The following is a 111,936-nucleotide window of genomic DNA, read 5'->3' on the forward strand; positions in this document are numbered from 1 at the left end:
CGCTCATGTCCTCCGCAACCACAGCTCAGCCGGTGCATCCGGTGCAGGTCCCGACGGGAGCGCCGGTCCCCACGGCCGCCGACCGGCTCTTCCTCGTCCTCATCGCCGTCTGCACCGCGGTGACGGCCGCCAACATCTATCTCGCGGGCCCGCTGCTCCCCCTCATCGCCCACGACTTCGGCTCGACCCCGTCGGCGGTGGCCTGGATCGCCTCGGTCGCGCAGTTCGGCTACGCCACCGGTCTCCTCTTCTTCGCCCCGCTCGGGGACCGCGTGAACCGGCGCCCCCTGGTCGCCGCCCTCTCGGTGGCCACCACGGCGGCCCTGCTCGCCGGTGCCGCGGCCCCCGGCACCGCCGCCCTCGCGGTCGCCGTGTTCGTCGCCGCCGCCGCGACCGTCGTACCGCAACTCCTCGTCCCACTGGTCGCCGAACGCGCCCCCGCCCACCACCGCGCCCGCCATGTCGCGGCCGTCATAGCGGGCCTGTTCACCGGCATCGTGGCCGCGCGCGTGGTGGGCAGCCTGGTCGGCCAGGCCTACGGCTGGCGGGTCGTCTTCATCGGCTCGGCCGCCCTCACCCTCGTCCTCGGCCTCGCCACCGCGTACGTCCTCCCGTCCGAGAAGCGCCGCGGCTCCGGCCCGCTCTTCGCGGGCCTCGCGGCCCTGCCCGGCCTGGTCCGCAGCTCGCCCGACCTGTGGCGCGCGTGCCTGCGCCAGGCGGGGATGTTCGGCGCGTGGAGCGCCCTGTGGACGACCCTCGCCCTGCTGCTCACCGGTGGTTCCTACGGCTTCTCGACCGCGACCGCCGGGCTCTTCGGGCTCTTCGGGCTGGCGGCCAGCGCGGTGGCTCCGCTCGCGGGCGGGTTCGTCGACCGGTTCGGCGCGGGCAAGGTCGTACGGTCCGCGTATGCGCTCGCGGCCGTCTCCGTGCCGCTGTTCTGGCTGGGCGGGCACGTGCTGTGGGCGCTGTTCGTGGCCGCGATCGCCGTCCACGCGGCCCTGGTCGCCGCCCACGTCGCCAACCAGACCCTCGCCCTCACCACCACCTCCACCCCGGCGACCGCCAACACCGCCTACGTCGTCGCCGGCTTCACGGGCGGCGCGCTCGCCTCGTCCCTCGCGGGACCGGCGTTCAGCCACTGGGGCTGGGGCGGGGTGTGTGTGGTGGCGGGGGTGTGGCTGGTGATCGGGTGGGTGTCGACGGCCACGGGCGCGCGGCGGCGGTGAGTTCTTCTCCTACGACGATGACGTGGCCGTACGCCGGGCAGGGGCTGTGGGGCGCCCTGCCCGGCGGACCGGCCTGAACGGATGGGCGGTCAGAGCTTGGTGACGTCCAGGTCACCCTCGGCGTACCGCCTGCGCAGCACCTTCTTGTCGAACTTGCCGACGCTCGTCTTCGGGACCGACTCGATGATCGTCCAGCGCTCCGGGAGCTGCCACTTGGCGATCTTGCCCTCGTCGGCGAGGAAGGCGCGCAGGGAGGTGAAGTCCGCGGTGGAACCCTCCTTCAACACGACCGTGGCGAGCGGGCGTTCGCCCCACTTCTCGTCCGGTACGGCGACCACGGCGGCCTCGGTGACGTCCGGGTGGGACATCAGGGCGTTCTCCAGGTCGACGGAGGAGATCCACTCGCCGCCGGACTTGATGACGTCCTTGGCGCGGTCGGTGAGGGTGAGGAAACCGTCGGGGGAGATGGTGCCGACATCACCCGTCTTGAGCCAGCCGTCCTCGCTGAACTTGTCGGCGGGGCGCAGGGGTTCGGCGTCCTGGCCGTTGTAGTAGGCGCCGGCGATCCACGGGCCGCGCACCTCCAGCTCGCCCGCCGACTCGCCGTCCCAGGGCAGCCGTTCGCCGCCGGGGCCGGTGAGGCGGGCCTCGACGCTCGTCGGGAAACGGCCCTGGGTCAGCCGGTACTCGAACTCCCGCTCCGTGCCGACCGCTTCGGCCGGCGGGCGGGAGACCGTGCCCAGCGGGGAGGTCTCCGTCATGCCCCAGGCGTGGCAGACCCGCATGCCCAGCTCGTCGAAGGCCGCCATGAGCGCGGGCGGGCAGGCCGAACCGCCGATGGTGACCTGGGTGAGCGAGGAGACATCGCGGGGCTTGGCGGTGAGTTCGGCGAGCAGGCCCTGCCAGATGGTGGGCACGGCCGCCGCGTGCGTCGGGCGCTGGCTCTCGATCATCTCGGCGAGCGGGGCGGGTTGGAGGAAGCGGTCCGGCATCAGCATGTTGACGCCGGTCATGAAGGTAGCGTGGGGCAAACCCCAGGCATTCACGTGGAACAGTGCATTTAAAGGGGGAGAGAAGCGGCTCGGTGGCTACGCCTCGATCTCACCCGCGAGGGCGGCCTCGACCTCGGCCTCGATCAGGCCGGGCCTGATCCACAGCTCAGCGGGCGACCAGTCAGCACGCGTGCCGAACAGTCCGCGGCATACCTTCTTCGGCGCCCACGGGTCCGGTTCCCACACGGGGTGAATCTCGGTCCGGACAGACAACAGCTTGCCTTCGGCGTCGCGGATGTCGTAGCAGACCACCCGCCGCACGATCTGTAGGAGCATCGCGTTCTTCTCGATCGGCTTGAAGGATTCCCACTCCGCGAGCAGGCCGACGATCAGCTCTTGGAAGTCCTCACGGACAGGCGTCACTACGGCCTCGCCAAGATCGCCCAACTGCTTGAGCAACTTCCCTTTGCTGCCAAGGAACTTGTTCTTCACCCGCTCAAACGAATCGCCCGGGTACTTATTCGGGTTGAGCGCGTTCTCTTCGACGAGCCGGTCGATAGCGGCGTCGATCGTCTTCAACTCGCGAGTGAGGTTGGCGCGCTGACGCTGGGCAACCTGCTTCGGGTCTACCTTCGGCGCGGTGTCCTCGCCGGGGGTCGCTGGCGCGGCGTCGATGTCGGCGGCGATCCCCTCACGGCCGAGCCAGTCGAAAACTTCGTTTTCGACCTGCTCGCGCTTGACGTTGATCCCCTTCGCACAGGCGCTCTTGGATACATGCTTGTTCCGGGTGCACACCAGCCAATACCCGTTGACCTGTCCCGTCTTGCGGGTGTCCGAGGCGTGGCTTATGTGGTGGCGGCACCGGCCGTGGGCGAGCATGCCCGAAAGGGTGTACGTCGCCTTGCGAGCGCGCGGCGCGATGTTCTTGGTTAGCTTCCGGTGTGCCTGGTACTCCTCCCATTCCTCTGACTCGATGATCTTGGGCTGTGCTCCGGGGAGAAAGAGCATCCGGTTGTACGGGCACTTGCTGATGGACGGGTCGTTGCTGTACCCACAGCGGCACTCGCGGTCGTGAGTGCGGAGCCATCCGGCCGCAAAGCCTGAGTCCATGTACCGGGCGATCGAACTCGTGCTCCACAGGGCGCCGCGCAGCGTACGGACCTGCACCTCTTCGTTGAGCCAATGGGCGATGGTGTTGAGTCCCTGGGGAACTGGTTTCGCGAGCTTGCGCTCGTACATCTCCTGAAGGATCGAGGCGTGATCGGGGTGGAAGACGTACCGCTCGTCTTGGAGGCGCCACCCGCCGGCGGCGTCCATGTCGGGGACGCGTCGGGGGTGCCACACGTACCCGAACCGGCGCCGCCCGGTCGCGGGTAGCTGGTGCTGAAGCCGGTATTCGTGTGTTTCCCGCCACTGCTCGCCAGCTCGGTTGGATTCGAAGTTGCCGAAGGCGAAGATCATTTCTCGTTGCAACTCACCGACGGCGGTCCGGGCATCGACCGGTTCCGTGGCTGACTCCAGTTCGCCGCCGACGGCCTCAAGGCGGGCGAGGTTGGCGGCGTTGCCGGTCCGGTTGCGGCCGAACCGGGAGAACCGCCATACGGCGATGCCGCGTGCCTCTCGGCGTTCCACGCGCTCGATGGCGCCCATGATCTTGCGTTTGAAGTGGCGACCGGACTCGTCCAGGTCGACGATCATCGGTTCGAGCAGGCAGCGCCCGGTGCGGGCCGCCCACTGCCTGATTGCTGACTCTTGCAGTTCCGGGCTTATCTTCTCCTCTTTCCACGTGCTGACTCGGATGTACCCGAGCCATAGGTCGTCGGTGTCCTGCGACCCCTGGTACTGGGGCGGTAAGTACAGAGTGCTCACTGAGCTTTCCGTTCGACTCGTCGGACAAGGTTCGGGCGCAGTGTGATCACGTTGCCCGCGCCCTGCTCGGTGCGGTCCTCCCGGTTGCCCGGTTCGGGCGGGGTGGGTGCGTCGAGCAGGCCGCGGGCGACGTGGTCGAGGGCGCGGTTGTATCCGGCGCGGTCGGCGTCGGCGAGTTGGTCGTCGGTGGCGCGCTGGGAGTTCTGCACAGTGCGGATGATGGTCAGAGGAACGGCGGTGAGGACGACGAACAGGCCGGTCCCGAACAGGTCGTCGTTGTTGCCGAGTAAGCCGACAGCGCCCGCGCTAAGCCCTACCGCGAGCAGGGTGAAGGCGAATACGGGCATGTATCGGTGGGTCACTGTGCTACCTCTCCGTGCGGTTAGTTCTCGGCGATGCGTCCCTCGCCGTTCTCGGCGCGCTGCTCTCGCAGGGTGGCGGTCATGTTGACGAACAGGCGGCGTGACTGCGGGTCGGTGATGCCTAGTTCGTCGGCAGCGGTTTCGGGTGTCAGTGGGTTGGTGCTGGTGGGATTGCGGACATCGTGCAGTTCGCGTGCGCTGAGCACGCCGGCGGCGACGAGCACCTCGGCGAGGGGCAGGCGAAGGGCGGTGGCGATCGCCTGAAGTGTGCGTGTCTCCGTGACGGCCTGGCCCCGCAGAATGCGGCTGACGGTGCTGTTGCTGAGGCCGGCGGCTTCGGCGAACCTGCTTTGGCCGCCCCCCTTGGGTGCCAGGTCATAGCCGCGTTGATCAATCTGGCTCCTGAGCCAGGTGCCGAACTGCTCCGGCGTCGCGCGATCGTTCTCGCCCGAGTTCGTATCTTCCATGGACGGAACATACCTTCCACGGAACGTAGCCACCAGGCGACCACCCAAACGCGCCCGGAACATGCATGTTTGACACGGTTCACCCCCAATGAACTGCGGCGATGCACTCGAACAGGTGACTGATTGTTGTCGGGCATATGCCTAGTGTCAATGTCATTCGGCAAGCACCTTCCGCACAGACGTTCGACTCGTCTGGTCACACCAGCATGTTAACGTTCCTTCCACGGAAGGAAACAATCCTTCCGTGGAAGGAAGGTGCTCATGTGTGACCGCGCCGCCTTGATCGCCGCCGCTCGACAAACGGGGGCCCGCATTCCGTCAGACACAGCACGACGATTGAAGGTTGCCCGGACCACCGCACGGCGCTTGCGGAACGGACGCTCCGCCCCAAGTGCCAACGTAGCGGCGGCAGTTGAAACGCACTATGGCGTTTCCGCCGGGCAGTTGATCACGCGGGACGCCGCTTGACCGGCGACGTGATCCCCCGCGAGCAGGCCATCGCCAGCGCTCGCCGGGTCCTCGACGCCGCCCGTAGGCGCCGCGACCGCGACCGCGCCGCCGGCCGCCTCGCCCCCGAGGCCGAACTCGTCTTGCGCCGTCTCGAACGCCAGCAGCGCCAGCAGGCGCCCGCCGTCGAGCACCGCGCCGCCGCCTGAGAACACGGAGGGCCGCCCGGATGCGACCCGGACGGCCCTCCCGACCGAACCCCGAGAGGTACCGACCGTGAACACCTCCAAGCCTATCCACCGCGCGCCCCGCGCCGCCCTCGCCGTACTGGGAGCCCACCGCGCGCGGAGACGCCTCGCCCGTAGGGAAGTGATCGCCCGGCAGCTGGACGCCATCGCACCCGGCACGGTCCACGTGCGGACCGTGCCTGTGCAGACCGACCGCGACGGCGAGCAGCGCGCCGCGACGTGGGTCGTCCTCGACGACGTCCTCGGACTGCCGGTCAAGGCCGACCGCACCGGGCACCGCGCCGCCCGCGGCCTGCTCGTCCGCATGTTTCCCGGCGCCGACTGGTCGCGCGCCCTCGCCTACGACGCCCGTACGGGCGACCTCCGCCTCGACGAGCCCGCCGCGCCCGCCGCCCTCGGCTTCGAAGGCGCCCCGGAGCCGCTGCGATGATCCCTCAACTCACCGCCGACGGCCTCGCCGTCCGTCTGCCGGTCGCCCACCGCACGGCGCGCGTCCTCGACGAACTCGCCCTCGCCTACGCCGAGGGACCCGAGGACGTCGGCCGCCTGCTCGCGCTGCACGCCGCGCATGTCGTCCGCCTCGATCACGCCGTCGTGAGCGAGGACATGCCCGAGTTCGAGCGCAACATCCGTGCCGCGCAGGCCGACGCGAGTCGTGAGGCCCTGCTCGCCGAGGCGCCGAGCGCCGACGGCCTCGACCCGCTGCTCGGCCCCGACGACGCGATCACCCTCGCCGGCCGCATCACCCGGTTCGCCGCCCGGATACGCCTCGCACCGGACAGGAGGACGCACCCGTGACCCTGACCCTTGAACGCGCCGCGCAACTGCTCGCCGAGCGCGCCGTCGAGATGGTGCCTGGACAGCTCGCCATCCCGGACGGCCCCCGGATCGGTTCCCTGTGTTCCGGGTACGGCGGGCTCGACATGGCCGTCGCCGGTCTGCTCGGCGCGTCCGTGGCGTGGCACTGCCAGTACGACCCCGACGACAGGCACCAGTACGCCGCGCGCATCCTCGCGCACCACTGGCCGACCGTCCCAAATCATGGCGATGTCACGGCCGTTGACTGGTCGGAGGTCGAGCCGGTCGACGTCCTGACCGCAGGTTTTCCATGCCAGGACGTGAGCCTTGCGGGAAAGCGCGCGGGCGTGATCGGCGACACCGTCGTACCCGCGGGCGTCCTGCTGTGCGGGAACTGCCGGTGGGGCGAGCACGACCTCGCGACGTGTGAAGCGGCCTCGCCGTCCGGCGCCGTGCCCGCGCGCCTGGCCGGCATGGAGGCCGCCGCCGCGGTCGCCGAACTCAACGCCCGCGACCTCGCCGACCCGGCGGGCCCGCCGCCCGAGCGGGTGATCAGGGGGAACCGGTCCGGTCTGTGGTTCCACGTCGCCCGCGCCATATCCGTACTGCGACCCCGGTTGGTGGTGATCGAAAATGTCCGCGGGCTTCTCTCGGCCAAGGCCGTTCGCGGTGTGGGACCCGACAGCCCGCCTGTGGATGAGGACGGCGGAGACGCCGACACTCTTCGAGCTATCGGCGCCGTACTCGGCGACTTGGCCGACCTCGGGTTCTCTGCGGAATGGCACGTGCAGCGCGCATCCGATGTCGGGGCGCCTCACCAGCGTGAGCGCGTTTTCATCATCGCGTGGCCTGCTGCCGACCCCGACCACGAGCGAGTGGAACGGACCGGGGACGCCGGACGGGAACCGCAACGACACGTTGCGGGCCCGCATCGCGCACCTTCCGACGCCCCTCGCGAGGGACAGCCGGGGCAGGGGGCACGACGACGGCCTACCGGCCGTCGTACGGCTGCTGAAGACCCCGACGGCATCGCTCGGGATGAGCGGGGGGTCGCAGCACCCGGAGAAGAGGAAGGGGGGCGGGCACGGCCCGACGCTCGCCGACGAGGTCGAGCACCTGCTACCGACGCCGAGGGCGAGCGACGGCACGAAGGGGAGCCCGAATCAGAAGTACGGGGACGGGACGCCGACGCTGGCGAGCGCGGCAGCGTCGATTGGGGCCCCTACGGTCACGCCGTTGCGCAGTGGGAAGCGATCACGGGGCGACCGGCACCCCGGCCAACTGACGATCGAGGCCGCCTGACCCCGGCGTTCGTCGAGTGGATGATGGGGTTGCCCCTCGGCCACATCACGGGTGTGCCGGGCCTGTCCCGCCCCGCCCAGCTCAAGGCGTTGGGCAACGGCGTCGTCCCGCAACAGGCCGCGCACGCGCTGCACTTCCTGTTGCACCGCGCCGGGATCGCCGCACGGTTCGGACTGGCCGCATGAGCGCCGTCACGTCCGTACAGGGCGTTTCCGTCGACCTCGCCCTCGCGTTCCTCAAGCGCACCCGCGAGACCGAGGGCGGACACCGCGAGTGGACCGGCACCCCCGCCAAGGGCGGGGGCCGGTTCCAGCACAAGGGCGCGTCGTTCACCGCGTTTCAGGCCGCGTTCATCCTGTGGCACGGGCGGGCCCCGGTCGGCAGCGTCTCGCCGTCGTGCGAGGTGGCGACGTGCTGCTCGCCCGCTCATGTCGACGACCAGGAGACCCGCGAGCGCGAGCGTGCCGCCCTCGCCGGCGTGAAGGGCATGCGGCACCGGCCGCGCAAGTGCAAGCACGACCAGGCCGTACACGGCCGCCACCGCGACGACGGCCGGCAGTACTGCGCGGAGTGCAACCGGCTTTCCAGCAAGCCGAGTTGCGAGCACGGCAACCCGACGTGCCACGACTCCGAGGTACGGCCCTACCCGTGCGGGCCACGGTGCGAGGAGCACCAGCCAGCCCGCACCCGCCCGTTCGTCACCGCCGCCGCATGACCGCCCCGGGGCGAGGACTGGCCGCCGAGCCCCTCGCCCCGGGTGCCCCATCCGAGGAGCACAGCCCCCGTGACCTGGTTCAAAGTCGACGACACCTTTTACGGGCACCCCAAGACGCTCAAGGCCGGTAACGCGGCCGTCGGTCTGTGGGCCAAGGCCGGTGCCTACGCCGCGCAGCACCTCACCGAGGGCGTGGTTCCGGGCGTCGTCGCGCAGTTGTACGGCACCGCGCCGCAGGCCCGGAAGCTGGTCGCGGCCGGTCTGTGGCACGAGCACGGCCACACGTGCCCGCACCCGAGATGCAAGCAGCCGGCCCCCGGCGACTACTACATGCACGACTTCCTGATCTACAACCCGACCCGCGCCCGGGTCGAGGACGAGCGGGCGAGGTCTGCGGAGCGGCAGCAGCGGGCCCGCGAGCGTGCCGCCGGGCAGCGGACGCAGGAGCGTAATCCGCCCGATCCGTCGGCGAATGACGAGCGAATCGACGATGATCCGCCGCCCGGAAATCGTGAACCGCCCGCGAATCAGATCGAGTTCCCGGACGAAATAGCAGGTCAGGGGGATGCGTCACAGCGTGACGGTACGGACCCGTCACGGTCCCCCCGACCCGACCCGTCCCGTCCTGCTGTACCTCCTTCGGAGGTACAGCCAGCTAGCTACGGCCCGGCCCCCGCCGTGCCGGTGAACCTTCGGCCGTTGCGCGACGCGCTCACCGCCGCCGGCGTCGTTGTCGAGTGGTCGCTCGCCGAGGCCGAGTGGTTCCGGCTTGAGGCGATCGTGAAGCGCACCGCGCCCGCCGCCCTGGTCGACCACGCCCGCGAGCAGTGGCGCCGTGCCCGGAGCCGGCCGCGCTCGGTCCGGTACTTCCTGCCCGGCTGGAGTGCGCTTCCGCCCGTTCCCGCCGGCGCCCCGACCGCCCCCGGCGCCGACGTGATCCCCCTCGATGCCGCCCGTCCCGGCCGCGTACAGCGCGCCGCCGACCTGTTCGCCGCCGCCCTCAACTCGCCCCAGGAGCACGCCAGATGACCCGCGAAGAGGTCGCCGCCCTGCTCGCCTACGCCGTGCGCCTCGACCCGCGCACCGCGCCCGACGACCAGGCCGCCGCCGCCGAAGTCCTCGACCAGTGGGCCGACCTGCTCGCCGACGTCGCCACGGCCGCCCCGCACCCCAACGGCCGCCACTGGGACGCCGCGCAGGTCGTACGCCACCACATCGCGACCAGCCCGTACCCGATCAAACCGAGCGACGTCTCGCGCCCGTGGCACAGCTTCCGCCGCGATGTCGTCGACCGCCACCACGACCCCGTTCCCGCCGCCGACCCCGACAACCCCGAGGCGTACCGCGCGGAACTGCTCGGCACCCGGCACGCCGTCGCGACCGGCACCGTGACCGCTGCGACGTACCGGGAACTGACCGGCGGCACCCGCGAGGAGCGCGAGGAGTTCGCCGCCGAACGCCTCGCCGCCCTCGGCGGCTACGTCCCGCGCAGCGTCGCCGACGCCCTCGCCCCGTACCGGCGCCGCCGCGCCGAGCGCGAACGCCGCGCCGTCGAGGGACTGCCCGACGCGCTCGACGTGGTGTGCCCCTACGAGCAGTGCCGCGCCCGCTCCGGTGATCCGTGCGTCAACTACCGCCGCCACCCGCGCAGTTCGGCGCACCCCTCGCGCCTCGACCTCGCCACCTCCCGCCACTACGCCCAGGAGCCGGCCGCATGAACCGCAACAGCAAGCACCCCGACCGCGCCCCGCACCGCCGCCGCGCGAGTGCCGGCGACCGCACGAAGAACAGCAAGTCGTTCCGGATCACCGGGAGTTGGGACCGGCGCCCCGACCGGCCGTGGGTGAAGGCGACCCAGGACCGCAAGGCCGTGCGCCGCATCGCGCGCGGGATGGCCGAGCAGGGCGCGTACGTGATCGTCGAGCAGCACGCCGGACACGGCCAGTGGGCGACCTGGTTCGAGGTCGACGGGCCCGCCCTGCTCGCCGGGCGCCGCCGCGCCGCCGCAGAGGAGCGCCGCCGCATCGAGGAGCAACAGCGCGCCGCCGCCGAGACCGAGGCCGCCCGCCGGACCGCCGCCGAGCGGTCCGAGCGCGAGCGCGCCGGCCTCGCCCGCCTCATGACTCGCCCGCCGGTCGTCCGCGAGCAGTGCGGACGCCGCGAGGCACGACACGTCACCGGGGCACAGCGATGATCCCCGCCGCCGCCCTCGCCGTCGTGCGCGCGGGCGTCGAGAACGCCCGCGGGAACGGCCTCGACACCGCCGAGGACGTGGCCGAGCAGGTCGTCGAGGAACTGCTCGCCATGGGGTGGACGATCGCCCTCGCCCCACCCGACGACGGCCGGCAAGCCGCATAACTACCGCCCGGGGGGCGGGAATCGGAACGGCCGAGGCCGCCCCCCGTGCACTATGTTCCTTCCATGGAAGGAACGTTTCCATCCATGGAAAGAACATCGGGAACGACTTGCATCCCGCGAGGAGGTACGTCCGTGGACCGGCCCACCCCGGCCGAGCGGTTCGCCGACAAGGTGAACGCCGCCGGCCCCTGGTCACTCCGCCGGCACTGCCCCGGCCCCTGCCGTCTGTGGGACGGGAGCACCAACGAGAAGGGCTACGGCACCTTTTGGGCCGACGGCCGCACGGTCAAGGCCCACCGCTACGCCTACGAGCAGGCCAACGGCCCGATACCCGCCGGTCTTGAGGTCGACCACCGGTGCCGCCGCCGCGCGTGCGTCGCCCCCGGCCACCTCGACGCCGTCACCCACCGCGTCAACATCCTGCGCTCGGCGAACCACGTCGCGATGCGCGCCGCCGTGACGCAGTGCCCCGCCGGACACCGCTACGACCAGGCGAACACGATCCGGGCGAGGAACGGCACACGCAAGTGCCGGGCGTGCAAGAACGCCCAGGCCCGCGCCGCCCGCGCCGCCAAGCGCGCGCCCCGCCTCGCCACGGTCCACCCCATCCGACCCCGCCCCGCCCGCGCCCTCGAACGGGCCGCGTGACCGGCCTCGCGTCCGGACGCGGAGCCGCCCGCGCGCGCGAACAACGCTGTATTCACCGTCAACACCGTGAATACCGCGTCGTTCCCCTCCCCCCGAGACAGGAGCAACGCACCATGACCCGCATTCCCGACGCCGTCGCCGTCGCCTCCCTCGACACTCACCGCCTGATCGTCACCGTGCCGAACAGCGGACCGGCCGACGTCGCGTGCAACCTCCCCCGGCCGGTGGCCGCCGACATCCTGCGCCAGCTCGCCGCGAGCCTCGACGACCCTGCCGGCCAGTGCGCGACCGCCCGCGCGACCAGCCGGCCGTGCCCGCTGCACGACGCGCCCGCCTCGCCGCCCGAGGCGATGCCCGCACCCGGCGAGCGCGCCCTCGACGAGGTTCGGCAGTGCCTCGCGTTCAACACCGCGGAGCCGTCGCCGGTCCTCGCCTCGCTGCGCGATCTGCTGCTCGACACCGAGGAGCGCAGCCCGGCCGCCGCCCTCGCGACCGCGTACGTCCTGCTCGCCGTCCACACCCGCGAACTCTCCGCCCTCGCCCGGCAGCACTCCACCGAAGCCCGCGAGCGGTTCGGCGTGAACCACAGCTCGCGCGGCCTGCTCACCGGCATGGACAGCGTCCGGAAACGGCTCGACCACCACGCCGACAGCCTCGACGAGCAGGCGCAGCGGTGAGCACCACCGCCGCCGCCCTCACCACCGTGGCGATCGTCCTCACGGCCGGCGTGCCCCTCGGCCGGTGGGCATGCCGGCGCCACCCTGGCCCCCTCGCCGGCCGCCGAGCCCGCGGCGCCGACCGTGCCCTGTTGCGCCTCGCCAAGGGCGAGGACCGGTGTCCCCGCAGGTGCCTCACCTGCCGAGTACTCACCGAACGAACCCAGGAGAACGACAGATGAGCCGCCGAATCCGAACGCGCCGAGACCGGCGCGACGCCGAGCGCGACGCCCGGCGCGAGTCCCTGTTCATCCTGCTCGCCCGCGCCCAGCGAGGCGCCCTCACCGGCGCCGAGGCCAGCCTGTTGCGCGCGCACGTCGAGGCCGAGGTCGACGCGTCCGACCGCTTCCGCGCCGAGGCCGGCGGACAGCAGGCCGCCGTACGGCGCGAGCAGCGCCGCACCCTCGCCGCCGAGGACGCGATACGCGAGACCGAGCAGCGCGCCGCCGACGCCGAGGAACAGCTCGCCGAGCAGGACCAGGCGCACCGCGCCAACCTCGCCCGCCGCTCGCGCACGGTCACCCTCTGGCAGGGGGACGCCCGTGCCGACGGCCGCGCCGGTCAGCAGGTCGCCGCCGTACGGGCCCTGCTGCCCGCCCGGCCACGCCCGCACCTCGGACTGCCCAACGACCTCGCGTACACGAACGGCCAGTACGACGTGTACGACGCCGTCCGTGACGCCCTCGACCAGCAGTGAGCCCAGGAGCAGCCACCATGACACCCCCTCTCGACCATGCCGCGCCGCCGGTCGCCCGCCGCGCCGCCGTCGACCTTGCCGCCGTACGCGAGCAGTGGGGCGACCTGCTCGCAGCCGTCGGACGCCGACCGGCCGCAGAGTGGCCGCCGCGCGAGACCCGCGGCGGGTTCCTCGACCAGCTCGCCGCCGCCGACCGCACCGAGGACGGCGAGCAGCCGGCCGAGCCGGTCGTCGGCCGGCTCCCCCTGCTGCTGCGCGAGCACCCGGCCCCGCTCAACCTCGACGCCCTCGACGCCGCGACCGAGGTCGAGCGCGAGCTGTTCGACCTCGCCGACGCCGTCGCCGAGCAGGTACAGCGCCCCATACGACCCGCGCGCGACGCGAGCGGCCGGTTCCTCACCGACCAGGCCGACGCCGCCGACCCCTCACGATGGCACTACCAGACGCCCGACTCGGCCGGTTCGCGGGCGTACGGGCTGCACTGGGCCGCCGTGTGGCTGGAAGGACGGGCCCTCGGCGAGGAGTACGGCGACCTGTTCGCGCCGGTCCCCGCCCTGCTGCTCGACCACCTCACCGCGACGGCCGCCGGCGCTCGCCGCGCCGTCGAACGCGCCCTCGGCCGCGACGGCCGGTCGACCGCCCTCGGCGAGCCGTGCCCATGCTGCGGCGGGCGCCTCACCGGCCGCACCCGTGCGGGCGGCGAGCCGGTCGTCACCTGTTCGACCGGCGCAGCGTGCACCGCGCCCGTCGAGGACGGCCGCCGCCGGGGCGAATGGCGGGGGGCCGACCTGGTCGCCCTGTGGGCCGCCCTCACCGCCGACCGGCAGCGACCGGCCGCGTAGCCGGGGACGAGGGACCGGCCAACTCCCCAGGTAAGCCCGGAAGTTGGCCGCCCACCAACTTTCTGAACTGACTTCTGAAGTGACTTGTGTAGCGACTTCAGAAGTGCCTACAGTGGTCACGCCAACGGCGGTCCTCACCCGCCACCACCACCGACCAGAGGGAGCGACCCCCTGATGAACACCAACCGGACGCGCTACCACGTGGGCTTTCACGAGATCGGCCTCGACTCCGAGTACCGGGTCGAGTGCATCGGCGAGGACGTCGCCGAGATCTTCGCTTGGCTCGAAGGGGACATCTCTGGTGTTGCCGAGGACGTCGAGGACGACACCCCGTTCGACGAGCTGTACGCCCGCCTCGCCAAGTGCGAGACCGTCGCCGAGCTGGTCGGCGAGCACGTCGTCGATGCGTTCGTGTTCTTCATGCGCCCCGTGACCGACTGCGGGTGCCCGTGCGACTGCGACGAGCGCGGCGAGGAGTGCGACGGTACCCACCACCGCGAGGCCACCGAGCCGAAGCTCACCGAGGCCGACGAGCAGGGCCGTTCCACGTGCCTTGAGTTCTTCCCTGTGGTCGTGACGGACATCCCCGCCGACGAGGACCACGCCCCGCTACTGCTCGACCCCGCTGCCGCCCGCATCGTGCGCGCCGCCGAGGTCGCCGAGGGAGACACGATCCTCGCGTCGTTCCCCGACCACCACCACGGCGACGCCCTTCGGGAGCAGCTCACCGCCTACGGGAACCTCGGCCGCCTGCCCCGCTCGGACTACATGAACGACCAGTACCAGGCGCACCCGATGCCCTACGACCGCACGTGCGGGTGTGGGTCGTGCGCCAACCTCGCGGACTGCACGGAAGCCGTCGTGAACCTCGGCGACGACAACCCGTGGGACGTCTGCGACCCGTGGCCCGCGACTGACCTTGTCCTGATCGTTCCCGCCTGAGCGCCCCAGGGCCCGCCCCTCCGAGGGCGGGCCCGCCCCGACGCGAGGAGTACCAGCCATGCCGAAGCCCCAGCAGACCCGCCGCGCCGTACTCAAGGTCGACCACCCTGAGAACAGCGAGGAGCGGTGCGAGAACTGCGGCTGTTCCGAGAACGAGTTCGCCCCCTCCTGCAACTGCCCGAACCTGGTGACCTGCCCCGCAGGTTGCGGACACCCGTAGCCGAGGAACTCGCCGATGCATCCCGAGACCCACGCCGTGCGCGGCGCCGCCCTGAAGATCACCGGGCACTACCGCCGCCCCGGAACGCGAGACCTGTACTGCGGACGCCCCGCGGGCGGACGCAACGGCGTCTTCGCCGCCGTGCGCGGGTGGCGCCTGTGCAAGCGGTGCGTACGCGCCGAGGCCGAGGCCGTCGCCGTCCAAGGGCGGAGCGAGGTCGAGGTCGCCGCACCCTCGGGCATGCTCGTGATCCCCTCGCCGTGGCGACCGCGCCGCCCCCAACAGCTTGCCCTCGACGGCGTACCGCACGCGCCCGAACAGGTCGCGCTGTTCGCCGCCTGACCGCCCCACCCGCCCTCGCCCGAGGGCGGGCTCGACCACGCCGACAGGAGCACCCGGTATGAGCACCAGGAAGCAGCCGCCCAAGACGTCCGAGGAACAGCGGGCCGCCGTACTGCACGCCCTCGGCGCCCGTGGGTACGAGATGCCGCCGGCGCCCGACCCGGAGCAGGCCCGTGCCGCCCTCGACGCGCTGCTCGACAGCCGCCCGCAGCTCGCCGCCCTCGCTCTCAGCCTGGTGACGGCCGCCGTCGACTCCGGAACGGTCGTCACTGACGGCCGCCCCATGTCGTCGTTCGAGATCGTGCGCACGCTCCGCCGAGGGCGACGCGCCGAGACGCTCACCGCGCGGGCCGCCATGATCGAGGCCGATTTCCCGGTCGAACTGCACCCGACGGCGTTCGCCCTCGCGCAGCTCGACGACACCCGCAAGGCCGGTGAGAAGGCCGTCGAGGTGACCCCGGGCCTGATCCGGCGAGCCAAGGCTCAGGGCATGAAGCCAGCTGACATCGCGCGCCTGCTCAAGGTCACCGATTCGCACGTGTACGCCGTCCTGCGCAAAACGCCCGACGAGGACGCAGCCGCGGTCGAGAGGTTCCTCGCCGAGGCTGCGGGACGGGCCGATCAGGAGACATACGAGGCCCGACGCGCCCACGTGCCCGGAGGGCTGACGCTCTACAACTACCGCTTTGAACTGTTCGATGGCCCGGAGGGCGAGGGGTGGCAGACATACGAGAGCGGCCACCTTGCCGGACCGCCGAACGCCGAGGTGAACCTCGCCGAGGAAGTGCTCGCCGAGGCCGACGCGGAAGACGAGGAAGTCGCCCAGCACCGCGCCCGCGCGCTGGTCTGGGAAGGCCCCGAGGGGGACGAGAACGACGCCCTGTATGTCCACGAGCGCGAACCGGCCACTCTGCCCGAGCCCGAGTTCCCGGTCGGCGAGTAGAAGATCAGCACACGTAGCGACGACCAGCAGTAGGCCCACCGACAAGGCGGGCCCGCCCGGTTCCTCACAAACCGTATGGGCGGGCCCTCACCACACAGAGAAGGAAAGCGACCCAACCCCTTATGGCTACCCAGCAGCGTACCCAGCGCCGCGCGCTCCCCGTCGCGGGAACCCGGCCCAGCGTTCGACTCGACGAGCAGTTCGCGCGAGACCTCGCCGTGGTCATGGAGACCGGCGAGGACCTGACGACAGCCATGCGGGCGGCCGTCGGCATCGTGGCCAACCTCTATCGGACCGCATGGCACCACCGGATCGTTCCCGTCGGCACCGCGCCGACGCTCGCCGCATACAAGTTCGTCGAGAAGCCGCCCGTCGTCGGCCCGCCGTCCCTCCCGTGGGTCACGCACGAGGGCCCCGTGTGGACGCCCAGCAGCAGGCCGACCAGCACTGATGACGTCCGTCAGCAGCAGCCAACACGGCAGCTGTACCGTCAGCAGACCGGCCGACCGCCCGTCCGCCCATAGCCGACATGCGAGCAGCAGCAGCGCGCCCGTCCGCCGAACCGTCGGCAGACGGGGCGCCGTCGTCAGCAGCCGCGCCGACTGGTCGCGAGCCCGGCCACGCGCGCGCGTGTCACTTCGCCTTCACCGTGTCGCGGAGCCCACGCGCAGCACAGATAGCTGTCTCGACCTTCTCGACCAGGGGAATGACCTGATCAAGGAATCGGTGCGTGCCGACGGCCACGCGTTCAACGACGACGACAACCTTCGGCAGCGTTACGGAAGTACTCATGCGCATCCATTTCGCGAGATCACGCAGTGGCAGTCGTGCCACCGTCCAACCGGGTGAACGCCGCTGGGCCCGAAGAGTTGCGCCGTTACCTTTCCGTGACCTATTGTTGGCCGCGTCTTCGGCGTGCCCGCACACGGACGCCCCACCTCGAACGCCCCGCCGCTCCCCCCAGCGGCGGGGCGTTCGTATGCGCCCTGCAACCATCCCCACCCGGCACACGTCCCTCTTACGTATCGCTTACCAACCCGTGGGGGGACAACCCGTGAAGCACCGCGCCATTGCCTTAGCCCTCGCCACCGTCGCCGCCCTCGCATCGCTCACCGCGTGCAGCGGCAGCGACGACGCGTCGAAGAAGTCGACGCCTTCGGCCGTCATCGAGTCCGTGAGCGCCAGCGACGCCGCCGACGCGATGCACAACGCCGGCATTCCGGCGAAGCCGACCGGGCAGGCGCGCACCGCCCTGCTTGCCGCACTGCGCGAGGTCAGTCCCACTCTGGTCGCGGACGAAGACAAGGCCGTCGACAACAGCCGCAACCAGTGCTCCGCCATCAACGGCAAGTCAGCCAAGGTCGATTGGTCCGCGCAACAGCGATTCGGCACCAGCTCGCACGAGGTGAGCGATGCCGAGGCAAAGCAGATCAACACCGCGTTGACGACTTTCTGTAAGACCGCGTAGCAGTCCGGGACAAACGCGGAACGCCCCGCCATCTGCGAAAAATGGCGGGGCGTTCCGTATCGGGTCACTCATTGCGGGCAAGTCGCCGCCGTCCTACCGCTGCCGCCAAAGCGGCGATCCCCGTACCAACGAGCGCCGCTGTCTGCTGGTCAGCTGTCGGCCGAACCGACAGCACGATGACGATGACAGTGATCAGCACAGCGGGAATGTGATCTGCAAGCGGATGCACGCGAGACGGGCCCTTGTCGACTCGACGGAGGGCGCTTGCCTGACTTTGCCCCGTTTTACGGCTCATGAAATCTCCCTTGTTGCACGGATTGTCGTCGCGTTGGTCAACAAGAGCGGCCACCCCTTGCCTACATCGAGTGTGCCCAGGCCAGCCCTCACACCCCAGCGTTTCTTGACATGACATTCCTGCTTTTTCAGGACCCTGAGGGGAGGAGATTTGGCAATAAAAACGACAAATAAGTCAAATAATTTATTACCCACCCCCAGAGGGTCGCTACACGCTCGTTAGGGGCCGAGAGCTGTCCGGATGGCGTACGTCAAACAGCTCGCTCTCACGCGTCAGGGAGGTGACCGCCAATGGCCGCCGCCCGCATCGGCAACGCCGACCGCACCGCGGTCCGCCGACTGCACACCGAGGGCAAGAGCCGCAATGAGATCGCCCGAACGATCAACCGCTCGCCCTCGACCGTGTCGAAGATCGCCGCAGCGTGCGACCCACCGCTCACGTTCGACCGCGCCGCCGAGGTCGAGACCGCCACCCGCGTACGCCGTGCCGACCTCGCCGCGCGCCGCGCCGAACTCGCGCTCACCCTGCACGACGTCGCCGAACGCGAAATCGGCCGGATGACCGAGCCGCACCTCTACTTCGAGTGGGGCGGGAAGGACCACACCTACGCCCAGAAGTGGCAGGACGAGCCGACCCCCGCCGACCGGCGCACCATGATGGCCACCGCCGGCGCCGCCCTTGACCGCTCCCTCAAGCTCACCCCGCCGCGCGACGAGGCCGACGAGCGCTCCCGCTCCGTGATCGGGCGCCTCATGGAAGGACTCGCCCGCAACTACGCCGAGCGGCACGGCAGTTCACCGGACGGCGACGATGAACAGTGACCTCGGTCTGTCGCCGAAGCAGGTCGATTCGATCGTCGAGGCCGCCGCGTTCCTCAACCTCTGGGAAGGCAGCGTTCGGAGCGGAAAGACGATCGCGAGCCTGCTCCGGTGGTTGGGGTACGTCGCCGACCCGCCGACCGGCGGCGAGTTGGTCATGATCGGGCGCACCCGCGACAGCCTCGCCCGGAACGTGTTCGGCCCTCTGATGAACCCGGACGTCTTCGGCGAGGTCGCCCAAGACGTCCAGTACACCGCCGGCGCCCCGACAGCGAGCGTCCTCGGCCGCACCGTGCACGCCCTCGGCGCCAACGACGCCCAGGCCGAGCCGAAGGTACGCGGCCTCACCTGCTCCGGCGCCTACGTCGACGAGGCAACGACCCTGCCCAAGAGCTTCTTTGACCAGCTCACCGCCCGGTGCAGCGTGCCCGGGTCGAAGATCTTCGCGACCACGAACCCCGACAACCCGAATCACTGGCTACGCCGCGACTACCTGCTCAGGCCGGAAGAGGCCCGACTCAAGTCGTGGCACTTCCAGTTGGACGACAACCCGGGGCTCGACGCCGAGTACAAAGCCCGGATCAAGTCCACGCACACCGGTCTGTTCTACAAGCGGAACGTCCTCGGCCTATGGATTCAGGCCGAGGGCGCGATCTACGACATGTTCGACGAGTCCGAGCACGTCGTCGACACCCTGCCCGCGATGCGCCGGTACTGGATCGGCATCGACTACGGCACCGTGAACGCCACCTCGGCGATCCTGCTCGGCGAGGGCGTCGACGGCCGGCTGTACGCGTGCGCCGAGTGGCGCCACGACTCCCGCACCGCGCACCGGCAGATGACCGACGCCCAGTACTCCGCCGCACTGCGCATGTGGGTTGCCGACCTCGGCATCGCGGCCGAGTGGACGTTCGTCGACCCGAGCGCGGCATCGTTCATCACGCAGTTGTGGGCCGACTCCTACGAGGGCGTTGCCCGCGCCTCGAACGAGGTCGTCGACGGCATCCGGTCCGTGGCGAGCCTGCTCGGCGCCGGTCTGCTGCGGATACACCGGTCGTGCGAGGGACTGCTCGACGAACTGCCCGGCTACGTATGGGACACGGCCGCCGCCGACAAGGGCGAGGACAAGCCCGTCAAGCTCGCCGACCACTCGTGCGACGCACTGCGCTACGCCGTGCACTCCACCGCCCACGAGTGGCGGCACCTGCTCACCCTCGCCGCATGAAGGAGGCCCCGCCATGGCCGAGCCCACGCTCACCCTGCCCGTAACCCTCACCGTCGGCGAGCACACCGTCGAGGTAGGGGAACTGTCCCTCGCCCCCGGCGAAGAGGTACGCCCCGCCCTCGCCGCCCTGTTCCACCGCGCCGCCGAGGCGTTCGAGAACGCCGAGCAGGAAGGGGGCGACGATGGCGCTCCCTGATAACGGCGCAGCGTGGCCGCCGCCAGCGTGGGCCGCGCACTACGAGGCGATGCGCGTCGACGACGCGTGGTACAGCGGCGACCGGAAGCGCCTCGCCCGCGTCTACACCAACCACCCGCGGCACACCGAGCGCCGTCGGCTGTGGGGGCGCCGGTCGTTCGAGCACCGCCTCGACCGGCGCGACCACCGCCTACACGTCCCCCTCGCCGGCGACATCGCCGCGACCTCGGCCGCCCTGCTCTTCTCCGACATGCCGACGATCGCCGTCGAGGACACCCCGACACAGGCCCGCCTCGACCAACTGCTCGACGAGGGCCGCGCCCAACAGGTGTTCCTCGGCGCCGCCGAGCAGGCCGCTGCCCTCAGTGGGGTGTTCCTGCGGGTGACGTGGGACCGCGACCTAGTACCGCGCCCCCTGCTCACCGTCATGCAGCCCGACGGCGCGATCCCCGAATGGCGCTTCGGCCTGCTGCGCGCCGTCAACTTCTGGCGCGAGCTGGGCGGTTCGACCACCTCGACCGTGTGGCGGCACTTCGAACGGCACGAGCCCGGCCGCATCGTGCACGCGCTGTACGAGGGCACCGCCGAGTACGTCGGCCGCACGGTGCCGCTCACCGAGCACCCCGACACGGCCGACCTGGTCGACAGCCTCGACGCCGACGGCGACACAATCACGACCGGCATTCAGCAACTCACCGCCGCATACGTCCCCAACGTGCTGCCCAACCGGCTGCACCGCGGCTCACCGATCGGACGCTCGGACTACGCGGCACCGATCTACGACCTGTTCGACAGCCTCGACGAAACGTGGACATCGTGGATGCGCGACATCCGCCTCGCCCGCGCCCGCCTGATCGTCCCCGACGGGTACATGCGCAATGAGGGCGCGGGCAAGGGCGCGTCGTTCGACGACGACCGCGAGGTCTGGCACTCCCTCCGGATGCCGCCGAACGAGGGTGCCGGCATCACCCTGAATCAGTTCGACATCAGGGTCGAGGAGCACCGCAGCACCACCGAGGCGATCACACGGGAGGCCGCCCAGTCGGCCGGCTACAGCCCGCAGTCGTTCGGCCTCGACGGCGACGGAGCGCCGGTCACCGCGACCGAGGTCGACGCCCGCGACGCCCGGAGCATGGTCACCCGCCGCAAGAAGGCCGGCTATTGGCGGCACGCCGTCGCCGACATGTGTCACGTTCTGCTGCTGCTCGACGCGAAGCTGTTCGGCAGCAGCATCACGCCCGACCGGCCGCGCGTGGAGTTCGGCGATGGCGTCGCGGAGTCGGCCGAGCAGACAGCGGCCACGCTCGACCTGCTCAACCGCGCGGGGGCAATCAGCACGGCGACGAAGGTGAAGATCCTCAATCCGACATGGGACGACGCCGCCGTACAAGCCGAAGTGCGGGCGATCCTCGCCGAGACCGGCGCCGCCGCGCCGGACCCCGTCGCATCTTTCCCTATCTGACGACGTACTGTCTGTAGATCCGACAATTAATCCAGTCAGCTGTAGGGAAGTTTGGACGTTGAGCACATCACGGAGGTACTGTTTCACGTGAAACACCGGCCGGACTTAGTCCGGAAGCGACGAAGGACCCGACAACCGGATGACAGCCGGAAGTCGAGCCCTAGCGCCGGTGTGCAGCCAGGGAGTCCGGCTGTCTAACTCTCAGCCGGACTCTCTGGTGAGCCTCGGACTGTACAGCCGTCCCAATTCACGCGTTCGCGCTAAACCTGGTGCAACAACCACTCGATGATGAGTCGGAGAACTGTGGGAAGCCAGTGCCTCCGCAGCTCCCAACACTTAAGCCAGTACTTGCACCAGTGCTCGAACCACCGCTTCGGCAACCGCATACCGCGTTGTCCACGCCACATCTTCGGACCTCCAGCAGATAGCTCCGGATTCCCCTTAAAACAGGGACCTCATCGGCAGTGCCGATGAAGACCAATGAGGAGTCATCCGCTGTAGTCGAGTCCCATCATATGCGTCTGGCGTGACCTCTCGAGCGGGGGGTCGCACAACTTCGCTACACCCAGAAGAAGACCCATTGGCCATAGTTTAACTATCAGCAACCGGTTCGCCATATTGACTATTTTCATATTCTGAATTCGACATTTTCGAATCAGAATCGATCACGTTCAGGCGGGCCCCTTAACCTTTCCGTGCCTCTTCCGACGAAATTCCCCGAGATTCGATATTTGAGTTGACGGCGCGCTTCGAGCACATCAGGCGTTCGCTGTGGGAGAAAGACGTTTCAGCCACTGGCGCAATCCCCTGTTCGGAGTAACGGCTAGCCTTTGGCGACCGCCTCGACGCGCCCACCCCCCTGGCCAGCGAGCCGCTACCCCGTTACAGATTTGTGACGGGTGAAGATCGGGGGGAGCTGTGGCTATCCACCCCGGCATGGTCGAAATTCTTGCCGCAGGCACCCGCGACCACTACGAACAGGCCGAGGAACGGCTGTTGGGCATCATCGCCCGGCAGCTCGCCGACGGCCTCGACGCCCCGGGTTGGGTCGAGCGCAAGCTCGCCGCCGTACAGGCCGTGCGCCGCGCGGCACAGGGTGTTGTCGACGAACTCGGCAAGGCGATGTCCCTCGACGTGTTCGACGCAGTCGCCGAGGCGTACAACACCGGGCACCGCGCCGCGGTCGCCGAACTCGGCGCCCTGTCCGACGACTCCCGCCGCCTGGTCGACGAGGTCGCCCCGAACGCGCAAGCCGTCGACCGCCTCGCGCAGGAAACCGTCGACCGGCTCACGGCGACGCACCGTTCGATTCTCCGGGCGGTCGACGACCAGTACCGGACGGTCGTCGCCGAGGTCACCGCAACGCCCCTGCTCGGCACCGGCACCCGCCGGCAGGCGACGCAGGACGCCATGCGCCGGTTCGCCGACCGCGGCATCGCGTCGTTCACCGACCGAGCCGGGCGCCGTTGGCAGCTCACCTCGTACGCGGAGATGGCCGTACGGACGTCCGTCGGCCGCGCCGCGACCGAGGCGCACATGCGCACGCTCGGCGAGGCCGGCGTCGACCTGGTGATCGTGTCCGACTCCCCGCGCGAGTGCCCGCTCTGCCGCCCGTGGGAACGCCAGGTGTTGACCGTGGGCGGGCCGGACGGCGAGCGCACGGTCGAGGCCGAGCACGCGACCGAGGACGGCCGCACGGTCCGGGTGAGCGTCGCCGGTTCGCTCGACGAAGCGCGCCGCGCCGGTCTCCAGCACCCGAACTGCCGTCACAGCGTGTCCGCGTACACCCCCGGCATCACGCCCGTGGAGAACGCGGCCAGCGACCCCGCCAGCTACGAGGCAGGGCAGCGACAGCGGAAGATCGAGCGGAACATCCGGCGATGGAAGAACCGCGAGGCCGCCGCCGTCACCCCCGAGGCGCAGCGCGCCGCCCGCGCGAAGGTGCGGCAGTGGCAGGGCGCCATGCGCGACCACCTCGCCGCCCACCCCGACCTACGCCGGCTGCGGCACCGCGAGCAGCCGGGCGCGTCCAACCTCCCCGCCCCGCGCACCGAGGCGACGCCGGCCCAACTCGACGCCGCACGCGTGTGGTCGGGGGATGACCGCTCGCTACGGGAGATGCACGACGACCAACTCGCCGCCGCCGAGGGGTCCCGTCTGCTCGACGACCGCGCCCGCGCGCGGATCGAGGCCGAGGCCGACCGCCGCGACCTCGACGACCTGCTCGACCGCGTTCGCCCCGGCGGCACCCTCGCCGACGACCTGCTCGCGTTCGGCGACAACGACCTCGCCCGCGCGTTCCCCCACCTCGACGACGGCGACGCGCTGCGCGTCATCGCGGAGATGGACCGCCGCGACGTCGCGAGCCGGCTGCCGGGTGTGCGGCGCGACTTGGTCGGCCTGTCCGACCACGACCTCGCCGCCCGCGCCCGCACCGCCGGCCCCGACGAGCGCGCCGCCCTAGACGCCGAGGCCCGCCGCCGCGACCTGCTCGCCACGTACTTCCCCAGTGGACAGCTCGCCGGGGATCTCGCGGACGTGGGCGACGACGCCCTCGCCTGGTGCATGCAGTACGCCACCAACGACGAACTGCTCCGCATCGCCGCCGAGATGGACCGCCGCGACGCCGTCGAGCTGCCGCCGCCCGCCGCGACCGGCAACGCCGTCGACGACCTGCTCGCCGACCGCGACGCCCTCGCCGAAGCGATGGACCCCGCCCCGGACCCGGAGACGTGGGGTGCCCTCGCTGACGACACCACGTTCGCCGAGGAGTTGGCCGCCGCCGTCGTGTCGGACGCGGCCAAGGGCGTGAGCGAGGAGACCGCCCGCCGGGTCACCCGCGCCGAGGCCCGCGCCCTGTACGAGGAGTACGCATACCGGCAGCTACTCGCCGCCGAGGACGCGACCAACGGCTACCTTCTCAACAAGAAGGCCCAGGCCGCCGGGGTCAATCCGGCTGAACTGTTCACCGGTCCGGCTCGAATCGCGTACGCGCGGGCGAGCGACGAACTGAAAGAGTGGTGGGCCGAGCACGGACGTCTGACTCAGGCCGAGTTCATCGAGCAAGTGACCGGCCGCGAACAGCGCTGGGCGTCCGGCGCACGCAAGAACGAAAGCGACCAGCAGAACAAGCGGTAAGGGGGCCCGCCATGGGAACGCGCGAAAACATCGTCAAGGCCGTACAGCAGGGAGCCGAGGCCGGACGCAACGGCGACGACGCGCGGACGTGCCCGTACCCCGGTGACTCCCTACTCCGTACGGCATGGATCAAGGGCTACGCCGGCGCCCGGCGCACGGCTGAGCAGTGAAACGGGCAGCAGCGAGAGGAATCCCGCTACTGCCCGTCACTACTTTTTCTCTCTGCGCATGTCCGCTTCCCCATGCTCCTGTGTTGAAGCGGTAGACCACTCGGCCAGCGTCCTCACCATTTCAAGCACGACCTGTTGACGTGCGGCGGAGAGAAACGGCCAAGAGATCCACGCCGGGGCCGAGAGCCCCACAATCACCAGCAGGGGAAGCATTCGTGCGGCGATCAGCGACCACCTAGCGGCGAATGCAATTGTCATGTCCACTCCGGTCAATGGCGTTTTTTTTCCCGGAGTGGTGGCCCTCAGCGCCGAAGTGTTCAGAAAAGCCGGGGCTGCGTCGCTAGGCACCTACTCATCTATATAGAACCCCAACCGACCGTCGTCAACGGGCGGTTCTTCACGCCTGCCCGCAAACTCCCGCAGGAGCGGGCCCGATCGCATCAGGAGGCACCCATGACCACTCCGGCCCCGTCCTCGACCACGCCGAGCGGACAGCCGCAGGGCGACCCCAGCACCCAGCCGAGCGGACAGCCGACCGGCGCACCCGCGCCCTCCCCGACCGCGCCGCCAACTCCCGCCGCCGTACCGCAGCAGCCGCCCGCCCCCGCGCCGACACCGCAGCCGGCACCCGTCACCCCGCCCGCGCCGGCCGCGCCCGCGCCGGTCCCCGCCGAGCAGCCGCAGCCCCCGCAGCCGGCACCGGTCCCGCCGGCCGCCCAGGTCGCGCCGCCGGTCGAGGGCGACATCAGCCGTCTGCCGCAGTGGGCGCAGCGCGCCATCACGGACAGCCAGACCGTAGCCCGCACCGCCGCCGTACAGAGCGCCGTTCTCCAGACCGCGCCCGCCGCGGGCGCCGACCCGCTCGCCCTGCTCGACTCCGTTTCTTTCCGCGCCACGGTCGAGGCGATCGATCCGAACGACACCGCCGCACTGACCGCCGCCATCACCGCCGCCGTCACCGCGAACCCCCGACTCGGCACCCCGGCGACCGGACCGGCCCGCGGCGGCGCCGAGTTCAACGGGCCGCCGACCGGCGACAAGCGCCCGGCCACCCTCGCCGACGCCATCGCCGCCCGCTTCAGCAGCTAACCCCAGACAGGAGCAACCCCCATGCCCGTGACCCTCGACGAGGCCAAGCAGAACGCGACCGACGACGTCGACGTTCAGGTCATCGACGAGTTCCGCAAGGAATCCGTTCTGCTCGACTCGCTCGTCTTCAACGACGTCGTCAACCCCGCCGGCGGGGGCGACACCCTCAGCTACTCGTACCGTCGGCTGATCACCCAGCCCACAGCGGACTTCCGCAAGATCAACACCGAGTACGCGCCGAGCGAGGTCAAGACGCAGCGGTTCAGCGTCGATCTCGCCGTCCTCGGCGGTAGCTTCCAGGTCGACCGCGTCATCTCCCGTATCGGTCCGGCAGCGTCCAACGCCGTCACGCTCAACATGCAGCAGAAGATCAAGGCGACCCGGACCAAGTTCCAGGACGCCGTGATCAACGGCGACAGCGCGGAGGACGAGGATTCCTTCGACGGCCTCGACAAGGCCCTGTCCGGCAGCTCGACCGAGTTCCGCCTCGCGCAGGTGACCGACTGGACCGACTTCGACACCGACCCGCGCGCCGAACAGAAGGCCCTCGACGTCCTCGACGAGTGGCTGTCCCAGCTCGACGGCGCCCCGTCGCTGGTGATCGGCAACAGCACCGCCCTTGCGCGTGTGCGCGCCCTGGCCCGCCGCGCCGGGCAGTACACCCGTGACCCGGTCGACGGCCTGATCGGCGCCAACGGCCGCCCGATCGTGCGCGAGAGCTACGGCGGGATCACGTTCGTCGACCCCGGGGAGAAGCCCGGCACTTCCGCGCCGATCATCCCCATCGAGAACCGCACCGTGGGCGGCACCGCCGCGACCGGCCTCACCGACCTCTACGCGGTGCGGATCGGCCTCGACGGGTTCCACGCCGTGGCCACCGTGGGCGGCCAGATCGTGAACACGTGGCTCCCCGACTTCTCCAGCGCCGGCGCGGTGAAGACCGGCGAGGTCGAGATGGGGCCGGTCGGCGTCGTCCTCAAGGCGACCAAGTCGGCGTCCGTGTTCCGCAACATCAAGGTCAGGTGACCCATGTACGAAGTGACGACTCCCGTAGCGGAGTTCAACGGATGCGTTGCGGGGGTGTGGTTCGTCGACGGCGAGGCCACCACCGACAGCGAGGGCGCGGTCGCCTACTTCCGGCGCCACGGCTACACCGTGACCCCGGTGGACGATAAGTCGGCCGACGGCGAACCGCCTGGCGATCCCGGCACGACCAGCGCCGACGGCCCGCAGGCGACCAAGCCCGCGGGCCGTCCCCGTTCCAAGGGGTGACCGGTGGGCCGTGTCTACGCCACCCCCGAGCAGGTGTGGACCGGCCAGCCCCCGGCGGACGCCGACCGGCTGCTCGCGCGGGCGTCCGAGGACATCGACGATGCCCTGTTGACGGCCGTCTACCGCACCGACAGCGCGGGCATGCCTACCGATCCGAAGGTCGTGACCGCCCTCGCCGAGGCCGTGGGCGATCAGATCGAGTATTGGGCCGCGACCGGCGACGACGGAACGGGCGCGGCTGGCCGGTGGGACAGCGTCTCTATCGGCCCCGTGTCCCTGTCCGGCCGTAAGGACGTCCCCGCCGCGGCGGGCGACGTCGACCTCGCGCCCCGCGCGCACCGCGCCCTCACGCGCGCCGGACTGCTGCCGGGGGTGATCTGGTGAACGTCCCCGAGTGGCTGCTCGTCCACCGGATCACCATCGAGCCGTACCTCGGCACCAGCGCGTACGGACCGAAGTACGGCCCACCCACCGAGGACGTGCCCGCCCTGGTCGCCGAAGCCATCAAGCGCGTACGCGACGCGACCGGCGCCGAAGTCGTCTCGACCGCGCAGATCTACGCCGGCCCAGACCTCAACTGCCCGACCGGATCACGGGTCACCCTGCCCACCGGCCGCACCACCACCGCGATCAACGTCGCCCACCACACCGCGCCCGGTCTGCCCGTGCCCGCGTCCACGGAGGTGATGTGCGAGTGACCCAGCGCGCCCGGATCAGATGGAACGGGAACGCCGCCCTCGCCGCGATGCGTCAAGGCGCCGTGCGCGGGGCTCGGTTGGGCGCGGAACACCTGTTGGAAGTCTCCCGACAGCGCGTGCCGATCGAGGAAGGCACGTTGGAACGCTCCGGCGTCGTCTCCGTCGACGAGCAGTCCGTGACAGCCGCCGTGTCCTACGACGCTCCGTATGCCGTGCGCCAGCACGAGGAACTGACCTACCGCCACGACCACGGCCGTACGGCGAAGTTTTTGGAAGGGCCGTTGCACGAGGAGAACGGCACGATTACGGAGATCATCGCCGCGCAGGTTCGGCGGTCGCTGCGGTGAGCTTCCTTGTCGAGATCGTCGACGGCCTCGCCCGCCTGCTCGACGCCGCCGAGGTGGCCACCTACCGGCCCGACGGTGTGTACGAGACGGGCGAGACAGCGATCACGGACACCGTCATGCCGGACAGTCCGGACCGCGCCGTCGTGCTCACTGCCTACGACACGGCCAACTCGCAGCACCTCACCGACACCACCGTGTTCGTGCAGGCCCGTACCCGCGCCGGACCCGATCCGCGCGAGGTGGCCGCCCTCGACGACGCCGTGTTCGAGGTGCTGCACAACTCCGGCCCGTTCCTGTTCGGCACGGCCCGCGTCGTGCTGATCACCCGTCAGTCCGCCGCGCCGCTCGGCGCCGACAGCCTCGGCAGGTTCGAGCGGACCAGCAACTACGCGTTGCGCGCTCACCGGCCGCACCCCCGACTTGAGTAGGAGGACCGTCCCTTGTCCACCCCCGTACAGCCGGCCGAGACCGAGACCGCACTCGCACGCCGCTACCGCCTCGAACTCGACACGAGTTCGACGAGCACCCCCTCGTGGGTGATGATGCCCGGCATCCAGGAGTTCGACCCGGCGGTCGACCCCACGCAGCAGGATTCCACCACCTACGAGGACGGCGGTTGGGCCGACAGCACCGTGACGCAACTCGCGTGGTCCGTCGAGCTGACAATGCTGCACCGCTACCACCCGACGACGAAGGCGTTCAACGCGGCTCAGGAAAAGCTGAGGCTCGCGGCCGAGAGCTTCGGCAGCGGCGCGACCGTCCACGTGCGGTGGTACGACCGCGAAGGCCGCGCCGACGCCTACGAGGGCCGCGCCCTGGTCACGTGGGACCCCGACGGAGGAGCAACCGACGACCTCGACTCCGTCGGGGTCACGCTCACCGGCAAGGGCGCGAAGACGGCGATCACCAACCCACTTGCGGGGAGTGGTTCGTAATGGCCTTCAACGAACTGGGGAACCTGCTCGATGACTCCCTGCCCCTGCCCATCAAGGGCAAGGTGTACCGGGTTCCCGCGCCGTCCGCGGCGACCGGTCTCCGGGTGCAGGCCATCATGCAGGCCGCCGCCACGGCCGCCGACGGCGGACAGGCCGACCGCGAAGTCCTCGCCGATGCGGCCGAGCGCGACATGTACGCCGACGTGCTGGGCACCGCGCACGCCGAGATGGTCGCCGACGGCGTCGAGTGGCCGATGCTCAAGCACGCCGCCGTGACCGCCATGGTGTGGATCATCCAAAGCAAGGACCGCGCAGAGGCGTACTGGAACACCGGCGGCGACCCTTCTCAACTGGCCCCGAACCGGGAGCAGCGCCGCAGTACATCGGGCGCGGCGAACAAGACCCGGTCTCGGGGCTCTTCGAGTGGTACGAGGCACCGCCCGGCCAACCGGCGCGGAGGAAAGGGCAGCAGCGGCGCAGCCCACAAGTGACGTGGGCGCAACTCCTCGACGAGTGGCCGCTCGTCGAGGCCGACCTACACGAGTTCTACGGCGTCGACGTCGGCGCGCCCGGCCTGCTCGACGAGCGGTCGTGGCGATGGCTGCGCGTGCGCATCTTCGGCCTGCTCTCCGCCGACTCCCGCATTCAACGCCTGTTCAACCCCCCACCGGAGCCGAAGAAGCCCCGGCGTAACTGAGTACCGCGCCCCGCGTGCGCGGCCCCCTGTGAGGAGGCCCGCGCATGGCCCTGACAGTGGGAGAACTCGCCGCGACGATCACCGTCGACGACAGCGAGGCGAGCAGGGCCTCGACAGCTTCCAAAACCGGCTACGGGCCGCCCTCGCCCGCATCACCCAGCGCGCCCGCGCCGGCGGCGAGGACGCCGGCAGCGCGCTCGGCGACGGCCTCGACGAAGCCGCCGGCGACGGCGCCGAGGAAGCCGGCGACACCCTCACGGGCAAGCTCAAGGGGCTTGCCATGGGCGTGATCGGGGGCGCGCTCGGCGCCGCCCTCATGGCCGGCCTGTCCGAGGCCATCGGCCAAGGGCAGATCACGGCCAAGCTCGGCGCGCAGCTCGGCGCGACACCGGCCGAGGCGAAGCGGTACGGCGAGGTCGCCGGCGAGTTGTACTCGTCCGCGGTCACCGAAGACTTTCAGGGTGCCGCCGAGGCGATCAAGGCGACCATGGGCGCCGGCCTGCTCCCGCCAGACGCGACGAACGCGCAGATCGAATCCATCTCGACGAAGGTCGCCGACCTCTCCAGCACCTTCGACCAGGACCTCGGCGGGGTCACGAACGCGGTCTCGCAGATGCTGCGGACCGGTCTCGTCTCCTCGGCCGACGAGGCGTTCGACGTCCTCACCAAGGGATTCCAGTCGTCCGCGAATAAAGCCGACGACCTGGTCGATACCTTCAACGAATACGGCACGCAATTCCGTCAGGCGGGATTGGACGGCGCCACGGCCGTTGGCCTGATGAACCAGGCCATTCAGGCAGGCGCCCGAGATTCCGATATCGCCGCGGACGCCATCAAGGAATTCGGTCTCCGGGCTGTTAACGGCTCGGCGAGCACAGCGGCAGGTTTTCAGGCTCTCGGCCTGAATGCCGACGACATGGCCGCCAAGTTCGGCAAGGGCGGCACCTCGGCGACGGCCGCGCTCGACACCACCCTCGATCGGCTCCGCGCGATAAAGGACCCGATCAAGCAGTCGCAAGCCGCGACCGCACTTTTTGGAACTCAGGCCGAAGACCTCGGAAAAGCGCTTTATGCGATGGACCCGAGTACCGCCGCGAAGGGTCTCGGCGAGGTCGGCGGCGCAGCCGACAAGCTCGGCAACAACCTGCGCGACAATGCCGGGGCACAACTGACCGCTTTCAAGAATTCGATGCAGCAGAACCTTGTCGAATTCCTCGGCGACAACGTCGTCCCGGTCCTGACCACGTTCTTCGGATTCGTCGGCAAACACCGAGCCGAGTTCACCGCCGCCGCAGTGGTCATTGGTGCGGCGTTCGCCGCGATCGGTGTCGCGGCGACGATCGCCGGCGCGGAGATGGCCGCCGCCTGGATCGCCGGCCTCGGCCCGGTCGGTTGGGTCGGTATGGCTATCGCCGCCCTGGTCGTGCTCGTCATCACCTATTGGGACGAGATCAAGGGGTGGACGCTCGCTGTCTGGGACTGGATCGTCGGAAAACTGATCTGGGCCAAGGACATGATGGTTCAGGCGTTCATGAACTTCACCCTGATCGGTCTGCTGATCAGCCATTGGTCCTCGATCCGGGATACCGCCGTGTCGTGGTGGAACGGGATCGTTGGTTGGGTCAAGGGAATCCCCGGGCGCCTGTACAACCTGTTCCTTAACTGGACACTGCTCGGTCTGATCGTCAAAAACTGGACCGCGATCAAAAACGCGACCGTCGGCAAGGCAACCGAAATGGTCGACTGGATTCGCGGACTCCCAGGGCGCCTCTCGCAGGCCATCGGAAACAATCTGTCCGAGTTGCTCGTCGGCAAGGGAAAGAACATCGTTCAGGGCCTGTGGAACGGCATCGTTTCCATGGGCAGTTGGCTCAGAAACAAGATCACCGGTTGGGCCAAGGAAGTCATTCCGGGGCCGGTCGCAAAGGCACTCGGTATTGCATCGCCGTCCAAGGTCATGGCGCGTGAGGTCGGTCGGTGGATTCCCGCCGGCGTCGTCGACGGAATCGAATCCGGCTCCGGCGCGGTCGACCGGGCCATGTCCAATCTCGTGTCCGTGCCCACAGCCGGACAGGCGACCGCGGCGAATGTCGCCGCACAGACCGCAAGCGCCACGAGTGGCGGAGGCACACAGCCGGTCGTCACGTTCACCTCGGACGGCAGCCGAGTCGGCGACTTCCTGCTCTCGGTGTTCCGGGACGCGGTCAACGTCCGCGGCGGCAACGTCCAATTCGCCGTCACCGGAAGGAGTGCGTAACCGTGGCCTTCCCCGACCAGCCGCTCGGCCTCAAAGGCGAGTTGCGCATGGGCTCCGCATGGCAGGACATCACCGGCGACCTCTACACACGCGATCCGATCACCCACACCCGCGGGCGCCCCTACAAGTCGAACGCCACCGATCCCGCCGCCTGCGCGGCCACCATCCGCAACCTCGACGGAACGTACACACCCCGCAACCCCGAAGGCCCGTACTACGGCCTGTTCAACCGCAACACCCCCTTCCGCTACACGCTCCCCGGCGGCCCCGTCCACCTGGAAATGCCCGGCACCGCCGACCGCGCCACCACACCCGATGTGGCCGCCCTCGACATCACCGGGGATCTTGATATCCGGTGGGAGGGCGAGGCGAACTGGTTCTCGTCCGAGACTCAGTTCCTGATCGGCAAGTGGGGTGCGGCCGGTAACCGCTCGTACTACCTGATCGTGCGAGCAGGGGTGTTGTACCTGAACACCACCAGCGGAGGGACCACCGTCGACGGGGGCGGGTTCGCGACACTGCCCGCCGCTCTGCCGCGCCACGCTGCGGTACGAGGCACGCTCGACGTCGACAACGGCGCCGGCGGGTTCACCCTGCGCCTGTACTGGGCACCGACCCTCGCCGGCCCGTGGACGCAGTTCAGCGGCGACCTGACCAGTACGGCGCCGGTCACCATCTTCAGCGGCACGGCGCCGCTGTCGATCGCGCCGGAACAGACCGACGTCACCCCGCCGCGCCGCGCGGTCACCGGCACCGTCTACCGGGCCGAGGTGCGCAGCGGCATCGACGGCACGGTCGTTGCCGCACCGGACTTCACCGCACAGCCGGTCGGCACCACCTCATTCACGGACTCGGCCGGCCGCGCGTGGACGCTGGCCGCAGGCTCCGCGATCACGGATCGCATCGTGCGGTTCGAGGGCGAGGTGCCCGAGTGGCCGCCGAAGTGGTCCACCTCGGAAAAGGACGCGTGGACGCCGATCACGGCCGCGGGCATCCTGCGCCGCCTCGGCCAGGGCGCGAAGCCGCTCGCGTCCGCGCTGCGCCGCCGTATCCCGTCCTACAAGCCGCTCGCGTACTGGCCGATGGAGGAAGGCGCGAGTTCGGCTCAGGCGTCCTCGCCGATCGCCGGCGTGGGCCCGCTGCGCCTGTCGAATGTGACGTGGGCGCAGGCCAACACCCTTGCCTCGTCCGGCCCGTTGCCGGTCCTCGCCGCCGGCGCCGGACAGTTGCCCGTGATGATGGGCCGCGTTCCGGCGCCGAGCACCGCGCTTACGTCGTGGTCCGTGCAGTGGATGTACCGGCTCGACACGCTGCCCACCACCCGGTGGACGTTCATGCGCGTACTGAGCACCGGCACCGTGCGCGAGTGGTTGATCCAGTTCGGTTCGACAACCAACGGGCTCAGTAGCCGGATCATCGCCAAGGACGACGACGGCAACACCCTGTCCACGCAGGACATTGCCACCGGGGCCGACATCTTCAACCGGTGGCAGCGCGTCAACTTCACCGTCGCCCAGCAAGGCGCCAACGTGAAGTTCGGCATCGTGTGGACCGACGTCGGCGGCGACCCCGGAGGCGTCTACTTCACGACTCCCGGCGCCATCGGCCGGCCGACCGCCGTTGCCTCCCCGGCGGACGGCTACGCCTCGGCCTTGAACGGCCTGGCCCTCGGTCACCTCTCGGTCTGGCCCACGGACTCAACAGCCGCGTACGTCAACGCAGTTGACGCGTGGGCGGGCGAGACCGCCGGCGCCCGCATGCGCCGACTCTCCCAAGAGGAAGGGGTCTTGCTCACCATCGTGGGGGACCCGGACGACACGGTTCCCGTGGGGGCGCAGAGTCCGGCCCCGCTGCTCGACCTGCTGCGCGAGTGCGCCGAGGCCGACGGCGGGATCTTCGGCGAGACCATGGCCGGACGCGAGCTGAAGTACCGCACCCGCGCCGCCCTCTACAACCAACAGCCGGCCCTCGTCCTCGACTACGCCGCCGGTCACCTCGCGCCACCGTTCGAGCCGATCGAGGACGACACGGTACGCAACGAATGGGCCGTGCAACGCAAGGGAGGATCGACCGGTACCGCGGTCCTCGACGACGGCCCCCTGTCCGTCCAGGACCCGCCGGACGGTATCGGCCTGGTCGACGACTCCAAGACGCTGAACCTGGCCGCCGACGAGCAGACCGACCCGGTAGCGAACTGGCTTCTCCACCTGTCCACTTGGGACGAGAACCGGTATCCGTCGGTCACTCTGCTGTTGCACAAGTTCCCCGAACTCATCCCGTCCGTCCTCGCGCTCAGCGAGGGCGACAAGATCCGCATCGTCAACCTGCCCAAGCGGTTCACCGGGTCGGGCGTCGTCGAGCTGCTGGTCGACGGCTGGACGGAAACCGTCCTCCCCCGCACGTGGACGATTACGTTCACCTGCTCGCCCGCCGGCCCCTGGTCGGTGGGCGTGGTCGACGAGATCCCGCTCCGGTGGTGCGACACCAGCGGCGCCCAGCTCGCCACCGCGGCGACGGACACCGCCGCCACGGTGAACGTGCTCACCACCGCCGGGCAGACCTGGACGAGCAACGCGTACGACTACCCATGGGATGTGCGGGTCGGCGGGGAGGTGATGACCGTCGCCGCGCCGGGCCGGCTGTTGAACGGCAACCCGTTCTTCGAGTCGGACGCAAGCGGCTGGAGCGGGCAGGCCGCCGCGGTCGGCCGCTCGACCGCGGTTCTGCACCCGCAGGCCGCCGGTTCCCTGCTGATCACCCCCGACGGGGTCGGTACGTCCGGCGGCGCGGTCGCCGCCCGCAGCGATACGGGCGCGATCGTTCCCGGCGCGACCTACGTTGCGTCCATGTGGGCGTACTCCCCCAAGGGGTGGAGCGACGTCCGGCCGGTCATCGACTGGTATGACGCCACAAACACGTTCCTGAGCACGGGACTTGGAAGCGCGGTCGCCGTGCCCGTCGGGCAATGGACGTTCGTACAGCAGTCGTTGACGGCTCCCGCCACCGCCTCACGGGCGAGCGTCCGCGCCCGCCACGGAGCGACCCCGACCACCGGCGACATCTGGTACGTGTGGGGTGTCCGCCTCACGCAGCCCAAGGCGTCATGGCTGCTCGACAGTTTCGGCCGCACCGTCACCGGGAGTTGGGGCGTGTCCGACTCGGGCCCGTCCTGGTCCACCGTCGGGGGCGGCTCGGCGTCGGACTACTCGGTTGGATCCGGCTACGGGGTGCACACCCTGTCGACGACCGAGACCTCGCGCCGTACCGCGGTCACCGCGGCGCACGCCGACTTCGATATCTACGCCGACATCACGACGTCGGCCCTGGCCACCGGCGACAGCCTGTACGGCGCGGTCACGGCCCGGATGCTGGACTCCTCGACCATGTACATGGTCCGGGTGCAGTTCAGCACGACCAACACGGTCGTGCTGTCCCTGCGCAAGCTCGTCGCCGACGTCGGTACGGAACTCGGCACCTACACCGTGCCCGTCACGCACGTTGCCGGACAGTTCGTCAGGGTGCGGTTCCAGGGCCGCGGGACGACGCTGCGCGTCAAAGGGTGGCTCGCGTCGAGCGCGGAGCCGAGCGACTGGCGTATCGAGGCCACCGACGCAGCGATCAGCGCGGCGAACCAGATCGGTACCCGCTCGATCCGTACCGCCAGCAACACCAACGCGGCCACCGTGCAGATCCGGTACGACAACGTCGACGTGATCAACCCGCAGGTGTTCACGGTCGGCCGCAGCCGCAACAACATCGTCAAGGCGCAGGCCGCGGGCGCCGACGTGCGGCTCGCGTACCCCGCCATTGTCGCCCTGTAAGGAGGCATCCCCCGCGTGACTCTGTGGCAGCCCGGAATGCGGATCACCGACGACCGGCTCAACGACGGACCGCCAACTCTCACCACCGCAACGGGACTTGTGGCCGCGACCGGGTTCACGGTCAGCGACTTCCGCGGCTACCGCACCGGCCACAACGTCGAGTTGAACATGTACCTGTTCCGGTCCGGGGCGACGATCGCCGTCTCGGGCGCCGGCAACCTCGCCGACACGGCGTGCTGCACCGTCCCGTCCGGGTGGCGGCCCACCAGCGGCACCATCAACGGGAATTGGGACGACGGCACCGCCGAGGGCGGGTTCGTCGTCGGCACCGACGGAATCTGCACCCTGCGCACCACCAACGGCGAACCGATCGTCGGCGAGGCGACCACCGCCGGCAGCGGCAGAAACCTGCGTCTGCACATCACCTTCATTCAGGACTGAGCGCTGTCCCTCGTCCGCTGGTTAGCCGTGGATGCTCTGGTCTACGGACTGCCCGGCATTAGTGGACGTCACGGTGTTCGAGTTCCCATCACCTGAGAACTGCTGGTTGTTACCTGCGGAAACGTTGTGGTTCTCGCTGTTGTCCTCATTGGCGTTGCCATTTCCAAGAATGCCCAGCGCGCTGAGGAGTCCCCCTCCGGGGGGTTGAGGGTCCGCCACAGCGTTGGTTCCGGATAGGGCGAGAGCGGCCCCGGCAAGGGCGAGCCCAACGACTACGCGCTTCGTGTTGTTCATGCCGCGCCAACGATCTTGAGTCTGTCCAAGTTACGTCTGCCCAACCCGTTCACCACGTACGCCCGAGCGCACCGCGCCGGGCGTTTTTTCATGCCCAGGAGGCACCCCGTATGACCAGCACCTCGCGCGGCCTCGACGTGTCCGCGTACCAGTCCGCACAGAACTGGACCGCACTCAAGGCCGACGGCCTGACTTTCGCGTTCGCCAAGGCGACCGAGGGCGAGAACAGCCGCGACGCCCGGTTCGCGACCCACATCAAGGGCATCAAGGGCGCCGGCCTGGTCGTCGGCGCGTACCACTTCGCGTGGCCGAACCAGTCCGCGGCGAAGGAGGCCGCGAACTACATCGCCGCCGTGAAGCCGTACGCCGGCGCCGGGTTCCTGCACTGGCTCGACCTTGAGCGCTACAGCGACGGCCGGAACTACAAGGGCCAGTCGGCCGCGCAGATCAAGGCGTACGCCTCGGCGTGGATCGCCGCGGTCAAGAAGGCGTTCCCCGGGCAGGTCGTCGGCATCTACACGTCCGCCTCGGACATCACAGCCGGGCACGTCCCGTCGGGCGTTCCCCTGTGGTACCCCGCTTACCCGTGGGGCGCCGCGACCTACGCCCGCGCCGAGGCCGCCGCCCGCCCCAAGCCGTCCAACCGCACGGTGACGATCTGGCAGTTCACGTCGACCCCCCTCGACCGGAACATCGCCTACATGTCCCCCGCAGCACTGCGCGAGTGGGCAAAGGGCGACGCCGGCGACGAGCCGGCGACGTACACCCCGCCGAAGTTCCCGACCGGCCTCGCCCCGAACAAGGCCGCGCCGTCGGCCGTCACGCTTCAGCGCGCGCTCAAGGCCGCCGGCTACATGGCCAAGACCGTCAAGGAGTCCCCGAACTACGGACCGGCGACTCAGGCAGCCGTGGCCAAGTTCCACAACGCGCACCCGACTTACCGCGCCAAGGGCACCACCCACGACGTGAAGATCGGCCCGAAGGGTTGGGCCGCCCTGTTCCGTCTCGCCTACGGCAAGTAGCCACCCCTGCCCGCCCCGGCACCGCGCCGGGGCGGGCCCCTGTACCCGCACTCTCAGAAACGAGGAACCCCTCATGAACCCCGCCAACAAGCGCACCATTCGCACCGTCATTCAGGGCGTCGTCATGTTCGCCGTCGCCCTCCCCGCCGTCGTGACCGCGTCCGGCATCCCCGAGTCCCTGCCGTGGGTCGCCGGCGCCCTCGCCGTCGCCGCCGGCCTCGCCCGCGTCATGGCCCTGCCCGCCGTCGAGCAGTTCCTCGACCGCGTCGGCCTCGGCCTGGTCGACGACGACCAGGGCGGTAGCGCGTGACCCTGCCACCCCCGCCCGAGCAGTCGGTCGCCGTCGAACTGGAGAAGCTACGCGGCACCATGGCCGAGGGATTCGCCCGAGTCGATGGTTCCCTCGCCCTGCTCGTACAGCGCGGCGACCAGACCGACCGGCAGATCGCCGACCACGACCAGCGCCTCGACGCCCTCGAACGCGCCCGGTGGCCCCTGCCGTCGCTCGCCGCCCTGGTTGCTGTTCTCGGCCTCGCCGTGTCCCTGTGGCAGTTCGCCCGCCAGTGAGAGCCGCCGACCGCACCCGCACCATCCTCGAACCGTAGGCACCCAGCCAAACGCCCCCCACACGCGGCCGTTCGTGGCCGTGTGTGGGGGGCGTTGTGTTGTTTTCCCACGCCGCCTGTTCGCCATAGGCTCACACCGGCCCGCAAGCAGACGGCCCGCCCCCGAATCGCGCGGGGGCGGGCCGTCGCTCTTGGTACGGCTCCCTACTCAAGACCGCCGAACCGTCCCGAGACCGCAGCAGTGACGAAGGTGGTCATCTGCTCGCGGGTAAACAGCAGCGCGGGCCCGTGCGGGTTCTTGCTGTCCCGAACGGCGATCGTCTCGGCGTCGACTATTCCGCACTCGACACAGTCAGACTGTGCCGCAGACGCCGAAGACTTCCACCACGTCACTGGCAGAGTCGAAGCGTCGCCAACATGGCTCATGTGCTCTTCCTTATCTCGGTGATCAGTTCCGCCGATGCCTCGACCGACTCAGCGGCAGACGTAAGGCGTTGCCACGCATCGCGGTGTGTGGCGACCTTGTCGCGGTCCTCGATGTAGAGGGCCGACGTCAGCGATTCGGCGTGGACGACGTCCAGGTCAGGGTGTGGACCAAACCCCAAGATGGTGAACGTTCCCGTCAGTCCGACGTGCAATGGTGCGTCCGACCGCAGTACCTGAATGTTGACGTTCGGACGCTTCCCCATGGAGAGCAGCCGTCCCAACTGCTCATGCATCAGGCTCGCGTCATCGGAGGTCGAACGTAGGGCCTGCTCCGCGATGATCGCCCACAGTGCGAGCGGTTCCTCGCGCGTAAGCACGGCCTGACGCGCGAGGCGCACCTCGACCAGCGCGTCGACACGGGCCTCGATCGCTTCGGACATCGCCGTCGCGCGGATGATCTCGCGCGCGTACTCGGCAGTCTGGAGAAGGCCAGGAATCAAGCCCAGTTGCCACGTCGAGACTGATTCGGCCTCGGCCTCAAGGCTGATCAGATCCTCGTACACCGGCGTGAGGACGCCCCGGTACGAGTGCCACCAACCGCGCTGTCCGCCCTCTTTTGTGAGCTTGACCAGGGCCGCGCGCAGTTCGTCGCTGACCTCTCGGTCAAGCCGTACGTACAGGTCGAGCAGATCCTCGACGTCCTTCGCCTTGGCCGCACTCTTGGCCGTTTCCATCCTTGACAGCTTCGAAGAGATGAACGTCCCCTCGGAGCTGTCCGCGACCTCATCGAGGGTGAGGTCGCCGCGCAGGGCGCGCAATTTCGCACCAAGTCGCCGCCGGCGCACAGTTGGCGCACTCACGGTTCCCCCCTCCTGTTCGGTGTCTGGTCCATCAGTCTGCCGTGCCCCCTCATCGCCTGTCACCTGCTGACTTGCCATCTCACCCCTTCCTCCTGGTGTCATATGCAATTTTCTACACGAGTATGCGCGCCCTTGCGATACACATGGTTCGAGGAGCACTCTGGGGGAGAGAAATGCGATTGTGCCCACACGCGTGAGACGAAATGCCATGCTCGTGTTGGGACTTGCCCGTGAGGGGACACCATGACTGAACGACGGCGGGACGCCATGCCCGCCACCCATGCAGCCCAAGTCGGCCCACCGCCAGTTCTCTTACTGGCAGGCGAAGCCAAGTCAGCAGGATTTGCACGCGAGTTCGTACGTCAGTACGTCAAGCACAACTTTCCGGACGCGTCCGAGGACCACGTCGAGACGGTCGTCTTGGTGGCCTGCGAGCTGGTCACCAACTCGATTCGATACGGCACCCGGCCCGGCGACTCTCTACGTATCGAACTAGACACCGACGACACCCGAACACGCGTCGAGGTACACGACCCTGTTCGACGACGCCCTCACCCCCGCCCAGCATCCGACCACCGCGACCGCGGAAGAGGCTTGATCATCCTCGACGCCCTATGCCCCGGCAGTTGGGGCGTAGGCGACCGCCCATTCGGAAAAATCGTGTGGGCGGAGGTGAAGACATCGTGACTGTGCCCGAAGCGAAGGCGCCACCCGGCCCCGGGTTCGTCGCCGGTATCCGCCTGGTGACCGGCGTGCATCAGCAGTTCCTGTTTCCCGTCGCCCAAGTGCTCGCCTACCACGCGCCGCCGCGCCTCGACAACGAGAGTGTCAACAGCATCAGCGACGGCATGCGGGCGTTCGCCGAAGCGCTGTACCTCGGCCCACACGACGGCCCCCCGCCGCACATCGGGCACCGCATCCGCATACGGCAGGGCACGCCGTGGCTCGATTACGGCGACGGCGAGAAACGGCTCGGCCTGCCCGCCGCGCGGTCGTGGGTGAACGTGGTCGAGGCCGGCGGACCGGTGCGAATCCTGGTCCTGTTCGACCCCCTCACCGCGAGCGCCGGCCAAACAGCAATCGCCGAGCACGTACGCGAATGCCACGCACGCGGCGCGATGCGCTGGGGCACGACCTACCACGTGTGAGCAGCACAACACAGAAGGACGGGCCGCCCCGAGGTGGATTGGACCCCGGGCCGACCCGCTGAGGCCGAGCGTAACGGGTCAAAGACTCCGCCCCACCTGCTTAGGAACCGGAAGACCGAAAGCAGGTGGGGCGGTCGGCAAGGTCAGCACGTGCACGCAACCAACAAAGGAGAGTGCAGAGTGAGCGCAACCGTTTCCCGCCCCGCCCCCAAGCAGGTGGCGGAGCGCGCCCGACAGATCATGTCGGCGATCGAGAGCGACCCGGAGTTCCCCGCCTTCAGCGCCGCCGCCCTGGCGTACGACGAGGCATGGACCTGCTTCACCGGCTTCCCCGTCATCAGCGAGTGGAACCTCGACACCGACAAGCGCCCGCTGCTCACCGAGGGACTGCGCGCCCTGTCCCTCAAAGCCGCCGTGTACGAACTCGGCGGCCAGGACGAGGACATGACCGAGATCCCCGTCGCCGTTCCCGTCGACGAGATGATGCACGCCATGATCGCGCAGCCCCAGTTGCTCGCGAGGATCGCGGACCGCATCGGAATCTCCGTGATCCACCAGACGGACAAGGAGCACCACGACTACTCGGTCGGCGACTACACCGACACCGCGTACACCCTCGCGTGGGGTGTGCCGGACCCCCGTTACTGGATCGGCCACGAGGAGGCCAGGCGTCGGCTGCTCATCCTCGACGACAAGTACGCCGCGGCGGGATTCCACCGGTCGGGCAAGGAACACACGATCAATTTTGCCGCCGCATAGCGGCTAGCTGAGGGCGCGGCGCAGCGTCGCGAGCACGTCGACACCGGGAAAGGCACGCGGAATCTCGGCAGATGCTTGCTCGATCAGATCCTCAAGCAACATCGGCGCTGCACCGTACAGCAGGTCGCGAAGGTACGGAATCAACTCCGCTTCATCGGCAGGCAGGGCAAGCCGCACGGTCACCTGTTCGCCTTGGCTCTTGTACCGACCGACCGGCAACCCCACCTTGTCCGGGTGAACGCATACGGGCGTTCCATCAGCCGCATACCGATGCCCGTCCACCGGATTGAAGGGGCATTCCGCACTCGGCCTCTCGACGACGTCGAACCCTCCGACAGGGAAGCGGCGCGACGGACAGATACCGCAGGCAAGGTGCAGCACGTCGCCACTGACAAAAGCCTCGGCCATGAACGGGAGCCTAGCTCCACCGGTCGGGCCTAGACGCCCCTTCTGGTCACCCCTCACCCCTTAGCGGGGTGAGTGACCGGCAGGGGTTGCAAGACCCTCTTAGGCGGCCATCGGGCGCGCGCCTTTGAGGAGGGGCGCCCCGCCCGTCCGTCGTTCCCCCGAGGCGGATGGGCGGGGCTGCCAAATCTCAGACCCGCTCGACCTTCAACGCCCCCTCCGCGAAGCGTCCCCGCAGCACCTTTTTGTCGAACTTCCCCACACTCGTCTTCGGGACCTCAGCGATCACGGCCCACCGCTCCGGCAACTGCCACCGCGCGATCCCGTTAGAGGCAAGGTGCGCTTGGAGGGCGACGAAGTCAGCCGCGGCACCCTCCCGGAGCACGACGGTAGCCAACGGCCGTTCCCCCCACTTCTCATCGGGGACGGCCACGACGGCGGCCTCGGCAACGTCGGGGTGGGACATGAGGGCGTTTTCCAGCTCGACCGACGAAATCCACTCGCCGCCCGACTTGATGACGTCCTTTGCCCGGTCGGTGAGGGTCAGGTAACCGTCTGGGCTGATCGTCCCGACGTCTCCCGTCTTCAGCCAACCGTCCTCGCTGAACTTGTCCGCCGGTCGCGTGGGCTCCCCCTCGACCCCGCCGAAGTATGCGCCGGCGATCCAGGGCCCGCGCACCTCCAGTTCACCGGCCGACGTACCGTCCCACGGAAGTTCTTCGCCGCCCGGACCGATGAGCCGCCCCTCGACGCCCGCCGGGAACCGTCCCTGCGTGAGCCGATAGGCGAACTCCTCGTCGGAACCCGGCGCCACCTTGGCTGGCGGCCTCGCCACCGTGCCCAGCGGCGACGTCTCCGTCATGCCCCAAGCGTGGAAGACCCGCATTCCAAGTTCGTCGAATGCCTTCATCAGGGCGGGAGGACAGGCCGAGCCGCCGATCGTTACCTGTGTCAGGCTGCTGACGTCGCGCGGTTTCGCGGTCAACTCGGCAAGCAGGCCTTGCCAAATCGTAGGCACAGCCGCGGCATGCGTCGGTCGCTCACGCTCGATCATTTCGGCGATCGGACCAGGCTGCAAGAATCGGTCCGGCATGAGCAGGTTCACGCCGGTCATGAACGCTGCGTGCGGCAAGCCCCAAGAGTTGCAATGAAATTGAGGCACGATCACAAGCGACAGGTCCGCATCCGTGATCCCCATCGACTCGGCCATGTTGACTTGCATGGAGTGCAGATAGATGGACCGATGCGAATACGCGACCCCCTTGGGTTCCCCGGTGGTCCCGGACGTGTAGCAGAGCGAGGCCGCCCGCCGCTCGTCCAGCTCCGGCCAGTCGTAGACCGTGGGACGCCCCGCGAGCAGTTCCTCGTACTCGTGAACCTGCACACCGGAAACCGCGGCCAACGCTGCTCCGGCGTCGTCCGCCGCCGCGCCGGAAACGACCACGTGCTCAAGCCGCGGCAGGTTCCCAAGAAGCGGCAGCAGCAACCCAACCAACGAGCCGTTGACCAAGATCACTTTGTCGCCGGCGTGGCGCGCAATGTAACTCAACTGCTCTGTCGGCAACCGCAGATTCAGCGTGTGGAGCACCGCCCCCATGGACGGGACAGCAAAGTACGCCTCGACGTGCTCGGCGTTGTTCCACATCAGGGTTCCCGTCACGTCCCCCTCGCCGACACCCAACTCACGGAGTCCGTGAGCAAGCTGCGCGGCACGCGCGCCCACCTCGGCGAACGTGCGCCGCTGCGCTTCCCCGGCCCCGGTCCAGGTGATGACCGTCGATGAACCGTGGACCCGTACGCCGTGCCGCAGGATGCGGCTCACGAGCAGCGGGGCGTCCTGCATGGTGCTAAACATGGCGACCTCCAGCGATCACGCGACCGGCACCACTCTTACCGCAGGCGGCGCGGTGCGCCACGGAAGAACGCCGAGCGGTCGGCGGGGGTGGTGAGCAGGCCAAACGGCCTCGCCGCCTCCCTCCCCCTTTGCGCGCACTGACGTGGAATTGGGGCACTACGACCAGTGACGTGTCCTGGTCCGTGAGGCCCATCGACTGGGTCATGTTGACCTGCATGGAGTGCAGGTAGATCGAACGGTGGCTGAACACCACGCCCTTGGGGTCGCCCGTGGTGCCGGAGGTGTAACACATCGCGGCGGCCTGGCGTTCGTCCAGCTCGGGCCAGTCGTACGTGGTCGGCTTGCCGGCGATGAGGTCCTCGTACTCGTGCACGCGCGCGTGGGCGCCTTCGAGGGGCGTGCGGTCGCCGGGGCCGGAGACGACGATGTGCTCGACCGTCGGCAGCTTGGCCAGCAACGGGGCGAGCAGCGGGATCAGCGAACCGTTGACGATCACCACCCGGTCCGCCGCGTGGTTGACGATCCACGCCAACTGCTCCGGCGGAAGACGGAGGTTGAGCGTGTGCAGCACCGCACCCATGGCGGGAATCGCGAAGTATGCCTCGACATGGACCGAGTTGTTCCACATGAAGGTCGCGGCGCGCTCGCCGTCCGTCACGCCCAGGTCCTCGCGCAGGGCGTGCGCCAGTTGGGCCGAGCGCGCACCGATCTCCGCGAAGGAACGGCGCTCCGGCTCCCCCTCACCGGTCCAGCTGATCACCTGCGATGTTCCATGGACCGTCGACCCGTGGGTCAGGATCCTGGAGATCAGCAGCGGTACGTCCTGCATGGTGCTCAGCACGGCGTCCTCCCGGGGCGACATTGCCTACGCGGTAGTAAGGGTCGCGCTGATTCTGCTCACATACCGCACGGTATGTCACTAGGGCTGGGTGATCGATCACATCACGTCGCCCCGGCTAGGGCCTGTCTGACAATTCCCGTCGTCGCCCGGAGGGCGGCCTCGCGGCGTCAGGTGCGTGCTCTGGGGGTCCCCCCGGCCGGAGGCTGGGGGAGTGCCGGGCGTAGACCCTCGTACTGGACGTACTTGGGTCTGCGCCCGGTGCGGCGAGTGGGGGCCCCTCCCACGCCCTTAAGGCAGTGGGGGAGCGTGCATGGCGTCGCGAGGCAGACGGGAACTGTCAGACAGGCCCTAGCGGGCGAGAACCAGCTCCGGGTCCTCCCGCAGCTTGCCCAGCGCCCGCGACACCGCCGACTTCACCGTGCCCACCGACACCCCGAGCACCTCTGCCGTCTGGACCTCGCTGAGATCCTCGTAGTACCTGAGGACGACCATCGCCCGCTGCCGGTCCGGCAGCTTCGCGATCGCCCGCCACATCGCGTCGTGCATGGCCTGCTGCTCGGCCGGGTCCTCCGCGCCGCCGACCGCCTCCGGCTCGGGCAGCTCGTCGCACGCGAACTCGTCGACCTTGCGCTTGCGCCACTGCGAGGTCCGCGTGTTCAGCAGCGCCCGGCGGACATAGCCGTCCAGCGCCCGGTGGTCCTCGATCCGCTCCCAGGCGACATACGTCTTGGTCAGCGCGGTCTGCAACAGGTCCTCCGCGTCGCACGGATTCGCGGTCAGCGAGCGTGCGGTGCGCAGCAGCACCGGTTGCCTGGCCCTCATGTACGACGAGAACGACGGGTACGTGAGGGTCTGCGTACCCCGTAGTGCGGGCCGGGTGGCGGCCCGTGCGGTGGCGTCCGACGCGCTGGTGCAGACTGCTGTGGTCATGGCTCCACGCTATGAGCGACCCCCACTCCCGCGGATCGCCCGCAGGTCCCGAAGCAGGGTCCGCCTCAGGTTGTAGGGGTGGGGCCGGCTACACCTCCTGAAGGTGGAGGAGGGGGTGACATGTACTGCGGGTTTACCCCTGGGGGCTAATCCCTACGTACCAGCGGCGGTGAGGATCAGCCATCAGCCCTGCGTGCCAACGGCGGTGAGGATCAGCCCCGCGCACCCGGCACGGTGAGGATCAGCCCGGAGGTCGGTACCCCCGTCCCCGCCGTCACCAGGACCCGCCCCGCCCCCGGTATCTGGTTCACGGCCGTGCCGCGCACCTGTCGGACGCCTTCCGCGATGCCGTTCATCCCGTGCAGGTACGCCTCCCCGAGCTGTCCCCCGTGCGTGTTGATGGGCAACCGCTCCTCGGCCACGAAGTCCGCCGCCTCCCCCTTCCCGCAGAACCCGAACTCCTCCAGCTGCATCAGCACGAACGGCGTGAAGTGGTCGTACAGGATCGCCACGTCCATGTCCTCCGGGCCCATCCCCGCCGTCCGCCACAGTTGGCGCGCGACCACGCCCATCTCCGGCAGGCCGGCCAGATCGTCGCGGTAGAAGCTGGTCATCTGCTCCTGCGCCCGCCCGGCACCCTGCGCCGCCGCCGCTATCACCGCCGGTGGACACGCCAGGTCGCGGGCCCGCTCCACCGACGTGACGACGATCGCCTGGGCGCCGTCCGTCTCCTGGCAGCAGTCCAGCAGCCTGAGCGGCTCCACGATCCACCGCGAGGCCGCGTGCTCGGCGAGCGTGATCGGCCTGCCGTGGAAGTACGCCGCCGGGTTCGTCGCCGCGTACTTACGGTCCACCACCGCCACCTGCCCGAACACCTCCGGTGCCAGGCTGTACGTGTGCAGATACCGCTGCGCCGCCATCGCCACCCACGACGCCGGGGTGAGCAGCCCGAACGGCAGCGCCCAGCCGAGCGCCGCGCCCTCCGCCGACGGCTCCCGGTGTGTCACCCCCGAGCCGAATCTGCGCCCCGACCGCTCGTTGAAGGCGCGGTAGCAGACCACCACCTCCGCGACCCCCGCCGCCACGGCCAGCGCCGCCTGCTGCACGGTCGCGCAGGCCGCGCCGCCGCCGTAGTGGACCCGGGAGAAGAAGGACAGCTCACCGATCCCGCAGGCCTGGGCGACGGTGATCTCCGGGTTGGTGTCCATCGTGAACGTGACCATCCCGTCCACGTCCGCCGGTGTCAGCCCCGCGTCGTCCAGCGCGGCCCGCACCGCCTCCACGGCCAGCCGCAGCTCACTGCGTCCCGAGTCCTTGGAGAACTCGGTCGCCCCGATCCCGACGATCGCGGCGCGTCCGCCGAGGGTGTCGCGGGTGCGGGCGCTCATTCCCCGGCCTCGCTCGTGGATGCGGTGACCTCGTGCCCGGTCGGCACGGTAACCGTGACCGTGCCGGTCACATGTCTGCCGATGCCGTTCGCCCCGAGCACCCGTACGGTCGCGGTGTCACCGTCCGTCTCCTCGATTCGCCCCGTCAACACCATCGTGTCGCCCGGGTAGTTGGGGGCGCCGAGCCGTATGGCCACCTTGCGCAGGGTGGCCCCCGGTCCGAAGTGGTCCGTGATGTAGCGGCCGACCAGGCCGTTCGTCGTCAGGATGTTCATGAAGATGTCGGGAGAGCCCTTCTGCCGTGCCGCCTCCGCGTCGTGGTGCACGTCCTGGTAGTCACGGGAGGCGACGGCTCCGGCGACGATCAGGGTGCGGGTGATCTCGATCTCCAGCGGGGGCAACTCGTCACCCGCCTTCACTCGCACCGGTGCTTCGGCTGTCATTCCTTGCCCGCCTCCGCCTCTTCGCCTTCGCTCACGATCAACTCCCCCAGTTCCTGGAGCACTTCGCCCCCGCAGCCCAGGTACGCGTCCAGCTGCCGGCCCCAGAGGAAGTGCCGGTGCACCGGATGGTCCAGGTCGGCTCCCGCCCCGCCGTGCAGATGCTGACCCGTGTGGACGACACGCAGGCCCGCCTCGGACGCCCACCAGGCGGCGGTCAGCGCGTGCGTGGCGTACGGCAACCCCGCGTCCCGCCGCCAGGCCGCCTCGTACGCCGTCACGCGGATCGCCTCGACGTCCATGTGCGCGTCGGCCGCCCGGAGTTGAACCGCCTGCCGCGTCGCCAACGGACGCCCGAACTGCTCCCGCGTGTTGACGTGCGCCACAGCCCGGGCGAGCGAACCGGCACACACCCCGGCCTGTAGCCCGGCGAAGGCGGTACGGGCCGTGGCCAGGACGTCGGTGTAGGGGGAGGGAGTTGGGGGATGGGACGGAAGGTGCTGGACTTGAGCACGGGGGTGGACGCCCGCCGCACCGAGCCGTTCCGCCGATGCCCCGTCCAGCGTCAGTCGCCCCGCCGACCAGGGTGCCATCAGCTCGACCGGCTCGACGCGCGCTGCCTCCGTGACCGGGGTCAGCCACAACTCGCGCCGGTCGTCGGCGACCAGGACATGCGTGGCGTCGCGCAACCAGGGGACGACGGGGACGGTGCCGGTCAACTCGCCCTGCGTGGAATCCTGTTCACCACCTGTCACTGTCCCTCGTACACCCCCCTGCGCCGGAAACGCCCCGCACACCACCACCGACCCGTCCCCGATCCCCGGCAACAACCGCTCCCGCTGCTCGGGGGTGCCGTGGGCAGCGACTGCCAGCAACCCGTACACACAGGTCGACGCGAAGGGCACCTGCGCGGTCGTCCGCCCCTGTTCCTCCAGGAGGAGTACAAGCCCGAGCAGGCCCAACTCCTCGACGGCGCCCACCAGTCCGGCCGCGCACAGGGCCTTCCACAGCTCGGGGTCGCTGCCCGTCCCGGCCGCCGTGAGCCGCTCCGGTGTCGAGAGGTCGCCGAAGATACGGGCGGCCAGGTCACGGGCCGCCGCCTGGTCCTCGGTCGGCGTGAAGTCCATGTCAGCCCGCCCCGCCCTCTCGGTCTTCCTGCGCCCGGAAGACGGGGAGCACCAGTGGCCCGTCTTCATCGTCGTACCGCTGGAATTCGAGCCGTACCGGCAACCCCATGCGGACCTTGTCGTACGGCACGCCCACCACGTTGCTCACGATCCGCACGCCTTCCGCCAGCTCGATCAACCCGACCGCGTAAGGGGGATCGAAGGCAGGGAAGGGCGGGTGGTGCATCACCACGTACGAGTAGACCGTGCCCTCGCCGCTCGCCTCGACCGTGTCCCAGTCCGGGCCGCCGCAGGCGTTGCAGCCCGGGAGCCAGGGATGGCGCAGGGTTCCGCAGTCCGTGCAGCGCTGGATGAGGAGTTGGTGCCGCTGTACGCCCTCCCAGAAGCCGGCGTTGTCCCGGTTGACGACGAGGCGGGGGCGGCGGGCGCGGACCCCCTCCCGTTTCCCCTCGCGCCTCTCCTTCCCGTTCCCCTTTTTGTGTGCGGGGGCGTACTTGAGGATGCGGAAGCGGTGGGTGCCGACGAGGTCCGGTCCGACCCGGACGTCCATGCGTGTGGTGACGAAGTACCCCGTGCCCAGCTTCGTCGTCTTGCGGTCGGACACCGACTCGATGACCGCGTCGAACGTGACCTCGTCGCCCGGCCGCAGGGGCCGTAGATACTCCTGCTCGCAGTCGGTGGCGACCACTGAGGTACAGCCCGCCTCGTCGAGGAGGTCGAACAGCTCGTCGTAGGCCCCCGTGCGGCCCGTGCGGCCCGTGTATCCGGAGAGGCCGCCCATGGTCCACGCCTGGAGCATGGTGGGCGGGGCGACGGCGTCCGGCCCCGCGTACGCCGGATTCGTGTCGCCCATCGCCTCGCACCAGTGCCGGATCATCGGCTCGTTGACGGGGTCCTTGCCCCTGCCCGCGACGGCCGCCGCACGTCCCTCGTACGTCTTGAGTCGCGCCCCCAGCTCATCGACCACCGTGCTCACCTCCGCCCCCTCGTCATCCCGAGCCGCATCGTCGCGACGATCTCCCGCTGCACCTCGCTCACCCCGCCCCCGAACGTGTTGATCTGCGCCGCCCTGTTCAACCGCTCCAGCTCGCCGTCCCCGAAGACACCCGGCGAGCCCGAACGCACCAGTCCTGCCAGCCCCGTCGACCCGTCCGGTCCCTGCGGCCCGTCCGTCCCGGCGACGTGCTGACATATCTGGTACACCGCGACCGTCGATTCGGTTCCCACGACTTTCACGCCGCTCGCGTCGCCGGGCGCCAGCCGGCCCGCCCCGACGTCACCCACCAAACGCCAGTTGAGCAGGCGCGTCGCCGCCAGCCGGGCATGTGCCTCGGCCAGCTGTGAGCGCACCCACGGCTCGTCAACCCGGCGCCGTCCCGTCACCGGATCGGGCGTGCGGGCGGCGGTCAGCACGGCCGTGTAGAAGTCCTCGGCCTGCATTCCGGTCGCGGCGAGGGCGACCCGCTCGTGGTTGAGCTGGTTGGTGATGAGGGACCAGCCCTCGTTCTCCGCGCCGACGAGGTTGCCGGCCGGGACGCGGACCCCGTCGTAGTACGTGGCCGTCGTCCGCTGCCCGCCCACCGTGTCGATCGGCGTCCACGAGAATCCGGGCGCGTCGGTCGGGACCAGGACGATCGAGATGCCGCGGTGCTTGGGGGCCTCGGGGTCGGTGCGGCAGGCGAGCCAGATCCAGTCGGCGTTGTGGGCGTTGGAGGTGAAGATCTTCTGCCCGTCGATCAGCCAGCCACCCGCGTCTCCATCCCCGTCCCCACCCGCTTCGCCCCCCGTTCGTCGCCGTACCGCGCGCGTGCGCAGGGACGCGAGGTCCGTGCCGGCCGAGGGTTCGCTGTAGCCGATCGCGAAGACGAGTTCGCCGCGCAGGATGCCCGGCAGGAGGGCGGCCTTCTGTTCCTCGCTGCCGTACTTCATGAGGGTCGGTCCGACGGTGTTCAGGGTGACCATCGAGACGGGTGCGTTCGCCCGGTAGGCCTCGTCGAAGAACACGAACTGCTCGTCGGCGCCGCGCCCTTGACCGCCGTACTCGACGGGCCAGCCGAGCCCGAGCCAGCCGTCGCCGCCGATACGGCGCAGCAGGGACCGCTGGCCCTGGGGGTCGTCCGCGCCGGGTGGGCCGTCCGGCATCAACTCGGCGAAGTATGCGCGGAGTTCGGCGCGCAGTCGCCGTTGGCGGGGGGTCGGGGCGAGGTGCACGGCGGCGGACCTCCGGGGCGACGTGGGCGTCATCGGTCACGTAGGCGTCGTAGGTGTCGTAGGCGTCGTCGGTCACGTAGACGCCGTACGGACGGGGGTTTCTGACTGTCCGTCAGATGACGTGCACTGTCAAGGTCGTTACGGCACAGAGGTCCAACCGTCCGGGCACGCACGCGTGGCGCACGAAAAACGCCTGCGCGGCGGCACCGAAGCACCACCGCGCAGACGCGTCACAACCCCAGAGAGCACACCTCTCGCACCTCACACACCCCCGCGCATCCCCGCGCGGAAGTCGGGCGCGGCTACCAGAAGTTGGCGAAGTTGACGGCGACGTTCTCGTTTCCCTGGTTGATGGCGGTGAACGCGGAACCGTTTACCTGGGCGGTGTTGCTCTGGTTCGAGGCCCCCGAGCCGACCGCCTGCTGCTGTGTGGTGGACGAGTTGCCCTTGTTGTCGTGCCCGACCCCGCTGCCGCTGACGGTCGCCACACCCGCGTTCGATCCGTTGCCCGCGATGGCGCCGTTGTCCGCCGCCGCGACGCCGGTGAAGAGGGCGGCTGCCAGCGGGAGGGCGGAGACGGCGGCGATGACGCGGGCGGTACGGATGCTTGCCATGTTGTTCCTCCAGAACAGGGTGCGTACCGGCTCCGTAGCCGAACGCACATGAACTACGGCTTCAAGTACTGCTTCTGCCAAGGCGGTTGGCCGACCGCCTCGGTGTGGTGCACAACGTCGCGGAACCAGAGTTGCCCACCGAATCCCCGGCGAACCAGACCGGAAGCGGTTATTCCCCCTGAAGCGTGATGACAAGTCGATAAACCCCCTCACCCACCTTGAAGCCGCAGTTCAGGGCAGTACGGACAGCTCACCCCAGGCGCCCCAAGGGGCGAAGCGTTCCGCCAGATTTCCGGCCAATCCGCCCGCCCCGGCGAGTCGCCGCCTCCCCCTCTTCCTTTTTTCGAACACTCGTACGAACATGGAGGCATGGCCACCACCGACCGGCAGGCCACGACGCTGGCCCTCGCACACGCCCTGTCAGCCGCCGAGCGCGGACTGGCCGTGATCCCCCTGTCCCGCACCAAACTCCCGGCCCTGCGCTCCCCACACCGCGACGACCTGCTGAGCACGACGGGCGAGGCAGGCGCGGTGACCTCGACGGGCCCGCGCTGCCACGGCGAGTGCGGACGCCTCGGCCACGGGGTGTACGACGCCTCGTCCGACCCGACGCGCATCCGCGAACTGTTCGCCGCCGCGCCCTGGGCCACCGGCTACGGCATCGCGTGCGGACTGCCGCCGCACCACCTGATCGGCATCGACCTCGACACCAAGTCCGGCACGGACTCCTCGTCCGCGCTGCGCGAACTCGCCCTCCGCCACCTGTTCACGATCCCCGAGACCGTCGTCGTCCTGACCCCCAGCGGCGGCCGCCACCTCTGGCTCACCGGCCCGCCGGACGTCGTCGTCCCCAACTCCGCGAGCCGCCTCGCCCCCGGCATCGACATCCGCGGCGCCGGCGGCTACCTCGTCGGCCCCGGCTCCCGCACCGACCACGGCCTCTACGGCGCCGCCCCCGCCACCGCCCACCTGGCCCCCGCGCCCTGCCCACCGTCCCTCCTGCGCCTACTACTCCCCCCACCCCGCACGAACCACCCCACGCCCACCTCGACCGGCCAACACGGCCAGGGCCTGGTCCAGTTCGTCCTCGCCGCCCACGAAGGCCAACGCAACACCCGCCTCTTCTGGGCGGCCTGCCGCGCCTACGAGAACGACATCGGGCCCGCGCTCGTCGACCCCCTGGTCGAGGCGGCGCTGGGCACGGGGCTGTCAGAGAGGGAGGCGCGGGCGACTATCGCTTCGGCGGCGCGGATGACGGGGCGGCGGCCGTGAGACCCGGGCGGGGTGTGGGCGTCACGGACCCGGGGTGCGTGACTGGGAACTCGCTGAGCAGCGGCACCGCTTGACGTACCGTCAGCTGTCTCGGCGACTGGTCGGACGGCGGGTCGTCCGGCCGCCGGTCCGACGGCTGGTTGTCCGGCGGCTGGTTGTCCGGCGGCTGGTCCGACGCCTGATTTGGCGGCTGATTGCGGCCCAACACTCCCCCCCCTCCCACCCCACTTGTGACACTCCCGTTGCCGGAACTATGGCCTCCATCACACGCGCGTGATCCGCGCCCTGATGAGGTGAGCGAATGCCAAGAGCCGCTTGCCTTCTCCCAGTTGTCGCCGCGACCGCCCTGCTGCTCACAGCCTGCGGAACAGATCGCGCGGGCTCCGGGAACACCGGCGCGGCCACGGCCGAACCGTCGTCCCGCACACAGGTCGACGACCCGGGCAAGGACGGCGTACGGATCACCTCCCTGACCCTCCCGTCGGCCTCTCCGTCGCCCACTCGCAGCACGTCCGTCACCGCCGAGACCCTCACCATGGACTCGGGCATCTCCGCCACCTACGAGGTGACCAACAAGGGCACCAAGACCCTGACCTACACGGTCGTCTTCACCTTCACGAGCGCCGACGGCGGGGCCATGTCCAACCAGACGGCGACCGTACGCGACGTAGGTCCCGGGAAGACCGTGCGCGGTACGGTGCGCGCCGGAAGACTGCCGCTCACCACACCGCGGGTGACGGGAGCCAAGGTCCTCGAAGTGACCAAGGTGCCCGCGAACGAGGCACCGGCCGCGCCGGGCACCTGCCCCGCCTCCGGCATCCGGGTCAGCGCCGACCGGGGCGACGCGGCCATGGGGCTGCGCGTCGTGGGCCTGCACCTCGACAACTGCGGTACGCGCGACTACACGATCAAGGGTTACCCGAAGCTGGAACTCCTGGACGACGACTTCAACCCCGTCCACGGCATCAAGATCCTCAACGGCAGCACGGAGATCACCACCGGCGACGGACCCGACAAGCCGCCACAGACCATCACCCTCAAGCCCGGCGAGTCGGCGACCGCGGGCCTGGTGTGGCGCAACACCACCGAGTTCGGCACGGCGGTGAACGTGCCCTACGTACGGGTACGCGCGAAGGCCGGTGCCGCCCCGGTGACGGTGACCCCCCACCTCGACCTCGGAACCACCGGGAAGCTCGGGGTCCGGCCTTGGGTGAAGGCGCAGAGCTAGGACGTTCCGGCGACATCGCGAGCCGGCGCGCTGCCGTTGCGAACACGGTCCGGCACCGCACCGGGTACAACGACGGCCCCCGAAAGACACCGCGTACGACGACGGCCCCCGACCGCAATTCCCGGTCGGGGGCCGCCAATCCACGCGGTGGGTGTGGGATTTGAACCCACGGTCACATCGCTGCGACGACGGTTTTCAAGACCGTTCCCTTAGGCCGCTCGGGCAACCCACCTGCGCACACGCCCACCAGGGACGGAGCGGGTACAGACTACCGGCCGCCAGGCGGTTGTGTGCCCGATGGCCCACCCCAGGCCCACAGCTCCCCAGGGAGCACTGGCACGCCCGCCTCCCCGCGTGCTGAACAAGGCGCCCTCGTGACCCGTCACCCGTCACCCGAGGCGCAGAACGCCAGGAGCGCGATCCTCAAAGATCTTGACCAGCCAGTCAAAGACAGTGGTTCCGCGCTCTTGTCTCGCTGCGGCAAGGTCGACGCTGACCGAAGGGCGGTTCGTGGGGTGACAGCGTGACAACCGGATCTCCAACTGGCGAGCTGTCTCCGGATAGCCGAGATGCTCGCGAGACACCTGGTGGTCGCGCCACTCCACCACATAGTCATCGTCGTCGGGTGCTCCGAAGCCACCGCTGAGGCAGTCGGCGAAGGCGTCGAGGTTCCGACCGAAATAGCCCCCGGGACCGTTGATCGCTTCGCCGATGACTCGCCAGAAGTCTTCCAGCGTTCTGATCTGCGTGCCGTCCAGCACATATATCGGTGTCACGGCTCGGAGGATACGTGCAGCTACGCGCCCTGTCCCTCCGATTCCGGCTCCCTGGAAGGTGACCGAGAAGATCTCCGGCTGCGAGGCGGACTACACCCAGGCCGGCCACTCCTACCGTCAGACCCTGAGCTGTCGGTTCGGGCTCGACATGTAGTCGTCGCTAGGGTGCCGCGGCCGCCCCGCCGCGGCACCCGAGAAGTCGTACACCGCCCAGTCCGTGAACAGGACATAACCGAGGCGCTGGTAAAGGGCGTTGCTGGTGGGGTTGTCCGGGTCCGTGAACAGGACGACGTCCGTCGCGCCCGTGGCCAGCGCCGCTCTGGTCACCTCGGTCGTCACCGCGGCGGCGTAGCCGCGACCGCGGAGGTGGGGCAGGGTGTAGACGGGATCCACCCGGACCATGCCGCCGATCATCGAGGTCGAGCCGGCGATGGAGACCGGAGTGCCGTCCGGGGTCTCCCAGAACGTGAAGTGTTTGTCCGCGAAGCGGGTGTCGGCCCAGGAGGTGGGGAGGACTTCGTCGACTGCGGCGGCGAACTCACCGCACCAGTGGACGACTTGGGTATGGTCCTCCTCGCCCGCGACCCTGCCCCTGCCCCTGCCCTCCGGGAGTAACTGCGGTGGGGTAAGGGTGCCGAGTCGGTAGAGGTGGAGACGAGCGCGGAGTGTCGGCGTCGCGCCTGTGTGCCGTTGCCATGCCTCCGCGAACGCGCTCGCGGTGCTCTGGTCCGCGGTGACGTAAGGCAGAGCGTGCCCGCGGTCCGCCAGGTGGGCGGCCAGGGTGTCGGCCTGCTCGGGGGTGAGGGCGGTGGGGGCCAGGCCGCGGGACGGGAGACGGTAGAAGGTGGCGTGGACCTCGCCCGCTCGTTCCAGCCGTCCGAACACGGGGCCTCGGCGCCGTGTTGTGCCTCCGGCCCCCGCCTTCGTAGCTTCTCGGTCGCCGTCAGTGTCTGGGTGTGTGGCGTGGGGCGTGACCTCAGGAACTCCCCGGCCCGGGCCAGGAAGTCCTCGACGTCAGCGGTGAGGTGCCAGTCGTCCGGTCGCATGGTTCATGTTTTCCCGAGGCCTCCGCGTATACCGGTGGTTCGCTCAACGTATACCGGTGGTTCGCTCAACGGCCCTCGACACATGCCCAGCTGACCCGCCGACCAGCACCTCACACCACCCCACCTCACCCCACCTCACATCCCTACGGCCGCTGCATCACCCGGTCCACCACGGCGCTCACGGCGACGTACGACCACTGTCGGTACGTCTTCCCGCCCGCAGTCCGCTGGTCGCGCATGCCGAGGTACCGGTACGTCTTCGCGTCGAACACCATGATCGGGCCGCCATGCGCCCAGGGGGTTCCGGGGGCGCCGACGTACTGGATGCCGATGCCCTCGCGGCCGTCGGCGTCCTTCTGGTGCGGCAGGACCTTGATGCCGGGGACACTGGCGAGCGCCTCGTAGGCCGCGGAGCGCAGGCCCTTCGGCAGGACGGGGGTGCGGAGCAGACCGGAGACGAAGACCTGGGTCATCGGCCAGTCGGCGGCCCTCATCGGCTTGCTGTAGTCCGGCTTTCCGCCCATGTCCCGCAGGGTGATCAGCAACTTGCGCGGATCGGTGGGCAGTTGCTCGAGCTCGGTCCACTTGGTCGGCGGCCAGGTGCCCTGGCCCGGAACGAACACCGGGACCCACTGCTTGCGGCCCAGTTCGCTGACGTAGGACTTCTTGGAGCCGTCGACCGAGTTCCAGCTCTCGTCGACGTAGGTGCGGGTCGAGCCGCCCTTGGTCGGGGTCTCCTTGATGATCTCCTTGGTGTAGATGAACTGGTCGTCGCGCGGGGCGATCGGCTTCTCCAGGCGACGTTCCTCGGTCGCCGCGCCGTGCAGCACAGTGGTCGCGCTCACCGTTTGGGTGCGGGGGGAGGAGTCGTTGGCGATCAGCACGGTCGTGGTGATCGCCGCCGCCGCGACGCCCGCCACCGCCATCCGCAGGATCGGACGGCGCCCGACGGTCACAGCGGCAGGATCGGAAGCGGCAGGGACGTGCATCGTCTGGTGGAGGCGGAAGAGCGCACGCGCGCGTGCGGCGTCCGTGAGCGGGGGCGTGTCCGCGTCCCACTCCCTCAAGGGCTCTAGTCCACGCATCAGTTCATTCATCGTCGGATTCCTCGGATTCCTCTGGGAAGGCTGTCGGATCGGATCCGCCCAATGCGTCGCGAAGTTTTCTGCGAGCCCTGTGCAGCCGTGACCGGACCGTCCCCACCGGTACCTCCAGAGCGCGGGCGACCTCCTCGTAGCCGAGGTCGGCCCAGGCGACCAGCAGCAGCACGTCCCGGTGCCTGGCGGGCAACCGGGCCATCGCCAGGGCCAGTTCGCCCCGTACGGCCTGTGCGCTGACCCGCGCGGCCACCCGGTCGGCGACCGGGTCCTCATAACCGTCGGCGGGTGCGGCCGACGGCAGCCGGCCGATCGCCTTCAGCCGTCGGGCCTCGGTGCGCCGGTGCCGGCCTATGAGGTTGGTCGCGATGCCGAACAACCACGGGCGGGCGTCGGCCAGTTCCGTGTTGTACCGGAAGCGCTGTTGGAACGCGGTGGTGAACGTCTCCGCCATCAGGTCCTCGGCGACCTCCGTACCGAGCCGGCGCGCCGCGTAACGGTGCACCGAGTCGGCGTGGCGGTCGAAGAGCACGGCGAATGCCTCGGGCTTCTCCCACGACCGTTCGATCACCGAGGCGTCACTCGTCGAGGCGTCACTGTCCTGCCCCACTCTGATGCCTGGTTCGACGGTCATCGGGGCTCCTCTCGTCCATGCGAACACGCTGATGAAGATTGGGCTTTCACCCGTACTTCGCCGCAGGGAGGAATCCAGTTCCCTAGTCGAGGTCCCTGAGTCGAGGTCCCCGAGTCGGATTCAGCCGCATGCACGCACGCGTGGAGGACGAAAACGCCTGGCCGGAAAACGACCGGGCCGGGCAAGGAAACCCTTGCCCGGCCCGCCGGTTGAGCGTCTTCGTCTGGCGCTACGTCAGCTGTCGCCGACCCTCGACCCCAGAGTCAGGTCGGTCGTGTGCTCCGTGCCGCCGCGCTTGTACGTGATCTTGACCTTGTCGCCCGGCTTGTGGGTCCAGATCTCGCCGATCAGGGTCGGGCCGCTGTCGATCACCGAGTCGTCGAGCTTGGTGATGACGTCGCCGGCCTTGAGGCCCGCCTTGGCCGCGGGGCCGCCGGCCTCCACCGAGGAGGCGCCGCTGACGCCCTCGGCGGTGATCGTCGCGCCGGAGGCGCTGTCCTCCAGGGAGACGGAGGCGCCGATCTTGGCGTACACCGGCTTGCCGGTCTTGATCAGCTGCTGGGCGACGTACTTCGCCTGGTTGATCGGGATGGCGAAGCCCAGGCCGATCGAGCCGGACTGGCTGGTGGAGCCGAGGCCGCCGCTGCTGGTCGACTGGATCGCCGAGTTGATGCCGATGACCGAGCCCTGCGCGTCGAGCAGCGGGCCGCCCGAGTTGCCGGGGTTGATCGAGGCGTCGGTCTGGAGGGCGCTCATGTACGACGCCTTGCTGGTGGAGCTGCCGTCGCTGGAGGCCACCGGGCGGTTCTTGGCGCTGATGATGCCCGTGGTCACCGTGTTGGACAGGCCGAAGGGGGCGCCGATGGCGATCGTCTCGTCGCCGACGGCCACCTTGTCCGAGTCGCCGAGGGCGAGCGGCTTGAGGTTGCTGGGGGCGTCCTTGAGCTTGATCACCGCGACGTCGTAGCCCTGGGCGTGGCCGACGATCTCGGCGTTGTACTTCTTGCCGTCCGGGAAGGTCGCCGTGAGCTTGCCGCCGTCGACCGCGTCGGCGACGACGTGGTTGTTGGTGACGATGTGGCCCTGGGTGTCGAACACGAAGCCCGTGCCCGTGCCGCCCTCGCCGCTGGTGCTCTCGGCCTCGATGGTGACCGTGCTGGGCAGCGACTTGGCGGCGACGCCCGCGATGGTGCCCGGGTCGCGCTTCACGGAGGCGCTGCTGCCGGTGTCGGCGGAGACGGTGGTGGAGTTGCTGTTGTCGTCGTTGTCCTTGGCCAGGGTGTAGCCGAGGCCACCGCCCAGGCCGCCGGCCACCAGCGCGGCGATCAGTACGGCGGCGATCAGGCCACCGCGTCCGCCACCGGGCTTCTTGGGCGCGGGCTGCTGCTGGTACGGGGTGCCCCAGCCGCCACCCGCACCGGCGCCGTCACCTCCGTACGCGTCGCCGCCGTAGCCGCCGACGCCCTCGCCGCCGTACGCGCCCGTGCCGCTGTCGGCGTACGACGGGGTGGCGGGCGGCGGGGGCGGCCAGGAGGCGTCGGGGGCGGATCCCGTGCCCTGCGGGGGCGCTCCGGCGTACGCCGGAGCGGGGCCCGCGTGCAGCGTGTCCTGCGGGGCGCCCGGAGGCACCGGCGGGAGCTGCGTCGTGGGCGCGCCCCCCTCGGCCGCGGCCGCCTGCGGGGAAGCTGCGGGAGATTCCACCGGCACAGGAGGTGCAGACGGGGCCGGGGGTACCTCAGTGCCCTCGTTCTCGGTGCTCACAGCTCTTCTCCTCGGTCCACGGCTGTTGTTCTCGGAAGCATGCGGTCACACTCTTCACGCTTGTCGATCGGTCCGGCGCGAAACAGCTGTGCATGTGCTTTTGTATGCCGTCAGCTTTTCCCACCGGCCGTCAGAGCACCATAAGCGGTGCCTGTGGGTTGATGGCGAACCTTTATAAGGGATCTATCGGGCCAACGAGACATACTCTCTACGCGCCTTCCAGGACCCGTACCACGGGCCTTGCTACGGCCCTTGCCACGACCCTTCGGTTCCACGCCTTCCCCGTCGCGATGGCACCATGACGCGGTGACCCTCGCACGGCAGCACCGGATCCAAGTCGTCGCCCACCGCGGAGCCTCCGAAGAGGCGCCCGAACACACTCTGGCCGCCTACAAGAAGGCGATCGAGGACGGTGCGGACGCCCTCGAATGCGATGTACGGCTGACCGCCGACGGCCACCTCGTCTGTGTGCACGACCGCCGCGTCAACCGGACGTCGAACGGGCGCGGGGCGGTCTCGGCACTGGAGCTCGCCGACCTGGCCGCCCTCGACTTCGGGTCCTGGAAGGCCCGCGACAACCGCGACTCCTGGAAGACACGGGACGAGGAGCCCGACTGGGAGCACCTCCCCGAGGACCCGGAGGACCGGGAGGACACCTCCGTCCTCACCCTGGAGCGACTGCTCGAACTCGTCGCGGACGCGGGCCGGCGGGTGGAGCTGGCCATCGAGACGAAGCATCCGACGCGCTGGGCCGGGCAGGTCGAGGAACGGCTGCTGGTGCTCCTGAAGCGCTTCGGCCTGGACGCCCCGGCCACCGCCGCCGACTCCCCGGTACGGGTCATGAGCTTCTCGGCGCGCTCGCTGCACCGGGTGCGGGCCGCGTCCCCCACGCTGCCGACCGTCTACCTGTTGCAGTTCCTCTCACCACGCCTGAGGGACGGTCGACTTCCGGCCGGTGTCCGGATCGCAGGCCCCTCGATCCGGATCGTGCGCAATCACCCTGCGTACATCGAGCGGCTGAAAAACGCCGGTCACCAGGTGCACGTGTGGACGGTCAACGAGCCCGAGGACGTCGATCTCTGCGTCGACCTGGGCATTGACGCCATCATCACCAACCGGCCGAGGGCCGTTCTGAGCCAGCTCGGCCGCGGAGATTAAAGAACCTCATAAAGACCCCTAAACACCCCTTGACCCGGGCACCTCACCTGCACCATCCTCCGAACTCGGCCACACCACCGAAAACAAGCCACTCCATCACAGGGAGTGCTCCGGCGCGTTCGGTCCGTGTTCGAGCATTGCGAATGCGTCACTGAACGTGGATTGGCCGGTTTCCGGTACAGGCCCATGGGGCATCCACACCGTGGCGTGGGGCGAAGGAGGTCTCGGGGGTGGCGTTGGTGGTGGCACAAGAGGTGCCCACGTCGTCGAGCATGGCCGTATCCCATGGCCCTGCGGGCGTGGGGGAAGCAAGACATCGCATGCGCGACCAGTTGCGTACGGGCGGTGTGTCGGAAGCGGTCATCGACGATGCCGTACTGATCCTCTCCGAACTGCTGAGCAACGCGTGCAAGCACGGCCGGCCCCTGGGCGACGCCCTGGCCGGTGACGGTGACGTCCGGTGCGCCTGGCGCGTGGACACGGGCGGCCGGCTCACGGTCGAGGTGACGGACGGCGGCGGCCCGACCCGCCCGGCTCCGGCCACCCCGTCGGTGACCGCGCGCGGCGGACGCGGCCTGAACATCATCACCGCGCTGGCCGACGACTGGGGTGTCCGGGACGACACCCGGGGCGAGGTCACGGTGTGGGTCGTCGTGCAGGACGACGTGGATGATCCGGATGCGGGGCACCGGCGCGACGACTTCGCTACGCGCGTCACGGCTCCCACGGTCTCCCAGGGCTCCGCGATCCCCCGGCTGGAGTTCGCGGACGCGTTCGACGACCTGGACTGACCCGCCGGCCCGTACCTGTCCACGTCACCCGCGTTGTCCACAGGCCGCCGTCCACACCCGCCGGGTTGTCCACAGGCACCCGTCGGTCATGGCGTGAACGGCTAGGCTCCCGCCCGTACGAGACGAGCCGTAACCGGGAGACACCCACGATGGCCAAGAAGCGCCCCCAGACCACGGCCAAGCGGCCGCAGCTCAGCGACGCGGAGGTCCCGGTCGTCGGTGCCCGCGAGCCCTGCCCCTGCGGTAGCGGCCGCCGCTACAAGGCCTGCCACGGCCGGGCCGCCGCCCACGCGGTGACCGAGCTGGTGCAGCGCCCCTTCGAGGGACTGCCCGGCGAGGGCGACTGGGTGGCGCTGCGCGAGCTGGTGCCCGCGGCCACGGTCGCACTGCCCCTCAAGGGCGGTCTCCCCGAAGGGGTTCCGTCCGTCACGCTCGCCACGGTGCTGCCGATGGCCTGGCCGGCCCTGCGCCGGGACGACGGCTCGGTGCTGCTCGGCCTGCAGAACGACACGGCCTCCGGCGACATCAGCCGCGACCTCGCCGACACCCTCCAGCGCGCGCTGGCCGCCGACCCGGGCACTCCGGTGCAGGCCCGCCGCGCCCCGGCCGAGGGTCCGCGACTGCAGGATCTGCTCGACCCGGAAGGCACGTTCGAGCCAGTTGTGCACCCGGGCTTCGAATTCTGGGTCCCGGAAGCTTCGAGCGCGGCGCCGGAGGTGACCGCCTCCCTGGAGCGCGCCAACGCCGCCGCCATCCCGACCGTCAAGCTCCAGGGCGTGGACGCCGCGTACTGGTGCGAGACCCCGGACAAGAACCATCTGCGCTGGGTCATGCCGTACCCGGAGGAGCAACTTCTGGACGGTCTCGCGCGGTTGCACGCCGCGGGCCGCTCCGGTCTCGGCGAGGGCACCCGTCTCGTGGGGTCCTTCCGTGCTCACGGTCTCACCGTCCCCGTCTGGGACCTGCCGAGCGGGCTCGGCGCGGACGACATCGAGAAGCCGGCCGCCGAGTTCGCCGAGCGCCTCACCGCCGCGCTGGCCACGGACGCGCCGCTCACCGCGGACGAGCGCCGCGCGCGGGGCGGTCTCACCAACCGGCAGGTCACGCTGAGCTGACACCCGGAATGGGCCAAGGGTTCGACCGGCCGCCGGTTCAGCCGCAACAGGCCTGTTCACTCCGGTGACTCCTGTCACAACTCCCCGTTGTGAAAGGGAAGTCGGTGTCCGAATAGCCGAGATCGAATTTGCGAACCGCCGATCTCTTGTTACCGTTCGAGTAGCCCGGTTGCTGGTGCATCCCCCGTCGCCAGCAACCGGGTCTTTTCATGCCCGGCCCGCGTGTACGGAACGATGTCGTCCGTCAACTCGCCGTAGGCGCCGAGGAGTTGCTCCCCGAGCGCAGCAACAACGGCCCGCTCCCGCCCCGCCCCGCGAACTCCGCCACGGCCGTGTAGGCGTCCAGATCGCCCCGTGTCCGCTCCCGGGGTGTCTCGCACAGCGCGGGCTCGTCCTCGGCCTCCACGGCGCAGTGCATCTGCACGGTGCGGTCGGCCGGACCCATGAGGCTCAGCACCGCGTCCAGGTCGTCGCCGGTCGCGTTGCGGTAGTAGGTGCGCGCCCAGGTGTCCTCACCCTGCGTCATGACGCAGGTCTGCGCCTCGATGCCGTCGGGGGAGGAGAGTTCGGGTCCGCAGCGCGCGGCCGTCGCGAGACCCAGGCCGAGCGTCAGCGGGGAGCGGGCCGGAGAGGGCGCGGCGGAGGGCGCCTTGGGGTCGTCGTCGGAGGACCCGAGGGAAAGGGACCGTACGACCGCGTGACCCTCGTCGCGTACGGGTCCCGCGGACGCCACGGCCAGCGGTAGCGCGACCGCGCACACCGCGACGCCCGCGAGGGCGAGCAGACGAAGGTTCATAGAGCGGAAGATAACGACCAACTACGGGCGCCATGTCCCGCGCACGCCCGACACCCCTACAACTCGGGGGCGCTCACACCCGTACGAGTGAGGGCCTCGACCACGGCGTCCACCACGGCCTCGACATCGGGTACCCAGGGCGAGGACGAGCCGGGCAGTGGTGCGCGCTCCCAGCGGATCTGGCCCTGGCCGGTCTCGGAGGGGGGCAGGGCGAGGTAGCCGCCCTCGCCGTGGAAGCGGAGCGAGCCGGGGACGTGGTCCTTGGCGTAGAGCAGCTCGCCCAACTGCTCCAGGGAGTACGGCTTGACGAGCAGCGACCAGCGAGTCGGCGCGGCGACGACCGGACCGAGGCGCATGCCCTGGCGGTCGAGCGCGGCAAGGGCCCGGGAGGCCGCGGGTGCGGGCAGGCTGACCGCGCAGGGAGCCTTGTCGCCGGTGGCGAGGACGATCGGCGCGGCGGGGCGGTTGCCCCACCACCAGCGCACCATCCGGGCGTCGGTGGTGGCCGCGAGGAGGCCGGGGTCGAAGGGGTGTGCGCCGGGGACCGTGCACTCCGGGTCCGGACAGCCGCAGCGGGCTCGTCCCTGGGGATCCGGTGCCACGCCCGGGAGGACGGGCCATTGCCATTCTGTCGCGAAGGTCAGGGCCGCGCTGAGCATCTCAGACCTCCTGTTGTCTCGCCTGGACAGGAGCCTGCGTCGCTTTCCGAGGATCTCGCGCATGAGCGCTCGTTCCTTTCCGTTGCACCGCTGGCAACACCGAGGACCACATCACACCATGTGTCGATCACTTCACTGTGCGTACCTGTTGGCGCATCACACCCCTGCCTTCGGCAAGGGGAACCCGTGCGTGCTTGAAAAGCAGAGCGTGGCGATTGGGGGTGGCGAAGTCTGGCGTTTTGCCGTCCCGCGTAGTTCTCTCCGCCTCCGCCACGGGAGGATGGGTCACGATCGTCGGTGGTTAAGACGCCCGGGTCCTTCACCAGGTTCCGGGTGGCCCCCAGCCACCCCTGGCCTTCTCCGAGTACGTACCCATCACGACCGCTGTGACGCTCCGTCGAGCAAACCCAGTCGACCGCAATGGACCGTCCCCTGATGCAGTTTTAAGCCAACTTTGCCAATCCGCAAGAGGAGAGCGAAATACCCCCGGTAAACCCATGGACACCAGGAATCCCAGCAGGACAATGCTGGACATCCCCTCACGAGTGCGTGTACATGTGGAGACACTGCCAGCGGCGCAGAATGACATGGGGGTTTGCGATGCTTTTGAGCAATACGCACCGGTCGGAAAGCCGGACGCCATGAACGCCCCGCACCCTTCGAAAGTGGCTGGAATCGATTCAACGGTTCCCTCGCCCGCACACACTGTCGCGCCCGCGCCTGCCGCCACCGATACCCCGCCGAGCCCCTCCTCGAACACGCAGAACACGCCAGAAACCGCACCGAACGCGCCAGGTGCCCTGCTCCAGGACCGGCTCGCCGGCTGGGTGTCCGATCTCACGACCCTCCATGAACTCACGGAGCGGCTGGCACGCACGGACGCACTCGACGAAGCACTCCAGGAGCTGCTGCGCGCCGGAGCCGCCCTGGTGGGAGCCCGCCGCGGACTCGTCGTCCTCGAACCCGGCGACGGCCTGGGCCCCGACACCACCATCGGCCTCGGCCTCGCCCGCTCCGACCTCGGCCACATGGAAACCGTCCCGCGCGGGGCGATGTCCTACGGCCAGATTCTCGACGGCGCTCCAGGGGGCGAGGGCGGCGAGATCGTCCACCCCGACCTGTTCGCCGAGGACGCCCTCGACCCGCGCCACCGCGAGGTCGCCGTACGCCTCGGCTATGCGGCCAGCTATGCGCTGCCCCTGGCGACCGACGCGGCCGGACGGTTGGGCGCGGCCGTGTGGCTGTACGACGAGCCCGCCGAGCCGGTCGAGCGGCAGCGCCACCTCGTCGGCCTGTACGCCCGGTACGCCACCGAGCACCTCGCCCGGGTCCTCGAAGTCGAGCGCACGCGCGCGTGCATGACGACCATCGCCGAGGAGCTGCTGCCGTCCCGGCTCCCCCGCGTGGCCGGTGTGCAGCTCGCCGCGCTGCACCGCACGGGTCCGCGCGGCGGCGGCGACTGGTACGACGCGCTGCCGCTGCCCGATGCCGCGCTCGGCCTCGCCGTCGGCTCGGTGACCGGTTCCGGGCCGAGCGCGATCGCCGCGATGGGCCGGCTGCGCGCGTCCCTGCGGGCGTACGCGGTGATGGAGGGCGAGGACCCGGTCGCGGTCCTGTCCGACCTCGAACTGCTCCTCAGGCTCACCGAACCCGCCCGCTCGGCCACCGCCCTGTTCGCCTACTGCGAGCCCGCGCTGCGCAAGATCACCCTGGCCGGCGCCGGACACAGCCCGCCGCTCCTGGTCGGCGAGCGGCGCACGGAGTTCGTCGAGACCTCCGTGTCCGCGCCGCTCGGCATGCTGGCCTGCTGGGAGGCGCCGAGCGTGGAGCTGGAGGCGGAGCCCGGCGAGACGGTGCTGCTCTACACGGACGGGCTGCTGCACCGCACCGGCGACCCCATGGACCGCGCCTTCGCCCGCCTGCACGCGGCGGCGGCGAGCGTCCCCAAGGCGCTGCGCGACGACCCGGCCCGGATCGCCGAGCACGTCCTGCGGACCGTCCTGCCGGACGGCCTCGACACGGCCGACAGCGACGAGGACGTCGTCCTCCTGGCGGCTCGCTTCGAGTAGTCGCCGGGAAGCCATGTGTAACAGGCCATACGGCCCTGGGCCCCCTTCCGTACGACCGTACGATGGACGGGGTCCAGTGCCGTATCTAGGAGGATGACCGTGGCCGACGAGCTCACACCGGAGACCCCGGAAGATGAGTCTGAAGAGCCCATCAAGAAGCGGAAGAACGGCTTGTACCCGGGCGTGTCCGACGAGTTGGCCGAGAGCATGAAGTCCGGCTGGGCCGACACCGAGCTGCACGATCTGCGGCCCGTCGAGCAGGCCGAGCACACCGCCCGCCGCCGTGCCGCGCTCTCCGCGCGCTTCCCGGGCGAGCGCCTGGTGATCCCCGCGGGCAACCTGAAGATCCGCTCGAACGACACCGAGTACCCCTTCCGGGCGTCGGTCGAGTACGCGTACCTGACGGGCAACCTCACCGAGGACGGCGTCCTCGTCCTGGAGCCCACCGCCGAGGGCCACAAGGCGACGATCTACCTCCTGCCGCGCTCCGACCGCGAGAACGGCGAGTTCTGGCTCTCCGGCCAGGGCGAGCTGTGGGTCGGCCGCCGCCACTCCCTCACCGAGGCCGAGCAGCTCTACGGCATCCCCGCCTCAGACGTCCGCGAACTGCCCGCCGCCCTGCGCGAGGCCACCGGCCCGGTGCGCGTCGTGCGCGGCTACGACGCCGGCATCGAGGCCGCGCTGACCGACAAGGTCACCGCCGAGCGCGACGAGGAACTGCGGGTCTTCCTCTCCGAAGCACGCCTGATCAAGGACGAGTTCGAGATCCGCGAGCTGCAGAAGGCCGTCGACTCGACGGTCCGCGGCTTCGAGGACGTGGTGAAGGTCCTCGACAAGCCCGAGGCCAGGACCGAGCGCTACATCGAGGGCACGTTCTTCCTCCGCGCGCGCGTGGAGGGCAACGACATCGGCTACAGCTCGATCTGCGCCGCGGGCCCGCACGCGTGCACCCTGCACTGGGTGCGCAACGACGGCCCGGTCCGCTCCGGCGACCTGCTCCTCCTGGACGCCGGTGTCGAGACGTACACCCTGTACACCGCCGACGTCACGCGCACGCTGCCGATCAACGGCCGCTTCAGCGACATCCAGAAGCAGGTCTACGACGCCGTCTACGAGGCCCAGGAGGCCGGTATCGCGGCGGTGCAGCCGGGCGGCAAGTACCGCGACTTCCACGACGCGGCGCAGCGCGTGCTGGCCGAGAAGGTCGTCGAGTGGGGTCTCGTCGAGGGACCTGTGGAGCGTGTCCTGGAGCTGGGCCTCCAGCGCCGGTGGACGCTGCACGGCACGGGTCACATGCTGGGCATGGACGTCCATGACTGCGCCGCCGCGCGGACCGAGACGTACGTCGAGGGCACCCTGGAGCCCGGCATGGTCCTCACGGTGGAGCCCGGCCTGTACTTCCAGGCGGACGATCTCACCGTCCCCGAGGAGTACCGCGGCATCGGCGTCCGCATCGAGGACGACATCCTGGTCACCGAGGACGGCAACCGGAACCTGTCCGACGGCCTGCCCCGCACCTCGGCCGAGGTCGAGAGCTGGATGGCGTCCCTCAAGGGCTGACGACTGACGACTGCCAACTGATAGAAGACTGATGGCCGGGCACACCTGCGGTGCCCGGCCATTCGTGTGCCGATCGCATGCCTAGGGGGAAGCTTTTTTCATGAACGCGCCTAGGGGGAGGGCTTTTTCGTGAACGACTTCTGGTCCGGCGTCGGTGTCGACCTGCATCTGGAACCCGACTCGGAGGGCGGCCGCCGGGTCGGTCTCGAACGCGCACTCCGGGACGCCGTACGAGACGGCCGACTCGCCCCGGGGACCCGCCTCCCGGCCACCCGCCGCCTCGCGACCGAACTGGGCGTCTCCCGAGGCACCGCGAAGGCGGCCTACGACCAGCTCGTCGCCGAGGGCTACCTGACCGCGCGCCAGGGCTCGGGCACCGAGGTCGCGCGACTGCCCTCCGTCGACGCGGAGGCACCGGGCGCGGCGGCACGCACGCGTGTCCCCCGTTTCGACCTACGGCCCGGCAGCCCCGACGTCGGCACGTTCCCGGCGGCGGCCTGGCTGCGCTCACTGCGCCGCGCGATCGCGACGGCACCCTCCTTGGCGTACGACTACGGGGATCCGCGCGGCCGTATCGAACTGCGCACCGCGCTGTCGGGGTACCTGGGGCGGGCGCGCGGGGTGATCGCGCCGCCGGAGCGGATCGTGATCACGTCCGGCTATGTGCAGGGGCTCGCGCTTCTCACGCACGTGCTCGACGGTTCGAGGGTGGCCATGGAGGACCCGGGGCTGCCGTTCCACCGGGAGGTGGTGCGGCACAACGGCGGGCGCGTGGTGCCCGTACGGGTCGACGAACGGGGCGCCCGCGCCGAGGAGTTGGGGGACGCGGCGGCCGTGGTGGTGACACCGGCCCACCAGTACCCGACCGGCCTGACGCTGCACCCGGAGCGCCGACGGGCGCTGACCGACTGGGCACGCGCGCGCGGAGGCCTGATCGTCGAGGACGACTACGACGGGGAGTTCCGCTACGACCGCCAGCCCGTGGGCGCGCTCCAGGGGATGGCACCGGGCCAGGTCGCGTACCTGGGGACCGCGTCCAAGACGCTCGGACCCGCACTGCGGCTCGGCTGGATGGTGCTGCCGCCGCACCTGGTCGACGCGGTCGCCGACGCCAAGCTGCACAGCGACCACCACACCGAGACCATCGGCCAGTTGGCGCTCGCCGAACTGATCGACAGCCATGCCTACGACCGGCACGTGCGCGCGTGCCGGTTGCGGTACCGGCGCCGCCGGGACCAGCTCCTCGGCCGGCTGGGGGCGCACGCAAACGTTTACGGCATCGCGGCCGGGCTGCACGCGCTGGTGGAGGTCGCCGACGAGGAGGCGGCGCTCGCGCGGGCCGAGGAGGAGGGGCTCGCGGTCGGGCGGCTCGGGGAGCACTGGCACGCGGCGGGAGGCGGCGAGGGGCGGCCTCAGGGGCTTGTGGTGGGGTACGGGACACCCAGGGAGCGGGTGTATCCGGAGGCGCTGGAGGTGTTGGGGCGGGTGCTGGAAGGGGCGTGAGAAGGGGGTGGGGGTTAGGGGTTGGGCTTGGGCGGTCCGGGGCGAGCGTGTTGGATTGGGCCACTGAAAGAGTGAGTGATTGGGCCTCTTGAAGGGCCCAACCTCGTCCTACCGTCGTACACATGACGAACGCACTCGTCCCGCCCGCGGGCCCGCAACGCACCCTCGCACTCGCCCAGTTGACCAACTCGGTCGGTGACGGCGCCTACTACGTGACCTCGGCGCTGTACTTCACCCACGTCGTCGGGCTCGCCCCCGCGCGCGTGGGCCTCGGGCTCACCCTCGCGTGGGCCGTCGGTTCGCTGGTCGGGGTGCCTCCCCCAGTGCCTTAAGGGCCTGGGGGACCCCCAGGCGGCTGGCCGACCGGCGTGGACCGCGCGGTACGGCGGTGCTGCTGGCGCTGGCCACGGGGCTCGCGGTGGCGTCCTTCCTCGTCGTACGGGGATTCGTGCCGTTCGTGATCGCCGCGTGTGCCTACGCGTCCGCGCAGTCGGGGCTCGCTGCGGCCCGGCAGGCGTTGCTGGCGGGGCTGGTGTCCGCCGGGGAGCGGACCGGGCTGCTGGCACACCTCCAGTCGACGCTGAACGCCGGTCTCGCGGTGGGCGCGGGTCTCGGCGGGCTCGCGCTGCGGGCGGGGACGCGGTCGGCGTACCTCGGGGTGTTCGCGCTGGACGCGGTGAGCTTCCTGGTGTGCGCGGGGCTGTTGGTGCGGGGCGTCCAGGTGCGGAAGGCGGGCGGGCTCGGCGTGCTGCGGGACCGGCCGTACGTCGTCGTCACGCTGCTCAACACCGTGCTGCTGCGGATGCCGTTGCTCAGCCTCGGGCTGCCGCTGTGGATCGCGTGGGGGCACCTCCCACGCCCTTTAGGCAGTGGGGGAGGACGGACGCGCCGACCTGGCTGGTGTCCGCGCTGTTCGTGCTCAACACCGGGGCGGTGATGGTCTTCCAGGTGCGCACGGCCCGCGGGATCACGGGGCTCGCGTCGGCCACGCGCGCGGTGCGGCGATCCGGCTGGATCATGCTGGCGGCCTGCGCGGTGTTCGCCCTGTCGGCGGGCGCGTCGCCGTGGGTGGCCGTGGGGGCGCTGGTGGTCGGGGCGGTGCTCCAAGTGGCCGCCGAGATGGGGCAGTCGGCGGGTTCCTGGCAACTCTCCTTCGAGCTGGCGCCTGTTGACCGGGTGGGCGAGTACCAGGGCTTCTTCGGGACCGGTGTCACCGTGGCCAGGACGATGGGTCCCCTGGTGCTGACGTCCCTCCTCCTGGAGTGGGGGACGCCGAGGTGGCTGCTGCTGGGCGGGGCGACGGTCGTGGCGTCGTACGCGATGGGGCCGGCGGTGCGGAGGGCGGCGGGTGCGGGTCGTGAGGCGGGCGAGGAGGCGGGCGATGCGGGTGAGGCGAACAGGCAGCCCGCACTGGCGAGTTGACCAGTACGGGTCCGATCACGCCACCTATGCCGGTGACTGACCGGTATCGGTCCTCTTCAGGTTCAGGCGGCCCACGCCGGCGACTTGACCGGTAGAGAGTCCAGGAACAGCGCGCCCGCCAGGAGCCCCGCACTTCCGCGAGGGCTCCACGCGCGCGTGTGGAGGTCGTTGTCGAAGGCGATCAGGGCTTCCGCGCCCGCCGGCGTCGCCGTGCCGCCCGCCTCCAGGACGCCCCGGGCCCCCGCCTGGACGTGCCGCAGGCCCAACGGGCCCACGGCGTGCAGGAGTTCGGTGTCCTGGAGGGTGGACATCACCGTGAGCAGGGCGTCCAGGCGGGCCTGTGTCTCCGTCGCCCCGGCCGCGCGGGTCGTGGCGAGGGTGTCCAGCGCCCGCCGTACGTGCGGGAATCCGGCCTTCGCCTCGCCCCGCGCACCGGCCGCGCCGTACTTCGCCGAGATCGACGAGCCGCGCGAGGCCTTGCGCGGGGCGCGGCGGTCGGGGTGGGCGGCGATGCGCTTCGCGGTCGCGGCGACGTCCTTGGCCCCCGCGTGGGGGTCCAGGGCGGCCGCCGCGACCAGGAGGCCCAGCGCCCACAGGGCGCCGCGGTGGCCGCCGCCCGCGAGCGCCACGGAGTGCTCCGTGCAGCGGCCGATCGCGCCGAGTTCCGCGCGGAGCACGGGAGTTGGCTCGCCGGTGCGGCGGGCGGCGGCCGCCATCGCCGCGAGGCCGGGTGTCAGCGCCTTGGCGGACCAGCGCAGGGCGCAGTGGTCCACGCGGGTCGTACGGGCGGCCAGGTCGCGCGGGTCGGGCAGGCCCGGCTTGGGAGCCAGCGCCAGTTGCCCGGTGAGCGCGTCCACGGCGGCCCGCGCCAGTGCCTCGTCCTCGCGGCTCTGCATCGTCGTACCTTACGAGGAGGCGGAGGCCGAAGGGGAGGGGCTGTCGCTGGGCGGAGTGCCCGTCGGGGCGTCGCTCGGGGGCGTACCGCCTCCGCCGCTGCCGACGCCCGTGCTCTCGGCATCCGGGTCGACGCCGAGGGTCAGTGAGCCCTTGTAGCCCTTGGACGGGTCCTTCTTGTGTACGGCCTTGAGGGTGAGCAGGCCGCTGGCGGCGCCACCGCCGTCGTAGACCATGTCGTCGGCGAGGACGGTGTACGAGCCCGTGTGCTTGGCATACGGGTCGAGGGTGAAGATCTCCTCGGCTACGTCGTCGGCGAAGAACAGTTGGCCGGTGTAGTTGACCTTGCCGCCCTCGTAGGTGCCGTCCTCCTTCTCACCGCCGGTGTGCACCTTGACGTGGATGTGGCAGGTGCGGGGCGTGTACCAGCCCGGGAAGATCGTCTCGAACTTGACGACCCCGTTGGCGTTGGCCACCTGGTAACCCCGCAGGTAGGTGAGGTCGTTGGCGGAGTCGCCCTCCTCGCTCTCCGCGGGGGCCGAGCCGCCGGGGTTGGCGGTGGTGTAGCCGGAGTAGTAGCCCCAGGCGTCGCAGTGCCAGATCTCCACGGCCGCGCCCTTGACCGGCGTGCAGCCGTCCGTGGCGTCGACGACCGTCAGCCGCAGGGTGAGCGGGACGCCCGCCTTGCCCTCGGTGATGTCCTTGCGCACCAAGGCACCGTCGAGGTAGTAGGGGCCCTCCGTGACGCTCGTCATCAGCGTCATGCACTCACTGCTGGTCGAACTGGCCGAGGCCGTCGCGTCCGCGTCGGTCGTCGTGTCGGCGGTGTCGGCGAACGCCGACTGGAACCCGGCGGCGACCAGCCCGCCGGCCGCGACCGTCCCGCCGGTCACCGCGAGAGCGCGGCGCCGGCTGATGGTTCTGTCCTTGTGGTTTCCCGTCATGATCACGAAGCTATGGACGGCAGCCGTCAGGGGCATGAGCATGCGCTGTGCGCAAGGTAAGAATGCTCAGAAAGCTGAAGCCGGCGGGAACCTCCCGGCTACACCGCCATCAACGGCGCGTCCTTCCGCCACTTCAGGATCTTGTCGAAGCTCACCACCGCGCCGCCCACGCCCGGCTTGTTGCCGATGTGGACGTGGTCGGCGAGTTCCTGGATGAGGCACAGGCCGCGGCCGTTCTCGGCCTCGCTCGGGGCCGGGCGGACGGACTGCGTGCGGGCGAAACCGGGGCCCGAGTCCGCGACTTCGATACGACACTTCTCGCCGTCGAGGTACGCGGTGACCCGGTACGCCTCCGTGGGCGCGCCGTGCGCGGTGTCGCCGCCGTGCTCGACGGCGTTGGCGCACGCCTCGCTCAGGGCGACGGAGAGGTCGTAGGAGATGTCCGGGTCGACGCCCGCGGTCTCCATCGTGCCGAGGAACAGTCGCCGGGCGAGTGGCACGCTCGCGGCCTCGCGCCTCAGATGGAGTGACCACCAGATGCTCATGCTCCAGCCTCCCGGCCGCGGCTCGACATAGTGATACCTATTGCCGCCAGTGCCCCTGTGTAAGCACGGAGTTGACGTGATGCCGCCCATATGGGCGATGCGTCCCAAACGTAATTGGTGTATCCGGAGGTAGCTCACGCCGGAGAGTGATCTTTGTGAGCTACGACACACTATGGTCCCGATGTTGCGGACCTGCCGTATGGCGGCAATAAGGCCGGTGCGATGATGAGCCCGCCATGACTGCCCCCCACCCATGTACGGCGCGCTCCGGAGGTGAACTCCGGGTCCTGAGGGCCGCGGTGTTCGCCGCGGTCTGTGTCGTGCTGGCCGCGGCCGGTCACGCCATCGCCTCCTGCGCCACCGTTCCGCTGTGGACAGTGGGCGCGGGCTTCCTCGCGACCTTCCTCGTCGTGGCGCCGCTCGCCGGGCGGGCGCGCTCGCTGCCGGGGATCGTGGTGCCGCTCGCGGTCGGACAGACCGTGCTGCACACGCTGTTCGGGCTCGGGCAGAGCACGGGTACGTCGGCCACCGGCACCTTGTCGACCTCCGACGCCACGCTCGTCGCGCGCGCCGCACATCTCCTGTGCGGGACCACCGCCGCGGGGATCAGCCCGGCGCAGGCCCACCAGATCCTCACCGACGCGCGGCTGTTGCCGGCCTCGGGCGCGATGGGTTCGACCGGCTCGATGAGCTCCATGGGGTCGATGCATCACCCGGCGGACTCCATGTCCGCCTCCGCCGGCTCCTCAATGTCGCTGTTCCCGTCCCTGTCCATGCTGCTCGGTCACGTCCTCGCGGCGCTCGCCGCGGGCTGGCTGCTGCGGCGCGGGGACCTGACGCTGCTGCGCCTGATGGAACTCTCGGCGCATGGAGCCGCGGAAGGGGCGCTCGTACGGTCCCTGCGCGGGGCCCTCGCCCTGGTGCGCGCCCTGCGGGCCGGGCTGCCGGGGGCGCCCGAGGCGGGCCCGCGTCCGCGTCGTAGCGCCGTCTTCGCGCCGCCCGCGCCGCACACCGCCGCGCTCCAGCACTCGGTGATCCGCCGCGGCCCGCCGGTCGCCGCCGCACACTCCCTCGCCGCCTGACGCGACGCGACCACCGACCCGCACTCCCTTCTGTGCGTGAAGAGGCCGCCGTCGTGCGGCACACGCGCGTGCCTGTGTTCTCCCGCCGGGAAACCCCGATGCACCTGGGACACCACGCGCCCCTCTTCACCACCGGAACTCACTCGAACTCGAAGTGGAGTGCTCCTTTCCATGAAGACCATGCCGTCCATCAAGACCTCTCGTATCGCCGCCGCCGCTGCCGTCGCCGGCTCGGCCGTGCTCGTCCTGTCCTCGCCCGCCTTCGCGCACGTCTCCGTGCAACCGGAGGGCGCGGCCGTCAAGGGCGGCTACGCGGTCGTCGACTTCAAGGTCCCGAACGAGCGTGACGACGCCTCGACCACCAAGCTGGAAGTCACCTTCCCGACCGAGCACCCGCTGGCCTCCGTGATGCCGGAGCCGATCAGCGGCTGGACCGTCAAGGTCACCAAGTCGAAGCTGGCCAAGCCCGCCGAGATGCACGGCGAGACGATCACCGAGGCCGTCACCAAGGTCACCTGGACCGCGACCGGCAAGGGCGTCGAGCCGGGCTACTTCCAGAAGTTCCCGGTCTCTGTCGGCATGCTGCCCACGGACGCCGACCAGCTCGTCTTCAAGGCGCTGCAGACGTACTCCGACAAGGATGTCGTGCGCTGGATCGAGGTGCAGAAGGACGGCGAGGAGGAGCCCGAGAACCCGGCTCCGACGCTCACCCTGACTTCCGCCTCCGCCTCGGGCGCGACCGCTGAGGACGCCTCCGACAAGACCGAGACCACCGCTTCCGACTCCACCTCGTCGTCCGCCGACTCTTCCGACACCACCGCCCGCGTCCTCGGCGTGGTCGGCATCGCCGTCGGCGCGGCGGGCGTGGCGTACGGCGTTCTCGCCGGCCGACGGCGTACGACCGTCTGAGGCCCGTTCACTCATGGCGCGCACAGGGGTCCGTGCGACTCTTGCGTACGACCCCGGTGCGCGCCGGAGCTCTCACAACTGGGACATTTCTCTATGCGCAAGAAGACGTTCGCGGCGGCCGTTCTGCTCGCCGCCGCCACCCTGACGCTCTCCGCCTGCGGGAGCGGCGACGACAGCCAGAGCCCCGTCTCCGTGGTCTCCGAGGACACCGCGACGAAGGCCGCCACCGTCCTCGACACCCCGTTCGAGAAGCCGGACCTGGTCCTCACGGACACGCACGGCAAGAAGTACGACCTCCGCGCGGAGTCCAAGAACCGGCCGACGCTGATCTACTTCGGCTACACCCACTGCCCCGACATCTGCCCGCTGACGATGAACAACATCGCCGTCGCCAAGAAGTCGCTGTCCAAGGCCGAGCAGGACAAGCTGCTGGTCGTGTTCGTCACCACCGACCCGGCGCGGGACACCCCGTCGGAACTCGGCAAGTGGCTCAAGGGCATCGACACCCAGTTCGTCGGCCTGACCGGCAACTTCGCCACCATCCAGGCCGGCGCCCGCACCATGGGCATCTCCATCGAGCCGACCACGAAGGACAAGAACGGCAAGCTGGTCTCCGTCCACGGCACCCAGGTCGTCGCGTTCTCCCCGAAGACCAACGGCGGTTACCTGCTCTACGACCAGGACGCCACCGTCGACGACTACACCAAGGACCTCCCCAAGATCATCAAGGGGGAGAACCCGTGAGGCAGTTCGCCGTACCCGTCGCGGTGCTGACCGGCGCGCTGGTCCTCACCGGCTGCGGCTCGGACGACGCCAAGGCCCAGCTCTCCGTCAGCTCCGCCTATATGCCCCAGCCCGTCTCGGACATGGCGGCGGGCTTCCTGGACATCGCCAACAAGGGCGGTGCGAAGGACGAGTTGACCTCCGTGACCAGCGACCTCGGCCCGGTCTCCGTGCACGAGACGGTCGGCCAGGCGATGGAGGAGGTGAAGTCCCTCGCTGTGCCCGCACACGGTCAACTCGTGTTCAAGAGCGGGGGCAACCACCTGATGTTCGACAAGCTGAAGCACACCCTGAAGCAGGGCGACAGCGTGACCGTGAAGCTGCACTTTGCCAAGTCCGGCCCTCTCACGGTTGAGATGCCCGTGAAGTCGGCGACGTACAACCCCACGACCGGGCACTGAGGGAGGGACCCCACCTTGAAGACGACCATCACCCCCCGCGTCCGCAATCTGGTGCTGCTGCTCCTGGCCGTCACCGGCATGCTCTTCGCCGGGGCGGGTACCGCCTCCGCGCACGCCGCGCTGACCGGCAGCGACCCCAGTTCGGGGGTGGTGGTCGACAAGGCTCCGACGCAGATCTCGCTCACCTTCTCCGAGAAGGTGGCGACGAACAACGACTCGCTGCGCGTGCTCGACCCGAAGGGCAAACGCGTCGACGTCGGCAAACCGTCCAACGTCAGCGGTACGACGTACGCCATCCAGGTCCGCAGCGGCCTGCCCGACGGCACGTACACGGTGGCCTGGCAGGTCGTGTCGGCCGACAGCCACCCGGTCGCCGGCGCCTTCACCTTCTCCGTCGGCGCCCCCTCCAAGACCACCGTCTCGGTCTCCGACCAGGACGTGGGCGGCGGGCTCGTCGGCGGGCTGTACGGCTTCGGGCGCTACATGTCGTACGCCGGTTTCATCGTCATGGTGGGCGGCGCCGCCTTCATCCTGGCGTGCTGGCAGCGGGGCGCCGGGGTGCGCGCGCTGCAGCGGCTGGTCGTCTCCGGCTGGTTCTCGCTGACCGCGGCCACGCTGTGGCTGCTGCTCCTGCGCGGCTCGTACACGACCAGCGGGAAGTTCGGCGACATCTTCGACCTGAACCTCCTCGGGCAGGTCCTCCAGACCAAGACGGGCGCGGCGCTCGTCTCCCGGCTGCTGCTGCTCGCCGCCGCCGCGCTGTTCATCGCCGTGCTCTTCGGCGCGTACGCCCGCCCGTCTCCCACCACCACCCTGCCTGACGGCGCTTCGCGCCGACTGCCTGATTCAAGCGAGGACGAGGAGAAGCGGGACCTCACCTTCGGTCTCGCGATCGGCGGCGGTGTGGTCGCCTCGGGGCTCGCCGCGAGCTGGGCGCTGGCCGAGCACGCCTCGACCGGGCTCCAGCCGGGCATCGCGATGCCCGTGGACGTCGTCCACCTGCTGGCCGTCGCGATCTGGCTCGGCGGCCTGTCCGCCCTCCTCGTCGCGCTGTACCGGGCGCCCGCCGACAACCTGGTCGGGCGGACGGCCGTACAGAACTTCTCGCGCATCGCCTTCGGCAGCGTCCTCGCGCTCGTCGCGACCGGCATCTACCAGTCCTGGCGCCAGCTCGGCTCCTGGTCGGCGTTCACCGACACCGGCTACGGCCAGCTGCTGCTCGTGAAGATCGGCCTCGTGGCGCTGCTCGTCGGCATCGCGTCGATCTCGCGGCGCTGGACGGCACGGCTGGCGGAGACGGCCGAGGCGAGCGCGACAGTCGTCGAAGAGCGCGCGCCGGAGAAGGAGAAGGCGCACGCCAGCGCGTCCACGAAGACCGCCGACTCCAACGCTACGACGTCCGCCGCGGCCAGTGCCTCCAGCGCTACGACCGCCGCCAAGGCCGGTGTCGCCGACGCCACCGCGTCTGCCGAGGCCGACTCCGAGGTGGCCGCCTCCACCAAGGGCGCCGATTCCGAGGGGCCCGGCGACTCCAAGCGCGCCACCCAACTCGCCCGCCAGCAGACCGCCGTGGACACCGCGCGGCAGAAGCGACTGCGGGACGCCGACCCGATCCGCTTCGGACTGCGCCGCTCGGTGCTCGCCGAGGCCGCCGTCGCCGTCGTCGTCCTCGCCGTCACCACGGCCCTGACGACCACCGAACCGGGCCGCACGGAGGAGGACGCCAAGGCGGCCAAGGCATCGTCCTCGTCCGCGGCCACATCGTCCTCCGGCGCGCTGACCCTGGACATGTCCTTCGACACCGGAGGCACGGACGGCAAGGGTGTCATCAGGCTCGACCTCGACCCCGCGCGTGTGGGCGGCAACGAGATGCACGTCTATGTGCAGCGCCCCAACGGCCGGGCCTTCGACGTCCCCGAGGTGAAGGTCGCCTTCACCCTCGCCGCGAAGAAGATCGGCCCGCTGCCCGTGACGCCCGACCGCATCGCCACCGGGCACTGGGCCGCGAACGGAATCCAGATCCCCATGGCGGGCGACTGGAAGATCTCGGTGACCGTGCGGACCTCCGACATCGACCAGACGACCGTCGACAAGAACGCGCAGATCGGCTGAACCACGCCATGCCTGACCAGTCCATTCCCGAGGCCCGGACCGTAGAGGCACCTCCCGGGGAGGCCGTTTCCGAAAACGCCTCCCCAGGGGAGGGCATTTCCCGCCGACGACTCCTCGGTACGGCCGGTGCCACCGGGCTCGTGCTCGGTGCGGCGGGCGGAGCCGTGGGGTACGCGTCCTCGCCCGCCGGGGCCACACCGCTGACCTCGCTGGGCGAGGACATGGCAATGTTTCACGGGAAACATCAGCCGGGCATCACCGAGGGCCTCCAGGCGCGTGGCCATCTCGTCGCCTTCGACCTGGCGGCGGGCGCGAGCCGCAAGGAGGCGGCGGCCCTGCTGCGCCGCTGGTCGACGACCGCCCAGCGGCTGATGGCGGGCGAGGCGGCGGCGCAGGACGACACGGAGGTCGCCCGGGACGCGGGGCCCTCGTCGCTGACGATCACCTTCGGCTTCGGTAACTCCTTCTTCTCCCGTACGGGACTGGAGAAGCAGCGCCCCGCCTCCCTCGACCCGCTCCCCGACTTCTCCTCCGACCACCTCGACAAGGCGCGCAGCAACGGCGACCTGTGGGTGCAGATCGGCGCCAATGACGCGCTGGTCGCCTTCCACGCCCTGCGCACGATCCAGAAGGACGCGGGCAGCGCGGCCAAGGTCCGCTGGCAGATGAACGGCTTCAACCGGACGCCGGGTGCCACGGCCCACAAGATGACGGCCCGCAATCTGATGGGCCAGCTCGACGGCACCCGCAACCCCAAGCCGACCGAGTCCGACTTCGACAAGCGGATCTTCGTGCCGGCGTCCGGTTCGAGCGACCCGGCGTGGATGGCGAACGGCTCCTACGCCGTCGTACGCCGTATCCGCATGCTCCTCGACGACTGGGAGAAGCTCTCGACCGGCGCCCAGGAGAACGTCGTCGGGCGCCGCAAGTCCAATGGCGCGGCCCTGTCCGGGGGCGGTGAGACGACCGCGATGGACCTGGAGAAGACCGACGCGAAGGGCGCTCTGGTCGTCCCCATCAACGCGCACGCCCGGATCGCCCGGCCCGACCAGAACGGGGGCGCGGCGATGCTCCGGCGCCCCTTCTCGTACCACGACGGCATCGCCGCCGACGGCACCCCGGACGCCGGGCTGCTCTTCGTGTGCTGGCAGGCGGACCCGTTGCGCGGCTTCGTCACCGTGCAGCGGAAACTCGACCGCGGTGATGCCCTGTCGACGTACATCCGCCACGAGGCGAGCGGTCTGTTCGCGGTGCCGGGCGGGGCGGCGGAGGGCGAGTACGTGGGGCAGCGGTTGCTGGAGGGGTGAGCGTGTCGCCCTATGGAGTGGCCGGTCCAGGAAGCGTGCTTCGGGTTCCGCAAGGCCCATTAGGGTGAGGTCATGCCAGCCAGCTACGCGTATCTCGGCCCTGAGGGCACCTTCACCGAAGTCGCCCTGCGGACGCTTCCCGAGGCGGCCACCCGGGAGTTGATCCCGTACGTGTCGGTGCAGTCCGCCCTGGACGCCGTGCGCACCGGCGAGGCCGAGGCCGCGTTCGTGCCGATCGAGAACTCCGTCGAGGGCGGCATCACCACCACCCTGGACGAGCTGGTCGCGGGCGCCCCGCTGATGATCTACCGCGAGGTGCTGCTGTCGATCACCTTCGCGCTGCTGGTCAGGCCTGGCACGAAGATCTCCGACATCAAGACGGTCTCCGCGCACCCCGCCGCCCAGCCGCAGGTCCGCAACTGGATGAAGGCGAACCTCCCGGACGCCCTGTGGGAGTCGGCGGCCTCGAACGCGGACGCCGCCCGGCTGGTCCAGGAAGGCCAGTACGACGCCGCGTTCGCCGGTGAGTTCGCCGCCGCCCGGTACGGTCTCGAAGCGCTGGAGACCGAGATCCACGACGCGGAGAACGCGCAGACCCGGTTCGTGCTGGTGGGCAGGCCCGCCCGCCCGGCGGCCCCGACCGGCGCGGACAAGACGTCGGTCGTGATCTGGCAGCGCGACGACCACCCCGGCGGACTGCGCGACCTGCTGGGCGAGTTCGCCACCCGGGGCATCAACATGATGCTGCTGCAGTCCCGCCCGACCGGCGCCGGCATCGGCAACTACTGCTTCTGCATCGACGCCGAGGGGCACATCTCCGACCGCCGGGTCGCCGAGGCGCTGAGCGGGCTCAAGCGGATCTGTCTGCAGGTGCGCTTCCTGGGTTCGTACCCGCGCGCGGACGTCCGCGTGGACGGGGTGCGGCCGCTGTTCCCGGGGACCTCGGACGAGGAGTTCCTGGCGGCGGCCGACTGGGTCACGCACTGCCAGGACGGCCGTTTCTGACCGGTGGTACCTGTGTAGCGTCCCGGTACTACCTGCGTATCTTCGTTATCCACAGAAGTTATCCACAGGTCCGCTTCTCGACCTGGGGACAAGTCGACAACGAAGTGCGATCCAGTCGACAAATCTCCCTACAGGCCATCGATGCGTCCACCGGCACGTAGGTCACTCTTCGTCCACCTGTTTCCTTCGGGCAATCCTATGGAGCGACGCATTTCCACCCGAAAGTGAGCAGGAAGCGCGTTTGGGACAGGAATCGCCCGGCTCGCGAAACCTTTTGGAAATGATCATTTCCAGTGTCCACAGATCTTTCGCACACCCTGTGGATAACTCTTCCGGGATGTGGATTCCTGTGGACAACCGCGGCCTCAAGTCCCGTTTCCCACAAGGGATTCGAGTCAACAGGCCGCCTCGCGGCTGCCCCCATCCAGGGAGCGGGACGCCTTTTCATTGACACGTCCAGACGCACAGGAACACTCTTCGCAAATACCCCATAACTATATGTAAGCCGCAGTTTGAAATACGGAGTCGTGAGCCGGAACCCGGCACCGGTAGCCTGTTCCGCGTGATTGACCTTCGCCTGCTTCGTGAGGACCCCGACCGTGTGCGCGCGTCCCAGCGCGCCCGTGGAGAGGACGTCGCGCTCGTCGACGCTCTCCTGTCCGCCGACGAGCGGCGCAGGTCGTCCGGCGTCCGCTTCGACGAGCTGCGTTCCGAGCAGAAGGCGCTCGGCAAGCTCATCCCCAAGGCCTCCGGCGACGAGAAGGCCGAGCTGCTCAAGAAGACGGGCCAGCTCGCCGCCGACGTCAAGGCGGCCGACGCCGAGCAGCACGAGGCGGACGAGGAGACCAAGCGCCTCGCGCTCCAGCTCGGCAACCTCGTGCACCCCGATGTGCCCGTGGGCGGCGAGGAGGACTTCGTCGTCCTGGAGACGCACGGCACGATCCGCGACTTCGCCGCCGAGGGCTTCGAGCCCAAGGACCACCTGGAACTCGGCGAGGCGCTGGGCGCCATCGACGTCGAGCGCGGCGCCAAGGTCTCCGGCTCGCGCTTCTACTACCTCACCGGCGTCGGCGCCCTCCTGGAGCTGGCGCTCGTCAACGCGGCGATCGCGCAGGCCACGGAGGCCGGCTTCATCCCGATGCTGACCCCGGCGCTGGTCCGCCCGCGCGCCATGGAGGGCACCGGCTTCCTCGGCCAGGCCGCGGAGAACGTGTACCACCTGGAGAAGGACGACTTCTATCTGGTCGGCACCTCCGAGGTCCCCCTCGCCGCGTACCACATGGACGAGATCCTCGACGCGGACAAGCTGCCGCTGCGCTACGCGGGCTTCTCCCCGTGCTTCCGCCGCGAGGCCGGCACGTACGGCAAGGACACGCGTGGCATCTTCCGCGTGCACCAGTTCGACAAGGTCGAGATGTTCTCGTACGTCCTCCCCGAGGACGCGGAGAACGAGCACCAGCGGCTCCTGGACTGGGAGAAGCAGTGGCTCACCGCCCTCGAACTGCCCTTCCAGGTCATCGACGTGGCCTCGGGCGACCTCGGCTCGTCGGCGTCCCGCAAGTTCGACTGCGAGGCGTGGATCCCGACCCAGGGCAAGTACCGCGAGCTGACCTCGGCCTCCAACTGCGACAGCTTCCAGGCCCGACGGCTCTCCGTACGCCTGCGCGACGGCAAGAAGGTGCAGCCGCTGGCCACACTCAACGGCACGCTGTGCGCCGTACCGCGCACGATCGTGGCGATCCTGGAGAACCACCAGCTGCCCGACGGTTCCGTGCGTGTGCCCGACGTACTGCGTCCGTACCTGGGCGGCCGTGAGTTCCTGACGCCGGTCGCCAAGTGACCACTGCGCCTCCCTCTGGGGGGTTCCCGTACCGACTGATCGCGACCGACCTCGACGGAACGCTCCTGCGCTCCGACGAGTCGATCTCGTCGCGCACGCGTGACGCCCTCGCCGCGGCCACCGCGGCGGGTGCGGCGCACATCGTCGTCACCGGCCGCGCGGTCCCCTGGACCCGGCACATCCTCGACGACCTCGGCTACGAGGGCCTCGCGGTCTGCGGCCAGGGCGCCCAGGTCTACGACGCCGGCGAGCACCGCCTGCTGACCTCGGTCACCCTGGACCGCCAACTCGCCGGGGTGGCACTCGCCAAGATCGAGGCGGAGGTCGGCCCGCTGTTCCTGGCGGCGAGCCGGGACGGCCTGGACGGTGAGGTGCTGGTCGGCGACGGGTACGCGGTCACGGGCACGCTGCCGTCGACGCCCCTCTCGGACGTGTCCGAGCTGTGGGCTGCGCCGCTGAACAAGATCTACATCCAGCACCCGACCCTCACGGACGACCAGCTCGCCGAGGCGGCGCAGCTGGCCGCGGGCGGTTTCGTCTCGGTCGCGATGGCGGGTGAGGGCATCGTCGAACTGCTCCCGCTGGGCCTGACCAAGGCGACCGGTCTGTCCCTGGCCGCCCGCCGCCTGGGCCTGAAGTCCGCCGACACGATCGCCTTCGGCGACATGCCCAACGACATCGCGATGTTCGCCTGGGCGTCCCACAGCGTGGCGATGGCCAACGCGCATGAGGAGCTCAAGACTGTTGCGGACGAGGTGACGTCTTCGAATGAGGAGGACGGGATCGCGGTGGTGTTGGAGCGACTGCTGGGTTGAGGTTGTCGTGTGGCTGCGGGTCGGTGGGGGCTGGTCGCGCAGTTCCTCGCGCCCCTTGGGTGGGCATGCTCGCCGTGGGCTTCATCTGCAGCCCAGTCTCAGTGACAACGTCTTGCGGAGGATGCACGGATCGAACGTGCGCGGGCTTTCCAGCCCGACCATGGCTTAGCAAGCCAGTGCCTTACCACTCGGCCAATCCTCCGGGAGGGCGGCCCACGCGATAATGAGTCGCGTGCTCGAAGCGGCCGCCCCGGGCAGCTCCCCGTGGTGGGCGACTCGACGGAGGGTAACTACTCCGGAGACCGCCGCGGGCTGCCCTGAAGGGAGTTGGACGTACTGTCGTGCATCGACATCGTCCAGCTCCTCTCCCAGTCAGTGGCGCCGGCTGATCCGGCGTCGACACAACAACTGTGCCTGTACGCCGAGTTGGGCGCCACCGAATAAAAGGGCAGCCGCGTGACGCCTACCGCCGCCGCCACTTACGCCGCCGCGCCTTGCTGAAGAACCACCCCGCGGGCGGCTCGTCAGAGCGCCACGGCTGCGGCTCCGGCGACTCCGCGCGCCAGCGCGCCGCGAGCATCCGGGCCCGGGCGGACGGCTCGGCCGTCTCGGCGGAGCGTATGAAGTCGTCGTCCAGGACCAGCTTGTCCCAGCCGTCCCCGGACTCGGCCTGACCGCCGCCGTACGTCGCCTCTCCGGCCATCCCCGTTCCTCCCAGCCGTCCGTGCCGTCCGTCCCGTTTGCCCAGTGTGCCCGGACAGAGATGAAGCCCCCGTCAAGATCAGGACCTGTCATTCCTCGCCGGCGAGCTTCAGCGAGCGCAGCTTCTGTCCGGCGAACCAGGTGGCTCCCGCGGTGACCGCGACGAGGAACACCGTGGCCGTGGTCAGTCCGACGTCCGAGGTGACCAGCTCTCCGCCGGCGACCTTGTGGGCGACGGCGAGGGACCACTGCTGGACGCTCAGCGTGCGGGCGCCGGCGACCAGGGAGCCGAACAGGGCTTCCCAGACGAGGGCGTAGACGAGTCCGAAGACCACCGCGTGCCGGGAGACCGTGCCGAGCAGCAGGAAGAGTGCCGCGTAGGCGATGGAGGCGACCAGTGCGGCCACCGTGTAGGCGACGGCGATCTGCTGGCCGTTGCCGTTGAGGATGAAGCCGGCGATCAGCATGGGGACCGCCGAGAACACCATGGTGACGGCGATCGCCACGATCAGCTTGGTGAAGATGATCGTGGGCCGCTTCAGCGGCTTGGACAGCAGGTACACCACGGAGCCGTCGTCGATCTCCGGCCCGATCGCGCCGGTGCCGGCGATGACGCCGATGATCGGCACCATCGTGGCGAGGCCGAGCCCGCCCAGGACGTCGACCGCGGTCTGGTCGTCGGCGCCGGTGAGGCCGCGTACCACCACGGAGATCGCGATCAGCAGGAAGGGCAGGGCGCCCAGGATGAGGGCCCGGCGCCGGCCGAGCAGGGCCCGGTAGGTGAGTCGGGCGACTGTGGGATCGTACATCTCTTGGCCTCCTACGCCGCGACGAGATACGAGAAGACGGACTCGAGGGACTCGTCCGACGGCGAGACCGTGAGCAGCCGGATGCCGTGGTCCTTGGCCACCCGGGGCAGCAGGGCCGTGAACCGGCCGAAGTCGACGGCCTGGATGCGCAGCGCGTCCTCGGCCAGGTCGACCTCGATGCCGGATGTCGACGGGTCGGCGATCAGCGCGGCCGCGAGGGCACGGTCGTCGCTGGAGCGGACCAGGTAGCGGTGCGGGCGGTCGGTCATCAGGCGGCGGATCTTGCGGAAGTCACCGCTGGCCGCGTGCCGTCCGGCCACAACTACCTCGATGTGCCAGGCGAGTTGCTCGACCTCTTCGAGGATGTGGGACGAGAACAGCACCGTGCGGCCCTCGTCGCCCATCCGCCGCAGCAGGTCCATGAGTTGCATGCGCTGGCGTGGGTCCATGCCGTTGAAGGGCTCGTCGAGCAGAAGCAGCGAGGGATCGTGGACCAGGGCGGACGCCATCTTCACGCGCTGACGCATGCCCTTGGAGTACGTCGAGATCTTGCGGTCCTGCGCGTACTCCATCTCGACCGTGGCCAGGGCTTTTTGGGCGGCCTTGGCGCCGAGGCCGTGCAACTCGGCGTTGGCTACGACGAATTCGCGTCCGGTGAGGAAGTCGTACATCGCCTCGCGCTCGGGGACGATGCCGATGTACTTGTAGATCTGTTCGTTGCGCCAGACCTGCTGGCCGTCGAGGGTGACGGTGCCGGTGGAGGGGGCGAGGAAGCCGCCCATCATGTTGATGAGGGTGGACTTTCCGGCGCCGTTGGGGCCGAGCAGTCCGGTGACTCCGGGGCCGACGTTCATGGTGATGTCGTTGACGGCGACCACGTTGCCGAACCAGCGGGAGACATGGTCGATGGAGAGCGTGGTCACAGGCCCACCTTCCGGTAGCGGCGGATCAGGAGGCCGTAGGTCGCGGCGATGAGGCCCAGGACGGCGAGGATGTAGACGACGCCTTCCGCGTGGCTGGGGCCGACGCCTCCGGGGAACGCCGAACTCGCGCCCAGGAAGGCCGACTGCAGGCCGTCGATGAGCGTGACGGGCGAGAAGAGGCCGATCCAGGGGATGGCGTTCGTGGAGTTCTGCGCGTCGGCGATCGCCTGGAGGGTGGAGACCGCGCCGGAGGAGATGGTCAGTACGGCGATGATGGCGGCGATGCCGAAGCCGCGGCGCGGGGTGACGGCGGCGATGACCAGGCCGATGCCGGCGAAGAGCAGCGAGAGGAGCGTCACGGAGACGAGTCCCTGGGCGAAGCCCTTGGTCTGGTCGGCGAAGTCCAGCTTGGCCAACAGGGCGCCTACGTAGAGCACGATCAGCGGGGCCCCGGTCAGGATGAGCATGGCCGAGGCCAGGGCCGCGAACTTGGCCCGCACGTAGTCGGCGGTCTCGATCGGCCGTGAGAAGTACAGCGGTACGGTCTTGAAGCGCAGGTCGCGCGAGACCGACTGGGGTGCCTGCGAGGCGACGTACAGGCCGATGACGGCCTGCATGATGATCGCGTAGCGCGTGTAGTCGACGGGCAGGTCCTTGGCCTTCGTGGCGACCGCGACGGCCACCATGATGGCCGCGGGCACGCACATGACCACGAACAGCAGCATCGGCAGGACCTTGGACTTCACCGAACGGCCGAGGCCGTAGGAGCCGCGCAGGGACATCGAGTAGAGGGAGCGGCGGGCGTAGGCGCGGCCCAGGCGGGGGCCGTTGTAGTTGCGGTAGCCGATGTTGTGGATACGGGTCTGGTCGCCCGGCTGGGGGACCAGGGGCTGGTCAATTGCCATGGCCTACGGCCTCCTTCCGCTCTGCGTCGCTGCCGGTGCTGGTGCTGGTGTCGGTGTCGGTGAAGACCTCGGAGATGTGGTGCCTGCGCTGCTCCATGCGCACCAGTCCCAGGCCGAGGTCCGCGATCACGTCCCGGATCACGTCGTACGTCTCCTCGCCCGTGGCCGTCAGAAGGAGGACATGGCCCGCGCCCGGGAGGCCGCTGCTGTCGTGGGTGTCCACCCCGCGCGCGTGGAGCGCGTCGCGCACCGCGCGGGTGCCGTCCGGGTGGTCGTCGGTGTCGGTGACCTCGATGGCCAGGGTGGTCGTGATCTGGGTGAAGTCCGTGGTGGAGCTGGAGCGCAGGAGCTTGCCGCCGTCGACCACGATGACGTGGTCGCAGGTGCGCTCCAGCTCGCCCAGCAGGTGCGAGGTCACCAGCACCGAGATGCCGAAGTCCGTGTGGATGCGGCGGATGAGGCCGAGCATCTCGTCGCGGCCGACCGGGTCGAGGCCGTTGGTCGGCTCGTCCAGGAAGACCAGTTGGGGGTCGTGGACGAGGGCCTGCGCGAGCTTGACGCGCTGCTTCATGCCCGTCGAGTAGCCGCCGATGGGGCGGTAGCGCTCCTCGTACAGACCGACATGGCGCAGGGTGTCCGCGGTGCGCTCGCGGGCCGCGGTGGGCGGCAGGCCGGACATGCGCGCCATGTGGACGACGAACTCGGTGGCCGAGACGTCGGGCGGCAGACAGTCGTGCTCCGGCATGTACCCGACGCGCTCGCGGATGTCGGCACCCTTGGTGGCGACATCGAGGCCGAGCACTTCGGCTCGGCCCTCGGAGGCGGGGGACAGACCCAGCAGGATCTTGATCAAGGTCGACTTGCCGGCTCCGTTGGCACCGACGAGCCCCGTCACACCGGGGCCGACGTCCACGGAGAGCCGGTCAAGCGCGGTCACCCGCGGGAACCGCTTGCTCAGGCTTTCGGTCGCGATCACAGTCACGTCTACGAAGGTAGTGACGCGGACCACTGCGGTCGTCACCCCGCAGAGCTGTCCTCGCGTCAGACTCCAGACGTACGGGTCCGTAGGGGATGCCCCTACTTGAGAGCTACACGACCGGCCCTCGCGGTTATCCACAGGTAGAGATCACGCCTATTGACGCAGCCTCTAACAACTGTCACATTCACGAGTGTCAAGTTACGAGCACGTACCGCAGTCGGTGTGGACAGGTGGGGCGGTGGCATGACTACGGCGGTGACACGCGAACTCTCCGCGGAACTGCGGGGGTTCAGGAAGGTCCAGCGGCTGGCGTACGAATGCGCCGAAGCCGTCGCGGCCCGGCTGGAGCCCGGGGTGACCGAGCGGGACGCGGCGCGGATGCAGCGGTCGTGGCTGCGCGCGCGGGGTGTGCGGGACTGGTTCCATCTGCCCTTCGCCTGGTTCGGCGACCGCACGGCGTTCACGGACTTCCGGGTGCCGCTCCAGTTCTTCCCCACGGGCCGCCGGCTGGAGCCCGGGATGCCGTTCATCCTGGACATGGCCCCGGTGTACAAGGGCTTCACGGCCGACATCGGCTACTCGGGCTCCCTGGGCGCCAATCCGGTGCAGGACCGGCTGATGGCCGACCTGGAGGCGCACCGCGCGCTGCTCCTGCGCGAGGTGCGCGAGCGGCGCCCGCTGCGCGAGATCTACGAGGACGTGGACCGCCTCATGGTCCGCCAGGGCTACGCCAACCGGCACCGCGCGTACCCCTTCGGCGTGATCGCGCACAAGATCGACCGGGTCGCCGAACGCCCTTGGTCCCCGCGGCTGTTCGGGTTCGGCACCCAGGCCCTGAAGGGTCTCGCGAGCGACGCGCTGCACGGCCACCGCGACGGCTGGTCCCCGCTCTGGTCGCCGTACCGCTTCTCCGACCATCCCCCGCACCCGGGCCTGTGGGCGGTCGAACCGCATCTCGGATTCCGGGGCACGGGCGCCAAGTTCGAGGAGATCCTCGTCGTCACCGACTCCAAGGACCCCGAACAGAGCGCCTTCTGGCTCGACGACGATCTGCCGCACGTGCGGCGCTGGGCGGAGGACAAGTGACGCTTGAGGGTGCGCGCGAGCGCTGGGTGCGGACGGGTGGAGTCGAGCTGTGCGTGGCCGAGTTGGGGGACCCCTCGCGCCCCACGGTCATCCTGGTGCACGGCTATCCCGACACCAAGGAGGTGTGGTCCGAGGTCGCGTCCCGGCTCGCGGACCGCTTCCACGTCGTGCTCTACGACGTCCGGGGCCACGGCCGGTCCACGGCCCCGCAGCCGCTGCGGGGCGGGTTCACCCTGGAGAAGCTCACGGACGACTTCCTGGCGGTCGCGGACGCGGTCAGCCCGGACCGGCCGGTGCACCTCGTAGGGCACGACTGGGGCTCGGTGCAGTCCTGGGAGTTCGTCACCGTAGAGCGCACGGTGGGCCGGATCGCCTCCTTCACGTCGATGTCCGGGCCGTCCCTGGACCACTTCGGGCACTGGATCAACAAGCGCCTGACCCGGCCCACCCCGCGCCGCGTCGGCCAACTCCTCGGCCAGGGCGCCAAGTCCTGGTACGTGTACCTGCTGCACACGCCCGTGCTGCCCGAACTCGCCTGGCGCGGCCCCCTGGGCAAGCGCTGGCCGAAGATCCTGGAGCGCGTCGAGAAGATCCCGCGCGGCGACTATCCGACCTCGTCACTGCCCCAGGACGCGGCCAACGGCGCCTGGCTGTACCGGGACAACGTGCGGGCAAGGCTGCGCAGGCCACGCCCGGATGCCTACGCGCACGCGCCCGTGCAGCTCGTCACGCCCCTGGGGGACGCGTTTCTGTCGGAGCGGCTCTACGACGAGCTGGAGCTGTGGGCACCGGGGGCGGTGCGCCACACGCTCCAGGCCAAGCACTGGATCCCCCGTACGCGACCCGATCAACTGGCGTCCTGGATCACGGAGTTCGTGACCACCCATGAGGGCGAGCGCCCCAGGTCGACACCGGCGACCGGCAAGTACGTCCAGCGGTTCGGCGGGCAGCTCGTGCTGGTCACGGGCGCGGGCAGCGGCATCGGGCGGGCCACGGCGTTCGCGTTCGCCGAGTCCGGCGCGCGCGTGGTGGCCGTCGACCGGGACCCGGAGAGCGCGGCCCGCACCGCCGAACTGGCCCGGCTGATCGGCGCCCCCGAGGCCTGGGCGGAGACGGTCGACGTCTCCGACGAGCAGGCCATGGAGAAGCTCGCCGCGAAGGTCGCCGCCGAGTACGGCGTGGTCGACGTCCTGGTGAACAACGCCGGAATCGGACTCTCCGGTTCCTTCTTCGACACCACCCCGGAGGACTGGAAGAAGGTCCTGGACGTCAACCTGTGGGGCGTGATCCACGGCTGCCGCCTCTTCGGGAAACAGATGGCCGACCGCGGCCAGGGCGGCCACATCGTCAACACGGCGTCGGCGGCGGCGTTCCAGCCCTCCAAGGCACTGCCCGCCTACAGCACCTCCAAGGCGGCGGTACTGATGCTCAGCGAGTGCCTGCGCGCGGAACTCTCCGGCCAGGGGATCGGCGTCTCGGCGATATGCCCGGGCCTCGTCAACACCAACATCACCTCGACCGCGCACTTCGCCGGGGTCGACGCCGCCGAGGAGAAACGGCGCCAGAAGAAGTCGGCGCGGCTCTACGGGCTGCGCAACTACCCGCCGGAGAAGGTCGCCGACGCGATCCTGCGGGCCGTCGTCCGCAACCAGGCCGTCGTGCCCGTCACCCCGGAGGCGCGCGGCGCCCATCTGATGTCCCGGTTCGCCCCGCGCGCGTTGCGGGCGCTGGCGCGGCTGGAGCCGCCGCTGTGACCTCCGCGCACGAACACCACACGATCGCCCCGCGCCGGGTCTCCTTCGACTGGTCGCACACGCCCCTGCACTGGATACCGGACGAGCCGACCGCCACGCATGTCCTCAACGTCCTGCATCTGCTGCTGCCGGCGGGGGAGCGGTGGTTCGTCAAGGTCCTCAAGGAGGGACTTCCGCTGGTCAAGGACCCCCAACTCCGCGCGGACGTCAAGGGGTTCATGGGCCAGGAGGCCACGCACAGCGTCCAGCACGCGCAGGTGCTGGACCAGCTCACGGCCCAGCGGTTCGACACCGGGGACTTCACCCGGCACGTCGACTTCCTCTTCGAACGGCTCCTCGGCGAACGCCCGCCGCTCGGCGCGCCGGTGCCGGAGCGGGAGTGGCTGCGGTTCCGGCTGGCGGTCGTCGCGGCGATCGAGCAGTTCACGGCGGTGCTGGGCGACTGGATCCTGACCGCGGAGGGCCTCGACCGGGCCGGCGCCGACGCGATCATGCTGGACCTGCTGCGCTGGCACGGCGCGGAGGAGGTCGAACACCGCGCGGTCGCCTTCGACATGTTCCAGCACTGCGGCGGCCACGGCCTCCCCCGCTACGCCCGCCGTCTCACCGGCATGGCGGTGACCGCACCCGTGATGCTCTCCCTGTGGGCCTGGGGCACGGCCTACTTGATACGCCACGACCCCCAACTCGCGGGCCACGTCCGCTACTCGCTCACCGAGCACAACAGGGCCGTACGAAAAGGCCTGTTGCCCACCTGGCGGTCACTCGGCGCGGCCGTCCCCCGCTACCTGCGGCGCTCGTACCATCCGTCGCGGGAGGGGTCGTTGAGCAGGGCGGTCGAGTACCTGAGTAGGTCACCGGCGGCTCGGGCGGGGGCCGCATGAACTCCGGTTCGGGTTCGGGTTCGGGTTCGGGTTCGGGTTCGAGTTCGGGTTCGGGTTCGAGTTCGGGTTCCGGCCAGGTTGCCTACCGCATCGAAGACCTCGCGCATCTCACCGGCGCCACCGTCCGCACCATCCGTGCCTACCAGGACCGCGGCCTCCTCCCCCGCCCCGAGCGGCGGGGCCGGGCCAATGTCTACGCCGATGTCCATCTCGCCCGGCTCCGGCAGATCGCGGACCTTCTCGATCGCGGCTACGGGCTGGCCTCCATCAAGGAGTTGCTGGATGCCTGGGACGCGGGCCGGGGCCTTGGCGGGGTGCTCGGGCTGGTCGCCGAGGTGGACGGGCCGTGGAGCGACGAGGAGGCGGTCCGGATCTCGCGCGCCGAGTTGGAGCAGCGCTTCGGCGGCAGCCCGGACGACGCGGCAATCGCCGAGGCCGTCGAACTCGGCGTACTGGAGCCGGTACCCGGAGACCCCGACTCCTTCCTCGTGCCGAGCCCCCAAGAGCTGGCGGTGGCCGTCGAGTTGTACGCATCGGGGGTACCGCTCCCCGCGATCTCGTCCCACCTACGGGAGTTGAGGGTCCAGGTCGAGCACATCGCCTCCCGTTTCCTGGAGTTCACCACCGAGCACGTCTTCGCCCGCTACCTCGACGGATCACACCGTCCGACCGACACGGACGCGACCGAAGCGGCCTCGCTCGTACGACGACTGCGGCCCCTCGCGCAGCAGACCGTGGACGCCGAACTCGCCCGCGCGATGCGGCTGTTCGCCAATCGGTCGCTCCGCCGGCACCTCGGCGCGGTGGAACCTTCGCAGTCGGCGTCATCGTCACGTTCCGTGGCCGTGCCCGAGACGACAATGCGGGCTGTGGAAGGGTTGGTTGGGCCGGAGAAGGCGGGCGAGTTCATCGCGTTGGCGGCCGAACGGGAGCTGCGGGCAAGGGCGTTGGATGCGCTCATGCCAAGTAGTGCGCCCCCAGCTGATCTTGACGAACAGGTGTGACATGTCAGGGAGTTGTCCACAGAAACGCCAATTCCCCTGTGGATAACTACAGTTGGTTGTGGATCAAACATCGGCCATAAAAGAAAATGCGTGATCCACGTCTCTCCCGTCATGCTGAGCGGATGGATGAAAGACGCACCGTGAAGGTGTCGAAGTACCTCTCCAAGCATCTGCGCCACCAGCCCGAGCGGATCGGGCTCACCCTCGACGAGGCCGGCTGGGTCGAGATCGACACGCTGATCGCCGCCTGTGCCGCGCACGGGTTCCGGTTCGACCGCGAAGAGCTCGACCACGTGGTGGCCACGAACGACAAACGCCGCTTCGCGATCGAAGGCACCCGTATCCGCGCCAGCCAGGGCCACAGCATCGAGGTCGACCTCGGACTGCCCGCGGCCACCCCGCCGCCGTACCTCTTCCACGGCACGGTCGCACGCAACCTGGACGCGATCCGGGCCGAGGGGCTCAGGCCCATGAACCGTCACGCCGTACATCTCTCCGCCGACCGGGAGACCGCGACCCGCGTGGGTGCCCGCCGCGGCCGGCCCGTCGTGCTCTCCGTGGACGCGGGCGCGATGCACAAGGACGGCCAGGTGTTCCGGGTCAGCGAGAACGGGGTGTGGCTCACGGAGGCGGTGCCCGTGCGGTATCTGCGGTTCCCCGCGCCTCACTGACCTGGCACGACCTGATGCGTGCCGTCCCGGTATGGCCTCGCCCGCACCGCCTCCGGCATGATCAGTGGTATGGACCACTTCCACAGCACCGAGGCCGCCGTCACCGCCCTCCGCGCGATCGCGTCCGAGTACGGGCGCGAGATCGAGGTCACCCATGACATCGGCGCCGACCAGACCTCCCGCCGCACCTCCGCGGGCTTCGGCGTCACCACCGACCCGGACGGTTCACTCCCGCACGAGGCCTTCGCCGAGTTCGGCGGACTGCCCCGGGTGAGCGTGCGGCTCTATCCCGACGACGACGCGCTGATCACGGTCGAGGGCATCGACTGCCCCGACATCGACCGCGACGACGTCCCCGCCTTCCTCCGCTCGGTCTTCGACGGCCACGCCTACGTCAAGGCCCGCCGTTTCCCGCCCAGTTGCAACCTGGTCGTCCCGTTGCCCGGGGACCGGACGCACAAGGAGTGGATCTCGATGATCGTCCTCACGCCATGGCTGAACAGCCGCATACGGTGATGTTTCACGTGAAACACGGTGCCGGTTTCACGTGAAACACGGGCCGCCGCACAGCGCCCCCGGCACCCTCGTCACGCCAGCTGAGCCGGCGCTTCCATGGCGATCTGCTCGAAGACCTTCTCGTCCGTGGCGAAGACGGAGTCCGGGACGGGCCAGTGGATCACGATCTCGGTGAAGCCCAGTTCCTGATGCCGGCCCGCGAAGTCGACGAAGGCGCCGAGGGACTCCAGCGGACGGCCGCGGTCCGGAGTGAAACCGGTGAGCAGGATCTTGTCGATCCCCGCCACGTCCCGGCCGATCGCCGCGCAGGCGTCGGCCAGCTTCTCGGCCTGCCCGCGAAGGGCGTGAACCGACTGCTCAGGAGTGCCGTTCTCGAACAGTCTGGGGTCGCCGGTGGTCACCCACGCCTGTCCGTACCGGGCGGCGAGCCCCAACCCACGCGGACCGGTGGCCGCCACCGCGAACGGCAGCCGGGGCCGCTGCACACACCCCGGGATGTTGCGGGCCTCATGCGCCGAGTAGAAGTCGCCCTCGTACGACACCGAGTCCTCGGTGAGCAGCCGGTCCAGCAGCGGAACGAACTCCCCGAACCGGTCGGCACGCTCACGCGGGGTCCACGGGTCCTGCCCGAGCGCGGTGGCGTCGAAGCCGGTGCCGCCCGCGCCGATGCCGAGGGTGACCCGTCCGTCGGAGAAGTCGTCGAGCGAGATGAGCTCCTTGGCGAGGGTCACCGGGTGCCGGAAGTTCGGCGAGGTGACGAGGGTTCCCAGACGCATGTGCCGGGTGGTCGCCGCGGCGGCGGTCAGGGTCGGGACGGCACCGAACCAAGGGCCGTCCCGGAAGGTGCGCCAGGACAGATGGTCGTAGGTGAAAGCGGTGTGGAAGCCGAGTTCCTCTGCGCGCTGCCAGGCCGCACCGCCGCCCTCGTGCCAGCGACGGTACGGAAGGATCACGGTGCTCAGACGCAGACTCATGCCTCAGAGCCTACGGCGCCACCCTGGTTCCGCCCTCCTGAGCCCGGCCCGTCGCCGGAGGATGCGCGGAGGCCCCTTTCGCGCGAGTTCAGAAGCTCGTCAGCGTTCCCGGCAGGTCGAAGGTCCGGGACGTCCCCTTGGCGAGGTCCACCACGGCCGCGGTGTTGTCCGAGACCATCACCCAGCCGCCCCGCGTGTGCCGTAGCAGGGACGAGCTGTCCATGCCGTCGACCGTCACGCGCCGCAGTTCACGGCCGTTTCTGCGGTCCAGCTCGATGAGATCGCTGTCCTCCCCTGTGTTCACCGCGACCACGACGGTGTTCTTCGATGCCTGCACGGCATCGACCCTTCCGCCGGCCGCGCTCACCACCGTTGCCCCGTCCATGTTCCTCAAGGTCACTTTCACCGTGGTTCCCGGGCTGTTCCGGGTGGGGGTACCGGCCAGGACCGGGGTGCCCGCCGGACATGCCAGTTGCTGCACCTGCACACCGTCGGCCTTCCCGACCTGTCTGGTCCGGCCGTTGGTCAGGTCGAGCACACTCGCCTTCATGTCGGACCCCTGTCCAGCGGTCAGGCACACCGTGTCACTGGACGGATCGGACGCCGCCAGCGTGACCGGCCCCGGAACCCGCACGTCCCGGACCTTCTTCCACGTCTTCGCGTCGCGTACCAGCACACCGGTGGTTCCGCCGTCCGCCGCGGCAGCGCGCCGACCGCTTCCGGAGGAGTCATGTACGGCCGCCACCAGGCTCCTGCCCGGCACCAGTTCGCGCAGCCGCTCCGTGTCGTCCTTCTCGTCCAGGGCGTGCCGGGCAGTGTCGAGCGTGAAGAACCGGTCCGGACGCTCCCCCTTGCGGGGCGTCGACAGCCACCACGTCCCGTCGGCCAACCGCACGAGCTGAGGAGCCAGCACGTCGTCGTCGCCGTCCTTCTTCGGCACCACGGCCAGCGCCTGCGCGTGGTGGGCCGCGGGATCGATGCCCACCACCACGGTGTGCCCGGACACGCTCGCGGTCACAAAGGTCTGCGAGCCCTTCCAGTCCGTTCCCAACTTCACCTCGTCGGATCCGAAACAGCCGGAACAGGAGGCCAGCAGGGCAGCGGACACCGCGAGCGCGGCGTACGACGTCTTGCGCCGCTTCACAGGGATCACCAGTCCTTCATGGCTTCGGTGGGGGACATCCGCGCGGCACGACGTGCCGGGAGGACGGCGCCGGCAGCCACGACGACAACGGTCGCGACCGACAGGGAGATCAGCGTCGGCATCCCCGGAAGCGGCACCGTGTCACGTACGTACGGGGCGATGTCGCCGATCCGCCGAAGACCGGCAGCTGCCGCGCCGGACGCGGCCACCGCGAGCACGACTCCGGCCGCGGCGGCCACCACCCCGGCGATCGCCATCTCCGCGACGAGCATTCCCGTCACCGAGCGGCTGCGGAAACCGACGGCCTTGAGGATGCCCACCTCCTGGGCCCGCTGCCGCCCCAGCGCACCCGTCACCGTGACCGCGCCGACGAAGGCGAGCACGCCCAGGACGCCGAGCAGCACGTTCCCGGTCAGCCTGACCAGCTGGAGCACTCCGGGAAGAGACTCAAGCTGCTGCTGCAGGGAGACGGCCGGGTAGTTCATCCGCTGCACGGCCTTGAGCACGCCCGGTACATGGGCGGCGCTGTCGGCGACCACCGTCAGCTGATCCCACCCCGACGTGCGCAGATAGTCGTCGGTCGTCTTGCCGGCCGCGGCCGCCGCCCACTTCACCACGGTCGCATCGTCCGCATACGCGGTGTCCGGGCCGTCGAACTGCCAGCCGGGGTCGTACAGGCCTACGACCTTCACCCGATCGCTCACCGTGTCCCCCACGCCGGGCCGCACATAGCGGTGCGCGTCCACCGTCACCGTCCTGCCCACCATCGAGGACAGGTCCACGCCATGTGTGGTGGCGGGAAAGACCACCTCTCCGCGGTGCAGCGGGAACAGCTGCTTGCGCACCGACCTGACCACGGGGGGCGCCAGCGCCTTGCGGTAGGTCGTCGCATACAGCAGGTCGGCCCCCTCGGGGTTGTCCCGTACCGGCATGGACACCTGGAGCCGATGCTGGACCGACTGCACGTGAGCGATCTTCGCCAGGCGCCTCACCGTCGCGTCCGTCAGCTGAGCAGTGTCGGCACGTCCGTCGGGGGAGTCCACCGTGACCGACCGGTTCGCCGTCGACTCGCCGACCTGACTGGTCGTCGTCCCCTGCGCGTCGGAGGCGATCCCGATCGCGCTCAGACACACCGCGCCGGCGACCGCGACCATCGTCACCAGCCCCAGCAGCCGCCTGCGCAGGGTGCGCACGTTCCACCACGCGACCTGGAGCAGGTTCACAGCTCGCCCTCCCGTGAACTCCGAGCGGTGGCCCAGGAGCGGCCGTTCGTCTCGTCCGGTGCCTCAAGAGCGGCGCTCCGGCCCAGTCGGTGAACGACGTCGGCCGCGTCCGCGACCGCTTGATCGTGGGTGACGACCAGCACCCCCCGCCCGTCGTCCGCCAGCTCCCGGAACAGGCCCAGCAACAGGGCCTCGCTCTCGGTGTCCAGGTTTCCGGTGGGTTCGTCGGCCAGCAACAGGGGCGGGTCGTTCACCAGCGCCCGGGCCAGCGCCACGCGCTGTTGTTCGCCCCCGGACAGCTCGCTCGGCCGGTGCTCGCACCGCTCTCCCAGCCCCACACGCTCCAGCAGACCGCGCGCCCGGGCCTCCGCGTCCCGGCGCCTGCCGGTGAACGGAAGCAGGACGTTGCGCAGCGCGCTGTGCTGCGGCAGCAGGTTGTAGGACTGGAAGACGAACCCCAGACGCCGGCGCCGCAGGTCCGCGAGTGCGTTGTCCGACAGGCCGTGGGTGCCGTGGCCCTCCAGTTCCACCCGGCCGGTGTCGGGTTTCGTCAGCAGCCCGAGGATGTGCAGGAGGGTGGACTTACCCGATCCCGAGTGTCCGACGAGCGCGGTGACACATCCCGGCGCGACTGCGAGATCGATGCCCTTGAGGACATCGACCCGCCGGCCGCGCAGCGTATAGGACTTGCCTACCCCACTCGCTGTCAGCAGTGTGTTCACGGAGGTTCTGCTCACTCTCTGTCTCAGGGGCCCTGCGAGGGCAGAGTTCCCAGCTTCCGGTCCAGTGCCTTGTCCAGCTCCCAGACCGCCCACGTCGTCTTGAGGTCGCAGCCCGGCTCGTCATCGGGTCGGTACAGGCCGGGAAGCCCTGGGCAGCCCCGGTGCGCCCGGAACTCACCGGCGAGTTGTCGCACCAGGGATGCGTCGGCACGGCCGCCGAGCAGCAGGTAGGCGCGGACGATCAGCGCGCGGTCGTAGACGCTCGCGCGGGATCCCGGATCGGCCGCCCATCGTCTGAGCACGTCCGCGGTCAGCCAGCCAGGTGTCCGATCGTCCTGGCCCGCCTGGTGCAGGCCGACGACCAGCGTGGCGGCCGACTGCGCGCCCTCCAGGTCGGCGACGCTCCAGCGCGGGACGGAGGGAACCGGTGTCGGTACGCCGGACTCCGTGCAGTCCCATGTCGCGCGCTGCCAGGCCACCACGTTGTCCGCGGTGACCGTGGTCGGCACAGTCGCCGGATCCCGGCACAGCGCGGCCTCCTGACGGGAGAAGGACTTGCCGCCGGCGCTGTGCCTGAGTGAGGCCAGGTCCAGCCGCGCGGCCCCGTCGCGGGGCGCGTCCTGGGAGTCGGCCTGCTCCTCGACCGCGGCCAGGAGATGTCCGTCCCGCACCGTCCATCCGCCCACACTCCGCAGTCGCTGCACGAACAGCGACGCGTCGGGCGTGCCCAGGTAGGAGGACGGGTCCCGCACTGTCCCGTCCGGCATGCGCTCCTGCTCAAGACGGCGGGTGACCGACGAGAACTCCCCCGTGGAGCTCCCGGTGGCGCGCAGGATGTGCACCAGGCTGTAGAGCTGGTCGTAGTCGAGGCTTCCGGCGTCGTGGGACAGGACCTGCCGCCATGTCGTCCGGTCCACCCGCGGTTTTCTGCCGGCCGACTCCTGGAGCAGTACGTAGTTGTACGTGTCCTCCAGCAGGTCGGCGCGTTCCTCGTCCGGCCGCTCGGTGAACCGGCTCGTGTCCGGAGCGGCCGGCGACGTCAGGGAAATGGGGACGGACCTGCCGAGCAGATGCAGGCAGCGGGCCAGGACCGCGGCCTCGTCCAGTTTCGGCCTGCCGTCCGCCAGCCGGTCCAGCCAGTCGGCGGTGGCCGCCTTGTCGGTGGCGGGAAGCTTCCCGAGAGTTCCGGTGGCTGCCTCCACCTCCAGCGCGGCCCAGGTGGCACCGAGGCGCCCTTGGTCGCTCTTCTCGCCGAGCGCGGGGTCCTCGTACCAGCCGCCGACGGTGCGCAGTTTCTCCACATCCTGTGTGTCGCGGCGCCCCAGCACCGCCACGACCCCGGCCCCGCGCAGCGGGACGAGCCAGTACCTCCCCCACAGCGCGGACGTCTTGAGCGCATCGGAGCGCAGCGCCGCGGCTGTGGTGGCTCCCACGGTGACCTTCGGCTGCGCGCCGGTCTCCGCCAGGATGCGCAGGGCGTAGGACTGGGCTTCGGTGCTGCCTCGCTCCTCCCTCAGGAAGGGGTGGTAGTAGAGGCCGTTGGTCTGGCTGACCAGGCTCTGGAAGTAGGCCGGTTCCCTGCTTTCCTGGCGGCTTCCCTGCGCGGTGCAGGACACGGCCGTCGTCAAGACGCAGGCCGCGGCGGCGGCCCACGCCGCTTTTCTCGCGACTCTCCTGGCGTGAAACATCCTCGTTCTCCCCCGTAAGAGAACTCTGCCCCCGCCGAGGAGGCGGGGGCTGAGACGTTCAGGTGGTGCGCGACATCAGGCGCGGATCAGGCGGCGCCCGCGGTGACGCACTTCTCCGTGAACTTGATGCGGCTGGTGATCTGGGCCGAGCCACAGGACTTCGTCGAGACGTACACGGTCAGCCGACTGGGCCTCATCTGCCCGTAGGTGTCCGCGATCCACTTGTGGCCGCCGTAGTTCTTCCAGCGGACCGTTCCCTGCGACTTGCTGTTCATCTTCAGCGACGCCTCGGGGTTCTTCGAGATCTTGATGGAGACGCTGACGCCGTGAGCGGTCAGGATGGCCCGGTTCTGGACCCACTGAGCGCTGTCGTGCTTCGTGCCCTTGTAGACCTTGGTGGACGCCTTCCAGTCGCAGGCCGTGGCGTACGAGCTGCAGTGCCAGGCGTTCACCTGCATCTTGTGACCCGGGATGCCCCAGGTACCCGAAGACGACGTGGCGTGCGCCGGCGCTGCCGCGAACAGCAGCGCCCCGGCGGCTATCGCAGCGGCACCACCAGACGCGAAGCGCGAGAGATTACGCATGGTTTCTCCCCGTAGAAGTGGAAACGCTTCCTTGACCGTGCGTCCGGTCCCGTCCGGTACCTGAGACGGCATCCGTACGCGCGTTCCACTGATTTCTACGGCTCTGGCCCCACCGGCCACCATCGCACCTTCGGGCATCCTGCCCTTCAGGGCTGCCTCAGGGCCCCTTCGAACAGCCTCGGAACACCGGCCCCAGAAGCTCGGGAGCAGCAGGTCAGCCCTGCTTCGCGCACGCCTTCTGCTTGGCCAGCCCCGACACGATCCCGGACATCTCACCGATGACGGCGTCCTTGTCCTTGATCCGCTCCGACATGGTGACCTCGGCCGCGGGGCTGCGCCCGTACGACAGAACCGTCTTCACCCCGCCGTGGGTCTTCTTGTCGTTCACGACCCAGCCGACCCCCTTCACCGACGTGCACGCGGCCGACTCCGGGACGTCCGAGATGTTCCCGCAGCGGAGAATCACATCGCCGTCCCCCCACACGGCCGTGCCCTTCTGGTCGGAGTCGGTGCGCCCGTGGCCGGCCAGTTTCTGCGGCGCCTTGCTCACCAGACCGGAGCAGCCGGCACTGTTGCCCCCCGGAGCTCCCGACACGTTGTAGGAACGCGAGGAGGTCCCGCACGCCGCGAGAGCGGCGGCACACACGGTGATCACACCGATCTGTGCCAGACGCCGGACAGAGGTCATCCCCATGAGTAATCCCTTGTCTAGATGGTGGAGTTGTGGGCCTTCGTCGGCCTGGGTCAGTCCTCGCGGACGCTGAGCAGGTCGCCGGGCTGGCAGTTCAGTTCGCGGCAGATCGCGGTGAGGGTGGAGAAGCGGATCGCCTTCGCCCGGTCGTTCTTCAGGACGGAGAGGTTGACCACCGTCACCTCGACCTTGGCCGCCAGTTCGGACAGGGTCATGCCGCGCTCGGCCAGGAGCCGGTCCAGGTGGACCTTGACCCGGTGTTCCTCGTCCGGCGGCATCAGACCAGCCCTTCGGTGTCGGCGCGGAGCTTCGTACCCCGCCGGAAGACCTCGCCCAGCGCCAGGATGAGGAAGGCGAGCAGGACGTACTCACCGGTGAAGGTGACCGAGAAGGGGACCTGATCGGCCATGGGAGTGCCGCTCACCAGTGCTTCCGTCGTGAGCGACGGCAGCACCGGGGAGAGGACGGCCTGCACCAGCACCGTGAGCCCTATGACGCTCAGCCGGCGGGCGTTCTTCGGTACGAAGACGTCCCCGTCCCGCAGCGTCCTGGTCATCTGGAGCAGGAGGATCAGGACGAGAAGCAGCAGCAGACTGCCGACGACATCCGGCAGCGCGAGCAACAGGCGCTGGCCGAGGTCGGGGTGGGCGAGGACGAGGTCGGCCCGATGGGTGCCGGTGAGGGTCATGCCGTGGCCCGCCACCGCGTCGGTCACGGTGCCCGGTACCCGGGTCGCGGTCTCGGGCGTGACCTCGCGGGTGTCCACGGGATCGATGAGACCGGCCACCCCGAGAGCCGGGATCAGCACCCCGAAGACGGCGTCGAGCAGAGCGGCCAGGCCCAGAGCCGCCTCCAGCAGTCGGCTGTCGGTCCGGTTCCACCAGGACTTCGTACCCACGGTTCCCCCTGTCGCACGCAGCGTGCATATCGCTTATCGATAGTATCGATAAGCGATATGCACGCTGTCAAGCCCGGGGTGTGGCGGCGGACGAGGCGGGTGCCGCGCGGACGACTCCGTCAGAACGGAGCGCCCGCGGCAACCGCCTCACCGCCGCACGCGAGGCCCCCGCGGCCTCGCGTGAGAAGAACCCCCGGACAGGGCGGGCGACCGAGATCCTCAGAGCCCCTCGGCGAGGCTGCCGTGATGGGCGTAGGCAAAGAGGGCCGCCTCCGTACGGCCGGTCACTTTGATCTTGACCATGAGGTTGGTCAGGTGTGCCTTGACGGTGCGTTCGGCTATGCCCAGTTGGCGGCTGATCTCGCGATTGTCCGCGGCGTGACTGAGCAGTACGAGAACTTGGCGTTCTCGGGGGGTGAGCGAGGGGATGGCATGAGGGTCCCCTGGAGCTGACGGAGTGGCCGGGGTGGAGCTCGAGTCCCCTTGTGGCCTCGGTACCTGATCGTCCTTCGCGAGGTAAGTCAAAGCGATGTTCTCCCCGTTGATCTCTGTGTGACCGCCTCAGCCGGTGTCCCCTTGAACCTCCTTACGCTGCTTGCATGCCGGAGTTCCGGTACTGGGCGGCGGTTGTGGTGGCACCGTGATCCGATCGGTCGGGTCGACGGTGTCGCAGATCTGCACTTCCCGCAGGGCGCACCTCCCTTCCGCTACGGCCGATAAGGGCCGTTTGGGCGGCGGCCGTCGAGGTCCGTCACCCACGCCCGGAGACGCGTCACAGCGAGAAGGAGTCAGTAGACGATGGACGTTACCTAAAGTAAAGGGAGTTGAGGCATTTTTGAGTTTGCATCGCACCGGGCGGGTGGTGACGGCGCCGACCCCGTCACCCTGGTACAGACCGGAGTCCGGTTCGTTCAGGGCGAGTTCACCGAACGCCGCAGGTCCGGCGCCACCGAAGGTGCCGGTGGCTCCGGTCCGCCTCCGGAGCATTTGCGACCGTTTACTATTGCACAGAAAAGTCGGCTCCAGCGACCCGGACCATTCGAGAACGGCACCCCTGAGCAGTCGGTTCACGCCATTCGCGGGCAGGTCGAGGAGCCTGCGCGGCGATCGGCAGGGACATGGCAACTGTCAACATGATCCTGCCCGGATCGCCAGGGAAGCGTCCGCCCGGCTCGGCCGAATCGGCACCGCGGCTCGGCCGGGACCGTGGAGCACACCGCCCTGGCAGAGGCGGTAACCACTCACCTGTGCACTCTCCCGCACAGCCGTGCAGGCATATGCGGGAGAATGGCCCGGTGACCTCAGCGACTCGACAGCCCGAGACCCCGGCCGCCGCCGTCCCGCCACGGCTGATCGCCACCGACCTGGACGGCACTCTGCTGCGCGACGACAAAACGGTGTCCCCCCGCACGGTGGCGGCCCTGGCCGCGGCCGAGGAGGCGGGTATCGAGGTCTTCTTCGTCACCGGCCGCCCCGCCCGCTGGATGGATGTCGTCAGCGACCATGTCCACGGCCACGGCCTGGCGATCTGCGGCAACGGCGCCGCCGTGGTCGACCTGCACGGCGGCCCCGGCGCCCACCGCTTCGTGAAGGTCCGCGAGCTGGCCCGGGAGAACGCCCTCGACGCCGTACGGCTGGTGCGCGAGGCGGCGCCCGGGACGGTGTACGCGATCGAGCAGACGTACGGCTTCTACCAGGAGCCGGCGTATCCGAAGCTGCACATGGAGATACCGGACACCCTCGCCCCCGCCGAGAAGCTCCTGGCGCCGGACGCCCTGGGGGCCGACGAGCCGGTGCTGAAGATCCTCGCGTTCCACGCCGAGCTGGACCCGGACGTCTTCCTGAACGTCGCCCGCCTCGCCCTCGGCGACCACGCGAACGTCACACGCTCCAGCCCCAGCGCCCTGCTGGAGATCAGCGGGCCCGGCGTCTCCAAGGCCAGCACGCTCGCCCTGTGCTGTGCGGAGCGCGGTATCGCTCCCGAGGAGGTCGTCGCCTTCGGGGACATGCCGAACGACGTCGAGATGCTCACCTGGGCGGGACAGTCGTACGCGATGGGCAACGCGCACCCCGACGTGCTCGCCGCGGCCTCCGGGCGGACCGTCGACAACAACGAGGACGGGGTGGCGGTCGTGATCGAGCGGATGTTGGCGGAGCGGCAGTAACGGCGGCCAGCAGCATCGGCGGCCGGTGGTAACGGGCGTCGGCCTGGCGCGTGCCCCTTACGCGAGCGGCACGTGCCCTAGCCGACGGAGACTCCCCGCTGTGCAAGCCAAGGCAGCGGATCGACCGCCGATCCCATGTCCGGGGTGACCCGTACCTCGAAGTGCAGGTGTGGGCCGGTGGAGTTGCCGGTCGTGCCGGACTGGGCGATCCACTGGCCGGTGGTCACGCGGTCCCCCTGGTCGACGGTGACGGCGGCGAGGTGGGCGTACTGCGTGTAGTAGCCGCCCGGGTGCTCGATGACGATCTCGATGCCGAAGGCGCCGCCGCAGGACACCCGTACCACCCGGCCCGCCCCGGCCGCCCGCACCGGCGTGCCGATGGGCACCGCGAAGTCCTGGCCGGTGTGCCGGTTCGCCCAGCGGGAGCCGCCGCTGCCGAAGCCCGCGGACAGGTCGACGGGCTCCACCGGCGCGACCCACGGGGCGGTGACCCGGTCCGGCGGCTGGTCGAGGCGGACCGCGCCCCGGCAACTGCCCGCCGCGACCGAGGCGTCCGCCTGGCCCTGCAACTGGCCGCGCGCCTCGTCGAGTCTGCGCTGAATGCCCTGCTTCAGCTCGGCGAGTTCGGCGTTCCGCTTCTCCAGCGTCCGCCACGCCGACGCGGCCTTCGCCTCGTCACCGGCGAGCCGTACCTCGGCCCGGTGACTCCTGCCGATCGCGTTGCCGACGGCCAGATCCGCCTGGGAGAAGACATGCTGATCGCGCATCAGGTCCTCGGGGCTGTCCGCGAGGATGATCCGGGCCGCCATCGGGATACCGCCGCCGCTGCGGTACTGGGCGCGGGCGATCCGGCCCAGGTCCTCGTGCAGCCGTGCGATCTCCCGCCGTTCGCCATCCAGTTGGGCCTCGACCTGCTGGGCGCGGGCCCGTTGCGCGTCGGCCTCCCGCCGCCCGGCCTCGTACCGCTGGGTCGCCAGGGCCGCGTCCTGGTACAGCCGCGCCACCTGCGCGCTAATGCCCGCGGCGGGCTGATCGTCGTCACCGGGGCGGGCCGCCAGAACGGCGAGCGCGCACAGCAACACCGGAACGAGCAGTGGACGACGGCGAGATGAGCGCATGTCAGCGATCGTGACCCGCGCGCGGGACGAAGGCCCTGTTCAAGTCGTACGCATGGGGGACGCGCTGCTGCGAACGGCTCAGCGGAGGGCCGTGCTGACCGGTTCAGTGGGGCTCAGTGGGGTGCCTGCCACACCACCGTCGTACCGCCGCCGTCCGCGCCGATGCCCGGCCCGTACCAGCTGTCGCCGCCCAGGGATTCGGCCCGGCGCTTGAGGTTCTTCAGGCCGCTGCGCCGACCGCCCGCCGGGATGCCGACGCCGTCGTCCGCGACGGTGAGCCGTACGCCGGGCCGGCCGTCCGGCAGGGTCGCGGTCGCGTCGACGACGACCTCGATGCGCGCCGCCGCCGCGTGCCGGAACGCGTTGGAGAGGGCCTCGCGCAGGGCAGCGATGAGGTTCTTGCCGGTGAGGTCGCCGACCGTCGTGTCGACCACGCCGACGAAACGGTGCCCGGGCTTGAAACCGAGCGGCACGGCCGCCATGTTGATCTCCCGCAGCACTCGCGTACGCAGCCCGGAGGGCGCCTCGGCGGGACCCTGCTGGAGCGCGAAGATCGCGGTGCGGATCTCCTGGATGGTGACGTCGAGTTCGTCGACGGCGTTGCCCACACCGCGCCGCACCTCGGGGACGAGCGACCCGCGCTGGGCGCCCTCCAGCAGCATCCCGGTGGCGAACAGCCGCTGGATGACCAGGTCGTGCAGGTCACGGGCGATCCGGTCGCGGTCCTCGTACACCGCGAGCCGCTCCCGGTCGCGCTGCGCCTCGGCCATCATCAGCGCGAGCGCTGCCTGCGAGGCGAACTGGATCGCAAGCGTGCGCTCGTCCTCCCTGAACGGCCGCTCGCCCCGCGCGCGGGGTGTGACCAGGGCCCCCATGACCCGCCCGCCGCTCTGCAGGGGCAGCGCCATGATCGGCCCGTACGCGCGCGCGAGGGCGCTGAGCATCCGGGGATCGGTGGCCGCGTCCGCCACGAACACCGGGCGTCCGTCGAGGAGTTGCGCCACGATCTCGCTGTCCGGCGCGACGACCCTGCCGAGCTGGTCCGACGGCTGTTCCGAGGACACGGCGACGATCTCCATGCCGCCCTCGGCGGCAGGCAGCAGCACGATCCCGGCCGCCGAACCGGAGAGCCGGCGGGCCCGTTCCGCGACGACCTGCAGCGCGTCCTCGGCGTCCCCGCCGGACAACAGGGCGGTCGTGACGGCCACCGACCCGTCGATCCACCGCTCGCGCTGCTTGGCGGCCTCGTACAACCGGGCGTTGCCGATGGCGATACCCGCCTCGGTCGCCAGCACCCGGACCATGTTGACGTCGTAGTCGTTAAAGGGGTCCCCGCCGCGTTTCTCGCCCAGATAGAGGTTCCCGAAGACCTCCCCCGAGACGCGGACGGGAACTCCGAGAAAGCCACGCATCCGCGGATGGTGCTCGGGGAATCCACAGGACCGCGGGTCCTCGGTCACATCCGCCAGCCGCACCGGCTCCGACTCCCGGATGAGCGCGCCGAGCAGCCCCTTGTGCCCGTCGGGAAACCGCCCGATGCGGCGCGCGGTACCCGCGTCGACCCCGTGGAAGACGAAGTCGGCGAGCGCGTCGCCGTCCTCGTCCACGACACCGATCCCCGCGTAGCGGGCGTCCGTCAGCGTGGCCGCCGCCTCACAGATCCGCTCCAGCGTGGAGTGCAGTTCGAGCCCGCTCCCCACGGACCGCATCGCCTCCAGCAACTGCGGCACACGGACGGCCAGTTCGGCCGAGAGTCCCGGAGTGGGCGGCGGCGGGGGACCGGGACGCGCGGCGGCTGACATACACCGAGCCTAATTAGTCCCGTTTGTCACGGAAAGTCGAGAAGCTCGGCCGCCAGACTCCCTACCCGGCCGCCACCAACAACTCCGACTCCGCCTCCCGCTCCGCCATCCCCCGCAACGGCCCCTCCACCGAGGCCAGTTCGGCGTACGGCCCCCGCTGCACCACCCGTCCCTCGTCCAGCACGATCACCTCGTCCACGTCCTCCAGGCCCGCGAGCCGGTGCGTGATGAGCAGTGTCGTACGGCCTTCCGTGGCGGCCAGCAGATCGGCGGTGAGCGCGTCGGCGGTGGCCAGGTCCAGGTGTTCGGCGGGCTCGTCGAGCACGAGGACCGGGAAGTCGGCGAGCAGCGCGCGGGCGAGCGCCAGCCGCTGCCGCTGACCGCCGGAGAGCCGCGCCCCGTGCTCACCGACCAGCGTGTCCAGGCCCTCGGGCAGCCCGCCGGCCCAGTCGAGCAGCCGAGCCCGGCCCAACGCGGCCCGCAGTTCGTCCTCGGTCGCGTCCTTCTTCGCGAGGAGCAGGTTCTCCCGCACCGAACTGTCGAAGAGGTGCGCGTCCTGGGCACAGAGCCCGACGAGCCGTCGTACGTCGTCGCCGTCCAGGGCGTACGCGTCCACACCGGCCAGCGTGTACGAACCCGCGTCCGCGTCGAGGAAGCGCAGCAGCACCTGCGCCAGCGTCGTCTTGCCGGACCCGGAGGTGCCGACGACGGCGACCCGGCGGCCCTTCTCCAACGTCAGGTCGAGCCCGGTGAGCGCGTCCCGGTCCTGGCCGGAGTGCCGGGCCGCCAGTCCCTGTACGACGAGCGGGAAGGGTGTCGCGGGCGCCTGGCGGGGCCGCACCGGTTCCCGTACGGGCTCGGGGGCGTCCAGCACCTCGTACACGCGCTCGGCGCTCTTGCGGACCCGCTGCCGGTACTGCACGGCGAGGGGCAGTCCGAGGACGGCCTCGAAGGCGGCGAGCGGGGTGAGGACGACGACGGCCGTCAGGACACCGCTGAGCCGTCCCGCTGCGACGGCCTGGGCGGCCACGAGGGCGGTGGCGGCGACGGTCAGGCCGGAGATCAGCGCGGTGAGGCCGTCGCCGAGCGCGGTGGCGGTGGCGGCGCGGGAGGCGATCCGGGTGAGTGCGCTGTCGGCCCGCTTGGCCTCCGCCGTACGGGCGGGCAGCGCACCGGCCACCGTCAACTCGGCCGTTCCGGTGAGTAGTTCGGTCACGCGGGTGGCGAGCACCCCACGGGCGGGGGCCAGCCGCCGTTCGGCACGGCGGGCCACGGCGCCGGTGACGAGGGGGACACCGACGCCGGCCGCGAGGAGACCGACCGCGAGGGCGGCACCGGCCTCGGGCAGCAGCCAGGCGGTGAAGCCGACCGTCGCCGCGGAGACGGTGACCGCGACCCCGGCGGGCAGCAGCCAGCGCAACCAGTAGTCCTGGAGCGCGTCCACGTCGGCGACGAGCCGGGAGAGCAGGTCACCGCGCCGGGTGTCGCGCAGCCCGGCGGGCGCCAGCCGTTCAAGGCGCCGGTAGACGGCGACCCGGGTGTCGGCCAGCATCCGCAGCACCGCGTCGTGCGACACGAGCCGCTCCGCGTACCGGAACACGGCCCGCCCGATCCCGAAGGCCCGGGTCGCCGTCACCGCCACCATCAGATACAGCACGGGCGGCTGCTGCGAGGCCCGCGAGATCAGCCATCCCGAGGTGCCCATCAGCCCAACAGCACTGCCCAGCGCGAGACTTCCGAGCAGCAGCGCCAGGGCGAGGCGTCCGCGCCGGGCACCGGACATGGCACGGACCCGGGAGAGGACACCACCCGCGTGCGCCGCGAGCCTTGTCTCGGGTTCGTCGGGAGCCACGAAACTCACCGGCGTCTCCGACGAGGCCGGGCTCGGATCGGCGAGCGCAGGCGTGGCCTCCGCGTGCATCGCGGCCACGCCCTCCGTCACCCGCACCACCCGGTCGGCCACCGCCAGCAGGGCCGGCCGGTGCACCACGAGCAGCACAGTCCGCCCGACCGCCAACCGCCGTACCGCTTCGACCACTTCGGCCTCGGTCGCTCCGTCCAGCGCGGCTGTCGGCTCGTCGAGGAGCAGCACCGGCCGGTCGGCGAGGAAAGCCCGGGCGAGCGCGAGCCGCTGCCGCTGCCCGGCGGACAGCCCGGCCCCGTCCTCGCCGAGCACGCTCCCGATGCCCTCGGGCAGCGCGTCCACGAAGTCCAGGGCGCCCGCATCGGCCAACGCCCGCCGTACTGCGGTGTCGTCGGCGTCGGGCCGGGCGAGCCGCACGTTCTCGGCGATCGTCCCGGCGTACAACTGCGGCCGTTGCGGTACCCAGGCGATCCGCGACCGCCACCGCTCCAGGTCGACGTCGGCGAGATCGACTCCCCCGACGCGCACCCGGCCCTCAGCGGGCCGGACGAATCCCAACAGGGCGTTCAGCAGAGTGGACTTGCCCGAGCCGCTCGGTCCGACGAGGGCGACCGTCTCGCCGGGGTCCACGGCGAAGGAGACGTCCGACACGGCGTCTGCGGACCGCCCGGGATACCGGACCGTCACGCCCTCGAAGGCCAGGGCGTCGGAGGGGACTTCGGCGGTGCCTGTAGCCGGTACCGGTGTCTCCAGTACCGAGAAAATCTCTTCGGCCGCCGCGAGGCCCTCCGCCGCCGCGTGGTACTGCGCGCCCACCTGACGCAGCGGCAGGTACGCCTCGGGGGCCAGGACGAGGACGACGAGACCGATGTAGAGGTCCATGTCGCCGTGGACGAGGCGCATGCCGATCGTCACGGCGACCAGGGCCACGGAGAGGGTGGCGAGCAGTTCCAGGGCGAAGGAGGAGACGAAGGCGATCCGCAGGGTCCGCATGGTCGCCTGGCGGTACTCGCCGGTGATGCGCCGGATCGAGTCCGCCTGTGCCTTGGCCCGGCCGAACACCTTCAGGGTCGGCAGTCCCGCGACCACGTCCAGGAAGTGCCCGGAGAGCCGCGACAGCAACTGCCACTGCCGGTCCATCCGGGACTGCGTGGCCCAGCCGATCATCACCATGAAGAGCGGGATGAGCGGCAGCGTGCCGACAATGATCGCCGCCGAGACCCAGTCCTCGGTGACGATCCGGGCCAGCACCGCCACCGGGACGACGATCGCGAGGCCCAACTGCGGGAGATAGCGCGAGAAGTAGTCGTCGAGGGCGTCGACACCCCGGGTGGCGAGGGCGACCAGCGAACCCGTCCGCTGCCCGCTCAGCCAGCCAGGGCCCAACTCCACGGACCGCTCCAGCAGCCGTCGCCGTAGCTCCGACTTCACGGAGGCGCTGGCTCGGTGAGCGGCGAGTTCGGTGAGCCAGGAGACGAGGGCGCGGCCGACGGCGACCGACGCCAACAGCAGCAGGGGAGTGCCGAGTTCACCGACGGACATCCGGTGCTGGAAGGCACCGACCACTACCTCCGCGATGAGCATCGCCTGCGCGATGACCAGCAGCGCCCCGACGACACCCAGACCGACGACCGCCACCATGAACAGCCGGGTGGCACGGGCGTATCGGAGTAGCCGTGGGTCGATTGGTTTCACGTGAAACACACCCTCTTCTCGGGAGGTCCCGACTTCTCAACGGGGCCCAAGGGGGCATGTTTCACGTGAAACATGCCCCAAGTCGGACTCGGCGCTCAGACTCAGTGCGCCGCTTCGGCGATGTGCTGCGTGCCGATCCGCTTGCGGAACACCCAGTACGTCCAGCCCTGGTAGAGCAGCACGATCGGCGTGGCGATCCCCGCACACCAGGTCATGATCCTCAGGGTGTACGGGCTCGACGAGGCGTTGGTGACCGTGAGGCTCCAGTCCGGGTTGAGCGAGGACGGCATGACGTTCGGGAAGAGCGACAGGAAGAGCATCGCGACGGCGGCCACGATGGTGACGCCCGAGAACGCGAACGACCAGCCCTCACGCCCGAGTTGGATCGCCCCCAGCGCCGCGACCAGTGCGACGACGGCCACGATCAACGCGACCAGACTCTTGCCGTCACCGCTGTCGACCTGGGTCCAGATCAGGAACGCCAGCGCCAACAGGGCGGTGACGAGCCCGACTTGAAGGGCCAGCTTCCGCGCCCGCACCCGGATGTCCCCGACCGTCTTGAGCGCCGTGAACACCGCGCCGTGGAAGGTGAAGAGGGTCAAGGTGACCAGGCCGCCGAGGATGGCGTACGGGTTGAGCAGGTCCCAGAAGTTGCCTACGTACTCGAAGTTCTTGTCGATCTTCACGCCCCGCACGATGTTGCCGAAGGCCACACCCCACAAGAAGGCGGGGAGCAGCGAGGTCCAGAAGATGGCCGTCTCCCAGTTGCGCTGCCAGTTCTCCTCCGGCCGCTTGGCCCGGTACTCGAAGGCGACGCCTCGGACGATCAGGCAGACCAGGATGATCAGCAGGGCGAGGTAGAAGCCGGAGAAGAGGGTGGCGTACCACTCGGGGAAGGCGGCGAAGGTCGCGCCGCCGGCGGTGAGCAGCCAGACCTCGTTGCCGTCCCAGACCGGGCCGATCGTGTTGATCAGGACCCGCTTCTCGGTGCGGTTCCGGGCGAGCAGCTTGGTGAGGATGCCGACCCCGAAGTCGAAGCCCTCCAGGAAGAAGTAGCCGGTCCACAGGACGGCGATGAGGACGAACCAGACGTCGTGCAGTTCCATGACAGTTGCAGCTCCCTCGGCCTAGTACGAGAAGGCCATCGGCTTGTCGGCGTCCTGGGAGTCGCCGCCGATCTTCGTGGGCGGGTTGAGGTCGGCCTCGGTGAGTTCGGGCGGGCCGGCCTTGACGTACTTCGCGAGCAGCTTGACCTCGATGACGGCGAGGACGGCGTAGAGCGAGGTGAAGACGATCATCGAGGTGAGGACCTCGCCCTGGGAGACGCTGGGGGAGACGGCGTCGCGGGTCTGGAAGAGGCCGTAGACGACCCAGGGCTGGCGGCCCATCTCGGTGAAGATCCAGCCCCAGGAGTTGGCGATGAGGGGGAAGCCGAGGGTCCAGATGGACACCAGCCAGTAGAGCTTGGTGAGTTTCGGGCCGAGGGTCTTGTTCTTGAAGAGGACGACGTTCGGCACTTCGTCGTCACCGACCCGCAGGTGCGGGGCCAGCATGAACTTCTTGCGGGTCAGCCAGAGTCCGGCCAGGCCGATGGCGAAGGACGCCATCCCGAAGCCGATCATCCAGCGGAACGCCCAGAAGGTGACGGGGATGATGGGCCGGTAGTCGCCGGGACCGTACTTGGCCTGCTCGGCCTTGTTGGTGTCGTTGATGCCGGGGACGTACGAGCTGAAGTCGTCGTCGGCGAGGAAGGACAGTATCCCGGGGATGGACAGCTCGACGCTGTTGTGGCCCTTGCTGACGTCGCCGTAGGCGAAGATCGAGAACGGCGCCGAGTCCTGGCCGTCCCACAGCGCCTCGGCGGCGGCCATCTTCATGGGCTGCTGCTTGAACATGACCTTGCCGAGGGTGTCACCGCTGACCGCGGTGAGCAGGCCGGCGATGGCGACGGTGACCAGGCCCAGCCGCAGCGAGCTCTTCATCACCGCGATGTGCTTCTTGCGGAACAGGTGGAAGGCCGCGATGCCGACCATGAACGCGCCGCCGGTCAGGAAGGACGCGGAGAGCGTGTGGAAGGCCTGCGCGAGGGCGGTGTTCTGGGTCAGCACGTGCCAGAAGTCGGTGAGTTCGGCACGGCCCTTCGCCTTGTTGATCCGGTAGCCGACGGGGTGCTGCATCCACGAGTTGGCCGCGAGGATGAAGTACGCCGACAGGATCGTGCCGATCGAGACCATCCAGATGCAGGCCAGGTGGATCCGCTTG

General features: G+C 70.0%; 119 protein-coding genes, 2 tRNA genes and 3 pseudogenes (1 of these 124 cut by a window edge). 73 read left to right on the forward strand and 51 right to left on the reverse strand.

The genetic code is table 11. The features are described 5' to 3' along the window. Window positions 1–5: 5 nt before the first annotated feature. Window positions 6–1,226, forward strand: a complete 1,221-nt coding sequence (locus SPR02S_RS00580) for an MFS transporter (protein ID WP_019054984.1) — start codon at window positions 6–8, stop codon at window positions 1,224–1,226. Between the two features lie 89 nt (window positions 1,227–1,315). Here the strand turns inward: SPR02S_RS00580 and SPR02S_RS54850 are convergent. The 4 genes and pseudogenes from SPR02S_RS54850 to SPR02S_RS00600 form a co-directional block, all read right to left on the reverse strand. Then, window positions 1,316–2,278 (reverse strand): annotated as a pseudogene (locus tag SPR02S_RS54850) (AMP-binding protein); the annotation flags it as partial. A 36-nt stretch (window positions 2,279–2,314) separates the two neighbouring features. Then, window positions 2,315–4,087 carry a recombinase family protein gene (locus SPR02S_RS54855; RefSeq protein ID WP_019054986.1) on the reverse strand — a complete coding sequence of 591 codons (1,773 nt, stop codon included), beginning with the start codon at window positions 4,085–4,087 and terminating at the stop codon, window positions 2,315–2,317. After that, window positions 4,084–4,434, reverse strand: coding sequence for a hypothetical protein (locus SPR02S_RS00595; RefSeq protein WP_019054987.1), 351 nt, complete (start codon window positions 4,432–4,434; stop codon window positions 4,084–4,086). Before SPR02S_RS00595 ends, SPR02S_RS54855 begins: the two co-directional genes overlap by 4 nt. Window positions 4,435–4,469: 35 nt before the next feature. After that, a complete protein-coding gene (locus tag SPR02S_RS00600) occupies window positions 4,470–4,916 on the reverse strand; it encodes a helix-turn-helix domain-containing protein (RefSeq protein ID WP_019054988.1) in 447 nt (148 codons plus the stop codon). Between the two features lie 464 nt (window positions 4,917–5,380). Here SPR02S_RS00600 and SPR02S_RS62085 point away from each other — a divergent pair, with 464 nt between their 5' ends. From SPR02S_RS62085 to SPR02S_RS58810, 19 genes are all read left to right on the forward strand, one after another. Continuing rightward, complete coding sequence (locus tag SPR02S_RS62085; protein ID WP_026150082.1) at window positions 5,381–5,572, forward strand: hypothetical protein; 192 nt, start codon at window positions 5,381–5,383, stop codon at window positions 5,570–5,572. A gap of 67 nt (window positions 5,573–5,639) precedes the next feature. After that, window positions 5,640–6,041 (forward strand): hypothetical protein, encoded by a 402-nt coding sequence (locus tag SPR02S_RS00610; protein ID WP_245607467.1) that lies wholly within the window; start codon window positions 5,640–5,642, stop codon window positions 6,039–6,041. Beyond that, window positions 6,038–6,409 (forward strand): hypothetical protein, encoded by a 372-nt coding sequence (locus SPR02S_RS00615; protein ID WP_019054991.1) that lies wholly within the window; start codon window positions 6,038–6,040, stop codon window positions 6,407–6,409. The genes SPR02S_RS00610 and SPR02S_RS00615 overlap by 4 nt, the downstream gene beginning before the upstream one ends. Further along, window positions 6,406–7,896, forward strand: a complete 1,491-nt coding sequence (locus SPR02S_RS00620) for a DNA cytosine methyltransferase (protein WP_019054992.1) — start codon at window positions 6,406–6,408, stop codon at window positions 7,894–7,896. Before SPR02S_RS00615 ends, SPR02S_RS00620 begins: the two co-directional genes overlap by 4 nt. After that, window positions 7,893–8,426, forward strand: coding sequence for a hypothetical protein (locus SPR02S_RS58800; protein WP_019054993.1), 534 nt, complete (start codon window positions 7,893–7,895; stop codon window positions 8,424–8,426). The genes SPR02S_RS00620 and SPR02S_RS58800 overlap by 4 nt, the downstream gene beginning before the upstream one ends. Window positions 8,427–8,495: 69 nt before the next feature. Beyond that, a complete protein-coding gene (locus tag SPR02S_RS00630; RefSeq protein WP_019054994.1) occupies window positions 8,496–9,455 on the forward strand; it encodes a hypothetical protein in 960 nt (319 codons plus the stop codon). Next, window positions 9,452–10,144, forward strand: a complete 693-nt coding sequence (locus SPR02S_RS00635) for a zinc finger domain-containing protein (RefSeq protein ID WP_019054995.1) — start codon at window positions 9,452–9,454, stop codon at window positions 10,142–10,144. The genes SPR02S_RS00630 and SPR02S_RS00635 overlap by 4 nt, the downstream gene beginning before the upstream one ends. Beyond that, window positions 10,141–10,620, forward strand: coding sequence for a hypothetical protein (locus tag SPR02S_RS00640; protein ID WP_019054996.1), 480 nt, complete (start codon window positions 10,141–10,143; stop codon window positions 10,618–10,620). Before SPR02S_RS00635 ends, SPR02S_RS00640 begins: the two co-directional genes overlap by 4 nt. After that, the gene (locus SPR02S_RS62090; protein ID WP_019054997.1) at window positions 10,617–10,784 is read left to right on the forward strand and encodes a hypothetical protein; all 168 of its coding nucleotides are present in this window, start codon (window positions 10,617–10,619) and stop codon (window positions 10,782–10,784) included. The genes SPR02S_RS00640 and SPR02S_RS62090 overlap by 4 nt, the downstream gene beginning before the upstream one ends. A 132-nt stretch (window positions 10,785–10,916) precedes the next feature. After that, window positions 10,917–11,432 carry an HNH endonuclease signature motif containing protein gene (locus SPR02S_RS00650; protein WP_019054998.1) on the forward strand — a complete coding sequence of 172 codons (516 nt, stop codon included), beginning with the start codon at window positions 10,917–10,919 and terminating at the stop codon, window positions 11,430–11,432. Between the two features lie 113 nt (window positions 11,433–11,545). Continuing rightward, entirely contained in the window at window positions 11,546–12,109 is a 564-nt protein-coding gene (locus tag SPR02S_RS00655) for a hypothetical protein (RefSeq protein ID WP_019054999.1), read from the forward strand. Continuing rightward, on the forward strand, window positions 12,106–12,330 hold the full coding sequence (locus SPR02S_RS00660; RefSeq protein ID WP_019055000.1) for a hypothetical protein: 225 nt from the start codon (window positions 12,106–12,108) through the stop codon (window positions 12,328–12,330). Before SPR02S_RS00655 ends, SPR02S_RS00660 begins: the two co-directional genes overlap by 4 nt. After that, a complete protein-coding gene (locus SPR02S_RS00665; protein WP_019055001.1) occupies window positions 12,327–12,845 on the forward strand; it encodes a hypothetical protein in 519 nt (172 codons plus the stop codon). The genes SPR02S_RS00660 and SPR02S_RS00665 overlap by 4 nt, the downstream gene beginning before the upstream one ends. 17 nt (window positions 12,846–12,862) lie before the next feature. Next, the gene (locus SPR02S_RS00670) at window positions 12,863–13,687 is read left to right on the forward strand and encodes a recombinase zinc ribbon domain-containing protein (RefSeq protein ID WP_019055002.1); all 825 of its coding nucleotides are present in this window, start codon (window positions 12,863–12,865) and stop codon (window positions 13,685–13,687) included. A 174-nt stretch (window positions 13,688–13,861) separates the two neighbouring features. Next, the gene (locus tag SPR02S_RS64615) at window positions 13,862–14,629 is read left to right on the forward strand and encodes a hypothetical protein (protein ID WP_019055003.1); all 768 of its coding nucleotides are present in this window, start codon (window positions 13,862–13,864) and stop codon (window positions 14,627–14,629) included. A gap of 58 nt (window positions 14,630–14,687) precedes the next feature. Then, window positions 14,688–14,849: a hypothetical protein gene (locus SPR02S_RS62770; RefSeq protein ID WP_019055004.1), complete on the forward strand. Its 162-nt coding sequence runs from the start codon at window positions 14,688–14,690 to the stop codon at window positions 14,847–14,849. Between the two features lie 15 nt (window positions 14,850–14,864). Further along, complete coding sequence (locus SPR02S_RS00685; protein ID WP_019055005.1) at window positions 14,865–15,191, forward strand: hypothetical protein; 327 nt, start codon at window positions 14,865–14,867, stop codon at window positions 15,189–15,191. A gap of 58 nt (window positions 15,192–15,249) precedes the next feature. Next, on the forward strand, window positions 15,250–16,134 hold the full coding sequence (locus tag SPR02S_RS00690) for a hypothetical protein (protein WP_019055006.1): 885 nt from the start codon (window positions 15,250–15,252) through the stop codon (window positions 16,132–16,134). A gap of 122 nt (window positions 16,135–16,256) precedes the next feature. Beyond that, complete coding sequence (locus SPR02S_RS58810; protein ID WP_019055007.1) at window positions 16,257–16,658, forward strand: hypothetical protein; 402 nt, start codon at window positions 16,257–16,259, stop codon at window positions 16,656–16,658. Window positions 16,659–16,767: 109 nt separating this feature from the next. Here the strand turns inward: SPR02S_RS58810 and SPR02S_RS62775 are convergent, their stop codons facing one another. Further along, window positions 16,768–16,926, reverse strand: coding sequence for a hypothetical protein (locus SPR02S_RS62775; RefSeq protein WP_019055008.1), 159 nt, complete (start codon window positions 16,924–16,926; stop codon window positions 16,768–16,770). A gap of 262 nt (window positions 16,927–17,188) precedes the next feature. Here SPR02S_RS62775 and SPR02S_RS00705 point away from each other — a divergent pair, with 262 nt between their 5' ends. Further along, entirely contained in the window at window positions 17,189–17,602 is a 414-nt protein-coding gene (locus tag SPR02S_RS00705) for a hypothetical protein (RefSeq protein ID WP_019055009.1), read from the forward strand. Between the two features lie 64 nt (window positions 17,603–17,666). Here the strand turns inward: SPR02S_RS00705 and SPR02S_RS62780 are convergent, their stop codons facing one another. Next, entirely contained in the window at window positions 17,667–17,897 is a 231-nt protein-coding gene (locus SPR02S_RS62780) for a hypothetical protein (RefSeq protein WP_158697758.1), read from the reverse strand. Between the two features lie 290 nt (window positions 17,898–18,187). Here SPR02S_RS62780 and SPR02S_RS00710 point away from each other — a divergent pair, with 290 nt between their 5' ends. From SPR02S_RS00710 to SPR02S_RS63900, 6 genes are all read left to right on the forward strand, one after another. Beyond that, a complete protein-coding gene (locus SPR02S_RS00710) occupies window positions 18,188–18,718 on the forward strand; it encodes a helix-turn-helix domain-containing protein (RefSeq protein ID WP_019055010.1) in 531 nt (176 codons plus the stop codon). Further along, window positions 18,708–19,940, forward strand: a complete 1,233-nt coding sequence (locus SPR02S_RS00715) for a PBSX family phage terminase large subunit (RefSeq protein WP_019055011.1) — start codon at window positions 18,708–18,710, stop codon at window positions 19,938–19,940. Before SPR02S_RS00710 ends, SPR02S_RS00715 begins: the two co-directional genes overlap by 11 nt. A gap of 13 nt (window positions 19,941–19,953) precedes the next feature. Continuing rightward, window positions 19,954–20,136, forward strand: coding sequence for a hypothetical protein (locus SPR02S_RS00720; protein ID WP_019055012.1), 183 nt, complete (start codon window positions 19,954–19,956; stop codon window positions 20,134–20,136). Next, window positions 20,123–21,598 carry a phage portal protein gene (locus SPR02S_RS00725; protein WP_026150085.1) on the forward strand — a complete coding sequence of 492 codons (1,476 nt, stop codon included), beginning with the start codon at window positions 20,123–20,125 and terminating at the stop codon, window positions 21,596–21,598. The genes SPR02S_RS00720 and SPR02S_RS00725 overlap by 14 nt, the downstream gene beginning before the upstream one ends. A gap of 936 nt (window positions 21,599–22,534) precedes the next feature. After that, window positions 22,535–24,736 carry a phage minor capsid protein gene (locus tag SPR02S_RS58815; RefSeq protein WP_019055015.1) on the forward strand — a complete coding sequence of 734 codons (2,202 nt, stop codon included), beginning with the start codon at window positions 22,535–22,537 and terminating at the stop codon, window positions 24,734–24,736. Between the two features lie 11 nt (window positions 24,737–24,747). After that, on the forward strand, window positions 24,748–24,906 hold the full coding sequence (locus tag SPR02S_RS63900) for an Rmf/CrpP fold protein (RefSeq protein ID WP_019055016.1): 159 nt from the start codon (window positions 24,748–24,750) through the stop codon (window positions 24,904–24,906). A 39-nt stretch (window positions 24,907–24,945) separates the two neighbouring features. Here the strand turns inward: SPR02S_RS63900 and SPR02S_RS62785 are convergent, their stop codons facing one another. Beyond that, window positions 24,946–25,254 carry a hypothetical protein gene (locus SPR02S_RS62785; protein WP_158697759.1) on the reverse strand — a complete coding sequence of 103 codons (309 nt, stop codon included), beginning with the start codon at window positions 25,252–25,254 and terminating at the stop codon, window positions 24,946–24,948. Window positions 25,255–25,359: 105 nt separating this feature from the next. Here SPR02S_RS62785 and SPR02S_RS54885 point away from each other — a divergent pair, with 105 nt between their 5' ends. From SPR02S_RS54885 to SPR02S_RS00820, 16 genes are all read left to right on the forward strand, one after another. Next, entirely contained in the window at window positions 25,360–25,995 is a 636-nt protein-coding gene (locus SPR02S_RS54885; RefSeq protein ID WP_052346891.1) for a translation initiation factor IF-2, read from the forward strand. 21 nt (window positions 25,996–26,016) lie between these two features. Beyond that, the gene (locus tag SPR02S_RS00750) at window positions 26,017–27,021 is read left to right on the forward strand and encodes a major capsid protein (protein WP_019055017.1); all 1,005 of its coding nucleotides are present in this window, start codon (window positions 26,017–26,019) and stop codon (window positions 27,019–27,021) included. Between the two features lie 3 nt (window positions 27,022–27,024). Further along, the gene (locus SPR02S_RS54890) at window positions 27,025–27,267 is read left to right on the forward strand and encodes a hypothetical protein (protein ID WP_043257977.1); all 243 of its coding nucleotides are present in this window, start codon (window positions 27,025–27,027) and stop codon (window positions 27,265–27,267) included. 3 nt (window positions 27,268–27,270) lie between these two features. Beyond that, on the forward strand, window positions 27,271–27,651 hold the full coding sequence (locus tag SPR02S_RS00760; RefSeq protein WP_019055019.1) for a hypothetical protein: 381 nt from the start codon (window positions 27,271–27,273) through the stop codon (window positions 27,649–27,651). Next, complete coding sequence (locus tag SPR02S_RS00765) at window positions 27,648–27,965, forward strand: hypothetical protein (RefSeq protein ID WP_019055020.1); 318 nt, start codon at window positions 27,648–27,650, stop codon at window positions 27,963–27,965. Before SPR02S_RS00760 ends, SPR02S_RS00765 begins: the two co-directional genes overlap by 4 nt. Beyond that, window positions 27,962–28,312 carry a hypothetical protein gene (locus tag SPR02S_RS00770; protein WP_019055021.1) on the forward strand — a complete coding sequence of 117 codons (351 nt, stop codon included), beginning with the start codon at window positions 27,962–27,964 and terminating at the stop codon, window positions 28,310–28,312. Before SPR02S_RS00765 ends, SPR02S_RS00770 begins: the two co-directional genes overlap by 4 nt. Beyond that, on the forward strand, window positions 28,309–28,740 hold the full coding sequence (locus SPR02S_RS00775; protein WP_019055022.1) for a minor capsid protein: 432 nt from the start codon (window positions 28,309–28,311) through the stop codon (window positions 28,738–28,740). Before SPR02S_RS00770 ends, SPR02S_RS00775 begins: the two co-directional genes overlap by 4 nt. 12 nt (window positions 28,741–28,752) lie before the next feature. After that, on the forward strand, window positions 28,753–29,247 hold the full coding sequence (locus SPR02S_RS00780) for a phage tail tube protein (RefSeq protein ID WP_019055023.1): 495 nt from the start codon (window positions 28,753–28,755) through the stop codon (window positions 29,245–29,247). Next, complete coding sequence (locus SPR02S_RS00785; RefSeq protein ID WP_019055024.1) at window positions 29,247–29,738, forward strand: DUF7426 family protein; 492 nt, start codon at window positions 29,247–29,249, stop codon at window positions 29,736–29,738. The genes SPR02S_RS00780 and SPR02S_RS00785 overlap by 1 nt, the downstream gene beginning before the upstream one ends. After that, on the forward strand, window positions 29,735–29,944 hold the full coding sequence (locus tag SPR02S_RS00790) for a hypothetical protein (protein WP_019055025.1): 210 nt from the start codon (window positions 29,735–29,737) through the stop codon (window positions 29,942–29,944). Before SPR02S_RS00785 ends, SPR02S_RS00790 begins: the two co-directional genes overlap by 4 nt. A 28-nt stretch (window positions 29,945–29,972) precedes the next feature. Then, on the forward strand, window positions 29,973–32,201 hold the full coding sequence (locus SPR02S_RS54895; RefSeq protein WP_019055026.1) for a phage tail tape measure protein: 2,229 nt from the start codon (window positions 29,973–29,975) through the stop codon (window positions 32,199–32,201). A 2-nt stretch (window positions 32,202–32,203) separates the two neighbouring features. Next, window positions 32,204–36,022 carry a carbohydrate binding domain-containing protein gene (locus tag SPR02S_RS54900; RefSeq protein WP_019055027.1) on the forward strand — a complete coding sequence of 1,273 codons (3,819 nt, stop codon included), beginning with the start codon at window positions 32,204–32,206 and terminating at the stop codon, window positions 36,020–36,022. Between the two features lie 15 nt (window positions 36,023–36,037). Further along, window positions 36,038–36,463, forward strand: a complete 426-nt coding sequence (locus tag SPR02S_RS00805; protein ID WP_158697760.1) for a hypothetical protein — start codon at window positions 36,038–36,040, stop codon at window positions 36,461–36,463. Window positions 36,464–36,867: 404 nt separating this feature from the next. Beyond that, a complete protein-coding gene (locus SPR02S_RS00810; protein WP_019055029.1) occupies window positions 36,868–37,779 on the forward strand; it encodes a glycoside hydrolase family 25 protein in 912 nt (303 codons plus the stop codon). Window positions 37,780–37,852: 73 nt separating this feature from the next. Next, window positions 37,853–38,089 (forward strand): hypothetical protein, encoded by a 237-nt coding sequence (locus SPR02S_RS00815; protein ID WP_019055030.1) that lies wholly within the window; start codon window positions 37,853–37,855, stop codon window positions 38,087–38,089. Beyond that, a complete protein-coding gene (locus SPR02S_RS00820) occupies window positions 38,086–38,346 on the forward strand; it encodes a hypothetical protein (protein ID WP_019055031.1) in 261 nt (86 codons plus the stop codon). The genes SPR02S_RS00815 and SPR02S_RS00820 overlap by 4 nt, the downstream gene beginning before the upstream one ends. A gap of 203 nt (window positions 38,347–38,549) precedes the next feature. On the opposite strand, the gene SPR02S_RS00825 is transcribed toward SPR02S_RS00820, so the two are convergent. Continuing rightward, the gene (locus SPR02S_RS00825; protein WP_019055032.1) at window positions 38,550–38,771 is read right to left on the reverse strand and encodes a DUF397 domain-containing protein; all 222 of its coding nucleotides are present in this window, start codon (window positions 38,769–38,771) and stop codon (window positions 38,550–38,552) included. Then, window positions 38,768–39,631 carry a DUF5753 domain-containing protein gene (locus SPR02S_RS00830; RefSeq protein WP_043257979.1) on the reverse strand — a complete coding sequence of 288 codons (864 nt, stop codon included), beginning with the start codon at window positions 39,629–39,631 and terminating at the stop codon, window positions 38,768–38,770. Before SPR02S_RS00830 ends, SPR02S_RS00825 begins: the two co-directional genes overlap by 4 nt. A 243-nt stretch (window positions 39,632–39,874) precedes the next feature. Between SPR02S_RS00830 and SPR02S_RS59745 the strand changes: the two genes are divergently transcribed. The 3 genes from SPR02S_RS59745 to SPR02S_RS00840 all read left to right on the forward strand — a co-directional run bounded on the left by SPR02S_RS59745 (window position 39,875) and on the right by SPR02S_RS00840 (window position 41,538). Beyond that, the gene (locus tag SPR02S_RS59745) at window positions 39,875–40,318 is read left to right on the forward strand and encodes an ATP-binding protein (RefSeq protein WP_078622770.1); all 444 of its coding nucleotides are present in this window, start codon (window positions 39,875–39,877) and stop codon (window positions 40,316–40,318) included. Then, window positions 40,315–40,779: a hypothetical protein gene (locus SPR02S_RS00835; protein WP_043257996.1), complete on the forward strand. Its 465-nt coding sequence runs from the start codon at window positions 40,315–40,317 to the stop codon at window positions 40,777–40,779. Before SPR02S_RS59745 ends, SPR02S_RS00835 begins: the two co-directional genes overlap by 4 nt. 180 nt (window positions 40,780–40,959) lie before the next feature. Continuing rightward, window positions 40,960–41,538, forward strand: a complete 579-nt coding sequence (locus tag SPR02S_RS00840) for a hypothetical protein (protein ID WP_019055035.1) — start codon at window positions 40,960–40,962, stop codon at window positions 41,536–41,538. Between the two features lie 3 nt (window positions 41,539–41,541). On the opposite strand, the gene SPR02S_RS00845 is transcribed toward SPR02S_RS00840, so the two are convergent. From SPR02S_RS00845 to SPR02S_RS00890, 10 genes and pseudogenes are all read right to left on the reverse strand, one after another. After that, the gene (locus SPR02S_RS00845) at window positions 41,542–41,946 is read right to left on the reverse strand and encodes a hypothetical protein (protein ID WP_026150088.1); all 405 of its coding nucleotides are present in this window, start codon (window positions 41,944–41,946) and stop codon (window positions 41,542–41,544) included. 187 nt (window positions 41,947–42,133) lie between these two features. Continuing rightward, window positions 42,134–43,798 carry a long-chain fatty acid--CoA ligase gene (locus SPR02S_RS00850; RefSeq protein ID WP_019055037.1) on the reverse strand — a complete coding sequence of 555 codons (1,665 nt, stop codon included), beginning with the start codon at window positions 43,796–43,798 and terminating at the stop codon, window positions 42,134–42,136. A gap of 133 nt (window positions 43,799–43,931) precedes the next feature. Further along, window positions 43,932–44,660: pseudogene (locus SPR02S_RS54905) on the reverse strand (AMP-binding protein); the annotation flags it as partial. 327 nt (window positions 44,661–44,987) lie between these two features. Continuing rightward, entirely contained in the window at window positions 44,988–45,569 is a 582-nt protein-coding gene (locus SPR02S_RS00860) for a SigE family RNA polymerase sigma factor (protein WP_019055039.1), read from the reverse strand. Window positions 45,570–45,781: 212 nt separating this feature from the next. Beyond that, window positions 45,782–46,957 (reverse strand): lipid-transfer protein, encoded by a 1,176-nt coding sequence (locus SPR02S_RS00865; RefSeq protein ID WP_019055040.1) that lies wholly within the window; start codon window positions 46,955–46,957, stop codon window positions 45,782–45,784. Beyond that, window positions 46,954–47,376 carry a MaoC family dehydratase gene (locus SPR02S_RS54910; protein WP_019055041.1) on the reverse strand — a complete coding sequence of 141 codons (423 nt, stop codon included), beginning with the start codon at window positions 47,374–47,376 and terminating at the stop codon, window positions 46,954–46,956. Before SPR02S_RS54910 ends, SPR02S_RS00865 begins: the two co-directional genes overlap by 4 nt. 20 nt (window positions 47,377–47,396) lie before the next feature. Next, a complete protein-coding gene (locus tag SPR02S_RS00875) occupies window positions 47,397–48,524 on the reverse strand; it encodes an acyl-CoA dehydrogenase family protein (protein WP_019055042.1) in 1,128 nt (375 codons plus the stop codon). 1 nt (window position 48,525) lies between these two features. Continuing rightward, window positions 48,526–49,500 (reverse strand): bifunctional MaoC family dehydratase N-terminal/OB-fold nucleic acid binding domain-containing protein, encoded by a 975-nt coding sequence (locus SPR02S_RS00880; protein ID WP_019055043.1) that lies wholly within the window; start codon window positions 49,498–49,500, stop codon window positions 48,526–48,528. Next, window positions 49,497–50,735 (reverse strand): acyl-CoA dehydrogenase family protein, encoded by a 1,239-nt coding sequence (locus tag SPR02S_RS00885; RefSeq protein ID WP_019055044.1) that lies wholly within the window; start codon window positions 50,733–50,735, stop codon window positions 49,497–49,499. The genes SPR02S_RS00880 and SPR02S_RS00885 overlap by 4 nt, the downstream gene beginning before the upstream one ends. Before the next feature lie 302 nt (window positions 50,736–51,037). Beyond that, complete coding sequence (locus SPR02S_RS00890; RefSeq protein ID WP_019055045.1) at window positions 51,038–51,349, reverse strand: hypothetical protein; 312 nt, start codon at window positions 51,347–51,349, stop codon at window positions 51,038–51,040. Window positions 51,350–51,718: 369 nt separating this feature from the next. On the opposite strand from SPR02S_RS00890, the gene SPR02S_RS00895 reads away from it, so the two are divergent. After that, on the forward strand, window positions 51,719–52,621 hold the full coding sequence (locus tag SPR02S_RS00895; RefSeq protein WP_019055046.1) for a bifunctional DNA primase/polymerase: 903 nt from the start codon (window positions 51,719–51,721) through the stop codon (window positions 52,619–52,621). Window positions 52,622–52,922: 301 nt separating this feature from the next. Continuing rightward, complete coding sequence (locus SPR02S_RS00900; RefSeq protein WP_019055047.1) at window positions 52,923–53,849, forward strand: DUF4232 domain-containing protein; 927 nt, start codon at window positions 52,923–52,925, stop codon at window positions 53,847–53,849. Between the two features lie 145 nt (window positions 53,850–53,994). Here SPR02S_RS00900 and SPR02S_RS00905 read toward each other — a convergent pair. The 6 genes and pseudogenes from SPR02S_RS00905 to SPR02S_RS00930 all read right to left on the reverse strand — a co-directional run bounded on the left by SPR02S_RS00905 (window position 53,995) and on the right by SPR02S_RS00930 (window position 59,163). Then, a tRNA-Ser gene (locus SPR02S_RS00905) sits at window positions 53,995–54,081 on the reverse strand. A 157-nt stretch (window positions 54,082–54,238) separates the two neighbouring features. Further along, window positions 54,239–54,625 (reverse strand): barstar family protein, encoded by a 387-nt coding sequence (locus SPR02S_RS00910; RefSeq protein ID WP_026150089.1) that lies wholly within the window; start codon window positions 54,623–54,625, stop codon window positions 54,239–54,241. Window positions 54,626–54,742: 117 nt separating this feature from the next. Then, a pseudogene (locus SPR02S_RS54915) lies at window positions 54,743–55,671 on the reverse strand (GNAT family N-acetyltransferase). A 143-nt stretch (window positions 55,672–55,814) separates the two neighbouring features. Beyond that, complete coding sequence (locus SPR02S_RS00920; RefSeq protein WP_026150090.1) at window positions 55,815–56,756, reverse strand: CU044_5270 family protein; 942 nt, start codon at window positions 56,754–56,756, stop codon at window positions 55,815–55,817. Between the two features lie 4 nt (window positions 56,757–56,760). After that, window positions 56,761–57,402 (reverse strand): RNA polymerase sigma factor, encoded by a 642-nt coding sequence (locus SPR02S_RS00925; protein ID WP_019055051.1) that lies wholly within the window; start codon window positions 57,400–57,402, stop codon window positions 56,761–56,763. A 234-nt stretch (window positions 57,403–57,636) separates the two neighbouring features. Next, window positions 57,637–59,163 carry a S1C family serine protease gene (locus tag SPR02S_RS00930; RefSeq protein ID WP_026150091.1) on the reverse strand — a complete coding sequence of 509 codons (1,527 nt, stop codon included), beginning with the start codon at window positions 59,161–59,163 and terminating at the stop codon, window positions 57,637–57,639. Between the two features lie 306 nt (window positions 59,164–59,469). Here SPR02S_RS00930 and SPR02S_RS00935 point away from each other — a divergent pair, with 306 nt between their 5' ends. The 3 genes from SPR02S_RS00935 (at window position 59,470) to SPR02S_RS00945 (ending at window position 62,227) form a co-directional block, all read left to right on the forward strand. Next, window positions 59,470–60,321, forward strand: coding sequence for a glycerophosphodiester phosphodiesterase (locus SPR02S_RS00935; protein WP_019055053.1), 852 nt, complete (start codon window positions 59,470–59,472; stop codon window positions 60,319–60,321). A 230-nt stretch (window positions 60,322–60,551) separates the two neighbouring features. Then, a complete protein-coding gene (locus SPR02S_RS00940; RefSeq protein WP_043257980.1) occupies window positions 60,552–61,112 on the forward strand; it encodes an ATP-binding protein in 561 nt (186 codons plus the stop codon). 149 nt (window positions 61,113–61,261) lie between these two features. After that, window positions 61,262–62,227: a DUF5926 family protein gene (locus SPR02S_RS00945; RefSeq protein WP_019055055.1), complete on the forward strand. Its 966-nt coding sequence runs from the start codon at window positions 61,262–61,264 to the stop codon at window positions 62,225–62,227. A gap of 244 nt (window positions 62,228–62,471) precedes the next feature. Here SPR02S_RS00945 and SPR02S_RS00950 read toward each other — a convergent pair whose 3' ends face one another. Continuing rightward, the gene (locus SPR02S_RS00950; RefSeq protein ID WP_019055056.1) at window positions 62,472–63,023 is read right to left on the reverse strand and encodes a hypothetical protein; all 552 of its coding nucleotides are present in this window, start codon (window positions 63,021–63,023) and stop codon (window positions 62,472–62,474) included. A 56-nt stretch (window positions 63,024–63,079) separates the two neighbouring features. Further along, complete coding sequence (locus SPR02S_RS00955) at window positions 63,080–63,745, reverse strand: bifunctional DNA primase/polymerase (RefSeq protein WP_026150092.1); 666 nt, start codon at window positions 63,743–63,745, stop codon at window positions 63,080–63,082. Between the two features lie 461 nt (window positions 63,746–64,206). Between SPR02S_RS00955 and SPR02S_RS00960 the strand changes: the two genes are divergently transcribed. The 6 genes from SPR02S_RS00960 (at window position 64,207) to SPR02S_RS66050 (ending at window position 70,236) form a co-directional block, all read left to right on the forward strand. Beyond that, window positions 64,207–65,751 (forward strand): PP2C family protein-serine/threonine phosphatase, encoded by a 1,545-nt coding sequence (locus SPR02S_RS00960; RefSeq protein WP_078622771.1) that lies wholly within the window; start codon window positions 64,207–64,209, stop codon window positions 65,749–65,751. Window positions 65,752–65,844: 93 nt separating this feature from the next. After that, entirely contained in the window at window positions 65,845–67,311 is a 1,467-nt protein-coding gene (locus tag SPR02S_RS00965) for an aminopeptidase P family protein (protein ID WP_019055059.1), read from the forward strand. A gap of 129 nt (window positions 67,312–67,440) precedes the next feature. Then, the gene (gene pdxR / locus SPR02S_RS00970; RefSeq protein WP_019055060.1) at window positions 67,441–68,814 is read left to right on the forward strand and encodes a MocR-like pyridoxine biosynthesis transcription factor PdxR; all 1,374 of its coding nucleotides are present in this window, start codon (window positions 67,441–67,443) and stop codon (window positions 68,812–68,814) included. A 122-nt stretch (window positions 68,815–68,936) separates the two neighbouring features. Next, the gene (locus SPR02S_RS66040) at window positions 68,937–69,146 is read left to right on the forward strand and encodes a hypothetical protein (RefSeq protein WP_373283235.1); all 210 of its coding nucleotides are present in this window, start codon (window positions 68,937–68,939) and stop codon (window positions 69,144–69,146) included. A gap of 56 nt (window positions 69,147–69,202) precedes the next feature. Then, the gene (locus SPR02S_RS66045; protein ID WP_373283236.1) at window positions 69,203–69,751 is read left to right on the forward strand and encodes a hypothetical protein; all 549 of its coding nucleotides are present in this window, start codon (window positions 69,203–69,205) and stop codon (window positions 69,749–69,751) included. After that, window positions 69,715–70,236 carry an MFS transporter gene (locus tag SPR02S_RS66050; protein ID WP_373283237.1) on the forward strand — a complete coding sequence of 174 codons (522 nt, stop codon included), beginning with the start codon at window positions 69,715–69,717 and terminating at the stop codon, window positions 70,234–70,236. The genes SPR02S_RS66045 and SPR02S_RS66050 overlap by 37 nt, the downstream gene beginning before the upstream one ends. 62 nt (window positions 70,237–70,298) lie before the next feature. Here SPR02S_RS66050 and SPR02S_RS00980 read toward each other — a convergent pair whose 3' ends face one another. The 3 genes from SPR02S_RS00980 to SPR02S_RS00990 form a co-directional block, all read right to left on the reverse strand. Further along, window positions 70,299–71,132 carry a triphosphoribosyl-dephospho-CoA synthase gene (locus tag SPR02S_RS00980; protein ID WP_019055061.1) on the reverse strand — a complete coding sequence of 278 codons (834 nt, stop codon included), beginning with the start codon at window positions 71,130–71,132 and terminating at the stop codon, window positions 70,299–70,301. A 9-nt stretch (window positions 71,133–71,141) separates the two neighbouring features. Next, window positions 71,142–72,074, reverse strand: a complete 933-nt coding sequence (locus tag SPR02S_RS00985; RefSeq protein WP_174447510.1) for an intradiol ring-cleavage dioxygenase — start codon at window positions 72,072–72,074, stop codon at window positions 71,142–71,144. 98 nt (window positions 72,075–72,172) lie between these two features. Next, window positions 72,173–72,619 (reverse strand): ATP-binding protein, encoded by a 447-nt coding sequence (locus SPR02S_RS00990; RefSeq protein ID WP_019055063.1) that lies wholly within the window; start codon window positions 72,617–72,619, stop codon window positions 72,173–72,175. A 236-nt stretch (window positions 72,620–72,855) separates the two neighbouring features. On the opposite strand from SPR02S_RS00990, the gene SPR02S_RS00995 reads away from it, so the two are divergent. The 9 genes from SPR02S_RS00995 to SPR02S_RS01035 all read left to right on the forward strand — a co-directional run bounded on the left by SPR02S_RS00995 (window position 72,856) and on the right by SPR02S_RS01035 (window position 82,873). Further along, window positions 72,856–73,701 carry a hypothetical protein gene (locus SPR02S_RS00995; RefSeq protein ID WP_026150095.1) on the forward strand — a complete coding sequence of 282 codons (846 nt, stop codon included), beginning with the start codon at window positions 72,856–72,858 and terminating at the stop codon, window positions 73,699–73,701. Window positions 73,702–73,872: 171 nt separating this feature from the next. After that, window positions 73,873–74,610, forward strand: a complete 738-nt coding sequence (locus tag SPR02S_RS01000; RefSeq protein ID WP_019055065.1) for a YcnI family copper-binding membrane protein — start codon at window positions 73,873–73,875, stop codon at window positions 74,608–74,610. Between the two features lie 93 nt (window positions 74,611–74,703). Further along, window positions 74,704–75,354, forward strand: a complete 651-nt coding sequence (locus tag SPR02S_RS01005) for an SCO family protein (RefSeq protein ID WP_019055066.1) — start codon at window positions 74,704–74,706, stop codon at window positions 75,352–75,354. Further along, window positions 75,351–75,794 carry a copper chaperone PCu(A)C gene (locus tag SPR02S_RS01010; protein ID WP_019055067.1) on the forward strand — a complete coding sequence of 148 codons (444 nt, stop codon included), beginning with the start codon at window positions 75,351–75,353 and terminating at the stop codon, window positions 75,792–75,794. Before SPR02S_RS01005 ends, SPR02S_RS01010 begins: the two co-directional genes overlap by 4 nt. 15 nt (window positions 75,795–75,809) lie before the next feature. Next, window positions 75,810–77,906, forward strand: coding sequence for a copper resistance CopC/CopD family protein (locus tag SPR02S_RS01015; protein WP_019055068.1), 2,097 nt, complete (start codon window positions 75,810–75,812; stop codon window positions 77,904–77,906). A gap of 8 nt (window positions 77,907–77,914) precedes the next feature. Further along, window positions 77,915–79,213 carry an iron uptake transporter deferrochelatase/peroxidase subunit gene (gene efeB / locus SPR02S_RS01020; protein WP_026150097.1) on the forward strand — a complete coding sequence of 433 codons (1,299 nt, stop codon included), beginning with the start codon at window positions 77,915–77,917 and terminating at the stop codon, window positions 79,211–79,213. A 72-nt stretch (window positions 79,214–79,285) separates the two neighbouring features. Continuing rightward, window positions 79,286–80,218, forward strand: coding sequence for a prephenate dehydratase (pheA, locus tag SPR02S_RS01025; RefSeq protein WP_019055070.1), 933 nt, complete (start codon window positions 79,286–79,288; stop codon window positions 80,216–80,218). Window positions 80,219–80,780: 562 nt separating this feature from the next. Continuing rightward, entirely contained in the window at window positions 80,781–82,058 is a 1,278-nt protein-coding gene (gene serS / locus SPR02S_RS01030) for a serine--tRNA ligase (RefSeq protein ID WP_026150098.1), read from the forward strand. Then, complete coding sequence (locus SPR02S_RS01035; protein ID WP_019055072.1) at window positions 82,055–82,873, forward strand: HAD family hydrolase; 819 nt, start codon at window positions 82,055–82,057, stop codon at window positions 82,871–82,873. The genes serS and SPR02S_RS01035 overlap by 4 nt, the downstream gene beginning before the upstream one ends. Window positions 82,874–82,988: 115 nt before the next feature. On the opposite strand, the gene SPR02S_RS01040 is transcribed toward SPR02S_RS01035, so the two are convergent. The 6 genes from SPR02S_RS01040 to SPR02S_RS01070 all read right to left on the reverse strand — a co-directional run bounded on the left by SPR02S_RS01040 (window position 82,989) and on the right by SPR02S_RS01070 (window position 87,188). Next, window positions 82,989–83,075, reverse strand: a tRNA-Ser gene (locus tag SPR02S_RS01040). A 261-nt stretch (window positions 83,076–83,336) separates the two neighbouring features. Further along, window positions 83,337–83,576, reverse strand: coding sequence for an SGM_3592 family protein (locus SPR02S_RS01050; protein ID WP_019055074.1), 240 nt, complete (start codon window positions 83,574–83,576; stop codon window positions 83,337–83,339). A gap of 88 nt (window positions 83,577–83,664) precedes the next feature. After that, a complete protein-coding gene (locus SPR02S_RS01055; RefSeq protein WP_019055075.1) occupies window positions 83,665–84,384 on the reverse strand; it encodes an ABC transporter permease in 720 nt (239 codons plus the stop codon). A gap of 11 nt (window positions 84,385–84,395) precedes the next feature. After that, on the reverse strand, window positions 84,396–85,307 hold the full coding sequence (locus tag SPR02S_RS01060) for an ABC transporter ATP-binding protein (RefSeq protein ID WP_019055076.1): 912 nt from the start codon (window positions 85,305–85,307) through the stop codon (window positions 84,396–84,398). Beyond that, on the reverse strand, window positions 85,304–86,212 hold the full coding sequence (locus tag SPR02S_RS01065; protein WP_019055077.1) for an ABC transporter permease subunit: 909 nt from the start codon (window positions 86,210–86,212) through the stop codon (window positions 85,304–85,306). The genes SPR02S_RS01060 and SPR02S_RS01065 overlap by 4 nt, the downstream gene beginning before the upstream one ends. Further along, window positions 86,202–87,188, reverse strand: coding sequence for an ABC transporter ATP-binding protein (locus tag SPR02S_RS01070; protein WP_026150099.1), 987 nt, complete (start codon window positions 87,186–87,188; stop codon window positions 86,202–86,204). The genes SPR02S_RS01065 and SPR02S_RS01070 overlap by 11 nt, the downstream gene beginning before the upstream one ends. A 246-nt stretch (window positions 87,189–87,434) precedes the next feature. Between SPR02S_RS01070 and SPR02S_RS01075 the strand changes: the two genes are divergently transcribed. From SPR02S_RS01075 to SPR02S_RS01100, 6 genes are all read left to right on the forward strand, one after another. Continuing rightward, window positions 87,435–88,277 (forward strand): M24 family metallopeptidase, encoded by an 843-nt coding sequence (locus SPR02S_RS01075; protein ID WP_019055079.1) that lies wholly within the window; start codon window positions 87,435–87,437, stop codon window positions 88,275–88,277. Further along, window positions 88,274–90,031, forward strand: coding sequence for an SDR family oxidoreductase (locus tag SPR02S_RS01080; RefSeq protein ID WP_019055080.1), 1,758 nt, complete (start codon window positions 88,274–88,276; stop codon window positions 90,029–90,031). The genes SPR02S_RS01075 and SPR02S_RS01080 overlap by 4 nt, the downstream gene beginning before the upstream one ends. Beyond that, complete coding sequence (locus SPR02S_RS01085) at window positions 90,028–90,915, forward strand: metal-dependent hydrolase (protein WP_019055081.1); 888 nt, start codon at window positions 90,028–90,030, stop codon at window positions 90,913–90,915. The genes SPR02S_RS01080 and SPR02S_RS01085 overlap by 4 nt, the downstream gene beginning before the upstream one ends. Beyond that, the gene (locus SPR02S_RS01090; protein ID WP_019055082.1) at window positions 90,912–91,919 is read left to right on the forward strand and encodes a MerR family transcriptional regulator; all 1,008 of its coding nucleotides are present in this window, start codon (window positions 90,912–90,914) and stop codon (window positions 91,917–91,919) included. Before SPR02S_RS01085 ends, SPR02S_RS01090 begins: the two co-directional genes overlap by 4 nt. 122 nt (window positions 91,920–92,041) lie before the next feature. After that, window positions 92,042–92,590, forward strand: coding sequence for an RNA 2'-phosphotransferase (locus SPR02S_RS01095; protein WP_026150101.1), 549 nt, complete (start codon window positions 92,042–92,044; stop codon window positions 92,588–92,590). A gap of 69 nt (window positions 92,591–92,659) precedes the next feature. Further along, window positions 92,660–93,106, forward strand: a complete 447-nt coding sequence (locus SPR02S_RS01100; RefSeq protein WP_019055084.1) for a hypothetical protein — start codon at window positions 92,660–92,662, stop codon at window positions 93,104–93,106. Window positions 93,107–93,177: 71 nt separating this feature from the next. Here the strand turns inward: SPR02S_RS01100 and SPR02S_RS01105 are convergent, their stop codons facing one another. From SPR02S_RS01105 to SPR02S_RS54925, 10 genes are all read right to left on the reverse strand, one after another. After that, window positions 93,178–94,080 (reverse strand): LLM class flavin-dependent oxidoreductase, encoded by a 903-nt coding sequence (locus SPR02S_RS01105; protein WP_019055085.1) that lies wholly within the window; start codon window positions 94,078–94,080, stop codon window positions 93,178–93,180. 88 nt (window positions 94,081–94,168) lie between these two features. Beyond that, window positions 94,169–95,233 carry a hypothetical protein gene (locus SPR02S_RS01110; RefSeq protein ID WP_019055086.1) on the reverse strand — a complete coding sequence of 355 codons (1,065 nt, stop codon included), beginning with the start codon at window positions 95,231–95,233 and terminating at the stop codon, window positions 94,169–94,171. Beyond that, window positions 95,230–96,447, reverse strand: a complete 1,218-nt coding sequence (locus SPR02S_RS01115; RefSeq protein ID WP_019055087.1) for an FtsX-like permease family protein — start codon at window positions 96,445–96,447, stop codon at window positions 95,230–95,232. The genes SPR02S_RS01110 and SPR02S_RS01115 overlap by 4 nt, the downstream gene beginning before the upstream one ends. Beyond that, a complete protein-coding gene (locus SPR02S_RS01120; RefSeq protein ID WP_019055088.1) occupies window positions 96,444–97,169 on the reverse strand; it encodes an ABC transporter ATP-binding protein in 726 nt (241 codons plus the stop codon). Before SPR02S_RS01120 ends, SPR02S_RS01115 begins: the two co-directional genes overlap by 4 nt. Window positions 97,170–97,192: 23 nt before the next feature. After that, window positions 97,193–98,857 carry a hypothetical protein gene (locus SPR02S_RS01125; RefSeq protein ID WP_026150102.1) on the reverse strand — a complete coding sequence of 555 codons (1,665 nt, stop codon included), beginning with the start codon at window positions 98,855–98,857 and terminating at the stop codon, window positions 97,193–97,195. Between the two features lie 86 nt (window positions 98,858–98,943). Beyond that, window positions 98,944–99,441, reverse strand: a complete 498-nt coding sequence (locus SPR02S_RS01130) for a hypothetical protein (protein ID WP_019055090.1) — start codon at window positions 99,439–99,441, stop codon at window positions 98,944–98,946. Between the two features lie 214 nt (window positions 99,442–99,655). Beyond that, window positions 99,656–100,135: a DUF3515 family protein gene (locus tag SPR02S_RS01135; RefSeq protein WP_019055091.1), complete on the reverse strand. Its 480-nt coding sequence runs from the start codon at window positions 100,133–100,135 to the stop codon at window positions 99,656–99,658. Between the two features lie 50 nt (window positions 100,136–100,185). Beyond that, window positions 100,186–100,410, reverse strand: coding sequence for a helix-turn-helix domain-containing protein (locus tag SPR02S_RS01140; protein ID WP_019055092.1), 225 nt, complete (start codon window positions 100,408–100,410; stop codon window positions 100,186–100,188). Further along, complete coding sequence (locus SPR02S_RS01145) at window positions 100,410–101,030, reverse strand: DUF2975 domain-containing protein (protein WP_019055093.1); 621 nt, start codon at window positions 101,028–101,030, stop codon at window positions 100,410–100,412. Before SPR02S_RS01145 ends, SPR02S_RS01140 begins: the two co-directional genes overlap by 1 nt. A gap of 219 nt (window positions 101,031–101,249) precedes the next feature. Next, window positions 101,250–101,555: a helix-turn-helix domain-containing protein gene (locus SPR02S_RS54925; RefSeq protein WP_078622772.1), complete on the reverse strand. Its 306-nt coding sequence runs from the start codon at window positions 101,553–101,555 to the stop codon at window positions 101,250–101,252. Between the two features lie 752 nt (window positions 101,556–102,307). Between SPR02S_RS54925 and SPR02S_RS01160 the strand changes: the two genes are divergently transcribed. Beyond that, on the forward strand, window positions 102,308–103,195 hold the full coding sequence (locus SPR02S_RS01160) for a Cof-type HAD-IIB family hydrolase (protein ID WP_174447511.1): 888 nt from the start codon (window positions 102,308–102,310) through the stop codon (window positions 103,193–103,195). A 77-nt stretch (window positions 103,196–103,272) separates the two neighbouring features. Here the strand turns inward: SPR02S_RS01160 and SPR02S_RS01165 are convergent, their stop codons facing one another. The 5 genes from SPR02S_RS01165 to SPR02S_RS01185 form a co-directional block, all read right to left on the reverse strand. Further along, window positions 103,273–104,313 carry a M23 family metallopeptidase gene (locus tag SPR02S_RS01165; RefSeq protein ID WP_026150103.1) on the reverse strand — a complete coding sequence of 347 codons (1,041 nt, stop codon included), beginning with the start codon at window positions 104,311–104,313 and terminating at the stop codon, window positions 103,273–103,275. Window positions 104,314–104,426: 113 nt separating this feature from the next. Continuing rightward, a complete protein-coding gene (locus SPR02S_RS01170; protein ID WP_026150104.1) occupies window positions 104,427–106,115 on the reverse strand; it encodes a sensor histidine kinase in 1,689 nt (562 codons plus the stop codon). Between the two features lie 61 nt (window positions 106,116–106,176). Beyond that, entirely contained in the window at window positions 106,177–109,674 is a 3,498-nt protein-coding gene (gene cydD, locus SPR02S_RS01175; RefSeq protein WP_026150105.1) for a thiol reductant ABC exporter subunit CydD, read from the reverse strand. 101 nt (window positions 109,675–109,775) lie between these two features. Further along, a complete protein-coding gene (gene cydB / locus SPR02S_RS01180) occupies window positions 109,776–110,780 on the reverse strand; it encodes a cytochrome d ubiquinol oxidase subunit II (protein ID WP_019055099.1) in 1,005 nt (334 codons plus the stop codon). Window positions 110,781–110,801: 21 nt separating this feature from the next. Then, a protein-coding gene (locus SPR02S_RS01185; protein WP_019055100.1) for a cytochrome ubiquinol oxidase subunit I crosses the window boundary here: on the reverse strand, window positions 110,802–111,936 show its 3' portion. Its footprint extends 374 nt past the window's final position; 1,135 of the gene's 1,509 nt are visible here — the last part of the coding sequence; the start codon falls outside the window, past its right edge — the gene reads right to left on this strand; it ends in the stop codon at window positions 110,802–110,804.

The sequence above is a fragment of the Streptomyces prunicolor NBRC 13075 genome, assembly GCF_000367365.1.
GTDB lineage: Bacteria > Actinomycetota > Actinomycetes > Streptomycetales > Streptomycetaceae > Streptomyces > Streptomyces prunicolor.

Coding starts and splice junctions, on each gene's coding strand:
- SPR02S_RS00580 (WP_019054984.1), top strand. CDS start 6: ATGTCCTCCGCAACCACAGCTCAGCCGGTGCATCCGGTGCAGGTCCCG.
- SPR02S_RS00595 (WP_019054987.1), bottom strand. CDS start 4,434: ATGCCCGTATTCGCCTTCACCCTGCTCGCGGTAGGGCTTAGCGCGGGC.
- SPR02S_RS00600 (WP_019054988.1), bottom strand. CDS start 4,916: ATGGAAGATACGAACTCGGGCGAGAACGATCGCGCGACGCCGGAGCAG.
- SPR02S_RS00615 (WP_019054991.1), top strand. CDS start 6,038: ATGATCCCTCAACTCACCGCCGACGGCCTCGCCGTCCGTCTGCCGGTC.
- SPR02S_RS58800 (WP_019054993.1), top strand. CDS start 7,893: ATGAGCGCCGTCACGTCCGTACAGGGCGTTTCCGTCGACCTCGCCCTC.
- SPR02S_RS00635 (WP_019054995.1), top strand. CDS start 9,452: ATGACCCGCGAAGAGGTCGCCGCCCTGCTCGCCTACGCCGTGCGCCTC.
- SPR02S_RS00640 (WP_019054996.1), top strand. CDS start 10,141: ATGAACCGCAACAGCAAGCACCCCGACCGCGCCCCGCACCGCCGCCGC.
- SPR02S_RS62090 (WP_019054997.1), top strand. CDS start 10,617: ATGATCCCCGCCGCCGCCCTCGCCGTCGTGCGCGCGGGCGTCGAGAAC.
- SPR02S_RS00655 (WP_019054999.1), top strand. CDS start 11,546: ATGACCCGCATTCCCGACGCCGTCGCCGTCGCCTCCCTCGACACTCAC.
- SPR02S_RS00665 (WP_019055001.1), top strand. CDS start 12,327: ATGAGCCGCCGAATCCGAACGCGCCGAGACCGGCGCGACGCCGAGCGC.
- SPR02S_RS00670 (WP_019055002.1), top strand. CDS start 12,863: ATGACACCCCCTCTCGACCATGCCGCGCCGCCGGTCGCCCGCCGCGCC.
- SPR02S_RS64615 (WP_019055003.1), top strand. CDS start 13,862: ATGAACACCAACCGGACGCGCTACCACGTGGGCTTTCACGAGATCGGC.
- SPR02S_RS62770 (WP_019055004.1), top strand. CDS start 14,688: ATGCCGAAGCCCCAGCAGACCCGCCGCGCCGTACTCAAGGTCGACCAC.
- SPR02S_RS00685 (WP_019055005.1), top strand. CDS start 14,865: ATGCATCCCGAGACCCACGCCGTGCGCGGCGCCGCCCTGAAGATCACC.
- SPR02S_RS00690 (WP_019055006.1), top strand. CDS start 15,250: ATGAGCACCAGGAAGCAGCCGCCCAAGACGTCCGAGGAACAGCGGGCC.
- SPR02S_RS58810 (WP_019055007.1), top strand. CDS start 16,257: ATGGCTACCCAGCAGCGTACCCAGCGCCGCGCGCTCCCCGTCGCGGGA.
- SPR02S_RS62775 (WP_019055008.1), bottom strand. CDS start 16,926: ATGAGTACTTCCGTAACGCTGCCGAAGGTTGTCGTCGTCGTTGAACGC.
- SPR02S_RS62780 (WP_158697758.1), bottom strand. CDS start 17,897: ATGAGCCGTAAAACGGGGCAAAGTCAGGCAAGCGCCCTCCGTCGAGTC.
- SPR02S_RS00710 (WP_019055010.1), top strand. CDS start 18,188: ATGGCCGCCGCCCGCATCGGCAACGCCGACCGCACCGCGGTCCGCCGA.
- SPR02S_RS00715 (WP_019055011.1), top strand. CDS start 18,708: ATGAACAGTGACCTCGGTCTGTCGCCGAAGCAGGTCGATTCGATCGTC.
- SPR02S_RS00720 (WP_019055012.1), top strand. CDS start 19,954: ATGGCCGAGCCCACGCTCACCCTGCCCGTAACCCTCACCGTCGGCGAG.
- SPR02S_RS00725 (WP_026150085.1), top strand. CDS start 20,123: ATGGCGCTCCCTGATAACGGCGCAGCGTGGCCGCCGCCAGCGTGGGCC.
- SPR02S_RS58815 (WP_019055015.1), top strand. CDS start 22,535: ATGGTCGAAATTCTTGCCGCAGGCACCCGCGACCACTACGAACAGGCC.
- SPR02S_RS63900 (WP_019055016.1), top strand. CDS start 24,748: ATGGGAACGCGCGAAAACATCGTCAAGGCCGTACAGCAGGGAGCCGAG.
- SPR02S_RS54885 (WP_052346891.1), top strand. CDS start 25,360: ATGACCACTCCGGCCCCGTCCTCGACCACGCCGAGCGGACAGCCGCAG.
- SPR02S_RS00750 (WP_019055017.1), top strand. CDS start 26,017: ATGCCCGTGACCCTCGACGAGGCCAAGCAGAACGCGACCGACGACGTC.
- SPR02S_RS54890 (WP_043257977.1), top strand. CDS start 27,025: ATGTACGAAGTGACGACTCCCGTAGCGGAGTTCAACGGATGCGTTGCG.
- SPR02S_RS00785 (WP_019055024.1), top strand. CDS start 29,247: ATGGCCTTCAACGAACTGGGGAACCTGCTCGATGACTCCCTGCCCCTG.
- SPR02S_RS00810 (WP_019055029.1), top strand. CDS start 36,868: ATGACCAGCACCTCGCGCGGCCTCGACGTGTCCGCGTACCAGTCCGCA.
- SPR02S_RS00815 (WP_019055030.1), top strand. CDS start 37,853: ATGAACCCCGCCAACAAGCGCACCATTCGCACCGTCATTCAGGGCGTC.
- SPR02S_RS00825 (WP_019055032.1), bottom strand. CDS start 38,771: ATGAGCCATGTTGGCGACGCTTCGACTCTGCCAGTGACGTGGTGGAAG.
- SPR02S_RS59745 (WP_078622770.1), top strand. CDS start 39,875: ATGACTGAACGACGGCGGGACGCCATGCCCGCCACCCATGCAGCCCAA.
- SPR02S_RS00845 (WP_026150088.1), bottom strand. CDS start 41,946: ATGGCCGAGGCTTTTGTCAGTGGCGACGTGCTGCACCTTGCCTGCGGT.
- SPR02S_RS00850 (WP_019055037.1), bottom strand. CDS start 43,798: ATGTTTAGCACCATGCAGGACGCCCCGCTGCTCGTGAGCCGCATCCTG.
- SPR02S_RS00860 (WP_019055039.1), bottom strand. CDS start 45,569: ATGACCACAGCAGTCTGCACCAGCGCGTCGGACGCCACCGCACGGGCC.
- SPR02S_RS00865 (WP_019055040.1), bottom strand. CDS start 46,957: ATGAGCGCCCGCACCCGCGACACCCTCGGCGGACGCGCCGCGATCGTC.
- SPR02S_RS00875 (WP_019055042.1), bottom strand. CDS start 48,524: ATGGACTTCACGCCGACCGAGGACCAGGCGGCGGCCCGTGACCTGGCC.
- SPR02S_RS00890 (WP_019055045.1), bottom strand. CDS start 51,349: ATGGCAAGCATCCGTACCGCCCGCGTCATCGCCGCCGTCTCCGCCCTC.
- SPR02S_RS00895 (WP_019055046.1), top strand. CDS start 51,719: ATGGCCACCACCGACCGGCAGGCCACGACGCTGGCCCTCGCACACGCC.
- SPR02S_RS00900 (WP_019055047.1), top strand. CDS start 52,923: ATGCCAAGAGCCGCTTGCCTTCTCCCAGTTGTCGCCGCGACCGCCCTG.
- SPR02S_RS00920 (WP_026150090.1), bottom strand. CDS start 56,756: ATGCGTGGACTAGAGCCCTTGAGGGAGTGGGACGCGGACACGCCCCCG.
- SPR02S_RS00925 (WP_019055051.1), bottom strand. CDS start 57,402: ATGACCGTCGAACCAGGCATCAGAGTGGGGCAGGACAGTGACGCCTCG.
- SPR02S_RS00945 (WP_019055055.1), top strand. CDS start 61,262: ATGGCCAAGAAGCGCCCCCAGACCACGGCCAAGCGGCCGCAGCTCAGC.
- SPR02S_RS00950 (WP_019055056.1), bottom strand. CDS start 63,023: ATGAACCTTCGTCTGCTCGCCCTCGCGGGCGTCGCGGTGTGCGCGGTC.
- SPR02S_RS00955 (WP_026150092.1), bottom strand. CDS start 63,745: ATGCGCGAGATCCTCGGAAAGCGACGCAGGCTCCTGTCCAGGCGAGAC.
- SPR02S_RS00960 (WP_078622771.1), top strand. CDS start 64,207: ATGCTGGACATCCCCTCACGAGTGCGTGTACATGTGGAGACACTGCCA.
- SPR02S_RS00965 (WP_019055059.1), top strand. CDS start 65,845: ATGACCGTGGCCGACGAGCTCACACCGGAGACCCCGGAAGATGAGTCT.
- SPR02S_RS66040 (WP_373283235.1), top strand. CDS start 68,937: ATGACGAACGCACTCGTCCCGCCCGCGGGCCCGCAACGCACCCTCGCA.
- SPR02S_RS00980 (WP_019055061.1), bottom strand. CDS start 71,132: ATGCAGAGCCGCGAGGACGAGGCACTGGCGCGGGCCGCCGTGGACGCG.
- SPR02S_RS00985 (WP_174447510.1), bottom strand. CDS start 72,074: ATGACGGGAAACCACAAGGACAGAACCATCAGCCGGCGCCGCGCTCTC.
- SPR02S_RS00990 (WP_019055063.1), bottom strand. CDS start 72,619: ATGAGCATCTGGTGGTCACTCCATCTGAGGCGCGAGGCCGCGAGCGTG.
- SPR02S_RS00995 (WP_026150095.1), top strand. CDS start 72,856: ATGACTGCCCCCCACCCATGTACGGCGCGCTCCGGAGGTGAACTCCGG.
- SPR02S_RS01000 (WP_019055065.1), top strand. CDS start 73,873: ATGAAGACCATGCCGTCCATCAAGACCTCTCGTATCGCCGCCGCCGCT.
- SPR02S_RS01005 (WP_019055066.1), top strand. CDS start 74,704: ATGCGCAAGAAGACGTTCGCGGCGGCCGTTCTGCTCGCCGCCGCCACC.
- efeB (WP_026150097.1), top strand. CDS start 77,915: ATGCCTGACCAGTCCATTCCCGAGGCCCGGACCGTAGAGGCACCTCCC.
- pheA (WP_019055070.1), top strand. CDS start 79,286: ATGCCAGCCAGCTACGCGTATCTCGGCCCTGAGGGCACCTTCACCGAA.
- SPR02S_RS01050 (WP_019055074.1), bottom strand. CDS start 83,576: ATGGCCGGAGAGGCGACGTACGGCGGCGGTCAGGCCGAGTCCGGGGAC.
- SPR02S_RS01055 (WP_019055075.1), bottom strand. CDS start 84,384: ATGTACGATCCCACAGTCGCCCGACTCACCTACCGGGCCCTGCTCGGC.
- SPR02S_RS01065 (WP_019055077.1), bottom strand. CDS start 86,212: ATGGCAATTGACCAGCCCCTGGTCCCCCAGCCGGGCGACCAGACCCGT.
- SPR02S_RS01075 (WP_019055079.1), top strand. CDS start 87,435: ATGACTACGGCGGTGACACGCGAACTCTCCGCGGAACTGCGGGGGTTC.
- SPR02S_RS01090 (WP_019055082.1), top strand. CDS start 90,912: ATGAACTCCGGTTCGGGTTCGGGTTCGGGTTCGGGTTCGGGTTCGAGT.
- SPR02S_RS01095 (WP_026150101.1), top strand. CDS start 92,042: ATGGATGAAAGACGCACCGTGAAGGTGTCGAAGTACCTCTCCAAGCAT.
- SPR02S_RS01100 (WP_019055084.1), top strand. CDS start 92,660: ATGGACCACTTCCACAGCACCGAGGCCGCCGTCACCGCCCTCCGCGCG.
- SPR02S_RS01105 (WP_019055085.1), bottom strand. CDS start 94,080: ATGAGTCTGCGTCTGAGCACCGTGATCCTTCCGTACCGTCGCTGGCAC.
- SPR02S_RS01125 (WP_026150102.1), bottom strand. CDS start 98,857: ATGTTTCACGCCAGGAGAGTCGCGAGAAAAGCGGCGTGGGCCGCCGCC.
- SPR02S_RS01130 (WP_019055090.1), bottom strand. CDS start 99,441: ATGCGTAATCTCTCGCGCTTCGCGTCTGGTGGTGCCGCTGCGATAGCC.
- SPR02S_RS01135 (WP_019055091.1), bottom strand. CDS start 100,135: ATGGGGATGACCTCTGTCCGGCGTCTGGCACAGATCGGTGTGATCACC.
- SPR02S_RS01140 (WP_019055092.1), bottom strand. CDS start 100,410: ATGCCGCCGGACGAGGAACACCGGGTCAAGGTCCACCTGGACCGGCTC.
- SPR02S_RS01160 (WP_174447511.1), top strand. CDS start 102,308: ATGCGGGAGAATGGCCCGGTGACCTCAGCGACTCGACAGCCCGAGACC.
- SPR02S_RS01165 (WP_026150103.1), bottom strand. CDS start 104,313: ATGCGCTCATCTCGCCGTCGTCCACTGCTCGTTCCGGTGTTGCTGTGC.
- SPR02S_RS01170 (WP_026150104.1), bottom strand. CDS start 106,115: ATGTCAGCCGCCGCGCGTCCCGGTCCCCCGCCGCCGCCCACTCCGGGA.
- cydB (WP_019055099.1), bottom strand. CDS start 110,780: ATGGAACTGCACGACGTCTGGTTCGTCCTCATCGCCGTCCTGTGGACC.